The organism is Neisseria sp., assembly GCF_030530745.1.
GTDB lineage: Bacteria > Pseudomonadota > Gammaproteobacteria > Burkholderiales > Neisseriaceae > Neisseria.
Genome location: NZ_JAUMUI010000005.1, coordinates 1 through 97,533, shown reverse-complemented (window position 1 = coordinate 97,533; position 97,533 = coordinate 1). Strand labels below are relative to the sequence as shown.

At 55.0% G+C, this 97,533-nt stretch carries 104 protein-coding genes, 2 tRNA genes and 1 pseudogene; 60 read left to right on the top strand and 47 right to left on the bottom strand.

Annotated elements, in window-relative coordinates; translation table 11 throughout:
* The 7 genes from Q3970_RS03500 to Q3970_RS03470 form a co-directional block, all read right to left on the bottom strand.
* Positions 1-236, bottom strand: a 236-nt coding sequence (locus Q3970_RS03500; protein ID WP_303099215.1) for a FeoB small GTPase domain-containing protein, incomplete at its 3' end; no start/stop codon positions are given.
* 97 nt (positions 237-333) lie between these two features.
* Positions 334-606, bottom strand: coding sequence for a FeoA family protein (locus Q3970_RS03495; RefSeq protein ID WP_303099214.1), 273 nt, complete (start codon positions 604-606; stop codon positions 334-336).
* A gap of 270 nt (positions 607-876) precedes the next feature.
* Entirely contained in the window at positions 877-1,317 is a 441-nt protein-coding gene (locus Q3970_RS03490) for a DNA polymerase III subunit chi (protein WP_303099213.1), read from the bottom strand.
* 320 nt (positions 1,318-1,637) lie between these two features.
* Complete coding sequence (serS, locus tag Q3970_RS03485) at positions 1,638-2,933, bottom strand: serine--tRNA ligase (protein ID WP_303099212.1); 1,296 nt, start codon at positions 2,931-2,933, stop codon at positions 1,638-1,640.
* A gap of 129 nt (positions 2,934-3,062) precedes the next feature.
* Positions 3,063-3,695, bottom strand: coding sequence for a pyridoxamine 5'-phosphate oxidase (gene pdxH, locus Q3970_RS03480; RefSeq protein WP_303099211.1), 633 nt, complete (start codon positions 3,693-3,695; stop codon positions 3,063-3,065).
* Positions 3,696-3,785: 90 nt separating this feature from the next.
* A complete protein-coding gene (gene ppx, locus Q3970_RS03475) occupies positions 3,786-5,291 on the bottom strand; it encodes an exopolyphosphatase (RefSeq protein ID WP_303099222.1) in 1,506 nt (501 codons plus the stop codon).
* 310 nt (positions 5,292-5,601) lie between these two features.
* Positions 5,602-5,949 (bottom strand): helix-turn-helix domain-containing protein, encoded by a 348-nt coding sequence (locus Q3970_RS03470; RefSeq protein WP_303099210.1) that lies wholly within the window; start codon positions 5,947-5,949, stop codon positions 5,602-5,604.
* 119 nt (positions 5,950-6,068) lie between these two features.
* Between Q3970_RS03470 and hemF the strand changes: the two genes are divergently transcribed.
* The 6 genes from hemF to Q3970_RS03440 all read left to right on the top strand — a co-directional run bounded on the left by hemF (position 6,069) and on the right by Q3970_RS03440 (position 9,354).
* Positions 6,069-6,974, top strand: a complete 906-nt coding sequence (gene hemF / locus Q3970_RS03465; RefSeq protein ID WP_303099209.1) for an oxygen-dependent coproporphyrinogen oxidase — start codon at positions 6,069-6,071, stop codon at positions 6,972-6,974.
* 70 nt (positions 6,975-7,044) lie between these two features.
* A complete protein-coding gene (locus Q3970_RS03460) occupies positions 7,045-7,269 on the top strand; it encodes a sulfurtransferase TusA family protein (RefSeq protein WP_085364758.1) in 225 nt (74 codons plus the stop codon).
* Positions 7,270-7,280: 11 nt separating this feature from the next.
* Positions 7,281-7,877, top strand: coding sequence for a hypothetical protein (locus tag Q3970_RS03455; protein ID WP_303099208.1), 597 nt, complete (start codon positions 7,281-7,283; stop codon positions 7,875-7,877).
* 90 nt (positions 7,878-7,967) lie between these two features.
* Positions 7,968-9,005 carry a dihydroorotase gene (gene pyrC / locus Q3970_RS03450; protein WP_303099207.1) on the top strand — a complete coding sequence of 346 codons (1,038 nt, stop codon included), beginning with the start codon at positions 7,968-7,970 and terminating at the stop codon, positions 9,003-9,005.
* A gap of 180 nt (positions 9,006-9,185) precedes the next feature.
* A tRNA-Arg gene (locus Q3970_RS03445) sits at positions 9,186-9,262 on the top strand.
* A gap of 17 nt (positions 9,263-9,279) precedes the next feature.
* A tRNA-Glu gene (locus Q3970_RS03440) sits at positions 9,280-9,354 on the top strand.
* Between the two features lie 274 nt (positions 9,355-9,628).
* Here Q3970_RS03440 and xseA read toward each other — a convergent pair.
* Positions 9,629-10,984 carry an exodeoxyribonuclease VII large subunit gene (gene xseA, locus Q3970_RS03435; protein WP_303099206.1) on the bottom strand — a complete coding sequence of 452 codons (1,356 nt, stop codon included), beginning with the start codon at positions 10,982-10,984 and terminating at the stop codon, positions 9,629-9,631.
* Positions 10,985-11,195: 211 nt separating this feature from the next.
* Here xseA and Q3970_RS03430 point away from each other — a divergent pair, with 211 nt between their 5' ends.
* The gene (locus Q3970_RS03430; protein ID WP_303099205.1) at positions 11,196-12,455 is read left to right on the top strand and encodes a glutamate-5-semialdehyde dehydrogenase; all 1,260 of its coding nucleotides are present in this window, start codon (positions 11,196-11,198) and stop codon (positions 12,453-12,455) included.
* Between the two features lie 314 nt (positions 12,456-12,769).
* A complete protein-coding gene (gene greA, locus Q3970_RS03425; protein WP_085364923.1) occupies positions 12,770-13,246 on the top strand; it encodes a transcription elongation factor GreA in 477 nt (158 codons plus the stop codon).
* A 98-nt stretch (positions 13,247-13,344) separates the two neighbouring features.
* Here the strand turns inward: greA and Q3970_RS03420 are convergent, their stop codons facing one another.
* The 4 genes from Q3970_RS03420 to Q3970_RS03405 all read right to left on the bottom strand — a co-directional run bounded on the left by Q3970_RS03420 (position 13,345) and on the right by Q3970_RS03405 (position 18,646).
* Positions 13,345-14,562, bottom strand: coding sequence for an aspartate kinase (locus Q3970_RS03420; RefSeq protein ID WP_303099204.1), 1,218 nt, complete (start codon positions 14,560-14,562; stop codon positions 13,345-13,347).
* Positions 14,563-14,760: 198 nt separating this feature from the next.
* Positions 14,761-16,764 (bottom strand): DNA helicase Rep, encoded by a 2,004-nt coding sequence (rep, locus tag Q3970_RS03415; protein WP_303099203.1) that lies wholly within the window; start codon positions 16,762-16,764, stop codon positions 14,761-14,763.
* 296 nt (positions 16,765-17,060) lie between these two features.
* A complete protein-coding gene (locus tag Q3970_RS03410; protein WP_303099202.1) occupies positions 17,061-17,999 on the bottom strand; it encodes a YheT family hydrolase in 939 nt (312 codons plus the stop codon).
* Positions 17,999-18,646: a phosphatase PAP2 family protein gene (locus Q3970_RS03405; protein WP_303099201.1), complete on the bottom strand. Its 648-nt coding sequence runs from the start codon at positions 18,644-18,646 to the stop codon at positions 17,999-18,001. Before Q3970_RS03405 ends, Q3970_RS03410 begins: the two co-directional genes overlap by 1 nt.
* Before the next feature lie 667 nt (positions 18,647-19,313).
* On the opposite strand from Q3970_RS03405, the gene Q3970_RS03400 reads away from it, so the two are divergent.
* From Q3970_RS03400 to Q3970_RS03380, 5 genes are all read left to right on the top strand, one after another.
* On the top strand, positions 19,314-20,807 hold the full coding sequence (locus tag Q3970_RS03400; RefSeq protein WP_303099200.1) for a DegQ family serine endoprotease: 1,494 nt from the start codon (positions 19,314-19,316) through the stop codon (positions 20,805-20,807).
* A 180-nt stretch (positions 20,808-20,987) separates the two neighbouring features.
* On the top strand, positions 20,988-22,073 hold the full coding sequence (nagZ, locus tag Q3970_RS03395) for a beta-N-acetylhexosaminidase (protein ID WP_303099199.1): 1,086 nt from the start codon (positions 20,988-20,990) through the stop codon (positions 22,071-22,073).
* Between the two features lie 220 nt (positions 22,074-22,293).
* Positions 22,294-23,085, top strand: coding sequence for a polyamine aminopropyltransferase (locus Q3970_RS03390; RefSeq protein ID WP_303099198.1), 792 nt, complete (start codon positions 22,294-22,296; stop codon positions 23,083-23,085).
* Between the two features lie 66 nt (positions 23,086-23,151).
* Positions 23,152-23,484, top strand: coding sequence for a ferredoxin (locus tag Q3970_RS03385; protein WP_303099197.1), 333 nt, complete (start codon positions 23,152-23,154; stop codon positions 23,482-23,484).
* A gap of 49 nt (positions 23,485-23,533) precedes the next feature.
* On the top strand, positions 23,534-24,211 hold the full coding sequence (locus Q3970_RS03380) for an alpha/beta hydrolase (RefSeq protein ID WP_303099196.1): 678 nt from the start codon (positions 23,534-23,536) through the stop codon (positions 24,209-24,211).
* A 149-nt stretch (positions 24,212-24,360) separates the two neighbouring features.
* Here the strand turns inward: Q3970_RS03380 and Q3970_RS03375 are convergent, their stop codons facing one another.
* Entirely contained in the window at positions 24,361-24,711 is a 351-nt protein-coding gene (locus Q3970_RS03375; protein ID WP_303099195.1) for an energy transducer TonB, read from the bottom strand.
* A gap of 572 nt (positions 24,712-25,283) precedes the next feature.
* Between Q3970_RS03375 and dapF the strand changes: the two genes are divergently transcribed.
* The 5 genes from dapF (at position 25,284) to Q3970_RS03350 (ending at position 29,059) form a co-directional block, all read left to right on the top strand.
* Positions 25,284-26,132, top strand: a complete 849-nt coding sequence (gene dapF, locus Q3970_RS03370) for a diaminopimelate epimerase (RefSeq protein ID WP_303099221.1) — start codon at positions 25,284-25,286, stop codon at positions 26,130-26,132.
* Positions 26,132-26,788 (top strand): DUF484 family protein, encoded by a 657-nt coding sequence (locus Q3970_RS03365; RefSeq protein ID WP_303099194.1) that lies wholly within the window; start codon positions 26,132-26,134, stop codon positions 26,786-26,788. Before dapF ends, Q3970_RS03365 begins: the two co-directional genes overlap by 1 nt.
* Positions 26,789-27,391 carry a hypothetical protein gene (locus tag Q3970_RS03360; RefSeq protein ID WP_303099193.1) on the top strand — a complete coding sequence of 201 codons (603 nt, stop codon included), beginning with the start codon at positions 26,789-26,791 and terminating at the stop codon, positions 27,389-27,391.
* Positions 27,392-27,515: 124 nt separating this feature from the next.
* Positions 27,516-28,448 carry a cysteine synthase A gene (gene cysK / locus Q3970_RS03355; protein WP_303099192.1) on the top strand — a complete coding sequence of 311 codons (933 nt, stop codon included), beginning with the start codon at positions 27,516-27,518 and terminating at the stop codon, positions 28,446-28,448.
* Positions 28,449-28,549: 101 nt separating this feature from the next.
* Positions 28,550-29,059 (top strand): prokaryotic membrane lipolipid attachment site family protein, encoded by a 510-nt coding sequence (locus tag Q3970_RS03350; RefSeq protein ID WP_303099191.1) that lies wholly within the window; start codon positions 28,550-28,552, stop codon positions 29,057-29,059.
* Positions 29,060-29,141: 82 nt separating this feature from the next.
* On the opposite strand, the gene Q3970_RS03345 is transcribed toward Q3970_RS03350, so the two are convergent.
* From Q3970_RS03345 to Q3970_RS03335, 3 genes are all read right to left on the bottom strand, one after another.
* Positions 29,142-29,507 (bottom strand): YkvA family protein, encoded by a 366-nt coding sequence (locus tag Q3970_RS03345; protein WP_303099190.1) that lies wholly within the window; start codon positions 29,505-29,507, stop codon positions 29,142-29,144.
* 386 nt (positions 29,508-29,893) lie between these two features.
* On the bottom strand, positions 29,894-31,570 hold the full coding sequence (locus Q3970_RS03340) for a cation acetate symporter (protein ID WP_303099189.1): 1,677 nt from the start codon (positions 31,568-31,570) through the stop codon (positions 29,894-29,896).
* A gap of 2 nt (positions 31,571-31,572) precedes the next feature.
* Positions 31,573-31,890 carry a DUF485 domain-containing protein gene (locus tag Q3970_RS03335; RefSeq protein WP_303099188.1) on the bottom strand — a complete coding sequence of 106 codons (318 nt, stop codon included), beginning with the start codon at positions 31,888-31,890 and terminating at the stop codon, positions 31,573-31,575.
* A 299-nt stretch (positions 31,891-32,189) separates the two neighbouring features.
* Between Q3970_RS03335 and Q3970_RS03330 the strand changes: the two genes are divergently transcribed.
* The gene (locus tag Q3970_RS03330; RefSeq protein WP_303099187.1) at positions 32,190-33,080 is read left to right on the top strand and encodes a LysR family transcriptional regulator; all 891 of its coding nucleotides are present in this window, start codon (positions 32,190-32,192) and stop codon (positions 33,078-33,080) included.
* Between the two features lie 147 nt (positions 33,081-33,227).
* On the opposite strand, the gene tadA is transcribed toward Q3970_RS03330, so the two are convergent.
* Entirely contained in the window at positions 33,228-33,944 is a 717-nt protein-coding gene (gene tadA, locus Q3970_RS03325) for a tRNA adenosine(34) deaminase TadA (protein ID WP_303099186.1), read from the bottom strand.
* A 203-nt stretch (positions 33,945-34,147) separates the two neighbouring features.
* Between tadA and Q3970_RS03320 the strand changes: the two genes are divergently transcribed.
* Genes Q3970_RS03320 through Q3970_RS03310 form a run of 3 tightly spaced genes read left to right on the top strand, consistent with a single transcriptional unit; the run spans position 34,148 to position 36,457 of the window.
* Positions 34,148-34,987, top strand: a complete 840-nt coding sequence (locus Q3970_RS03320) for an amino acid ABC transporter substrate-binding protein (protein WP_303099185.1) — start codon at positions 34,148-34,150, stop codon at positions 34,985-34,987.
* On the top strand, positions 34,977-35,693 hold the full coding sequence (locus tag Q3970_RS03315; RefSeq protein ID WP_303099184.1) for an amino acid ABC transporter permease: 717 nt from the start codon (positions 34,977-34,979) through the stop codon (positions 35,691-35,693). The genes Q3970_RS03320 and Q3970_RS03315 overlap by 11 nt, the downstream gene beginning before the upstream one ends.
* An 8-nt stretch (positions 35,694-35,701) precedes the next feature.
* Positions 35,702-36,457, top strand: a complete 756-nt coding sequence (locus Q3970_RS03310; protein WP_303099220.1) for an amino acid ABC transporter ATP-binding protein — start codon at positions 35,702-35,704, stop codon at positions 36,455-36,457.
* A 138-nt stretch (positions 36,458-36,595) separates the two neighbouring features.
* Here Q3970_RS03310 and ribBA read toward each other — a convergent pair whose 3' ends face one another.
* Both ribBA and Q3970_RS03300 read right to left on the bottom strand, forming a co-directional pair.
* Positions 36,596-37,687 (bottom strand): bifunctional 3,4-dihydroxy-2-butanone-4-phosphate synthase/GTP cyclohydrolase II, encoded by a 1,092-nt coding sequence (gene ribBA, locus Q3970_RS03305; protein WP_303099183.1) that lies wholly within the window; start codon positions 37,685-37,687, stop codon positions 36,596-36,598.
* 243 nt (positions 37,688-37,930) lie between these two features.
* Positions 37,931-38,890 carry an acetyl-CoA carboxylase carboxyltransferase subunit alpha gene (locus tag Q3970_RS03300; RefSeq protein ID WP_303099182.1) on the bottom strand — a complete coding sequence of 320 codons (960 nt, stop codon included), beginning with the start codon at positions 38,888-38,890 and terminating at the stop codon, positions 37,931-37,933.
* 258 nt (positions 38,891-39,148) lie between these two features.
* Between Q3970_RS03300 and Q3970_RS03295 the strand changes: the two genes are divergently transcribed.
* Together Q3970_RS03295 and Q3970_RS03290 are read left to right on the top strand one after the other, a co-directional pair.
* Positions 39,149-39,550 (top strand): RNA-binding S4 domain-containing protein, encoded by a 402-nt coding sequence (locus tag Q3970_RS03295; RefSeq protein ID WP_303099181.1) that lies wholly within the window; start codon positions 39,149-39,151, stop codon positions 39,548-39,550.
* A 157-nt stretch (positions 39,551-39,707) separates the two neighbouring features.
* Positions 39,708-40,967, top strand: a complete 1,260-nt coding sequence (locus tag Q3970_RS03290; protein ID WP_303099180.1) for an RsmB/NOP family class I SAM-dependent RNA methyltransferase — start codon at positions 39,708-39,710, stop codon at positions 40,965-40,967.
* A 12-nt stretch (positions 40,968-40,979) separates the two neighbouring features.
* Here Q3970_RS03290 and Q3970_RS03285 read toward each other — a convergent pair whose 3' ends face one another.
* Positions 40,980-41,630 (bottom strand): DedA family protein, encoded by a 651-nt coding sequence (locus Q3970_RS03285; protein ID WP_303099179.1) that lies wholly within the window; start codon positions 41,628-41,630, stop codon positions 40,980-40,982.
* 195 nt (positions 41,631-41,825) lie between these two features.
* On the opposite strand from Q3970_RS03285, the gene hda reads away from it, so the two are divergent.
* The 4 genes from hda to Q3970_RS03265 are packed head-to-tail and all read left to right on the top strand — an operon-like array spanning position 41,826 to position 44,110.
* Complete coding sequence (hda, locus tag Q3970_RS03280; RefSeq protein ID WP_303099219.1) at positions 41,826-42,488, top strand: DnaA regulatory inactivator Hda; 663 nt, start codon at positions 41,826-41,828, stop codon at positions 42,486-42,488.
* Entirely contained in the window at positions 42,485-43,156 is a 672-nt protein-coding gene (locus tag Q3970_RS03275) for an HAD family phosphatase (RefSeq protein WP_303099178.1), read from the top strand. The genes hda and Q3970_RS03275 overlap by 4 nt, the downstream gene beginning before the upstream one ends.
* 15 nt (positions 43,157-43,171) lie before the next feature.
* Positions 43,172-43,495 carry a divalent-cation tolerance protein CutA gene (cutA, locus tag Q3970_RS03270; protein WP_303099177.1) on the top strand — a complete coding sequence of 108 codons (324 nt, stop codon included), beginning with the start codon at positions 43,172-43,174 and terminating at the stop codon, positions 43,493-43,495.
* 27 nt (positions 43,496-43,522) lie between these two features.
* The gene (locus Q3970_RS03265) at positions 43,523-44,110 is read left to right on the top strand and encodes a uracil-DNA glycosylase family protein (RefSeq protein ID WP_303099176.1); all 588 of its coding nucleotides are present in this window, start codon (positions 43,523-43,525) and stop codon (positions 44,108-44,110) included.
* 146 nt (positions 44,111-44,256) lie between these two features.
* Here Q3970_RS03265 and Q3970_RS03260 read toward each other — a convergent pair whose 3' ends face one another.
* From Q3970_RS03260 to modA, 3 genes are all read right to left on the bottom strand, one after another.
* Positions 44,257-44,904, bottom strand: a complete 648-nt coding sequence (locus Q3970_RS03260) for a sulfate/molybdate ABC transporter ATP-binding protein (protein WP_303099175.1) — start codon at positions 44,902-44,904, stop codon at positions 44,257-44,259.
* Positions 44,904-45,578: a molybdate ABC transporter permease subunit gene (modB, locus tag Q3970_RS03255; protein WP_303099174.1), complete on the bottom strand. Its 675-nt coding sequence runs from the start codon at positions 45,576-45,578 to the stop codon at positions 44,904-44,906. Before modB ends, Q3970_RS03260 begins: the two co-directional genes overlap by 1 nt.
* A 221-nt stretch (positions 45,579-45,799) precedes the next feature.
* Entirely contained in the window at positions 45,800-46,549 is a 750-nt protein-coding gene (modA, locus tag Q3970_RS03250; RefSeq protein WP_303099218.1) for a molybdate ABC transporter substrate-binding protein, read from the bottom strand.
* 273 nt (positions 46,550-46,822) lie between these two features.
* Between modA and Q3970_RS03245 the strand changes: the two genes are divergently transcribed.
* The 4 genes from Q3970_RS03245 to glp are packed head-to-tail and all read left to right on the top strand — an operon-like array spanning position 46,823 to position 49,315.
* Positions 46,823-47,071, top strand: coding sequence for a MoaD/ThiS family protein (locus Q3970_RS03245; RefSeq protein ID WP_303099173.1), 249 nt, complete (start codon positions 46,823-46,825; stop codon positions 47,069-47,071).
* A gap of 2 nt (positions 47,072-47,073) precedes the next feature.
* A complete protein-coding gene (locus Q3970_RS03240; protein ID WP_303099172.1) occupies positions 47,074-47,541 on the top strand; it encodes a molybdenum cofactor biosynthesis protein MoaE in 468 nt (155 codons plus the stop codon).
* Complete coding sequence (gene mobA / locus Q3970_RS03235; protein WP_303099171.1) at positions 47,538-48,122, top strand: molybdenum cofactor guanylyltransferase MobA; 585 nt, start codon at positions 47,538-47,540, stop codon at positions 48,120-48,122. Before Q3970_RS03240 ends, mobA begins: the two co-directional genes overlap by 4 nt.
* On the top strand, positions 48,116-49,315 hold the full coding sequence (gene glp, locus Q3970_RS03230) for a gephyrin-like molybdotransferase Glp (RefSeq protein ID WP_303099170.1): 1,200 nt from the start codon (positions 48,116-48,118) through the stop codon (positions 49,313-49,315). The genes mobA and glp overlap by 7 nt, the downstream gene beginning before the upstream one ends.
* Before the next feature lie 134 nt (positions 49,316-49,449).
* Here glp and Q3970_RS03225 read toward each other — a convergent pair whose 3' ends face one another.
* A complete protein-coding gene (locus Q3970_RS03225; protein WP_303099169.1) occupies positions 49,450-49,824 on the bottom strand; it encodes an Mth938-like domain-containing protein in 375 nt (124 codons plus the stop codon).
* A 119-nt stretch (positions 49,825-49,943) separates the two neighbouring features.
* Between Q3970_RS03225 and Q3970_RS03220 the strand changes: the two genes are divergently transcribed.
* Both Q3970_RS03220 and Q3970_RS03215 read left to right on the top strand, forming a co-directional pair.
* Positions 49,944-51,260, top strand: a complete 1,317-nt coding sequence (locus tag Q3970_RS03220) for a homoserine dehydrogenase (RefSeq protein ID WP_303099168.1) — start codon at positions 49,944-49,946, stop codon at positions 51,258-51,260.
* Positions 51,244-51,684, top strand: coding sequence for a hypothetical protein (locus Q3970_RS03215; protein WP_303099167.1), 441 nt, complete (start codon positions 51,244-51,246; stop codon positions 51,682-51,684). The genes Q3970_RS03220 and Q3970_RS03215 overlap by 17 nt, the downstream gene beginning before the upstream one ends.
* A 210-nt stretch (positions 51,685-51,894) precedes the next feature.
* Here Q3970_RS03215 and truB read toward each other — a convergent pair whose 3' ends face one another.
* Both truB and rbfA read right to left on the bottom strand, forming a co-directional pair.
* Positions 51,895-52,794: a tRNA pseudouridine(55) synthase TruB gene (truB, locus tag Q3970_RS03210; RefSeq protein ID WP_303099166.1), complete on the bottom strand. Its 900-nt coding sequence runs from the start codon at positions 52,792-52,794 to the stop codon at positions 51,895-51,897.
* A gap of 69 nt (positions 52,795-52,863) precedes the next feature.
* Entirely contained in the window at positions 52,864-53,235 is a 372-nt protein-coding gene (rbfA, locus tag Q3970_RS03205; protein ID WP_303099165.1) for a 30S ribosome-binding factor RbfA, read from the bottom strand.
* Positions 53,236-53,538: 303 nt separating this feature from the next.
* Between rbfA and Q3970_RS03200 the strand changes: the two genes are divergently transcribed.
* On the top strand, positions 53,539-54,585 hold the full coding sequence (locus Q3970_RS03200) for a Gfo/Idh/MocA family oxidoreductase (RefSeq protein ID WP_303099164.1): 1,047 nt from the start codon (positions 53,539-53,541) through the stop codon (positions 54,583-54,585).
* Between the two features lie 74 nt (positions 54,586-54,659).
* Here the strand turns inward: Q3970_RS03200 and lysM are convergent, their stop codons facing one another.
* The gene (lysM, locus tag Q3970_RS03195; RefSeq protein ID WP_303099163.1) at positions 54,660-55,136 is read right to left on the bottom strand and encodes a peptidoglycan-binding protein LysM; all 477 of its coding nucleotides are present in this window, start codon (positions 55,134-55,136) and stop codon (positions 54,660-54,662) included.
* Between the two features lie 291 nt (positions 55,137-55,427).
* On the opposite strand from lysM, the gene Q3970_RS03190 reads away from it, so the two are divergent.
* From Q3970_RS03190 to pth, 4 genes are all read left to right on the top strand, one after another.
* Entirely contained in the window at positions 55,428-56,102 is a 675-nt protein-coding gene (locus Q3970_RS03190; RefSeq protein ID WP_303099162.1) for a sulfite exporter TauE/SafE family protein, read from the top strand.
* A gap of 60 nt (positions 56,103-56,162) precedes the next feature.
* Positions 56,163-56,594: a type II toxin-antitoxin system RatA family toxin gene (locus Q3970_RS03185; RefSeq protein ID WP_303099161.1), complete on the top strand. Its 432-nt coding sequence runs from the start codon at positions 56,163-56,165 to the stop codon at positions 56,592-56,594.
* Positions 56,587-56,868, top strand: a complete 282-nt coding sequence (locus tag Q3970_RS03180; protein ID WP_303099160.1) for an RnfH family protein — start codon at positions 56,587-56,589, stop codon at positions 56,866-56,868. The genes Q3970_RS03185 and Q3970_RS03180 overlap by 8 nt, the downstream gene beginning before the upstream one ends.
* A gap of 63 nt (positions 56,869-56,931) precedes the next feature.
* Entirely contained in the window at positions 56,932-57,507 is a 576-nt protein-coding gene (gene pth / locus Q3970_RS03175; RefSeq protein ID WP_303099159.1) for an aminoacyl-tRNA hydrolase, read from the top strand.
* A gap of 142 nt (positions 57,508-57,649) precedes the next feature.
* On the opposite strand, the gene Q3970_RS03170 is transcribed toward pth, so the two are convergent.
* Both Q3970_RS03170 and plsY read right to left on the bottom strand, forming a co-directional pair.
* Positions 57,650-59,158, bottom strand: a complete 1,509-nt coding sequence (locus Q3970_RS03170; protein WP_303099158.1) for a patatin-like phospholipase family protein — start codon at positions 59,156-59,158, stop codon at positions 57,650-57,652.
* A gap of 67 nt (positions 59,159-59,225) precedes the next feature.
* The gene (gene plsY / locus Q3970_RS03165; protein WP_303099157.1) at positions 59,226-59,858 is read right to left on the bottom strand and encodes a glycerol-3-phosphate 1-O-acyltransferase PlsY; all 633 of its coding nucleotides are present in this window, start codon (positions 59,856-59,858) and stop codon (positions 59,226-59,228) included.
* A gap of 61 nt (positions 59,859-59,919) precedes the next feature.
* On the opposite strand from plsY, the gene folB reads away from it, so the two are divergent.
* From folB to frdD, 7 genes are all read left to right on the top strand, one after another.
* Positions 59,920-60,270 carry a dihydroneopterin aldolase gene (gene folB, locus Q3970_RS03160; protein ID WP_303099156.1) on the top strand — a complete coding sequence of 117 codons (351 nt, stop codon included), beginning with the start codon at positions 59,920-59,922 and terminating at the stop codon, positions 60,268-60,270.
* Between the two features lie 135 nt (positions 60,271-60,405).
* Positions 60,406-61,029: a flavin prenyltransferase UbiX gene (locus Q3970_RS03155; RefSeq protein ID WP_303099155.1), complete on the top strand. Its 624-nt coding sequence runs from the start codon at positions 60,406-60,408 to the stop codon at positions 61,027-61,029.
* A 271-nt stretch (positions 61,030-61,300) separates the two neighbouring features.
* The gene (locus Q3970_RS03150) at positions 61,301-61,825 is read left to right on the top strand and encodes a hypothetical protein (RefSeq protein ID WP_303099217.1); all 525 of its coding nucleotides are present in this window, start codon (positions 61,301-61,303) and stop codon (positions 61,823-61,825) included.
* 377 nt (positions 61,826-62,202) lie between these two features.
* Positions 62,203-63,975, top strand: coding sequence for a fumarate reductase (quinol) flavoprotein subunit (frdA, locus tag Q3970_RS03145; protein ID WP_303099154.1), 1,773 nt, complete (start codon positions 62,203-62,205; stop codon positions 63,973-63,975).
* Complete coding sequence (locus tag Q3970_RS03140) at positions 63,972-64,715, top strand: succinate dehydrogenase/fumarate reductase iron-sulfur subunit (protein ID WP_303099153.1); 744 nt, start codon at positions 63,972-63,974, stop codon at positions 64,713-64,715. Before frdA ends, Q3970_RS03140 begins: the two co-directional genes overlap by 4 nt.
* Before the next feature lies 1 nt (position 64,716).
* Positions 64,717-65,109, top strand: coding sequence for a hypothetical protein (locus tag Q3970_RS03135; protein WP_303099152.1), 393 nt, complete (start codon positions 64,717-64,719; stop codon positions 65,107-65,109).
* 12 nt (positions 65,110-65,121) lie between these two features.
* A complete protein-coding gene (frdD, locus tag Q3970_RS03130; protein ID WP_303099151.1) occupies positions 65,122-65,472 on the top strand; it encodes a fumarate reductase subunit FrdD in 351 nt (116 codons plus the stop codon).
* A gap of 357 nt (positions 65,473-65,829) precedes the next feature.
* On the opposite strand, the gene Q3970_RS10710 is transcribed toward frdD, so the two are convergent.
* Positions 65,830-66,060: a class IIb bacteriocin, lactobin A/cerein 7B family gene (locus Q3970_RS10710; RefSeq protein ID WP_368494367.1), complete on the bottom strand. Its 231-nt coding sequence runs from the start codon at positions 66,058-66,060 to the stop codon at positions 65,830-65,832.
* Positions 66,061-66,748: 688 nt separating this feature from the next.
* Here Q3970_RS10710 and Q3970_RS03125 point away from each other — a divergent pair.
* From Q3970_RS03125 to Q3970_RS03110, 4 genes are all read left to right on the top strand, one after another.
* A complete protein-coding gene (locus tag Q3970_RS03125; protein ID WP_303099150.1) occupies positions 66,749-67,633 on the top strand; it encodes a polysaccharide deacetylase in 885 nt (294 codons plus the stop codon).
* A 101-nt stretch (positions 67,634-67,734) separates the two neighbouring features.
* A complete protein-coding gene (locus Q3970_RS03120) occupies positions 67,735-68,082 on the top strand; it encodes a VOC family protein (protein ID WP_303099149.1) in 348 nt (115 codons plus the stop codon).
* A gap of 75 nt (positions 68,083-68,157) precedes the next feature.
* Positions 68,158-68,445, top strand: a complete 288-nt coding sequence (locus tag Q3970_RS03115; RefSeq protein ID WP_303099148.1) for a hypothetical protein — start codon at positions 68,158-68,160, stop codon at positions 68,443-68,445.
* A 9-nt stretch (positions 68,446-68,454) separates the two neighbouring features.
* The gene (locus tag Q3970_RS03110) at positions 68,455-69,423 is read left to right on the top strand and encodes a GTP-binding protein (protein ID WP_303099147.1); all 969 of its coding nucleotides are present in this window, start codon (positions 68,455-68,457) and stop codon (positions 69,421-69,423) included.
* 298 nt (positions 69,424-69,721) lie between these two features.
* On the opposite strand, the gene lipA is transcribed toward Q3970_RS03110, so the two are convergent.
* The 3 genes from lipA to Q3970_RS03095 form a co-directional block, all read right to left on the bottom strand.
* The gene (gene lipA, locus Q3970_RS03105) at positions 69,722-70,708 is read right to left on the bottom strand and encodes a lipoyl synthase (protein WP_303099146.1); all 987 of its coding nucleotides are present in this window, start codon (positions 70,706-70,708) and stop codon (positions 69,722-69,724) included.
* Between the two features lie 133 nt (positions 70,709-70,841).
* Positions 70,842-71,465 (bottom strand): lipoyl(octanoyl) transferase LipB, encoded by a 624-nt coding sequence (lipB, locus tag Q3970_RS03100; protein ID WP_303099145.1) that lies wholly within the window; start codon positions 71,463-71,465, stop codon positions 70,842-70,844.
* 1 nt (position 71,466) lies between these two features.
* Positions 71,467-71,739 carry a YbeD family protein gene (locus tag Q3970_RS03095; protein ID WP_303099144.1) on the bottom strand — a complete coding sequence of 91 codons (273 nt, stop codon included), beginning with the start codon at positions 71,737-71,739 and terminating at the stop codon, positions 71,467-71,469.
* Between the two features lie 292 nt (positions 71,740-72,031).
* Between Q3970_RS03095 and lon the strand changes: the two genes are divergently transcribed.
* Both lon and Q3970_RS03085 read left to right on the top strand, forming a co-directional pair.
* Entirely contained in the window at positions 72,032-74,479 is a 2,448-nt protein-coding gene (gene lon, locus Q3970_RS03090) for an endopeptidase La (protein ID WP_303099143.1), read from the top strand.
* Between the two features lie 188 nt (positions 74,480-74,667).
* The gene (locus tag Q3970_RS03085) at positions 74,668-74,937 is read left to right on the top strand and encodes an HU family DNA-binding protein (RefSeq protein ID WP_085365672.1); all 270 of its coding nucleotides are present in this window, start codon (positions 74,668-74,670) and stop codon (positions 74,935-74,937) included.
* Positions 74,938-75,115: 178 nt separating this feature from the next.
* On the opposite strand, the gene Q3970_RS03080 is transcribed toward Q3970_RS03085, so the two are convergent.
* From Q3970_RS03080 to Q3970_RS03070, 3 genes are all read right to left on the bottom strand, one after another.
* Positions 75,116-75,607 carry a peptidylprolyl isomerase gene (locus Q3970_RS03080; protein ID WP_303099142.1) on the bottom strand — a complete coding sequence of 164 codons (492 nt, stop codon included), beginning with the start codon at positions 75,605-75,607 and terminating at the stop codon, positions 75,116-75,118.
* A 112-nt stretch (positions 75,608-75,719) separates the two neighbouring features.
* A complete protein-coding gene (gene trxB / locus Q3970_RS03075; RefSeq protein WP_303099141.1) occupies positions 75,720-76,667 on the bottom strand; it encodes a thioredoxin-disulfide reductase in 948 nt (315 codons plus the stop codon).
* A gap of 140 nt (positions 76,668-76,807) precedes the next feature.
* Positions 76,808-77,365, bottom strand: coding sequence for a hypothetical protein (locus tag Q3970_RS03070; protein WP_303099140.1), 558 nt, complete (start codon positions 77,363-77,365; stop codon positions 76,808-76,810).
* Positions 77,366-77,504: 139 nt separating this feature from the next.
* On the opposite strand from Q3970_RS03070, the gene Q3970_RS03065 reads away from it, so the two are divergent.
* Positions 77,505-77,921, top strand: coding sequence for a DUF971 domain-containing protein (locus tag Q3970_RS03065; RefSeq protein ID WP_303099139.1), 417 nt, complete (start codon positions 77,505-77,507; stop codon positions 77,919-77,921).
* Between the two features lie 14 nt (positions 77,922-77,935).
* The gene (gene ubiE / locus Q3970_RS03060; protein ID WP_303099138.1) at positions 77,936-78,673 is read left to right on the top strand and encodes a bifunctional demethylmenaquinone methyltransferase/2-methoxy-6-polyprenyl-1,4-benzoquinol methylase UbiE; all 738 of its coding nucleotides are present in this window, start codon (positions 77,936-77,938) and stop codon (positions 78,671-78,673) included.
* Positions 78,674-78,695: 22 nt separating this feature from the next.
* On the opposite strand, the gene yfaE is transcribed toward ubiE, so the two are convergent.
* The 6 genes from yfaE to nadE form a co-directional block, all read right to left on the bottom strand.
* Complete coding sequence (yfaE, locus tag Q3970_RS03055; RefSeq protein ID WP_303099137.1) at positions 78,696-79,004, bottom strand: class I ribonucleotide reductase maintenance protein YfaE; 309 nt, start codon at positions 79,002-79,004, stop codon at positions 78,696-78,698.
* A gap of 145 nt (positions 79,005-79,149) precedes the next feature.
* Positions 79,150-80,283: a class Ia ribonucleoside-diphosphate reductase subunit beta gene (nrdB, locus tag Q3970_RS03050; protein ID WP_303099136.1), complete on the bottom strand. Its 1,134-nt coding sequence runs from the start codon at positions 80,281-80,283 to the stop codon at positions 79,150-79,152.
* 128 nt (positions 80,284-80,411) lie between these two features.
* Complete coding sequence (gene nrdA, locus Q3970_RS03045) at positions 80,412-82,691, bottom strand: class 1a ribonucleoside-diphosphate reductase subunit alpha (protein WP_303099135.1); 2,280 nt, start codon at positions 82,689-82,691, stop codon at positions 80,412-80,414.
* A 322-nt stretch (positions 82,692-83,013) separates the two neighbouring features.
* Positions 83,014-84,504 carry a cardiolipin synthase gene (gene cls / locus Q3970_RS03040; protein ID WP_303099134.1) on the bottom strand — a complete coding sequence of 497 codons (1,491 nt, stop codon included), beginning with the start codon at positions 84,502-84,504 and terminating at the stop codon, positions 83,014-83,016.
* A gap of 117 nt (positions 84,505-84,621) precedes the next feature.
* Complete coding sequence (gene ilvE / locus Q3970_RS03035) at positions 84,622-85,620, bottom strand: branched-chain-amino-acid transaminase (protein ID WP_303099133.1); 999 nt, start codon at positions 85,618-85,620, stop codon at positions 84,622-84,624.
* A gap of 431 nt (positions 85,621-86,051) precedes the next feature.
* Entirely contained in the window at positions 86,052-86,849 is a 798-nt protein-coding gene (nadE, locus tag Q3970_RS03030; RefSeq protein ID WP_303099132.1) for an NAD(+) synthase, read from the bottom strand.
* A gap of 327 nt (positions 86,850-87,176) precedes the next feature.
* Here nadE and Q3970_RS03025 point away from each other — a divergent pair, with 327 nt between their 5' ends.
* The 4 genes from Q3970_RS03025 to Q3970_RS03010 all read left to right on the top strand — a co-directional run bounded on the left by Q3970_RS03025 (position 87,177) and on the right by Q3970_RS03010 (position 90,175).
* Positions 87,177-87,725 carry a YqgE/AlgH family protein gene (locus tag Q3970_RS03025; protein WP_303099131.1) on the top strand — a complete coding sequence of 183 codons (549 nt, stop codon included), beginning with the start codon at positions 87,177-87,179 and terminating at the stop codon, positions 87,723-87,725.
* Positions 87,718-88,200 (top strand): Holliday junction resolvase RuvX, encoded by a 483-nt coding sequence (ruvX, locus tag Q3970_RS03020; protein ID WP_303099130.1) that lies wholly within the window; start codon positions 87,718-87,720, stop codon positions 88,198-88,200. The genes Q3970_RS03025 and ruvX overlap by 8 nt, the downstream gene beginning before the upstream one ends.
* 279 nt (positions 88,201-88,479) lie before the next feature.
* Positions 88,480-88,893, top strand: a complete 414-nt coding sequence (locus Q3970_RS03015) for a YidB family protein (RefSeq protein ID WP_303099129.1) — start codon at positions 88,480-88,482, stop codon at positions 88,891-88,893.
* 115 nt (positions 88,894-89,008) lie between these two features.
* Positions 89,009-90,175: a sugar transporter gene (locus Q3970_RS03010; RefSeq protein ID WP_303099128.1), complete on the top strand. Its 1,167-nt coding sequence runs from the start codon at positions 89,009-89,011 to the stop codon at positions 90,173-90,175.
* 269 nt (positions 90,176-90,444) lie between these two features.
* Here Q3970_RS03010 and ruvB read toward each other — a convergent pair whose 3' ends face one another.
* Together ruvB and Q3970_RS03000 are read right to left on the bottom strand one after the other, a co-directional pair.
* Positions 90,445-91,476 (bottom strand): Holliday junction branch migration DNA helicase RuvB, encoded by a 1,032-nt coding sequence (ruvB, locus tag Q3970_RS03005; RefSeq protein ID WP_303099127.1) that lies wholly within the window; start codon positions 91,474-91,476, stop codon positions 90,445-90,447.
* 80 nt (positions 91,477-91,556) lie between these two features.
* On the bottom strand, positions 91,557-91,871 hold the full coding sequence (locus Q3970_RS03000; RefSeq protein WP_303099216.1) for a hypothetical protein: 315 nt from the start codon (positions 91,869-91,871) through the stop codon (positions 91,557-91,559).
* Positions 91,872-92,026: 155 nt separating this feature from the next.
* On the opposite strand from Q3970_RS03000, the gene Q3970_RS02995 reads away from it, so the two are divergent.
* Positions 92,027-92,986: a bile acid:sodium symporter family protein gene (locus Q3970_RS02995; protein WP_303099126.1), complete on the top strand. Its 960-nt coding sequence runs from the start codon at positions 92,027-92,029 to the stop codon at positions 92,984-92,986.
* 97 nt (positions 92,987-93,083) lie between these two features.
* Here the strand turns inward: Q3970_RS02995 and arfA are convergent, their stop codons facing one another.
* Entirely contained in the window at positions 93,084-93,323 is a 240-nt protein-coding gene (gene arfA / locus Q3970_RS02990) for an alternative ribosome rescue factor ArfA (RefSeq protein ID WP_303099125.1), read from the bottom strand.
* Positions 93,324-93,432: 109 nt separating this feature from the next.
* Positions 93,433-94,251 carry a pyruvate, water dikinase regulatory protein gene (locus Q3970_RS02985; RefSeq protein ID WP_303099124.1) on the bottom strand — a complete coding sequence of 273 codons (819 nt, stop codon included), beginning with the start codon at positions 94,249-94,251 and terminating at the stop codon, positions 93,433-93,435.
* Between the two features lie 452 nt (positions 94,252-94,703).
* Between Q3970_RS02985 and ppsA the strand changes: the two genes are divergently transcribed.
* Positions 94,704-97,109: a phosphoenolpyruvate synthase gene (gene ppsA, locus Q3970_RS02980; RefSeq protein WP_303099123.1), complete on the top strand. Its 2,406-nt coding sequence runs from the start codon at positions 94,704-94,706 to the stop codon at positions 97,107-97,109.
* Between the two features lie 143 nt (positions 97,110-97,252).
* Here the strand turns inward: ppsA and Q3970_RS02975 are convergent.
* Positions 97,253-97,445, bottom strand: a pseudogene (locus Q3970_RS02975) (lipoprotein signal peptidase).
* Positions 97,446-97,533 lie beyond the last annotated feature (88 nt).

Below are 97,533 nucleotides of genomic sequence, written 5' to 3'. Positions count from 1 at the left end.
TCGCGCGCCACCGCCTCGTCGGGGCTGGTGGTGCGCAGGCTGTAGGTGCCGGGCAGGTCGATGATGTGGACGGAGGCGTCGTCGACAAAAACGCCTTCGCGTTTGTCGACCGTTACTCCGGGATAGTTGGCCACTTTGGCGTTGGAGCCGGTGAGCCCGTTGAATAAAACGGTTTTACCGCAGTTGGGTGCGCCCAAAAGCGCGAAATAGCTTAAAGAGGCGGCATCAGCGCTCATATTGTTCTCCTCTTGCATGTTGTTTTCCAAAATTGCTTTTCAGCTTTTCAGACGGCCTTATCCCGGTTTTTGAAACCAGAAGCCGTTTGAAAGCGGTTCAGAAATGTTCCGTTACCACGCGGCACATGATTTTGGCCGCTTCGGGCGCGCGCAGGGCGAATTGCGACTGGTTGCCCAAACGCACGGCAAACGGCCCTTTGCCGAGCGCACCCACGGCAACCACCATCAACGGCATACCGTTGGAAAAGCCCAAATCGGCCAAACGGCGGCCGACCAAATCATCCAAATCGCCGAATGCGGTTTGGGGGCGGATGGAATCAATGTGCGCGTAAGTGCCTTTGCTCAAGGAAGAGAGCGGAACAGCAGTCATAGAAAACCTACTTTCTTGATGGAAACAGTCGGAAAGCGGCAAGACGGACAGAGGGTGATTTAATATTGGTATTGGTTTTTATTTATTTTTGAAAACATGTTAATACTTTTTAGGCAAATGCTCAACTGCATTTACCGTCCAAAGATAAATAGTTTTCAGCTTGTTGACCTGAATCAGAAAGAATGGCGGGCAGGATTTTTGGAGTGCGGGAAGGTTTGTTCCAGATATTTCAGACGGCCGGAAATGCCGGGCCTTAACCGCCGGCAGCCCTTAAGCCTTGCCCTGCATATTATGATGTTCGATTTCAAAGCCTTGTTTGCGGTAGGCTTTGAAACGTTCGCGGGCGTCGGCCAGCTCTTCCAAACCGGTGCCGACGATTTCCAGCACGCGCGCGGGCGGGGTAGGGGCGTCGCACCAAAAGTCGGGTGAGGCGTTTAACACCACCGTGTCGGGGGATACGTCGGGCAACTCGTCGCCGCAGGCCACCGCCAGCGGCACGTTTTGCGGAAACGCTTGGCCGCGCGCCCACAACTCGTGGGGCAGGAAACTTTCCGGCTCAAACTGCCACAATTGAGCGTCCAGCCGATCGGCCGTTTCGGGCGAATCCGCCCACAGCAGCACCTTGCCGCCGCTTTTCACAGCGCGTTCGGCCAGGCGGCAGACAAAGGCGGCGGGATCGCCGACATGGGTGTAGAAAGTGGCTTTGGGCATGGCGGTATCCGGGTTTCAGACGGCCTTAAAATACGGCAGGCCGTCTGAAACGGTTGTTAAGATTATTGAAATGAAATCGGACAACAGGCCGGCTGCAACGGAAAGCTGCTTTCAGACGGCCTGAAACCTTTACAAAATTCGCCGGTATTTTAAAACTTTTGCGTCATGCTCGGACTTGACCCGAGCATCTCATTGTTTCGAAAGAAATACCGGATACTCGGGTCAAGCCCGAGTATGACGGCGTTTGGGTATTTCAGACGGCCTCAAAGAATTTTGCAAAAGTTTCGGCCTGTGTCTATGTTTCGTACCTTTGCTGCCGTTTATCTCGCTTCCAACTTGGCAATGCCGCCCATATAGGGTTGCAGCGCGGCGGGAATGTTGATGCTGCCGTCGGCGTTTTGGTGGTTTTCGAGCACGGCCACCAGCGTGCGGCCGACGGCGAGGCCGGATCCGTTGAGGGTGTGCAGCAGGCGGTTTTTGCCGTTTTCGTCTTTAAAACGCGCTTTCATGCGGCGGGCTTGGAAGTCTTCGCAGTTGGAGCAGCTTGAAATTTCGCGGTAGGTGTTTTGTGCGGGCACCCACACTTCCAAATCATAGGTTTTGGCGGCGCCGAAGCCCATGTCGCCGGTGCACAGCACAATTACGCGGTAGGGCAGTTCGAGCAGTTGCAGGATTTTTTCGGCGTGACCCACCATTTCTTCGAGCGCGTCGTAGGATTTTTCGGGATGCACAATCTGCACCATTTCCACTTTGTCGAATTGGTGTTGGCGGATCAGGCCGCGCACGTCTTTGCCGTAGGCGCCGGCTTCGGAGCGGAAACAGGGGGAATGGGCGGTAAGCTTCAACGGCAGTTTTTCATACGGCACGATGGTGTCGGCCACGGTGTTGGTGAGGGTTACTTCGGCGGTGGGAATCAGATATTGCGTGAGCTTGGTTTCATCGCCGCCTCGGGTAACATGGAACAGGTCTTCGCCGAATTTGGGCAGCTGGCCGGTGCCGAACAAGGTGCCGTCGTTCACAATATAGGGTGTGTAGTGTTCGGTGTAGCCGTGTTGAAGGGTGTGGGTGTCGAGCATAAACTGCGCCAGCGCGCGGTGCAGGCGGGCGATTCGGCCTTTCATTACGGTGAAACGGGCACCGGAAAGCCGTGCGCCGGTTTCAAAATCCAAACCCAACGGCGCGCCCAAATCAACGTGGTCTTTGATTTCAAAATCAAAGGTGCGCGGCGTGCCGTGGCGGCGTACTTCTACGTTTTCGGTTTCGTCGGCGCCCACCGGCACGCTTTCGTGCGGCAGGTTGGGAAGGGTAGAGAGCCATGCGTCCAGCTCGGCCTGCACGGCTTCGTAGTCGGCGGCGGCCTGTTCCAAATCCGCTTTAATCTGCGCCACCTGCGCCATCGCCTGCTCCGCTTCTTCGTGCCTGCCCCGGCCTTTCAAGGCGCCGATTTTTTTCGACTCGCTGTTGCGTGCGGCTTGCAGCTCTTCGGTGCGAACTTGCAGTTCTTTGCGTTTGTTTTCCAGCGCTTCGAAGCGCACGGTGTCGAGTTCGTAGCCGCGTGCGGCCAAGCGTGCGGCCACGGCGGCGGTGTTGTTGCGGAGTTGTTGGATGTCTAACATGGTTTTTCCCTGTGGGTTTGAATGTGTCGGATGGGCGTTATTGTAAACCAATCCGGTTGGGAAAGGCCGTCTGAAAAGCGGCGGACGGTTTCAGACGGCCTGATGTGTTTGCTGCAAACGGTGCGGCGGTTATGGCGACAGCCTTTCTTTGCGCCAAACGCCGTTTTCCAGCCGGTATCGGATGCGGTCGTGCAGGCGGCTGGGGCGGCCCTGCCAGAATTCTACACAGTCGGGAATGATTATGTAACCGCCCCAGTGCGGCGGGCGCGGCACGTGCAGCGGGTGTTTCAGGCCGACGGCGGCGGCGCGCGCAACCAGCACCGGTTTGCCGGAAATCACTTCGCTCTGCTCGCTTGCCCAGGCGCCGATGCGGCTGGTGTAGGGGCGGCTTTCGAAATATTCGTCCGACGCGGCGCCGTCGAGTTTTTCCACCCTGCCTTCCACGCGCACCTGCCGCTCCAGCTCGGGCCAGAAAAAGGTGAGGGCGGCAAACGGCACGGCGGCCAATGCGCGGCCTTTGCGGCTTTTATAGTTGGTGAAAAACACAAACCCCTGCCGGTTGACTTCTTTGAGCAGCACCTGCCGGCCTTCGGGGCGGCCGTCTGAATTGACGGTGGCAACGTTCATGGCGGTGGGTTCGTTCACTCCGGCGCGCATCGCTTCGTTGAGCCAGCGCTCGAATTGGACAATCGGGCTGTCGTCGCATTCGGCCTCCGAGAGTTCCTGCTTGCTGTAATCTTCGCGGATATTGTGCAAATCCATTGCGGTTTCCTAAACTGTTGGCGTAAAGGCGGCGGGTTGGAGGCCGTCTGAAAGGGTTCGGGGCGTTTCAGACGGCCGAAACGGCAGGCATCACTGCGCCTGCACGGTAAAGGGCATATCCACTTTCTGCCATTGTTCGCTTTCGTATTCGAGCGCGCCGCCAACCAGCGGGTGTTCGTCGAGCCAGTTTCGGCTGATGCGCAGCACGAAGCCGCGGCCGTCGTCGCTGCTGCGCAGCTGGGTAAACGGCGGCAGCTCCAGCGGCAGGCGGGCGCGGCAGAACAGGGCGGCCAGGCGCAGCGAAAGAATGGCCGGCCACATGGTGCGGTTGCCGCTGACAAGCTCGGTCATCTTGCGCACGTCGCCGCGGTGGCCGAGCACCAGCAGCGACAAAATATTCTGCTCTTTGCGCGAAAAACCGGGCATATCGGCGTTTTCGAGAATATAGGCCGAATGTTTGTGGTAGCCGGTGTGGGCGATGTCGACGCCGATTTCATGCAGCAGCCCGGCCCAGTTGAGGTATTGCTGCCAATAGGCCAATTCCTGCACGGGCATGTTTTGGGCGAGGCCTATGCTTTCCATAAACTTCTGTGCGGCGGCGGCCACGCGGGCGGCCTGGTTTTTGCTCACGTGGTAGCGTTCTTGGAATTCGGCGGTGGTTTGGTCGCGCATGTCTTCGTTGAGCCGGCGGCCGATTAAATCATAGAACACACCGTCGCGCAGGGCGGCTTCGGTTACCATCATTTTTTCGATTTCCAGCTCTTCAAACGCAGCCATCATCACGGCCAGGCCGCCCGCGAACACTTCGATGCGGTCGGGCTTCATGCCTTCCAGGCGTGCTTTCTTCACGCTGCCTGCGGCAACGATTTTGTCGGCCAGCTTTTTCATGCCCGCGTAGGTGATGTCGTGTTCCTGCGGGTTTTCGGCGGCGATCACGTCGCGGATGGATTTGGCCGAGCCTGAAGTACCCACGGCGAAGTCCCAGCCGTTGCGCTTCATCAGTTTGCTGATGCGCTGGATTTCGTTGCGCGCGGCGGTAATGGCCGCCTGAAAATCTTTTTGGGTGATTTTGTTTTGAAAGAAGCGGATGCTGTAGGTTACGCAGCCTAACGGCAGGCTTTCGGTGGAAGTGGGCTTGAGGTCGGAACCGATAACAAACTCGGTGGAACCGCCGCCGATATCGATCACCAGCATTCTGTCGCCGTTGGGCGGCAGGGTGTGTACCACGCCGGTGTAAATCAGGCGCGCTTCTTCGCGGCCTGCGATGATTTCGATGGGAAAGCCCAGCGCGGCTTCGGCTTTGGGTATGAATTGGGCGATGTTCTTCGCCACGCGGAAAGTGTTGGTGGCCACCGCCCGAACCTGCCCGGGCTTGAAACCCTGCAGGCGTTCGCCGAATTTGGCCAGGCATTCCAGCGCCCTTTCCTGCGAGGCTTCGTCGAGGTTTTTCCGGCTGTCCAAACCTGCTGCAAAGCGCACCATTTGTTTAAACGAATCAATAACTTTTAGCTGTCCGTTGTGGATTTCGCAGATTTGCAGCCGGAAACTGTTGGAGCCTAAATCGACGGAAGCAAGAAAGTTGGGAGCAGTCATAATACGGAATTAAGAAACATACGGGGAGCGCAAATGTTACCCCTCGGCAGGCTGGTTGTCATCTGCTTTCACAATAAGGTTCTGTTTCACATCAATTAAAAACGGCGGGATGAACAAAGCGTTTCAGACGGCCTTGCATTCGCATTTCAAATGCAGCACTCAAATGCTGTTTGAGAGTCGTTCAAAAACAAATCAGCCGGCGTTTCATAACCAAGCGTTTTTCCCGGTCGGCGGTTGAGGGCTTCCCCAACCGCCTTAACCTCTTCGGCCCCCGCTTTTCTGAAATCCGTCCCCTTGGGGAAATATTGGCGTATCAGTCCGTTGGTGTCCTCCACCAAACCCTTTTCTCAGAATGGCAGGGGCGGCAGAAGTAGGTTTGCGTATCCAATGCTTTGGCAAAGACTGCCTGCCAGTAAAATGCTTTGCGCTCTCGATACCGGTTTGGTCCGGGTACTTTTCCTTTCGTCCATGCGCCGCTGCCGTATGTTCTGCGGTAGGGCTTGGAGACGATGCGCAGGTGGGTGCAGAGGCTGCCGCCGTTTTTGCGGCCGATGGCGGATGGGTGGTAGCCGATGGTTTGTGCGATTTGGAGCAAGGGCAGGTTGCGGTAGTATTTGGAAATGTAGTACCGTTGCTCTGAGGTCAGTTGTGTGTAAGCCATATTCAATCTTTCCTATCAGGAAAGGCAGTATGCTGCCGCATACCGGCCTTTTCTGTTGATGGAAAGTTGCATTTGTCAGGCGAATGTAAGGCCGTCTGAAAATAATTTAAGGAACCATTATGCATACGGAATCGGTATTGCCCTTGTTACAAAACCTGCAACACCAAATCTGCGCGGCGCTCGAAGAAGAAGACGGCGGTGCGCGTTTTATTGCGGATCACTGGCAGAGCAAGCTCGGCACGGGCGAGAGCAGGGTGATGAAAAACGGCGCGGTATTCGAGCAGGCGGGGGTGAATCTTTCGCATGTGAAAGGCGCCGCCATGCCTGCTTCGGCCACCGCACACCGCCCCGAGCTGGCGGGCGCGCCGTTTGAAGCGGCGGGCGTGTCGCTGGTGATTCACCCGAAAAACCCCTATGTGCCCACCAGCCATGCCAACGTGCGCTTTTTTATTGCCTATCCAGAAGGCAGGGAGCCGGTGTGGTGGTTCGGCGGCGGTTTCGATTTAACGCCGTTTTATCCGTTTGAAGAGGATATTCTGCATTGGCACCGAACCGCAGCCGCCGTGTGCGCCCCGTTCGGCGGCGAAGTTTATCCGCAATACAAACAATGGTGCGACGAATATTTTTATCTGAAACACCGGGGCGAAACGCGCGGCGTGGGCGGCTTGTTTTTCGACGATTTGAGCTGCTGGCCGTTCGACACCTGCCTGAACTTTATCCGCGCCGTCGGCGAAGGCTACATCGAAGCTTATCTGCCGATTGTGGCGCGCCGCAAACATACGGCATACGGCGGGCGCGAGCGCAATTTCCAGCTTTACCGCCGGGGCCGTTATGTGGAGTTTAATCTGGTATGGGACAGAGGCACGCTGTTCGGCCTGCAAAGCGGCGGGCGCACGGAGAGCATTTTGATGTCGATGCCGCCGCTGGTGCGTTTCGAATATGCCTATGCGCCTGAAGCAGGATCGCCAGAAGCACGGTTGGACGACTTTTTAAAGCCGCGCAACTGGCTGGCCGAGCTGGCTTAAATCCGATATTTTTTAAGCAAACGCCCTGCGCGGCGTATAATAATGCCCGACCGAAAACGAGCCTCCCATTATGAATGCACAAACCTTAGACGTAACCGGATTGAAATGCCCGCTGCCGATTCTGCGCGCCAAAAAAGCACTGGCGCAGATGCAGGCCGAAGACATTCTTACCGTGCTGGCCACCGACGGCGGCGCGCCCGACGATTTTGCCGCCTTTTGCCGCCAAACCGGCCATGTGCTGCTGGAATCTTCCGAATCCGGCGGCGTGTTCAAGCTGGTTGTCAAACACAAATAAGGCCGTCTGAAATGAACACCGTTGTTTCCCGCCCGTTACTGTCCGTGTTTGCGGTTTTGCTGGCCGCCTGCGGGCAGGGCGGCGTTGCGCCGGAGCAGGCGGCTGCTTATTCCGCCGAAGCCGTGCGGCTGTTTGCGCAAGGCTGCGTCGCACACGGCGGCAACGCGCAGCGCACGGCGGCATGGGCGCAGCAGCACAATTTGCAGCCCTTAAGCGCCGAAGCCGTGAAAAAACTGTCTGCGGGCATGATGGAGCCGGACGCGCAAGCCGTGTGGCAAACAGAGCGCAACGGCGCCGTGTTTTACCTCAGCACCGCGCCCGCTTCGTGCAGCGTTAAAACCGCTGTTGCCGACGAAGCCGCCGCCCGCCGCGATTTTGTGGCGGTGGCCGAACAGGGCGGAGAAGGGGCGGCGGCGCGGTTTCGTTCGGAAAACAGCGTTTCTTCGCCGTTTCTGTTCCGTCAATTGGTTTATGCCCGTTTGGATTCCGGCAACAACGAAGAAATCCTGCTGACCGCCAACACGTCGCCTTCTGATCATGTGCCCGCGCAACTGGCACTCCATCTCAGCCGCCGGCCGCTGGGGTTAAACCCGGTTGTGAGTCCGTAACGGCATCAGGCCGTCTGAAAAAGGTTTCAGACGGCCTTTAGGGCAATCAAAGTATCTAAATATTATTGAATACAGAAACAAAGGAATATCATGCAAACCTTAACCATTATCCAGCCCGACGATATGCACCTGCACCTGCGCGACGGCGAAGCCCTCAAAGCCGTGCTGCCGTTTACCGCCCGCCAGATGGGGCGTGCCGTGATTATGCCCAACCTGAAACCGCCGGTAGTCAGCGTGGCCGACGCGCTGGCCTATAAACAGCGCATTTTGGCCGCCCTGCCCGAAGGCAGCACTTTCGAGCCGCTGATGACGCTCTACCTCACCGACAAATCCACGCCCGAGCTTGTGCGCGAAGCCAAAGCCGCCGGTATTGTCGCGTTCAAGCTCTATCCCGCGGGCGCAACCACCAATTCCGATTCGGGCGTAACCGACCTGTTCAAACTGATTCCCGTTTTGGAAGAAATGGCCGCGCAGAACATGCTGTTTCTGGTGCACGGCGAAGTTACCGACCCCGAAATCGACATTTTTGACCGCGAAGCCGTGTTTATCGAGCGCGTGATGAAGCCCGTGTTGGAAAAAGTGCCCGGCCTGAAAGTGGTGTTCGAACACATCACCACCGCCGACGCCGCCCGTTTGGTTATGGAGGCGGGCGACAACGTAGCCGCCAGCGTTACCCCGCAGCACCTGCTGCTCAACCGCAACGATTTGCTGGTGGGCGGCGTGCGCCCGCACCACTACTGCCTGCCCGTGCTCAAGCGCGAAAGCCACCGCAAGGCATTGGTAGAAGCCGTAACCGGCGAAAAATCTCACAAATTCTTTTTGGGCACAGATTCCGCGCCGCACGCCCAATCCGCCAAAGAAAACGCCTGCGGTTGCGCGGGCATGTTCAGTGCCGCCACCGCCATCGAACTTTATGCCGAAATTTTTGAAAACGCCGGCGCGTTAAACAAACTCGAAGCCTTCACCTCGAAAAACGGCGCCCGCTTCTACGGCCTGCCCGAAAACCCGCGCACCATCACCTTGGTGAAACGCACTCAGCTGGTCGCGCCCAAAGTGCCGTTCGGTAACGGCGATTTCCTCATACCGATGCGGGGCGGGGAAAGCGTAAGCTGGACGGCGGAATATTAAAAAGTTTTCAGACGGCCGCAAAGCACGGTTGGGGCCGTCTGAAAAACTTTTATTGAAGCAGATTGAATTCGATAAAATCAAAAAAAAAAACAGATTTTTTAAAAAACCGCTGGACAAACAAACTGTGTTGCCATATTATTCGCGTTCTTCATTCACGGCAAATACGAAGCGGTGAAGCACGCACCCGTAGCTCAGTTGGATAGAGTATCTGGCTACGAACCAGAGGGTCGGGCGTTCGAATCGCTCCGGGTGCGCCACACAAATTATTTTATCCGCGCCCATCGTCTAGCGGTTAGGACATCGCCCTTTCACGGCGGTAACCGGGGTTCGATTCCCCGTGGGCGTGCCATATTTTCCAAGCCCTTCGGAATATCCGAAGGGCTTGGTTTTTGCATTTCCGTTGTGCGGCGTAATGACGGTAATGGGGTGTTTTATGCCGTCTGAAACATCCCGAGACCTTTGCAAAACCCAAAAAAGTTTATTTGCTGTCATTCCCGTGCAGGCGGAAATAACGAAATCAAATATTTCAGACGGCCTGAAGGCAGTTTTGCAAGGTTTCATCCCATTACCGTCATATCCGGGTTTGATCCGAGTATCTCTATTTTTCTAAACAATGAACGGATTTACGAATAATCAAACAAATCCGGCTGTGCCGTTTCGCCGGTAACGCGCACGTCGGTTTCACCGTCGGCAAACGTGATGTGCAGCTTCTGCCCCTGTTTCAACACCGCTGCGCTGCGGATCACTTGCCCGCGGCTGTTTTTCACCACCGAAAAGCCGCGTTCGAGAATATGCTGCGGCGACACCGCTTCGAGCAGGGCGGCCTGCTTTTCCAACAGTTGCCGGCGGTTGGCGAAGAGGTTGTGCCAATGCTGCTTTAAGGCTGTCTGAAAACTTTGCACATCGCGTGCGGCGTCGGAAACGTCGGGGCGCAGGTGGGCCAGTTGCTGCTGCTGGCGGGCAAACCGTTGCGCGTGGAAACGGTGGCTGTTTTGCATGGCAAAGCGCATCGATTGCGCCAGCGTGTGCAGTTGGGTGCGCTGCTCGTTTAGTTTCTGCTGCGGGTGGCGGATTTGGCGGGCGAACCAGTCGGTTTTCTGGCTGGCATCGTAATAACGCTGCTGCAAAGCGGTTTTCAGACGGCCTTGCGCCTGTGCCAGTTTGTGCAGTGATTCCAAGCGGTTGGGGCTGACCAGCTCGGCCGCGCCGGTGGGTGTGGGTGCGCGCACGTCGGCAACGAAGTCGGCCAGCGTGAAATCGGTTTCATGGCCGACACCGCTGACTACCGGAATTGGGCAGGCTTCGATGGCGCGCACCACGGCCTCTTCGTTAAACGACCACAAATCTTCAATGCTGCCGCCGCCCCGGCACACGATTAACACATCCGTTTCATTGCGCGCCGAGGCCGTCTGAACGGCTTGGGCAATCTGCACTTCGCTGCCTGAACCCTGTACGGCGGTGGGATAAATAATAACGGGGATTTCCGGCGCGCGCCGTTTCAGGGTGGACACCACATCACGCAGGGCAGCCGCCGCCAAGCTGGTTACGATGCCGATAACGCGCGGGTGGGCGGGCAGCGGCTTTTTGCGTTCTGCCGCAAATACCCCTTCGGCCTGCAATTTTGCTTTCAGTTTTTCATAGGCTTCATACAGTTGCCCCAAGCCTTTCAGCCGAACTTCGTTAACGGTAATCTGAAATTCGCCGCGTGCCTCGTAAATGCCGATACGGCCGGTCAGCTCGATGTGGTCGCCTTCTTTCAGCGGGGCGGGCAGTTTTGCCGCCGTGCCTTTAAACATGGCACAGCGCACCTGTGCGCGGCTGTCTTTCAGCGAAAAATAATAATGCCCGCTGGCTGCTCGGGTGAGATTGGATACTTCGCCCGCCACCCACAGGCCGAACAGGTTTTCTTCCAGCAGGCTTTTGGCTAGGGCGTTTAATTCGGATACGGAAACGGCGGCAGGGGCGAACAGTTCGGACATGGCGGGGCGTTTTGAAAAAGTTAGGGCGGCATTATATAGCGAATCGGTTTTTTTCTATACCGCAAGGCAGATGCGGCGGTGCGGCAAAAAATAATACCGCTTGAAATCGCGTTCAGACGGCTTTATAGTGAAACCCCGCCAAACCGTTGTTTCCACGGTTTGGTGGGAACCGCGCCGTATTATTTAACTTTACCGTTAACGCCGAGCCATTATGCAGAATATTCACGATTACGTCCGTCAAACCGCCGCCGCCGCCAAACAGGCTTTTTATGATATGGGTGCCGCCACCACGGCGCAGAAAAACGCCGCGCTGCTGCGCATGGCCGAATTGATCCGGCTGCACAGCGCGGAAATTATCGCCGCCAACGCGCAAGATATGGAGCAGGCCGCCGCCAAAGGCTTGGAACCGGCGCTGCTCGACCGTTTGAAGCTGACCGAAAACGCCGTTGAAAATATGTGCGAAGGCTTGCGCCAAGTGGCCGCCTTGCCCGACCCCGTGGGAGAGATGGACGAATTCCGCCTGCGCCCCAACGGCCTGCAAATCGGCAAAATGCGCGTGCCTTTGGGCGTAATCGGCATGATTTACGAATCGCGCCCCAACGTTACCATCGACGCCGCCGCCTTATGCCTGAAATCGGGCAACGCCTGCGTGTTGCGCGGCGGCAGCGAGGCTTTCCACAGCAATATGGCCATTGCCAAACTGATCACCCAAGCCCTGCGTGAAAACGGCCTGCCCGCCGATGCCGTGCGCCTGATTGAAAACACCAGCCGCGAAAGCGTGGGCGCGATGCTGCAAAGCCCCGACTTAATCGACGTGATTATCCCGCGCGGCGGCAAATCGCTGGTGGCGCGCATCAGTGCAGAGGCACGCGTGCCCGTGATTAAGCATCTCGACGGTATCTGCCACGTGTATATCGACCGCGCCGCCGATACACAAAAAGCGCTGGATATCGCCTTCAACGCCAAAACCTCGCGCTACGGCACCTGCAACACTATGGAAACGCTGCTGGTGCACGAAAGCCGCGCCGCCGAAATCCTGCCGCCGCTGGCCGAAAAATACGCCGGAAAAGGCGTGGAGTTGCGCGGCTGCGCCCGCACGAGAGCCATTCTGCCCGGTATTCAGACGGCCTCAAACGAAGACTGGGACACCGAATACCTCGCCCCCATACTGGCGGTTAAAGTGGTGGACAGCCTGGCCGAAGCCATCGCCCACATCAACACCCACGGCAGCCATCACACCGACAGCATCGTTACCGAATCCTACACCGACGCGCAAACCTTCCTGCGCACGGTTGACAGCGCTAGCGTGATGGTGAACGCCAGCACCCGCTTTGCCGACGGTTTCGAATACGGCTTGGGCGCGGAAATCGGCATTTCCACCGATAAAATCCATGTGCGCGGCCCCGTCGGCCTGAACGGACTGACCTCGCAAAAATGGGTGGTGCTGGGCAACGGCCAGATTCGCGGATAAAGCGTAACGGGCTGCCGCACAGGTTTCAGACGGCCTGTGCGGGCTTTAAAACGCTTGCGCCGTATTTTGGAAATGCCTTTTTGTGCGGGCGTTTCAAACCGTGCAACACATTTTCCCGGCAAATGAGGAAAAACTTTGCCCGCGCGGTTGTTTTTAGATAAAATCACGCCTTCACAAATGATTTTCGAGCAAGCCGCCGTTTTTGGCGGCTTGTATTTTTATTTGAGGAAACAGCGGTTATGTTGAAAGATTATGCCGTTGTTTTCCGGCCAGTATTTCTACGGCTGAACAGCCGTTTTACGGAGAATAGATCCATGCAGAAAATTCCGTTAACCGTGCGCGGTGCAGAATTATTAAAAGCAGAATTGCAGCATCTGAAAAGCGTTGCCCGCCCCGAAGTGATTGAAGCGATTGCCGAGGCACGCTCGCACGGCGATTTGTCGGAAAACGCCGAATACGAAGCGGCCAAAGAACGCCAAGGCTTTATCGAAGGCCGTATTTCGGAAGTGGAGCACAAACTTTCCATCGCCCACATCATCAACCCCGCCGAAATCCACGCCGAAGGCAAAGTGGTGTTCGGCGCGACGGTAACGCTGGAAGATTTGGACACCGAAGAGCGCGTGCGCTACCAAATCGTCGGCGAAGACGAGGCCGACATCAAAGAAAACAAAATCTATGTAGGCTCGCCCATCGCCCGCGCCTTGATCGGCAAGGAAGAGGGCGACGTAGCCGAAGTGCAGGCCCCGGGCGGCGTGCGCGAGTATGATATCGTGCAGGTGGAGTATATCTGAGCCGGCGGAAACTTTCAGGTTATACTTGATATGCAAATGTAAGGCCGTCTGAAAATATTGTTTCAGACGGCCTTTCGGTTTTCAAAGCCTTTGGATAATCAGGCCAGCTCAAACGCTTTGTGCAGCACGCGGGTGGCCAGTTCCATATATTTCTCGTCAATCAACACGGAAACCTTGATTTCGGAAGTGGAAATCATCTGGATATTGATACCTTCTTCGGCCAGCGTGCGGAACATTTTTGAAGCCACACCCACATGCGAGCGCATGCCCAAACCCACGATGGAAACTTTGCACACGGTGTCGTCGCCGTCGATTTCGGCGGCACCGAGGCTGTCTTTGAGGCCGTTGAGGGATTCCAAAACGGGTTTGTAGTCGCCGCGGGGCACGGTGAAGGAAAAATCGGTGGTGCCTTCATCGCCCACGTTTTGGATAATCATATCCACTTCGATGTTGGCAGCGGCAACCGCGCCCAGAATCTGGTAGGCAATGCCGGGTTTGTCGGGTACGCCGCGCACGTTGATGCGGGCCTGGTTTTTGTCGAATGCTATACCGGATACGGCAGCTCTTTCCATGTTGTTGTCCTCTTCAAAGGTAATTAATGTTCCGTTGCCGCCTTCCTGAAGGCTGCTCAATACGCGCAGGCGCACTTTGTATTTGCCGGCGAATTCTACCGAACGGATTTGTAAAACTTTCGAGCCCAGGCTCGCCAGCTCGAGCATTTCTTCGAACGTAACGGTGTCGAGGCGGCGGGCTTCGGGTACTACGCGCGGGTCGGTGGTGTAAACACCGTCGACATCGGTATAGATTTGGCATTCGTCGGCTTTGAGGGCGGCGGCCAGCGCAACGGCCGAGGTGTCGGAGCCGCCGCGGCCGAGGGTGGTGATGTCGCCTTTGCCGTTAATGCCTTGGAAACCGGCCACGATTACCACACGGCCTTCTTTCAAATCGGCGCGCATGGCGGCATCGTCGATATCTTCAATGCGGGCTTTGGTGTGTGATGCGTCGGTTTTAACCGCAACCTGCCAGCCGGTGTAGCTCTTGGCAGGCACGCCGATGTCTTTCAGAGCCATGGCAAGAAGGCCGATGGTAACTTGTTCGCCGGTTGCCAGCACCACGTCGAGTTCGCGCGGGTCGGGCAGGTCTTGCATTTCGTGTGCCAATGCCACCAAACGGTTGGTTTCGCCGCTCATGGCGGACACCACCACAACAACGTCGTGCCCTTCGGCGCGGGTTTTGGCAACACGTTTGGCTACGTTTTTGATGCGCTCGGCGGAACCTACCGAGGTGCCGCCGTATTTTTGTACGATTAACGCCATTTTTTCGTGCTTTCTTGATTGGTATTTAGGAGTGCAACGGCAGAATCGTTGCAGGTTGGAAAATGTGTAACATTATTACCTATTTTTACGCCCGAAAACAAGGTTGCGGGGCGGATTAACCGGTGCTTTGTGGTGCAGCTGCCGTTTGTTTTGACAAGGGTCAAAGCAGGGCAGGATGTTTGCAAAGGTCTCGGCCTGTTATTCTTTTTTGGCTTTAGCCGCCAGCATGGCCTGCAATCCGGCCAGATTGCTTCTGCCTTCTTCTTTGCTCACGATGGGGTCGCCGCCTTTGCGGCCCAAGATTTTCAAGTCTTCCTGCGGCATTTCGCCGATAAAGCGGCTGGGTTCGGGAAACTGCCAGGTGCCCTGGCGTTTGCGTTTGATGCAGTGGGTGAGCGTGAGCTGGCGTTTGGCGCGGGTGATGCCCACGTACATCAGCCGCCGCTCTTCTTCGACGTTGCTCTCTTCTATGCTGTCGGCGTGCGGAAGCATGCCTTCTTCGCAGCCCGCCAAAAACACATACGGATATTCCAGCCCTTTGGAGGCGTGCAGGGTGGAGAGTTTCACCGCGTCCGCTTCTTCTTCGTTTTTGCCTTCCAACAGTGTCATCAGCGCGATGGTTTGGGCGATTTCGATGATGTTTTTGCCGTCTTGCTCGCCTTTTTTCGCCAGCCAGCCGGTTAAATCGCACACGTTGCGCCATTTGATTTCGCCCGCCTTGCCTTCTTCGCTGTTCGACAGGTGCGCTTCGTAGCCGATGTCGCCGAGCAGGTTGTTGATGATTTCGCCGGCATCGTCGTGTTCGGCGCGGGCGCGGTAGTTTTCCATCAGCGTCATAAACTGGTGCAGGTGTTCGCGGTTGGCGGCGGCGAGTGCGGACTGTGCTTCTTTATTTAAGGCGGCCTCATAAAGGCTGCATCCGTGTTGTTGGGCATGGGCGTTGAGTTTGCCCAACGTGGCCTCGCCGATGCCGCGTTTGGGCGTGGTGGCGGCGCGCAGAAAGGCGGGATCGTCGCTGGGGTTGGCCAAGAGACGGATATAGGCGAGCACGTCTTTGATTTCGGCTTTATCGAAAAAACTCTGCCCGCCGGAAAGTTGGTAAGGCACGCGCGCGCTGCGCAGGGCCTCTTCAAACACGCGCGCCTGATGGTTGCCGCGGTAGAGTACGGCGAAATCGGCATAGCGGGTTTTGTCGCCGCCCACGAGTTTCTGCTTCACAATTTGACCCACCACCCATTCGGCTTCGTGCTGTTCGTGCTGGCAGGCAACCACTTTGATATGTTCGCCCATGCCGAACTGAGACCACAGGGTTTTTTTAAACAGTTTGGGGTTGTTTTCAATCACTTTGTTGGCCACTTTGAGAATCCGCGCGGTGGAGCGGTAATTCTGCTCGAGCTTGATTACTTTCATCTGCGGATAGTCGGCCTGCATTTGGCGCAGGTTTTCCATGTTTGCGCCGCGCCAGGCGTAGATGGATTGGTCATCGTCGCCCACGGCGGTAAACATGCCTTCGGCGCCGGTTAAGAGTTTCATTAAGGTGTATTGGCAGGCGTTGGTGTCTTGGCATTCGTCCACCAGCAGATAGCGCAGGCGCAGCTGCCATTTGTGGCGCACTTCGCTGTTTTGCTGCAACAGCAGGGCAGGCAGGCGGATTAAGTCGTCGAAATCCACCGCCTGATAATGCTCCAGCGTGGCCTGATAGCCGGCATAAACGGCGGCGGTTTGCCTGTCCCATTCGTTTGAGGCCGTCTGAACAATGTCTTCGGGCGTTTTTAAATCGTTTTTCCACAACGAAATCTGGTGCTGGGTTTTGTATAAGGCTTCTTTGCCGGTGCCGCCCAATAATTCGTTGATGATTTTGGCGCTGTCGGTGCCGTCGAGTATCGAAAAATTCTTTTTATAGCCGATGTGCGGCGCTTCTTCGCGCAGAATGCGCATGCCGAGCGAGTGGAAGGTGCAGATGGTTAACCCGCGCATGTGCTTTTTCGGCAGCATTTTGCCCACGCGCTCCTGCATTTCGCGGGCGGCTTTGTTGGTGAAGGTGATGGCCGCCACATGATGCGGCGCATAGCCTACATCGGTAATCAGATGCTTGATTTTTTGGGTAATCACGCCGGTTTTGCCGCTGCCCGCACCCGCCAGCACAAGCAGCGGCCCGCCGAGATACTTTACTGCCTGAAGTTGCTGGGGGTTGAGTTTCATGGAAGATGGGCCGTCTGAAAAGAAGAGGCGGGATTATAGCATTGCGCGGAAACCTTGAAGGCCGTCTGAAAGTTTTCAGACGGCCTAGGGCGTGTAGTTAGAATGCTTGCGAAGCGGTTTTTTGAGGAAAAATCCGCAGATGCAAGGCAAAAAGCGCAGCAAGATTGGACATCTTGCGAGCATTTTAGCTTCGCAAGTCCGCTACGCTACCTAACGCCGCAGACGGGGGATTTGGGCCAAAAATACCGCCGTTGTGTTGAATGTCGACAACCCCTAGTGTTTGTTTGGCATAACGGTTAGGCGTTTTGTTCGAAATAGCTTAAAACCGTTTGCGGCATCCAATCGAGGCTGCCTCTGCCGCGGCCGCTCACAAAGGCGCAATGCCCGCCGCAGGCGGGTTGCAGCAGGGTAACCTGCGGGGAAACTTGGGCGGCGCTTGGCAGGGCGGCGCCCGGCAGGAAGGGGTCGTTGACGGCGTTCAGCAGCAGGGTGGGCACGGTGATGTGCGGCAGCAGCGGTTTGCCGGAGGCGCGGCGGTAATAGTCGTGCCGGTCGGTAAAGCCGTGCAGCGGGGCGGTGAAGGCGTCGTCGAAATCGCCCAAGGTTTTGCAGCGTTTCAGCAGGTCGGTGTGAAAGCCGGCGGCGCGTGCTTTTGGCAGCAGCGAGTCGAGAAAATAGCGGGTGTAGAGCAGGCGGGTCAGGCCGTGGTCGAAGCGTGAGCCGGCGGCGGTTAAATCGATGGGGGCGGAAACCACGGCGGCGGCCTGCGGTATGGCTAAGCGGCCTTGTTCGCCCAGGTATTTGGCCAGCGCGTTGCCGCCGAGAGAAACGCCTGCGGCGTAGATGCGTGGATAGCGTTCGGCCAATGTTGCGAGCATAAAGCCGATTTCGGGGCTGTCGCCCGAGTGGTAAAACACGGGGGCGGTGTTGGGCACGCCGCCGCAACTGCGGAAATGAGCCACCACGCCGTGCCAGCCTTTGGCCTGAACCGCCTGCATCAGCGCCACGGCGTAATGGCTGCGGCTGCTGCCTTCCAAACCGTGAAACAGCACCACCAGCGGGGCATCGGGGTTGGGGCTGTCGATAAAGTCGTAGGCGGTTAGGGTTTGGCCGGTGCTGTCGGGCAAGAGTTCGCGGCGGTAGGCGGGCGGCGGCTGTTGCAGGGTTTTGGCATAAAGGGTTTCGATATTGCCGTTACGCAGCCAGCGGGGCGTGTGCAGCGGGGGCAGGTTCATTATGGTTTTCCGGGGAGTTTGCGGAATAAAACGAGATAGAGGCCGATAACGGTGCTGGTGCCGGTTATCCAGCCGACCAGTACGTCAGTGGGATAGTGTACGCCCAAAACCATGCGCGACAAACCCATCAGCAGGGCAAAAGTTACGGCGGCGGCGGTAATCGGCGCGCGACTCGGCGACTGCCAGTAAATCAGCACCACCATGGTGGCGAAGGCGGCGGCAAAGGTGCTGTGGCCGCTGGGGAAGGAAGCGCCGGTTTCTTCAATGATACGCGGCCAAAACTCGGGGCGGGGGCGGTTGAAGAGCTGTTTGGCGGCAGACATCAGGGCAGTGGGCAGGGCGGCTGCGAGCAGGGCGAACACGGCATGACCGCGCTGTCTGCGGCAAAACAGCCAAACCGCAAACAAAATAACCAGCGGCGCGGCAACGGCGGTTTTGCCGATATGGTGCAGCACAACCGCCACAGGCGTAAATGTGCTGCCGATATTGCGGTGCAGCCACAGCATAAAGGGCTGTTCGAAATGGAAGAAGCCGGTATCCCAAATGTTTTCGGCGATGAATCCGGCAACCGCCAGCGGAATCAGTATGCCGAAGAAGAGCAGCAGCAATAGGGCGGGAGAAGGGCGGTAGGCGCGTAAGGGCAGCATGGTGGGCAGAGGCCGTCTGAAAAAAGACCGTATTGTATAGATTGTCTGCGGTTTCGGGCAAACCGCTGTTGCGGGTGGGGCAGGCAGGTTGGTAACGGGCTGTATTTTAAAATAAACGTAAATTCAAGTTAATTTATTTTACCTGTTTAAGCTGACCCGAATCTGTTTTTTCGTCTGATGATGATAGTTATTGTAATTTTCAGAGTGGAAAGTTAAGTAAAAGTAAAGAAATGTTATGAATTTGTTGGTATGATAGTCATACAGTTTTTACAACAACGATAAGCCGCCGCTTGCAGCAGGCACGGCGGTTCACAATGATACGGAGGTCATTATGTCTGTTTTCTTTCTGCAAATCATCATTCTGATAGGCTGCGCATCGCTGGTTACCCTGGCTGCGTTGTGGCTGGCCGAACGGGATTCTTTTTAAGTTAAGCCGTTAATATCTTTGAGGCCGTCTGAACAATCTGTTTCAGACGGCCTTTCTGTCGGAAATATTCAAATGCGAAATAAAACGCAGCCGCCGTTAGCTTTCAGACGGCCTTCCGATAAGGCTGCCCCGGGCAGGTAAATAAAGGGAGACAGAGCCGCAGCCGCCGTGCAGACGCGGCCGTTTTCGTTTACAATCCGCCTATCCGAATCCAACGGAACAGTTTTAAGAGGAAATGCCGTGAACACAACGCCAAAATATATCGCCTTGCTGACGGCTTCGGCCTTGGCTTTGAGCGGCTGCGACAAAATCGACAGCTTTTTCGGTAAAGACGGAAAGCCGCAAGACGATTTGGTGCAGAAAGTAGAAACCAAAACCGCCGACGGTAAAGTAGAAATGCTACTGCCTGATTTCGCCAAACTGGTGGAGCAGGAAGGGCAGACTGTGGTCAACATCCAGGCTACCAAGGCTGAGAATACCGGGCGGCGCAATAATAACGGCATGGATTTGAACCAGTTTCCCGACAATGATCCGTTTTACGAGTTTTTCAAACGCCTCGTACCCAATATGCCCGAAATGCCGGAGCAGGACGACGAGGGCGAGCTGAATTTCGGATCGGGTTTCATTATCAGCCCCGACGGCTACATCCTCACCAATACGCACGTGGTCGGCGGCATGGGCAATATTAAAGTATTGCTGAACGACAAACGCGAATATACCGCCAAACTGATCGGCTCGGACCAGCAGTCCGACGTTGCCTTGCTGAAAATCGACGCCTCCGGCCTGCCGGTGGTTAAAGTGGGTAACGCCAAAGATTTGAAACCGGGCGAATGGGTGGCGGCCATCGGTGCGCCGTTCGGCTTCGACAACAGCGTTACCGCAGGTATTGTGTCGGCCAAAGGCCGCAGCCTGCCCAATGAAAACTACACGCCGTTTATCCAAACCGATGTAGCCATCAACCCCGGCAATTCGGGTGGCCCGCTGTTTAACCTGCGCGGGCAGGTAGTGGGCATCAACTCGCAGATTTACAGCCGCAGCGGCGGTTTTATGGGCATTTCGTTCGCCATTCCGATTGACGTGGCCATGAACGTGGCCGAGCAGCTGAAAACCACCGGTAAAGTGCAGCGCGGCCAGCTGGGTGTGATTATTCAGGAAGTTTCTTATGATTTGGCCAAATCGTTCGGTCTCGACAAAGCTTCCGGCGCCCTGATTGCACGCGTGCTGCCCGGCAGCCCGGCGCAACGTGCGGGCTTGCAGGTGGGCGACATCGTGCGCAGTGTGAACGGCGAAGAAGTGCGCCAATCGAGCGATTTGCCCGTGATGGTGGGTGCGATGGCGCCGGGTAAAGAGGTTACCCTCGGCGTGTGGCGCAAAGGCAAAGAAAGTGCGGTGAAAGTGCAGCTCGGTGCCAACGGCCAGGATACCGAAATGAGCGAGGAGCAGGCGTCCGATCCGTCATACGCGCCCGAAGGTCAAACCTTTATCATTGAAAACACGGGCTTAACCCTGCAAACGCGTTCAGCCGGCAACAGCAAACGTTTGGTGGTGGTAAAGGCCGAAGGTGCCGCCCAGCGCGCGGGCCTGAAGCGCGGCGACGAAATTCTGGCGGTGAGCCAAATCAATGTGGAAGACGAATCTACATTCCGCAGCGCGCTGGAAAACACCGGAAAAACCGCACCTCTGCTGGTACAGCGCAACGGCAGCACGCTGTTTTTGGCGTTAAACCTGCAATAAGCCTGCACATTTGTTTTCAGACGGCCTCAATGCAGCAGGCCGTCTGAAACGTTTCCGGCCGTCAGGCATATTTCTGCGGCCTTTAACCGCATCTGTCTGAGGTGGCTTTGCCAAAATTTTGAGGCCGTCTGAAAACTGCGGCAGCCCGAACCGATTTACCTTATCTTTTATGAGATTAGTATGACCCAACCCGTTATTCCGCGCGGCCCGGTGATGGCCGACGTACACACTTTCCGCCTTAGCGAAGAAGAAAAGCAACGCCTGCTCGACCCGGCTGTGGGCGGCGTGATTCTGTTCCGCCGGAATTTTGAAAACATCGAACAGCTCAAAGCCTTGGTCGGCGAAATCAAGGCCCTGCGTTCGCCCGAGCTGATTATCGCCGTTGATCACGAAGGCGGGCGCGTGCAGCGTTTTATCAACGGCTTTACCCGCCTGCCCGCGATGGATGCGCTCGGTGCGGTTTGGGACAGCGAAGGCCCCGAAGCGGCCAAAGCGCGCGCGGAGCAGGTAGGTTGGGTATTGGCCGCCGAATTGAGCGCATGCGGCATCGACTTATCATTTACACCCGTGCTCGATTTGAACTGGGGGCAGTGCGCCGTTATCGGCAACCGCAGCTTCCACTGTGATGCCGGAGTGGTGGCCGAGCTGGCGCTGGCGCTGCAAAAAGGCTTGAACTGCGGCGGCATGAAATCGTGCGGCAAACATTTTCCCGGCCACGGCTTCGTAGAAGGCGACAGCCACCATGTGCTGCCGCAAGACGACCGCACGCTGGCAGAATTGGAAGCCGCCGATATATTGCCGTTTAAAAAAATGAGCGCCGCCGGCATGGCTGCCGTGATGCCCGCGCACGTGGTGTACCCGCAGGTTGACAGCTTGCCCGCAGGTTTTTCTGCCAAATGGCTGAAAGAAATCCTGCGTCGGGAAATCGGCTTTAACGGCGTGATTTTTTCAGACGACCTTACCATGGAAGGCGCGGTGGGCGCAGGCGGTATCAAAGACCGTGCCCGTTTATCGTTTGAGGCGGGCTGCGATATCGTGCTGGTGTGCAACCGGCCGGATTTGGTTGACGAATTGCGCGAGGGTTTCGTTATCCCCGCCAACCCCGACTTGGCCGCGCGCTGGCAATATATGGCGAATACCTTGAGCACCGGAGAGGCCGCCGCCATGATGCAGACGCCCGAATTTAAAGCCGCCCAACTGGCTACTGCGCAACTGGCCACGCCGAAAGATACCGAAGGCGGCGTGAAGGTGGGCGAGGCGTTTTAATTTAAAGGCAGTTACCCGTCGGCCGGCATATGCTTCAGGCCGTCTGAATTTTTTCAGACGGCCTCAAACAAGAAAGTAGTATAAAATTCCGTCTCGTTCCGAATAATCATAACCTTAAGGATCAATTGCCCACATTTACCGTCGGGATCGTCTGAAAACACCGTTCCAACGTACCAGAACTGTATTAAAATAACGGCCTTTTCCTACATTCCACCGCTTTATGGCACATCATCCCTACCGCCGCCTGCGCGCGCAGCAATCTGAACTGCCGGAGGTGGGCATTTCCGAATCCGGCAACATCCGCTCGCTGCATTTGGGCAGCGCCACCGTGCAAAGCTCGATGAACCTCGACCACCCCGCCGAGCTGGTGCTTTCATACAGCCGCGCGATGATGGGCTGGCTGCTGTTTGTCGAACAGGCACCTGCACATATTACCCAAATCGGCCTGGGCGGCGGCTCGTTTGCACGCTGGATAGACGCCTATCTGCCCGATACTCGCCAAACCGCCGTCGACATCAACCCGCAGGTTATCAACGTGGCGCGCAACCTGTTCGAGCTGCCGTTTGAAGACGAACATTTCGAAATCATCGAAGCCGACGGTGCCGAATACATCAAAACCCTGCGCGGCGGCACCGATGTGGTGCTGGTGGACGGCTTCGACGGCCTGCAAATCGTTGATGCGCTGGTGGAAGAGCCGTTTTTTGAAAACTGCCGCCGAGCATTGTCGGCAAACGGCATCTTCGTAACCAACTGGTGGAGCGGCGATAGGCGCTACCGCCGCTTCGTCGAACGCCTGCTGGGCGTGTTTGAAGGCCGCGTGTTGGAGCTGCCCGCAGAAAGCCACGGCAATGTTGCCGTGATGGCATTCCAAAGCAGCCCGAAAGAGCAAAACCTCGACAAACTGAAAAAGCGCGCAAGCAAACTCAGCACGCAATACGGTTTGGATTTCAAACGGATGTTGTCCGAACTGAAAGCCAACAATCAAAACAACGGCAAGCATTTTTATCTGTAAGGCCGTCTGAACAACCATCGAGGCCGTCTGAAACATAACGGGCGGCTTTAAGTAGAAAGAAGTGCCATGAGCTATTTCCAACGCCACCTGTTTATCTGCACCAACGCCCGCCGCAATCCGTGCAAACAAAGCTGCAACGATAACGGCGAAGCCGATGCCGCCGTCGATTTTCTCAAAGGCAACGCCAAAAAAATGGATCTGATAGGCCCCGGCAAACTGCGTATCAGCAGCACAAGCTGCCTGGGGCGCTGCGAATCCGGCCCGGTGATGGTGATTTACCCCGAAGCCCGCTGGTACACTTATGTGGACGAAGAAGATTTGCAGGAAATTCTCGAACAAGATTTGGCAGGCGGCAAAGCCGTTAACCGCCTGCTGGTCGATCAACCGGAAAACGGCTGATTATGCCCGGATTTTTCAGACGGCCAATACATTCACGATAGACATCATCATGTTGAAACCCATTAACCAACTGCATATCCCAGGCCCTGCAGGCATACTCGAAACCATCTATCTGCCCGCGCAAGGGCGGGAGCGCGGCGTAGCCGTAATCAACCATCCCAACCCGCTGCAAGGCGGCACCAATACCAACAAAGTGATACAGACCGTAGCAAAAACTTTGAGCATACTCGGGTTTCACTGCTATCTGCCCAACCTGCGCGGCGTAGGCAACAGCGAAGGCAGCCACGACTACGGCAGGGGTGAAGCCGACGACTGCATCGCCGTTATCGACTATGCCCGTGCAAAACACCCCGAAGCCGCGCTGTCGGCCATCAGCGGCTTTTCGTTCGGCGGTTATGTTTCACTGTTTGCGGCGCAACAGCGCGAGCCGGATTTGCTGTTGTTGGTTGCCCCTGCCGTCAACCATTATGAAAACCGCGAACCCACGGCTCCTGATGCGTCCAAAACCTTGCTGGTTCACGGCGAAGCCGATGAAATCGTGGGTTTGGAAAAGGCTTTTAAATGGGCTGCACCGCAAGATATTCCCGTTTTGGTTTTGCCCGAGTCCTCACACTTTTTCCACGGCAAACTGATTGTTTTGCGCGAAACCCTGCTGCGCTTTGTGCCTGCGGTTCTGAATGGCAGGCCGGCTGCGGTACCGCCGGCTGGCGGTCAAGGGCCTGTTTGAAAATCTGTATCCTGTATATTGAAACCGTTACGGGCGGGTATGGCTGTATAAATTAATTTGGCCAAGGTTTCCATTGGGTTGCGGCAACAACGGAAAAGGCGTGCCTGTTTTGAAGGCACGCCTTTTAATTGGGATACGGAACCCATACTTTATTTGGTCAAACCTGCGTGTTGCACCGGTGTATTTTTACTGAAGTTGATTTCTTTAATCACGCTAAGGTCAATCGAATCACCGTTCATGGTTGCCGGGCGCAAGTATTGAGCTTCCATCCAGTCAACCGCTGCGGCGTCAATACTGGCAGAACCGCTGCTGCGCACAATTCGGGCGTTGCTCACATTGCCTTCGGCATTGATGGTGATGCGCATGGCCAAATTGCCGCTGATCGGCGCGGTGGCATCGGAAGCCTTGTGATGGAAAGTAACGCCTTGGGCGAAAGAAGCTTGGGCGCCGGCCAGCATGGCAAAGGCAGTTACGGTAGAAAGAGCACGTTGGATTTTCATGATTTTGTCCTTGTTGTAATACGTTTCGTAATGTGTTTGGCCATCTTGCGGCATAAAATGGTGCCTGGCCGGTTTTATCAATGGAAAAACATTAAAAATATAAAGATTATGGTATTTTCTGCTTTTCTTGTTATGTATTCTGCATGTTTGGAAAAAATAATGCAATAAAAAAATGCAAGATAAATGGAAAATTTTTCAGATAATCGGTTTATTTGGAATGGTGGTGATAGTTTTTATTGAAGTGGTTTTCATCGGGATAGTGAGATTTGAAACGATGAATTTTATTTAAATCTTTTAAAAACAGTATGATATAAAAATTATAATCGTGGTGTGCCACTTTTCTTTATCTTGAAATTTACACTACACCGTTTATCCGGATAAAAGCCCGATTGTCTCTTGTATGCAACTGTCAAATTTAATTTTCGGCAGGAAGCAATGGTTGGAAACTGAAAAGGTACAGGTATAAACCGTATTCTGTTTTGTGGTTGAAGGTAACGGCAAAAGCAGGTGGTTTGGTGTAGAATCGCTGCCTATGCTTTCAGACGGCCTGAAACAGGCAGGGAAGGATAATGATGAAAACGCTGAAATTTACCAAAATGCACGGTTTGGGCAATGATTTTATGGTTATCGACGGCATCAACCAGCCGTTTGAGCCGGAAAACGCACCGCTGACCAAATGGGCCGACCGCCACACGGGCGTGGGTTTCGACCAGCTGCTGCTGGTGGAAAAAGCGCATTCTGATACAGTGGATTTCCGTTACCGTATTTTTAATGCCGACGGCAGCGAAGTGGAACAGTGCGGCAACGGCGCGCGTTGTTTTGTACGCTTCGTGATTGATAAAGGTTTGACCGATAAACGGGAAATTGTGGTAGAAACTGTGCGCGGCATCATTTTGCCCCGTTTGGAAGAAAACGGCCTGGTGAGTGTGAATATGGGCAGGCCCCGCTTCATGCCGTCTGAAATTCCTTTTATACCGGCAGCGGGAGAGGCTGCCGATGCGTTAACGCATATTATTTTAGCGGGGTTGGAGTCGGTTACCGTCAGCTGTGTCAGCATGGGCAACCCCCATGCTGTGATTATGGTTGACAGTGTGGATACCGCACCGGTTGCGGAATGGGGAGGGGCGGTTGAATCGCACGGGCAGTTTCCTGAACGGGTGAATGTTGGTTTTATGGAAGTGGTTGACGGCAGCCATATCCGCCTGCGCGTATATGAACGCGGGGTGGGTGAAACGCAGGCCTGCGGCACCGGCGCATGTGCGGCGGTGGTGGCGGGCGTGAGGCTCGGCCTGCTGGAAGCGGGCAGGCAGGTGCGTGTGAGCCTGCCGGGCGGCGATTTATATATTTCTTGGCAAAACGGCACCGATGTGGTGATGAGCGGTCCGGTGGAAACCGTATTTGAAGGCGAGTTGCAATACTGATGAATAAAGAAAATGTTTTGGCGTTTTTAAGGGAGCATCCGGATTTTTTGGCGGAACATGCCGACGAACTGGGTGTACGCCTGCGTGATGAAAAAGTCCGCTCTTTTGCTCAAGCGCAAGTGGCGGCTTCGCAACTGAAAATCGAAAAAATGGCTGCCCAGCTGAAAACCATGCTGGCCGATTCAGAGGCAAACCGCACAACCATGCTGCGCCAGTTGGCATTGGATGTGCAGTTGCTGGGAGCAAATACGGCCGGCCAATTGATTCATGCCTTATACCGTTCGTTGCAGGAAGATTTCGGCCTGCAACAGTTTGTGTTGAAAGTTGCCGTAAAACCGAAAAACAAAGCGCGTATTCCCGATGAGGCGGCCGTGTTTGATAACGCCAAAGTAAGCGCGGAAATCGTCAGGCTTAAAAAACCGTTGTTAGGCAATAAGATAAGCAAAGAAATGCAGGCATTGCTGCCTGATGATTGCAATACGGTTGCGGAAAGTTTTTTGCAGCTGCCTATTCTGATAGGCGGCGGAACAGGTGCGGTGCTGCTGGCTGCGGATGCCGATGTTAACCGCTTTGCCGAAGGCTTGGCTACGGAATCTGTCGAATATATGGCGGCGGCTGTGGGTGCGGCGCTGTCGCGGATTATGGGTTACCGTTAAATGGCCGGTTGGGATGTGTGGGTTTCGGCCGTTTATATCGCCGTGTTTTTCACCGCTGTTTTTAAAGCGGGAGAATTCCAATGGTTGTGGGGCAGCGTGTTGTTGTGGATAGGGTTCGGTGTTGCAGGCGCCCGCCTTCTGCCGGGCTTGTGGGGCATCACCCACTTGGCCCCGCTTTATATCCCCCATTTCTATATCACGCTGGCGAGTCTGTTTTTCTTTGTGAACCATTGGAAAAGGGCGCCCGGAAAAAAGATGTGGCAAGCCGAAAACGCTAACGGTTTTATCAGTTTGTTTGCAGTGAGCGGTATGCTGATGAGCATCGTATCCGCCGCATTGGTTTTGATGGTGTACAGCCGCTTTCCGGGAGGCATTACGCCTTACATGCTGCCTGCGCTGTTGCAGCTCTATGCACTCAAACCGGCCTATTGGTTCGGCATGCAGGCGGTGATTATGGCGGTTTTCTACCTGCACCGCAAAGTTATAGCGGGCGAAACGGCAAACCGTTTCAGCAGCCGCCAGCTGCAACTGGGTTTTTTGCTGGCGTTATTGTTTCAGACGGCCTGTGTGGTTGCCGCATTATCGGATATCCGTTACGGTTAATGCCGCACGGCACAGCTTAAAACCAAAAGTTATAAATTAAGAAAGATACGGTATTGGTTTTTCAGACGGCCTGAATTTAATATGCCGGTTGTCAATATCCCCCCAATCTATCAGGAGTAAAATAATGAACATTGCACACAGCATTACTGATTTAATCGGCAATACCCCGTTGGTTGAGCTGAACCGCCTCACCGAAGGATTGCCCGGCCGCGTTGTTGCCAAGTTGGAATTTTTCAACCCCGGCAGCAGCGTAAAAGACCGTATTGCCGCCTCAATGATCGATGCAGCCGAAAAATCCGGCAAAATCAATAAAGACACGGTTATCGTCGAAGCCACCAGCGGCAATACCGGTATCGGTTTGGCAATGGTTTGTGCCGCGCGCGGCTACAAACTGGCGATCACTATGCCTGAGAGCATGAGTAAAGAGCGCCGTATGCTGTTGCGCGCATTCGGTGCGGAACTGATCCTTACCCCTGCCGCCGAAGGCATGGGCGGAGCGATAGCCAAAGCGCAGGCTTTGGTTGACGAAAACCCCGGTGCTTACTTTATGCCGCGCCAGTTTGATAACGAAGCCAACCCGCAGGTCCACCGCGATACCACAGCCGAAGAAATCTGGCGCGATACTGACGGCAAAGTGGATATTTTTGTAGCCGGCGTAGGCACGGGCGGAACGGTTACCGGTGTGGGCGAAGTGTTGAAAGCGCGCAAACCCGAAGTGGAAATCGTTGCGGTGGAGCCGGAGGCTTCGCCCGTGTTGAGCGGTGGAGAGAAAGGTCCGCACCCGATTCAGGGTATCGGTGCAGGTTTCGTGCCCAGCATTCTAAATACCAGTATCTACGACAGCATTATTAAAGCGTCTAACGAAGCTGCATTTGCAACAGCCCGGGCCATGGCCGAGAAAGAAGGCATTTTGGTGGGAATTTCTTCAGGAGCGGCCGTTGCGGCTGCATTGGAACTGGCTGCAAAACCTGAGAATAAAGACAAACTGATCGTGGTGCTGATTCCTTCTTACGGCGAGCGTTATTTGTCTACCCCGCTGTTTGCCGACTTGGCATAAAATGCATTAAGGCCGTTCAGACGGCCTTTTTTGCGGTTTGAAAGGACGGGAATAGCAACCGTTTGTCTTCATTATTGGATTATCCGTCAAATCTGATTATAATGTGCGGCATGAAAAAACATATCCCCATTTTATTCGTATTGGCTGCATTGGCAGGTTGTGAAACCCTTTACCTTCCTTCTTTAAAGGAGGTGCCGGTCAAGCCTACCAATGTCAAGAAAGAACCTGTTAAAAAACAAACGGCAAAATCCCCGTACCGTTTGGCGGAAAGCCATTGGACGGATGTGTCGAAAATCCGAGACGAGGCAACACGTTTGAGTTATCAGGTCAGCCAAGGCCAGATTACCAAAGTTCAGGCGGCACAGTATCTCAACCGCTTCCGCATCCAGCAGATCGGCAGAAACCCTGTGGATGACAGCATGTATGAGGTTTACCTGCGTTCGGCCGTAGACAGCCAGCGCGGAGCCATCAGCAGCCAGCAGTCCAAACTGTATGTGCAGAATGCGCTGAGGGGCTGGCAGCAGCGCTGGCCGAACATGAGCAACAAACCTTCCAACCCCGCATTTACCAATTTTCTGATGGAAGTAATGAATATGCGTCCGTTGGAGTAATGAGGTCAAAATACCTTAAAAGCCGTCTGAAAAAATCTTTCAGACGGCTTTTGTTTGGCTATCGGAACCATATATCAGTATATCAGCGCGACAACAGTTTTTCGGTTGCTAAGCGTGCTTTTTCGCGGATTTCATCGGTAAGATGGCTTTTTACCTGTGCATACACTAAAGTGATTACCGCAATATCGTCACTGAACCCCAAAGGGCCGAGCAGGTCGGGAATGCTGTCTATCGGGCTGAAAAAATAAACCAATGCGCCGAGAATAACCATTTTCGTCCGCTTGGGGGTGGCAGGGTCTTTAAACAGAAAATAAAGGGCATACAGCTGCCTGACTGCCGGAGCCCCCAGCCTGCCTGCAAAGCGTGCGAGTTTTCGCAGAAAACCCGGTTCGTCAAATTTTTTACGGCGGAACTTGGGAATAAATTCTTCGGGGGAGGGACGGGTCATATTTCAAATCCTCTATGTGATAAGAGCGTTACCAAGGCTGTCCGGTTGTCCGGCCCAACGGTAAATGGAGGGGGATGTGCCGATTGCAAGAGCCGGATCCGGTGAAGTATATGTAAAATATTGAAATACGGTTATGGCGGACTGACTTGGCTTCCGCCGGAGCGTTTGTGCTCTGACTCGAAGAAAACGGTTTCATAAGCCGTTGAAGCGGTTACGTAATATCTTGTGCTGTCTGCGGCTTCACCGCCTTGCCCTCTTTTAAATTTAAGCCACTATAAAACGGCTTTTTTGCAAAAGTTTCAGGCCGTCTGAAAGTGATTTGAAACAGTGCTTGGAATCGTGGCTGTTCAAATCTTTCAGACGGCCTGTTGTTGCAGCGGTTTGGCTTAATGGTCGCTGGCTTCCGCCGCGCCGATACCGGTCATGGAGCGCACGTATTGTGCTTCAAAACCTGCTTTATCAATCTCGGCCTGTTTCGATTTGTCGGTAACCGAGAAGAACCAGGCAGAAATAAAGGCCAGCGGAATCGAAAACAGGGCGGGGTTGCTGTAGGGGAAGATGGCTTCTTTATGGTGCAACACTTTCACCCATACGGTGGGGCCGAGGATAATCAGCACGAAAGCCGCCAGCAGGCCGAGGAAACCGCCGATAACCGCGCCGCGGGTGGTCAGGCCCTTCCAGAACATCGACAGGGCGAGGATCGGGAAGTTGGCCGAGGCAGCCAGTGCGAACGCCAAGCCCACCATGAAGGCGACGTTTTGGTTTTCAAAGGCGATGCCCAACACGATGGCCATCACGCCCAAGCCCAAGGTTGCCAAACGCGATACGCGCATTTCCTGTTCTTGCGAGGCTTGGCCTTTTCGGAAAACCGAGGCGTAAAGGTCGTGGCTCACGGCGGATGCGCCGGAAAGGGTCAGGCCGGCCACCACCGCTAAAATGGTGGCGAACGCTACGGCTGAAATAAAGCCCAAGAAGAGGTTGCCGCCGAGTGCGCCGGACAAGTGAACCGCTGCCATATTGGTGCCGCCGATCATTTCGGCAACGGATTTGCCGTCTTGGATCATGGTGGTGAAGAACTGCGGATTGTCTTTAGTAACGAAGATAATCGCGCCGAAGCCGATGATGAAGGTCAAGAGGTAGAAATAACCGATAAAACCTGTGGCCACAAACACCGATTTGCGTGCCTCTTTGGCATCGGGTACGGTGAAGAAGCGCATAAGGATGTGCGGCAGGCCGGCGGTGCCGAACATCAATGCCAAGCCCAGCGAGAGCGCATCAACCGGGTTGGAAACCAAGCCCCCGGGCGACATAATGGTGGTGCCTTTTTCGTGGATTTCGGTGGCTTTTAAAAACATGCCTTCGAGGCTGAAACCGGAGGCTTTCAAAATCATAAAGGCCATAAACGAAGCGCCCGAAAGCAGCATCACGGCTTTGATGATCTGCACCCAGGTGGTGGCCAGCATACCGCCGAACAACACATAGGCAACCATCAGCGCACCCACGATAACCACGGCGGAAGTGTAGCTCATACCGAACAGCAGTTGGATCAGTTTGCCTGCGCCCACAACTTGGGCAATCAGGTAGAGAATCACCACCAACAGGGAGCCGCTGGCTGCAAACACGCGCACGGGGCCTTGTTTGAGGCGGTAGGCCACCACGTCGGAAAAGGTGAATTTGCCGAGATTGCGCAAACGTTCGGCAACCAGAAACAACACGATGGGCCAGCCCACCAAGAAGCCGGTGGAATAGATCAGGCCGTCGTAGCCGGTGGTGTAAACCATGGCCGAAATGCCCAAAAACGAAGCGGCAGACATATAATCGCCCGCAATCGCCAAGCCGTTTTGAAAGCCGGAAATGCCGCCGCCGGCGGTGTAGAAGTCTTTGGTGGACTTATTCTGCTTGGCCGCCCATTTGGTGATGAACAGCGTTGCGCCCACGAAAATCAGGAACATCACGATCGCCGAAATATTCAGCGGCTGTTTTTCCACTTCGCCGGTTAAGGCGTCTGCCCAAACGCTGCCCGAAGCAAGCAGGGCTAAGGTGCCGGTTAAAAGTTTATTCATGTTTATTCTTCTCCCTGAACTTCGCGGACAACTTCTTTGGTCATGCCTTCAAACTTACCGTTGGCGATGCTTACATAAATGCCGGTAGTAACAAATGAAAATACAATTACGAAAATACCGGCGTAAATGCCCCAAGTAGTGATGCTGCCTTCGGATACTGGTTTGCCGAACATTTCGGGCGCGGTGCCGATCAGCCAGATGTAGGCTACATACATCACAAAAACAACGGCCGAAAAACCCCAGCCTATCAATGCCTTCTGTTGTGCCATCTGCTTGAATTTGGCGTGTGAGAGCACCTGCTGTGCGGTTTGTTTATCCATTACTTTCTCCTTCTGGAATGCTTGGCGGTAAACGTGGGGGATTAGAAATGAAAAAACGTTGCCGTGGCTAATATTATTTTCTGATAGTATCAATCCGTCCGGCTGATAATGTGGCCGGCAGAACTGATTTGATAAAGCAGCGGCCGCGTCAGAAAAAACTTTCAGACGGCCTGCAAATATGCTAAAACACCATAATCGATGCATAATGAGGTGCCGTCTTCTACAGTTGTTGTTTATGGAGTAATGCTGTCAGAAGCCGGTGCCGGCAACGGCTCTACCGACTTGTACAGAAGAAAAACATGGACTACACACAGCTTAAAACCTTTACCGAAGTCGCCCACATCGGCAACCTCACTCAGGCGGCGGAACGTTTGCATCTGTCGCAGCCTGCGGTTTCAGCGCAAATCAAGGCACTTGAGGCACGGTTGGACGTTACCCTGTTCAAGCGCACCACCAACGGCATGACGCTCACTCCGGCAGGCGAAGTGTTCCTGCCCGAGGCCGAAGCCTTGCTGCAACACCACCACAAACTCGACTGTTTTGCCAAAACCCTTTCGGAACATTATGTTACCCATGCCGATTTGGGTCTCATCCACCCCGTCGCCCCCGATAAAATCACCGGCCTGACGCAAAGCATCCTGAAGCAGGATCCGGATATCATGCTGCATATCCAATACGGCATGAGCGGCGAAATCGAGCAGCGCGTGTTAGACAAACAACTGCACGGCGGCTTTTTTCTCGGCCCCGTAACCCGCCGCAGCCTGCGCAGCCTGTTTCTCGGCGACATCCAATATTCGCTGGTCTGCCATGCGGGCGAAACCGGCCATATCAGGGCAAACCTGCCCGAAAGCTTGGAAGAATATGCATGGATTGAAATGTCGGTGGTGTCGAGCAGCCGCAAGCATATGCAGCAGTTTTGGCGCAAACATAAAATTTCGCCCAAACAGCAGATTATCTGCGACTACCCGCAAACCATCATCGATTTGGTTTGCGAAGGCACGGGGCTGGCGATGATACCCGCACAAAAAGCCGAAGCCGCGCGCGCGGCGGGCAAGCCCATCGACATACTCGACGAATACCGCCAAACCCTGCCGCTGCACTTTATTTATCTCGACGAATTTGAAGAAGATCCTGTGTTGAACCTGCTCAAGGGCTGTGTGGAAGAGGTTTGGGCGGATACGGTTGTTTGATACCGGAGCGGATATTTTTCAGACGGCCAAAAACCGCTGCACAATCCGGGTTGGCCGTCTGAAATGCTTCAAGAAACAGTAACAAAAAAACAGCAATACCCGGCTTGATGCCGGGTATTTTATGTGGACGAAAGCGCAGGCCGGCCTTTACCGCCGGGCATTGAAAAACCGTTGCAGCAGTGCGCCGCACTCTCCGGCCAGCACGCCGCCGGCAACCGCCGTGTGGCGGTTTAGGCGGGTATCGCCGAACAAGTCCACCACGCTGCCGGCCGCGCCCGTTTTCGGCTCTTTCGCGCCGTAGACCACGCGGGCAACGCGGGCTTGGATTAATGCGCCCGCACACATGCAGCAAGGTTCGAGCGTAACATAAACATCGCAACCGTCGAGGCGGTAGTTTTGCAGCGCTTTTCCGGCGGCTTCCAACACACCGATTTCGGCGTGGCGGCTGATGTTGCAGCTGCCCACGCAGGTATTGTGCGCCGCCGCAATGATTTCCCCGTTTTTCACCGCCACCGCGCCCACCGGGATTTCACCCGCTGCGGCCGATTGTTCCGCCTGCGCCAAGGCCGCGCGCATAAAACCTTCCATTTCTGCCGCAGGCGGAAACACCGCCACCGGCGGATGCAGGCGCACCGCATCGAGCAAGGCCGATTTTTCAGACGGCCCCAAGTCGTGCACGTTGATAGCACGCTCGGCTGCGGCAAGCTGCCACAACGTGCTGCGGGTAACGGTTAACCCGGCCGCTTTCAGCAGCAGAAAAGCACCGGCCGCGCCGTGCGCCCGTATATCCGCCTGCGTGCGGATGCCGAGCGATTGCAGCGCCTGCAAAACTTTAGGGGCAAAGGGGGGATGGGTGAGCTGCATAATGGTTAAACCGTGGCCGTCTGAAAAACAACGGCGATTGTACAACAGATAGCGGCTGGGATTACGTGCCGCTGTTTCAGACGGCCTGCCGCATATATAGCGTTTAAGCCCGAAAAACCTAGCGGCATAGAGGCAGGCATTCTTTGTATTGGCACGGCGGTTGCCGTACAATGCGCGTTTTTACCAGCTTTTCAGGAAACATTATGTTGAAAAAAATTGTTCTCGGCAGCGTGGCTGCATTTGTTTTGACGGCCTGCGGCAACGAAGGCGCAAGTTCTTCCGCTTCGGCTTCCGCCGCGTCTACCCCGCAAACCCAAGCGGCCGCCGGTTCGCTGTTGGAGCGCATCAATAACAAAGGCACGGTAACCGTGGGCACCGAAGGCACTTATGCGCCGTTTACCTATCACGACGAGGGCGGCAAATTAACCGGTTACGATGTGGAAGTTACCCGCGCCGTGGCCGAAAAACTGGGCATTCGAATCGAGTTTAAAGAAACCCAGTGGGACGCCATGCTGGCCGGTTTGAAAGCAGGCCGTTTCGATATGGTAGCCAACCAAGTGAGCTTGACCACGCCCGAGCGCCGCGCCACTTTCGACAAATCCGCCGATTACAGCTATTCCGGCCCGATGGCGGTCGACCGCAAAGACGACAACCGCATCAAAACTCTGGCCGATGTTAAAGGCTTGTCTGCCGCGCAAACCCTGAGCAGCAACTACGGCGAAATGGCGCAGAAAGCCGGAGCCAAAATCGTTCCGGTTGACGGCATGGCGCAAGCGCTGACGCTGGTGCGGCAGAAACGCGCCGATTTCACCTTCAACGATTCGCTGGCCCTGCTCGACTATATGAAGAAAAACCCCAATTCCGGCCTGAAAACCGCTTGGACGGCCTCTGCCGAAGAAAAACTGGGTTCAGGCTTTATCGTGAATAAAAACAACGACGAAGCATTGGCAAAAATCAGCGGCGCGGTGGAAGAGCTGCGCCAAGACGGCACGCTGAAAAAACTGGGCGAACAATTCTTTGGTGAAGATGTAAGTGTTAAGTGATTTTTTAAGCGCCCTGCCTTTTATGACCGAAGAGCGTGCGGCTTTGGTCATAAGCGCATTTTGGCCGATGGTGAAAGCTGGGTTTCTGTATTCGATTCCGCTGGCCGTCGTTTCTTTTGTCTGCGGCATATTGATCGCCCTCGGCGTGGCGTTGGTGCGGGTAGTGCCCGTGGCCGGCCTGTTTCACCGCCTGCTTTTGGGCGTGGTGCAGTTTTACGTTTCCGCCGTTCGCGGCACGCCCATGCTGGTGCAGCTGATGGTGGTGTTTTACGGCCTGCCCGCCATCGGCATCACCCTCGACCCGCTACCTACCGCCGTTATCGGCTTTTCGCTCAACATCGGCGCCTATGCTTCCGAAACCATACGCGCAGCGATTCTGTCGGTGCCCAAAGGCCAATGGGAAGCCGGTTTTTCCATCGGCATGACCTATATGCAGACCTTCCGCCGCATCATCATGCCGCAGGCGTTCCGTGTGTCCGTTCCGCCCTTGAGCAACACCTTTATCAGCCTGTTTAAAGACACTTCGCTGGCTTCGGTGGTTACCATCACCGAGCTGTTCCGCGTGGCGCAGCAGATTGCCAACGCCAGCTATGATTTCCTGCCCGTTTATATCGAAGCCGGCCTGGTTTACTGGGTGTTCTGCTTCTTTCTCTTTATCGGTCAGGCCAAACTTGAAAAACGGCTCGACCGTTACGTTGCCAAGTGAGCAAGCCCATGATCGAAATCCGCAATATCCACAAATCGTTCGGCAGCAACGCCATTTTGCGCGGCATCGGCTTGGATGTGGCCAAAGGCAGCGTAGTGGTGATACTCGGCCCTTCCGGTTCGGGCAAAACCACTTTCCTGCGCTGCCTCAATGCCTTGGAAATGCCGCAACAGGGCACGGTGGCTTTCGGCGGCAAGGAGCCCCTGAAGGTTGATTTCGCCCGCCATCCGTCGAAAAAAGACATTCTCGCCCTGCGCCGCAAATCAGGCATGGTTTTCCAGCAATACAATCTGTTTCCGCACAAAACCGCGTTGGAAAACGTGATGGAGGGTCCCGTGGCCGTTCAGGGCAAACCCGCCGCACAAGCCAGGCAGGCCGCTATGGCGCTGCTGGAAAAAGTAGGGTTGGCCGATAAAGCCGATCTTTATCCCTACCAGCTTTCAGGCGGCCAGCAGCAGCGCGTCGGCATCGCCCGTGCGTTGGCCATTCATCCTGAACTGATGCTGTTCGACGAACCCACGTCCGCCCTCGACCCCGAATTGGTGCAGGATGTGCTGAATACCATGAAAGAGCTGGCCAAAGAAGGCTGGACCATGGTGGTGGTAACCCACGAAATCAAATTCGCCATGGAAGTGGCCGATACCGTGGTGGTGATGGATAACGGCGTGATTGTGGAACAAGGCTCGCCCGAAACTTTGTTCCGCCACCCGCAGCACGAACGCACCAAACGGTTTTTGCAGCAGATTAGGGTGGAGGCTGAATAAGCCCGTTTGCTTGATTGTAAGGCCGGTTTTTTGCGGAAACATGCAGGCCGTCTGAAAGTTTTTTTCAGACGGCCTGCATGTTTCCTTATTTTCACTCAAACGCTATAACGACGGGGCGTTCGGCTTCCTCCCTGTTTTTTATGCGTTTGCGGCTTCTTCAAAACCCGTTACTTCCAGCCCGAAGCCGGTTAACCCGTTCATGGAAGAGGGTTTGCCCATTACGCGCATTTTTTGCACGTTGAGGCCGGCAAGGATCTGCGCGCCGATACCGTAGGTTTTTTTATCCCATTTTTTCACTTGGAAGCTGTTTTTCGGCAAAGTGCGATCGAGCAGGGCGCTGCCGTCTTCGGTACGGTGCAGCAGGATAATCACACCGCTTTCGGCCTGTCGGATATGCTCCAAGGCTTTGGGCAGGGGCCATGAGTGGTTGGGGTCGATTTGCAGAAAATCCATGGCGCTGAACGGTTCGTGCACGCGCACGAGGGTTTCTTTTTCGGGGCGGATTTCGCCTTTCACCAGTGCCAGGTGGGTTTCGCCGGACAGTTTGTCGACATAAACGTGTTGTTGGAATTCTCCCCACGGGGTTTGCACGGCGGTGTCGCCCATTTCTTCAAGCAGGCTTTCGGTGCGGCTGCGGTATTCGATTAAGTCGGCGATGGTGCCGATTTTGAGGTTGTGCTCTTCGGCGAACTTCATCAGCTCGGGCATACGCGCCATGGTGCCGTCGTCGTTGAGGATTTCGCAAATCACGCCGGCGGGAATCAGGCCGCTCATCTGTGCCAGATCGACGGCGGCTTCGGTGTGTCCGGCACGCACGAGCACGCCGCCTTTTTGCGAGCGCAGGGGGAAGATGTGGCCGGGCTGGACGATGTCTTCGGGTTTGACGGCAGGCGACACGGCCGTCTGAATGGTGAGCGCGCGGTCGGCGGCGGAAATACCGGTGGAAATGCCGCGGGCGGCTTCGATGGATACGGTGAAGTTGGTGCCGTATTGGGCGCCGTTTTTCTGCGTCATCTGCGGCAGTTTGAGGCGGTCGACCAGCTCGTCGTTCATCGGCAGGCAAACGAGGCCGCGGGCGTGCTTAATCATGAAGTTGACGGCCTGCGGGGTAACGAATTGGGCGGCCATCACCAAATCGCCTTCGTTTTCGCGGTCTTCGGCGTCGGTAATGATCACCATTTTGCCGGCTTTGATATCGGCGAGGATTTCGGAAATAGGGGAGATATTCATGTGATGACCTTTTTTAGTTGCGTGATAACGGTTGCAGTTGGCGGATTGTTTTTAAAACCGGTACGGCACCGTCTTGCTATTGTAGCACTCTTGCGTTTGGCAGGATGCCCCGCGGCAGGGTTTCAGACGGCCTGTTTTATGTGAGGCAAATACTGTGAAAGCAAACAATTCAACAAAGCAGGCCGGCTGTCTGAAAGATTAAAGAGCAGGTATGAAACCTGCTCTTGCTTTTTATCGGACAGTTTATTTTTCGGTAAACCGGCCGTAGGCCATGATACGGTCGAAACGGCGGGTGAGCAGGTCGGCCGTGGGCATATCTTGTGCGGTACGCAACTGTTCGGTGAGCACATCTTTCACACGCTTGGTGATTTCGGCATGATCCCGGTGTGCGCCGCCCAACGGTTCTTCGATAACGCGGTCAATCAGTCCCAAATCGGCCAGGCGCTTGGCGGTAATGCCCAAAGCCTGCGCGGCATCCGGGGCTTTCTCGGCGGTTTTCCACAGAATAGACGCGCAGCCTTCCGGCGAAATCACCGAATAGGTGGAATATTGCAGCATGTTCACGAAATCGCCCACGGCAATCGCCAACGCGCCGCCGGAGCCGCCTTCGCCGATGATGGTGCACAACACGGGCACGCGCAGTTTGGTTAATTCGTACAGGTTGCGGCCGATGGCTTCTGATTGGTTGCGCTCTTCGGCACCGATGCCGGGGTAGGCGCCGGGGGTGTCGACAAACGTCATCACGGGCAGGTGGAATTTTTCGGCCAGCTGCATCAGGCGCAGGGCTTTGCGGTAGCCTTCCGGGCGGGGCATGCCGAAATTGCGGCGGATTTTTTCTTTGGTGTCGCGGCCTTTCTGGTGGCCGATCACCACCACGCTTTGGCCGTTGAAACGTGCCAAGCCGCCGATAACGGCATGGTCGTCGGCAAAATGGCGGTCGCCGTGCAGTTCTTCAAAATCGGTGAAAACGGCGTCGATATAGTCTTGGGTATAGGGCCGCTGCGGGTGGCGCGATACCTGCGACACCTGCGCGGGGGTGAGTTTGCTGAAAATCGATTTGGTAAGGTCGGCGCTTTTCTTTTGCAGGCGGGCGATTTCTTCGGAAATATCCACGGCGGATCCGCCCTGCACAAAACGCAATTCGTCGATTTTTTTGGTCAATTCGGCGATAGGTTGTTCAAAATCCAGAAAAACGGGTTTCATAATCATGCTCTTGATTCGGTAGAGTTCAAACGTAATGATACGCCAAGGAAAGGGCTTTGGCAGCATCTGTCGCGAAATTTCCGAAGCTTTCGCACTCCGGCTTATGCCGCGATATTCCGGCCGCCGTGCTTTCAGACGGCATCTGCTTTAGAAATTCCTGTTTATCGGCGGGAGCCTGATTTTAGTGTAAAAGCTCCCGATATGGGATTGCGTATCTTATGCTAAACTCGGCCGCACATCAATCAATACGGCACCATTATGGACAATGCTCGCGACAAGGCCGTCATGCGCCTCGATAAGTGGCTGTGGGCGGCGCGCTTTTTCAAAACCCGCGCGCTGGCGCAGAAACACATCGAGCTGGGGCGGGTGCAGGTTAATGGGGCGAAGGTGAAAAACAGCAAAAACATCAGCGCAGGCGACGTGTTGGATTTAACGCTCAATTCGCTGCCTTATAAAATCAAGGTGCTGGCGCTCAACCACCAGCGCAGGCCCGCACCTGAAGCGCGTATGCTGTATGAGGAAGATCAGGAAACCGCCCGCCGCCGCGAAGAGCAGAAGCTGCTCGACCGGGCAAGCCGCGTCAGTGCGGCTTATCCCGACGGCCGCCCGACCAAGCGCGACCGCCGCCAGATCGATAAAATCAAACGCGGCGGATGGTGATACGGCGGCATCGGCGTACCGCCTGGTTTTTCAGACGGCTTTTAATTATGCCTCCGATGCCGTCTGAAATCATCTGCCGTTCCAGTTTTCTGCCGCCGGAGGCAGCGGATATTCGCGTATAATCCGCCGCTGATTCATTCCCACGTTAAAAACCGTCATGACTCCAGCCCAACTCGATCACACCGCCGCCGTACTGGCCGGTATGCTCACGTTCAAACAGCCGGCCGATGCCGTGCTTTCCGCCTATTTCCGCGACCACAAAAAACTCGGCCGCCAAGACCGCCGCGAAATCGCCGAAACCGCGTTTGCCGCCTTGCGCCATTATCAGAAAATCTCGGCCGCCCTAAACCGCCCGCACGCACAGCCGCGCAAGGCTGCGCTGGCGGCACTGGTGCTCGGCAGGGGCATGAATATCAGCCAATTGGCGGATTTTCTCAATGAAGAAGAAAGAGGGTTTTTAAGCCGTCTGAAAAGCCGTAAAAACGAGTTTTCAGACGGCCTCAACACTGCCGCCGAACTGCCCGGATGGCTGATTAATCAAATGCGCCCGCATTACGGCGACGAAGCCCTGCTTGCGTTCGGGCGCAGCGTCAGCCGCCCTGCGCCGCTCGATTTGCGTGTGAACACACTCAAAGGCAGGCGCGACAAAGTGCTGGCCGCGCTTCAGCAAGAAGGGCTGAATGCCGGGGCCGCGCCTTATTCGCCGTGGGGCATCCGCCTGCACGGCAAAACCGCGCTCAACAGGCACCCGCTGTTTCTCGACGGCACACTGGAGGTGCAGGACGAAGGCAGCCAGCTGCTGGCTTTGCTGGTCGGCGCCAAGCGCGGCGAAATCGTGGTGGATTTCTGCGCCGGCGCGGGCGGCAAAACGCTGGCCGTCGGCGCGGTGATGGCCAATAAAGGCCGCATTTATGCGTTTGATATTGCTGAAAAACGCTTGGCCAACCTCAAGCCGCGCATGGTGCGCGCGGGTTTGACCAATATCCACCCCGAGCGCATCGGCAGTGAAAACGACCCGCGCATAGGCCGTCTGAACGGCAAGGCCGACCGCGTGTTGGTGGATGCGCCGTGTTCCGGCTTGGGCACGCTGCGCCGCAATCCCGATTTGAAATACCGCCAGTCGCCCGAAACCGTGGCCAAGCTGGTGGAGCAGCAGAGCCACATCCTTGATGCCGCCGCCGCGCTGGTAAAAGAGCAGGGCCGCTTGGTGTATGCCACTTGCAGCATTCTGCCCGAAGAAAACGAGCGGCAGGTGGAGCGTTTTCTGGCCGGACATCCCGAATTCGAGCCTGTAGACTGCGCCGGTCTGCTGGCTGCGGCAAAAGTGGATTTGGATACGGGCGTTTACCTGCGGTTAGATACCGCCGCGCACAAAACAGACGGTTTTTTCGCCGCAGTGATGCAGCGCAAAGGGTAGGGGCGGGACGGGTTATGCTCCGCGTTTGCCCGCGCGCCTGGCGCGGATAACTTCGATAACGCCGGGCAGCACCGAAATCACGATAATCGCGCCCAGCACCAGGCCGAGGTTGTTTTTCACCACCGGAATGTTGGCGAAGAAGTAGCCCGCATAAGAAAACAGCACTACCCACACCACCGCGCCGATAATGTTGTAGCGGATAAAGCGGCCGTAGTGCATATTCGCCATGCCGGCCACAAACGGTGCAAACGTGCGCACGATGGGCACGAAGCGGGCGATGATGATGGTTTTGCCACCGTATTTTTCGTAAAACTTATGGGTTTTGTCGAGATAGCTGCGTTTGAAGATTTTGGAATCGGGGTCGGCAAAGAGCTTGGCACCGAAATACTTGCCGATGGTGAAGTTGGCCGCGTCGCCGATAACCGCTGCCGCAATCAGCAGCAGCACCATCGTATGAATGTTCATTTCACCGACGGCGGCGATGCCGCCTGCCGCGAACAGCAGCGAATCGCCCGGCAGAAACGGCGTAACCACCAGCCCGGTTTCGCAGAAGATAATCAGAAATAAAATACCGTAAATCCACGCACCGTATTGGGCGGCCAGTTGGGCGAGGTGCTGGTCGATATGCAGGATAAAGTCGATAACCGCTGAAATGAATTCCATTTGAAGTGTGCTTTCGGGGTGTTTTTTTAAAGGCAGGCCGTCTGAAAATTACCCGGCTGTGTTTCAGACGGCATAAGCGGGCATAAAGTTCATTATTCTAAGTGAAAATGCCAAGCTGTGCCAAACGCCGCTGCTTGCTGCCGTTTGTTGAAACAACGTACAATGCGGTGTTTTGAAAGCCGCGTAAAACACACCGTGAACCAGCTGATTTTTGACTTTGCTGCCCGCGATTACCCGTCGTTCGACAAATTTCTGGGCACGTCTAACGCCGAGCTGCTGTATATGCTGCAACAGGCGCACGGGCAGTTTGTTTATGTGTGGGGGCAACAGGGTTCGGGCAAGAGCCATCTGTTGCAGGCATGGGTGGCGCAGGCTTTGCAGGCGGGCAAAACCGCCTTGTATGTTGATGCCGAAAACACCCCGCTGAACGAAGCGGTGCTTGAAGCCGAATATCTGGCGGTGGATCAGACAGACAGGCTCGACAGCAGCGGGCAGGCCGTGCTGTTTGAAATTTTCAACCGCTTCCGCAACAGCGGGCGCGGTTTTTTGCTGCTCAGCGCCGATGTGCCGCCGCACGGGCTGACTGTGCGCGAAGATTTGCGCACCCGCATGGGCTATTGCTTGGTTTACGATGTCAAGCCGTTGAGCGATCAAGAAAAAATCGATGCATTAATGAGTATGGCCGCTGCCCGCCAGATGGTGGTCGAACCCGAAATCTTCCGCTATCTGCTCAACCATTGGCGGCGCGACACCGACAGCCTGATGCAGATGCTCGACACCTTAGACCGCTACGCCGTTACGGTGGGCAAACGCATCACCCTGCCGCTGCTGCGGCAGCTTCTCAAGGAACAAGCATGAAAAACCTCGCCATTTTCGATTTGGACAACACCTTAATCAACACCGATTCCGACCACTCGTGGCCGCAATACCTGATTCGGAAAGGCGTGGTCGATGCCGAATACACCCGCGCCCAAAACGACAAATTCTACCGCGACTACCAAAACGGCTGCTTGAACATCGATGAGTTTCTGAAGTTCCATCTGGAGCCGCTCAGCCGTTTCAGCAAGGAAGAGCTGGCTGAAATGCACCGCGAATTTGTGGCGGAGTTTATCGCCCCGCATATTTCGCCCATGCAGAAAATGCTGGTGGAAAGCCACCGCAATGCGGGCGACGAACTGCTGGTGATTTCCTCTACCAACGAATTCATCATCACCCCCATCTGCCACCTGTTCGGTATCGAAAATATTATCGGCACACAACTGGAAACCGGTTCAGACGGCCGTTACACCGGCAATTATGTCGGCACGCCCAGCCTGAAAGAAGGCAAAATCACCCGCCTGAACGAATGGCTGGCCGCACGCGGCGAAACGCTCGCAAGCTACAGCAAAACCTATTTTTACAGCGATTCCAAAAACGACCTGCCGCTGCTGCGGCTGGTGAGCGACCCGGTGGCCGTCAACCCCGACGGAGTGTTGCAGCAGGAGGCCGAGGCTCAAGGCTGGCCTGTGTTGAACTTCAAATTTTAAAAGGCCGTCTGAAAAATGCCCCGCTTCAAGCCCGTTGTCATCACCGCCACCGCGCCGAACCGCGAAGAAGCCGAACGCATCGGCCTCCTGTTGCTCGAAAACGGCCTTGCCGCCTGCGTGCAATATGAAAACATATTCAGCCGATATGTGTGGAACGGTGAGTTGTGCGGGGAAGAAGAAATCCGCATCGTGATTAAAACCGCCCGCTGCCATTACAGGGCGGTGGAAAAAACCATTGTGCGCAACCACAGCTACGATTGCCCGCAAGTGCTGATGCAGCCCGTGCAGGGCGGTTTTCTGCCGTATTTGAAATGGATGAAGGCGCAGCTGGGGCTGTAGGCGCCTGTTTCTGTTTATCCCGCCGATATGAACGCTACCGTCGAAATCCATCCCTTGCCCCCGTTTCTGCCGGCCAACGCCCGGCTGCTGATGCTCGGCTCGTTTCCGCCGCCGCGTGCGCGCTGGAAAATGGATTTTTATTATCCGAATTTTCAAAACGATATGTGGCGGGTGTTCGGGTTGGTGTTTTTCGGCGATAAAGATTATTTCGTCGAAGCGGGCGGCAAGGCGTTTAAAGAAAGCTTGCTGCGGGAGTTTTTGGCCGGTAAGGGCGTTGCCATCAGCGACACGGCGCATAAGGTGCGGCGTTTGCAGGGGAATGCGGCGGATAAGTTTCTGGAAATTGTCGAGCCGGTGGATCTGGCGGGCCTGCTGGCGCGCATTCCGTTGTGCCGAACCGTGATGACCACGGGCGAATTGGCTACGGATACCTTGCTTGCTTTGATGCCGTCTGAAACCGCCAAGCCGAAAATCGGAGAATACGCCGAAACGGTGTTCGGCGGGCGGAGTTTGCGTTTGTACCGTCTGCCGTCGTCGTCGCGGGCATATCCGCTGGCATTGGAGAAAAAGGCGGAAGCCTACGGGCGTTTTTTCAGGGAAATCGGCTTGTTGTGAAGCGGGCGGTTGAAAGCCTGCGCCATACCCGTGAAATGCCCAATCATCGTCATACTCGGGCCAAGCCCGATCATGAAGCAGGTTTTTTTTAGGTGTTGAAATAACTTGCAAAGCTATCAGGCCGTCTGAAAACGCCGGCATTTGCTTCAGCCGCCATGCAGCCGCCCGTTTTCTATCCGCCGGATTTCGTCGCCCAGCGCTTCGGCATCGGCGGCATCGTGGGTAATCAGTATCATCGGAATACCGCTTTGTTGCTGCAGTTGCAGCAGTTCCCGGCGGGTATGGCGGCGCAAATCGGCGTCGAGTGCGGAAAAGGGCTCGTCGAGCAGCAGCAGTTTCGGCTGCACAATCAGGGTGCGCGCCAATGCGGTGCGCTGTTTCTGGCCGCCTGAAATTTCGTGCGGATAACGGTCGGCAACGTGGCCAAGCTGCAATAAATCGAGCCAGCGGCGCACGTTTTCAGACGGCCTTTTGGGCGGGTTACGCCAGCCTGCCTGCATGCCGAAAGCGATATTCTGGCTCACGGTTAAGTGCGGAAACAGGGCGTAGTCTTGAAACATCAGCCCGGCGCGGCGCCTGCGCGCGGGCAGGTTGCAGCCGTTGCCGAACCAGGTTTCGCCACCGATGCGGATATGCCCGCCGTCGGGCTTCAGCAGCCCGGCAATCAGTTGCAGCGTGAGGCTTTTGCCCGATCCCGAAGCCCCCAGCAGCACCAGTTTTTGCGCGTCGGATTGCAGGCGGATATCGAGCGGAAACGACGGCAGTTGTTTGCGGATATTGATGTCGAACAGCATCAGCCCCTCCCGTCGCGCGCGCGCGCCAGCCGGCCGACTGCCAGCAGAATCACGATGCACACCGCCGAAACCAGAACCACCAGGCCGTTGGCCAGCGCATCGTCGCCCGCCTGCACGGCTTCATAAATGGCGATGGAAAGCGTTTGCGTCTGCCCCGGAATGCTGCCGGCAATCATCAGCGTGGCGCCGAATTCGCCCAAGGCGCGGGCAAACGCCAGCAGCACGCCGGCGAGTATGCCGCGCCAGGCCAGCGGCAGGCTCACGCGGAAAAATACCGCCCACGCGCCCAACCCCAACACGCCCGCTGCCTGCTCGAGCTGCGGGTTCACGCTTTCAAAGGCCGCCCGCGCGGGTTTGAATACCAGCGGAAACGTTACCGCCGCCGCCGCAAGCACCGCCCCCTGCCAAGTGAAAATCAGATTGATGCCGAACGTTTCGCGCAGCCAGCCGCCGAAAGCGCTGTTGCGCCCCAAAAGCACCAATAAATAATAGCCGAGCACGGTGGGCGGCATCACCATCGGCAGCGTGAGCAGGGTGTCGAGCAGATTGCGGCCGGCAAAACGCCAACGTGCCAGCGCAAAGCCCGTGGCGGTGCCGAGCAATACGTTTAACATGGTTGCCAGAGCGGCCACTTTCAGCGAAAGCAGCAGCGTAACGGTTAGGGATTCGGTCATTTTTAAGGCGTGTGGTTATCGTGTGGCCGTCTGAAAAAACGCAGATGTGCAAGGCGGGCATTGCTGCCCGCCGTTTTATAGCAAAACCACTTGTTTAATAACAGTTCCGTCATACTCGGGCTTGACCCGAGTATCCCAAATTTTTGAAATTCAAGATACTCGGGTCAAGCCCGAGTATGACGTGTGTACTTTTTATTAAGTTTATTCACTATAGTATTTGCCTAAGGCTTTTTAAACCCGTATTTGTTCAGTACCGCACGCCCTTTGGGCGAGAGTACGTAAGCTGCAAAACGTTTGGCTTCCGCCGCCGCCTTGCTCTGCTTGGTTACGGCAATCGGGTAGGAAACAGGCTTTTCGGTGGGCACGGTTTTCAGCACCTTCACTTTGTCTTTCATCAGCGCCGCATCAGTGTTATACACGAAACCCGCATCCACTTCGCCGCGTGCCACATAGTCGAGCGACTGGCGAACATGCTGGGTGGTAATGATTTTCGGCTGCAGGGCCTGCCACAAACCGGCTTTTTCCAACACGGCCTTGCTGTAACGGCCCACCGGCACGCTGGCGGGGTTGCCCAAGGCGATGCGGTCGAAGCGTTCGCTTTCTAAATCGCCCAGTTTGTTGATACGCAGTTTGCTGTTAAGCGGTGCGGCAATCACCAATGAATTAAGCGCGAAATCACGGCGGGTTTTGGTGTCGATAACGCCTTCTGCGGCGGCCTTATCCATGGTTTCCTGATCGGCAAACGCCAAAATATCCACCGGCGCGCCCTGCAGCACCTGTTGCAGCAGCGTGCCCGAAGCGGCAGTGTTCAGCCGGATTTTGTCTTGCGGATACTGCTTCTCATATTGGGCGGCGATTTCTTTGAAAGCATTGCTCAAGCTGGCGGCGGCGGAAACGGTGATTTCGGCGGCAGAAGAGTAGGGGGCGGTAACGGCCAGTAACGCGGCCAAAACGGCCGGGCGGATTTTCATCATGTTTAAACCTTTATCAATGGTTGTTGCAGTCGGAATAAAAACGGGAGGGTTATAGCACCGTTTGCAGGCCGGTATAAGCATTCCTGATAACTACTACCAAAGAACTATTCAAAATGACGGCTGATCCGGATTATGACGGCAGCGGCGGCTTTAACCTGCAGAAACGGTAATCTCTGCTAATCATATCGGGTAATCATTGCGGCCTCGGGTTTTCGTGTAGAATCCGAACCGTTACCACTCTGTTTGCCGTTTCAGACGGCCTTTTTTAACATGATTACGATTTTGTATTTCGGCGTATTGAAACAGCAGCTGAATACCGCGCAAGAATCTGTCGAATGGCAGGGCGGAACGGGTGAAGATTTGCTGGCGCTGTTGAGGGGGCGCGGCAGCGAATGGGAAAGCGCGTTGGCTCCCGGGCGGATTTTCCGCTTGGTTATTAACAAAAAAATCAGCGGCTGGGGCGATACCGTGCCCGACGGAGCCGAAATCGGCCTGCTGCCGCCGGTAACGGGAGGCTGACGGTGCAGCCCGTTATCCGTGTCCAGCATGAAGACTTCAGCCTGCAACAAGAATACCGCACCCTGCTGGACGGCGGCGGCAATATCGGTGCGGTGGCCGCCTTTGTGGGGCTGGTGCGGGACCGCGACACTGCCACGCCTTTGTCGCACCTGTTTTTGGAGCATTACCCCGAAGTAACCGAAAACGAAATTGCGCGTATCGTTGAAACAGCCTCACAACGCTGGCCGCTGGCCGCCTGCACCGTGATCCACCGCGTGGGCAGGCTGGCGGCAGACGAACAGATTGTGCTGGTTCTGGCCGCGTCGGCACACCGTAAAGCGGCGTTTGCCGCCGCTGAATTCATCATGGACTATTTAAAAACCGAAGCGCCGTTTTGGAAAAAAGAAACTTTTTCAGACGGCCTCGAACGCTGGGTGGAAGCCAAGCAGAGCGACACACTCGCTAAAGAAAAATGGGAGGGGCAGACATGAAAATCAGCGCACTCATTATGGCGGGCGGAGAAGGCCGCCGCATGGGCGGGCAAGACAAAGGCTTGGTTGAGTGGCAGGGAAAAGCCTTTATCGATCATGTTGTCGGCAACCTGAAAGAACAGGTGGGCCATATAGCCGTGAGCGTTAACCGCAATATCGAAGCCTATGCCGAGCGTGCGCCCCATGTGTTTGCCGATGCCCGCCAATGGCAGGGGCTGGGGCCGCTGGCCGCCCTCAGCACCGCCGCCAGCGACGTGCGCCTGACCACGGTAGATTGGCTGTTGATCGTGCCCTGTGACACCCCGAATCTGCCCGATGATTTGGTGATTACCTTTCTGATGGATGCGCAAGATTATCCCGCCACCGCCGCCTTCTATGCCGAAACCGACGCGCAGCCGCATTACAGCATTATGTTCGTGCGCCCGCAGCTGCTGCAAAGCACCGTCGATTACCTCTACACCGGTATGCGCACCCTGCGCGGCTGGCTCGAACAGCAGCACGCCCGCCCCGTGCATTTTCCCGACGAGGCCGCCTTTTCCAACTATAACTCACCGCAAGATATGGAGCCGACATCATGTTAGATTTCGACACCGCCCGCCGCAGCCTGCTCGACAGCCATACCTGCACGCTTGGCAGCGCCAACCTTACATTGGGCGAAGCCGCCAACCGCGTGCTTGCCGCCCCGCTTGCCGCCCGCCACCCCTCGCCGCTGTTCGACAACAGCGCCATGGACGGTTACGCCGTGTGCGATCCCGAAGGCCGTCTGAAAACCTTTACCGTTACCGGCCGCACGCAGGCGGGCGATGCTGCGGCCGCCCCGTTGCAGGCAGGAGAAGCCGTGCGCATTTTCACCGGCGCGCCGCTGCCCGCAAACGCCACTGCCGTAGTGCCGCAGGAAGAAACTGAAACCGACGGCGGCACGCTCACCGTAACCGCCGCCGTCAAACCCGGACAGCACATACGGCGGCAGGCTGAAGAAATCAGCGTCGGCCAAGAGCTGTTGGTTAAAGGCAGCAAGCTCAACGCCGCCGCCCTCGGCCTTGCCGCCTCGCAAGGCTACGACCGCGTGCCCGTGTTCGACAAACTCAGCGTAATCGTATTTTCCAGCGGCAACGAAATTACCGAACCGGGCATGCCGCTGGAAGACGGTAAAATTTACGATGCCAACCGCTATATGCTGATTTCATGGCTGCAGACGCGCGGCGCGCAAGTGATGGACGGCGGCATCCTGCCCGACGACTTGAACCGCACCGAAACCGCCTTGTCCTACGCAGCCAAAAAATTCGACGTGATTGTTACCAGCGGCGGCGCATCGGTGGGCGAGGCCGATTATCTGAAACAGGCCATAGAAAACACCGGTTCGCTTACCACCCACACACTCGCCGTCAAACCCGGCAAGCCTTTTGCCTGGGGGCATATCGGCAACGCCAAAGTATTCGTTCTGCCCGGCAACCCCGTGGCCGCCTTCGTTACCGCCTACCTGCTGCTGCTGCCCGTGCTCAATAAACTGATGGGCAAACAGGAACGCAACTGGACTTTGCCGAAGATCACCGCCAAAGCCGCGTTTTCCACCCGCAAAGCCATCAGGCGCCGCGAATTTCTGCGCGTGGGCATCCGAATCGACGATAACGGCGAAACACAGGCCGTGTTGCTGCCAAACCAAGGATCAGCCATGCTCGGCACCTGCCTGACTGCCGAAGCCTTATGCGAAGTTCCTGCCGGGCAGACGGTAGCCGAGGGCGATACGGTAACGCTTTACCTGCTTCCTGCCTGAATCGTCGGGTAAAACAAACGCCGGGGAAACTGCCGTTTGTTTTACCCGAAAGTGTTTTCAGACGGCCCGGATCTTTATCCGAGGCCGTCTGAAACGTTTGAATATCGTTATCGGCTTCACAGGTCCGCCGCTCCTTAAGGCCACAGCCAAGCCCATACCTTGCGTTTTTCGCTTTGCAGAATCATAAACGTGCGGCAGGCGGAGGCGGTGGACATACATTCCAAGCCCACGCCCTCGGCGGCCAACCGGGCGGCGGTTTTCGGGTGCAGAAACACCTGTTTTTCACCCGTACCCACCAACACCACTTCAGGCAGGCCGCCGTATTCGGAGGCCGTCTGAAAAAAGTCTTCCGCCGAAAGGCCGGCGGGTTCGGCTTTGGCGGGGTTGCCGATGTGCCCGCCGGCGAGCACGACGGCCTGCGTATAAACCTGTCCGTCGATTTCGATTCTGCCCGGCGCATAAGCCGTAACCGCAGCCTGCCCTTCGGGGCGTGTTTCTTCGATCAGCATAGAACTGTTCCAATCCGTTAAAAAGATGCAGAAAAAGCCGTTTTCAGGTAGGATTACGGTCTTTTCGCCAAGCATTGGCGCTTTGAAAATACTAACATACAACGGCTCAAGGAGACAGAATGAAGCCAGTGAACATCGGGATTTTAGGGTTGGGCACCGTGGGCAGCGGCACCGCCCGCGTGCTGCAGGATAATGCCGCAGAAATCAGCCGCCGCCTCGGGCGCGAAGTCAATATTTCGGCCGTGTGCGATTCGAGCGAAGAAAAAGCCCGCGCCGTCTGCCCCGCAGCCGTTTTTGTGAAAGACCCGTTCGAGCTGGTGCAGCGCGCCGACGTCGATGTGGTGGTGGAGCTGTTCGGCGGCACCGGCGCGGCCAAAGACGCGGTGCTCGAAGCCATCGGAAACGGCAAGCACATCGTTACCGCCAATAAAAAACTTTTGGCCGAATACGGCAACGAAATTTTTTCGCTGGCCGAGCAGAAGAACGTGATGGTGCAGTTTGAAGCGGCCGTTGCGGGCGGTATTCCGATTATCAAAGCCCTGCGCGAAGGCTTGGCGGCCAACCATATCCAATCAATCGCGGGCATCATCAACGGCACCAGCAATTTCATCCTCACCGAAATGCGCGAAAAAGGCAGCGCGTTTGCCGAAGTGCTGAAAAAAGCGCAGGAATTGGGCTACGCTGAAGCCGACCCGACTTTCGATATCGAAGGCCACGATGCCGGCCACAAAATCACCATTATGAGCGCGCTGGCTTTCGGCACGCCCGTTAACTTCAACGCCTGTTATCTCGAAGGCATCAGCAAGCTCGACAGCCGCGACATCAAATACGCCGAAGAACTGGGCTACCGCGTGAAACTTTTGGGCATCACCCGCAAAACCGCCAAAGGCGTGGAATTGCGCGTGCATCCCACCCTGATTCCCGAGTGCCGCCTGTTGGCCAATGTAAACGGCGTGATGAATGCCGTGCGCGTTGATGCCGATATGGTGGGCGAAACCCTGTATTACGGTGCGGGCGCAGGCGCGCTGCCGACCGCCAGCGCGGTGGTGGCCGACATTATCGACATCTGCCGCCTGATTACCGCCGACCCCGGCAACCGCGTGCCGCATCTGGCTTTCCAGCCCAGCCAGGTCAAAGCGCAGCCCATGCTGCCGATGGACGAAATCACCAGCAGCTATTACCTGCGCGTGCAGGCCAAAGACCAGCCGGGCGTGCTCGGCCGGATTGCCAACCTGTTGGCCGAAGAAAACGTTTCTATCGAGGCGCTGATTCAAAAAGGCGTGCTCGACGGCAGCTTGGCCGAAATCGTGATCCTGACCCACAGCACGGTTGAGAAGCATATCAAAACCGCCATTGCCGCTATTGAAGCGCTCGATGTAGTGTATGCGCCGGTGGTGATGATCCGCATGGAGAGCCTGCATGGCCGCAACGGATAAACCCGCAGCGCCCGAACCCGCGCCGGACGAGCAGCGCCGCAAAGCCCGCGCCAAAATCCGCACCATACGCATTTGGGCGTTTGTGGTGCTGGGGCTGTTTGCCGGCTTCGGCCTGCTTTCCAACTGCGCCCTGTCGAAGCCCAAAGCCAAGCAGGCGATTGTGGATTCGTGCGTGAAAAACGTGCCTTTTTCCGAAAAATGGCAGGCCGATTTGAAAGCCGCCGGCTTGGAAGGAAAGTCGGAACAGTTTATCGAAAGCTACTGCATCTGCATGTGGGATGAGCCGTTGGAAAAACTGAGCGAAAAGCAAATCCAATCGTTCAGCAAAATCAGCCCGCAGGAACAGCTCGAACTGCTCGGCGGTGCGGAAGCCTTTGAAGCACGCGACAGACAGTGTGTGGCGGGGCTGGAGAAGTTGAAATAATGTGCCGGCACCAAAGCGGTTATAAAGGCAAATTAGAAACTTTTTAAAACCCGTTCAGGCCGTCTGAAAAATATTTTTGCCGCCATTTCTGTATAAGCAGGAATGGCGGCAAATAAATTATGGCGGGGAGTACTTGTTTTTATTATGTTGTTTAGGGGCTGTTGGCGCACACTCTTTCAAGAACACTTCCGCTGAGAAACGGTTTTCTGCCTACTGCGCCGTATTCATCAGCCGCACTGCTTTCAGACGGCCTTCGTGCGGTTCTGCCAACCCGATAAAGGCGCCGTTTTCGCGATAGACGCGCAAGGGCAGGCCGGCGGTTTGGCTGTCGAACAGCGGGCGTTGGCCTTTTTGCAGCATATAGGCGGCTGGTTCGCTGATAACGGTTGCAGGCAGGTGCCGGACCAGCGCGTCGCACGGCAAAAGCAGTGCGTCGCGTTCGGCTTCGCTTAAGGCTTCGAGCGCTTCGAGGGTGTGGCTTTGGGCGATGGTGAAGCCTGCGGTTTCGGTGCGGCAGAGGGCGGTGAGGTGGGCGAAGGTGCCGGTGTGTTTGGCGATATCTTCGCTGAGGGTGCGGATATAGGTGCCTTTGCTGCAACGCACGTCAATCACGGCCTCGGGCGGGGCGAACGAGCGGATGTTGATCGAATAGATTTCGATGTCGCGCGCTTTGCGTTCGATGGTGATGCCTTTGCGGGCGTATTCGTAGAGCGGTTTGCCTTCGTGTTTCAGCGCCGAAAACATCGGCGGCACTTGGCGGATTTTGCCCGTTAGCGCGCGGCAGGCCGTCTGAAAAGCGGCCGGGCTGATATTTGCGGGCGCGGTGGCAACGGTTTCGCCTTCGGCATCGCCCGTGGCGGTGGCTTCGCCGAGTTTCAGCGTGGCGGTGTAGGCTTTGTCGGCATCGAGCAGGTATTGGGCGAATTTGGCGGCTTCGCCGAAACACACGGGCAACAGGCCGGTGGCGAGCGGATCGAGCACGCCGGTGTGCCCCGCTTTTTCGGCGCGGTAGAGGCGGCGGGCTTTTTGCAGGGCGGTGTTGCTCGACAGCCCTTGCGGTTTGTCGAGCAGCAGCACGCCGTTTACGGGGCGTTTGGGCGGTTTGTGCATACGGGGTTTCGGTGTGTTGCGGAGAAAGGGCGGTGTTTCAGACGGCCTTGGGGCGGTTGCGGTTTCCGTTCAGTCTTCCACCGGTTTTTCCGCCGCAACCTGTTCAATCAGATGTGAGATGCTCATGCCGCGTTCCAGCGATTCGTCGTATTTGAAATGCAGTTCGGGTATGCGGAACAGCTTGATGCGTTTGCCCAATTCGCTGCGCAGATAGCCTTTGGCGTGTTCGAGCGCATCTTCGGTGATTTCGCGGGTGGCATCGTCGAGCACGGTGTAGTAAACGGTGGCGTGGCTGTAATCGCGGGTAACCTCTACTTCATTTATGGTGATGAAACCGGCGCGCGGGTCTTTCAAACCTTTGCGCACCAGCTCGGCCAGCTCGCGCATAATCTGTTCTTTCACGCGGTCTTGGCGGGCGTAGCCCCGTTGGGGTTTTCTCATGGACTTATCCTTTAAATCAATGATGCCGTCTGAAAAAAGTTTCAGACGGCCTGATATTCAACCGGCGCCATTATAGCTTATAGTGGATTAAATTTAAATTGAGACAAGGCGGCGAGCCGCAGACAGTACAGGTAGTACGGAACCGATTCTGTTGCCGCTTCAGCGGCTTACAAAATCGTTCTCTTTGAGCTAAGGCGAGCCAACGCCGTATCAGTTTAAATGTAATCCACTATGTTTCTCTTTCAGACGGCCTGAAAAAGCGGTAGGCTTAGACATACTCAACAATAAAACAGGGGCTTCGCCATGAATCAACCTATCAGAATCGGCCTGGCCGGTTTCGGCCTTTCCGCCAAAGTGTTCCACCTGCCGTTTTGGCGGGCGGACGGGCGTTTTAAAGTGGTGCGCGTGTTGCAGCGTTCGGGCAACTCGGCGCAGGAAGTGCTGCCCGAAGCCGAAATCGTGCGCAATTTCAGCGGCCTGTTGGCAGACGATACGGATTTAATCGTGATTACCACGCCCAACCAAACCCATTTCGAGTTTGCCAAACAAGCCATGCTGGCGGGCAAGCACGTGGTGGTGGAAAAGCCGCTGTGCGCCACCGCAGCCGAAGCGCGCGAACTGGCAAAGCTGGCCGACAAGCAGGGCGTGGTGCTGGCGGTGTATCAGAACCGCCGCTGGGACGCCGCGCCGCTAACCGCCAAGCAGCTGCTTTCAGACGGCCTGTTGGGCGATATTGTAGACTGCGAAATCCGTTTCGAGCGTTACGCCGAAGGCTTAAACCAAAAAGGCTGGAAAGAAACCGGCGAGGCGGGCGTGGGTTTGGTGTACGACTTAGGCTCGCATCTGGCCGATATGGCGGTGGATTTGTTCGGCCTGCCGCAGGAAATCTATGCCGACGTGCGCTACCAGCACGAAGGCGCGGTGAGCGACGATAATTTTCAAATGCTGTTTTATTACCCCGACGGTAAAAAAGTTTCGCTGACGGCGGGCAAATATATGCGCGAACCGTTGCCGTTTATGGCTTTGCACGGCAAACGCGGCTCTTATGTGAAACAGAACGCCGACAATCAGGAAACCCTGCTCGCCGCAGGCGCCGCGCCCGAAGGCAGCTGGAACCGCGAACCCGAATCGGAATGGGGCATTCTGCACACGAAAACCGCCGAAGGAAACGTGGTCCGCCAACGTTTTGAAGGCTTGCGCGGCGACTACGGCGCGTTTTACCGCAACCTTTACGATGTGCTGGTTAACGGTGCCGGATTGGCGGTGAAACCGCAGCAGGTGGCGCAGGTTTTGGAACTTCTGGAAAAGGCTTATCAGAGTGCCGAAAGCAAGGCACGGGTGAAGGTTTGATTTTGTTTGTATAAATATTAGCAGGCCGTCTGAAACTTTCAGACGGCCTGCTTGCCGGACAGGGTAAAACCGGATTATTCGGGAATGCGCAGTTTTTGGCCCGGGTAGATTTTATCGGGATGGCTCAACATGGGTTTGTTGGCCTCGAAGATTTTCATATATTTGTTGGCATCGCCGTAGTATTTTTTAGAAATGGCCGACAACGTGTCGCCTTTCACCACGTCGTGATATTGCGCTTCGGCGGCGGCGGGATATTGCAGGTTGTTTTGCACGCCCGAAACGCCGGTTACGTTGCCTGCCGCCAAAACGGCTTTTTCGGCGGCTTCTTGCGAAGGCGCGCTGCCGTTCAGGGTTACTTGGCCGCTGGCACCGTCGAATGCTACGCTCAAACCGCTCAGCCCCAGATTTTGTTGTTCGATATAGCTTTGGATGGCCGCCGCCGCTTTGGCGTTGAGGTCTTCCGCATTGGCTGCAGCGGCAGCCGCTACTTCCTGTTCGTCTTTGCCGAACAGTTTTTCGCCGGCATTTTTAATGAAGCTGAATAAGCCCATGTTTTGCTCCTAAAAATATGGTTGGAAAATCCGTATATAGTCAATCAGATTAATTTTTAATACAAGGCAGCAAGCCGCAGACAGTACAAGTAGTACGGCAAGGCGCTGCAACGCTGTAGTAAAAGTTAAGTTGATTGACTATAAACGGGCGGCATTATGATACTGCATTATTGCCGCGCTTAAGATAAAGATGTTGCCCGACCGTTGCAGATATTACCCGCTTTTACAAATTCAGACGGCCTCTTGGCAATATTGTTACAATAGTGCGTGTTTTATACCTAACCAACGGCCATGAACGGCGACATCACCCTGCTAACCTTATTTCTGCTCGGCTTTTTCGGTGGCAGCCATTGCGTGGGCATGTGCGGCGGATTAAGCAGCGCGTTTGCCCTGCAACTGCCGCCGCATATCAACCGTTTCTGGCTGATTGTGCTCTTGAATGCCGGGCGCGTTTCCAGCTATGTGCTGATCGGCGTACTGGTGGGTCTGCTCGGCCAAATCGGGATTTCGCTCGACCAAACCAGCCGGCTGCAAAACGGCCTGTTTGTGGCGGCCAATGTTTTGCTGCTGCTGCTGGGGCTTTATCTGGCGGGTTTGTCTTCGTGGGCGGTGAGGGTCGAATCGCTGGGCAAGTCGGTGTGGAGGCGGCTCAACCCGCTGCTGAACAGGCTTCTGCCGATACGCAGCGTGCCGGCCTGTTTCGGTGTGGGAATGCTGTGGGGCTGGCTGCCGTGCGGTTTGGTGTACAGCGCGTCGCTCTATGCTTTGGGCAGCGGCAGTGCGGGGCAGGGCGGTTTGTATATGTTGGCTTTTGCGCTGGGAACGCTGCCCAACCTGCTGGCGATGGGGTGGTTTGCAGCGCAGTTAAAAAACGTGTTGCAGCAAAAACCGCTGCGTTTGGCGGCGGGTTTGCTGGTGGCTGCCTGGGCGGTCTGGCAGTTGGCGGTGTTTTTTCAGGCCGTCTGAAAGCGTGTGCCGTTTTAAGATTCCATTTATAATGCGGGCTTTTCCCGCGTTTAAAAAACCATGAAAACCGTAGAAAAAAATATGCTGGTGCTGCACAGCGCCGAACAGATGTTCGAGCTGGTCGACAGGGCGGAAGATTATCCGCAGTTTCTGCCGTGGTACAGCAAAACCGAAATCATCGAGCGCAGCGGCAACGGGCTGAAAGCGCGGCTGTTTATGGACTATATGGGCGTGCAGCAATCGTTTGCCACCCACAACCACAACGTTCCCGGCCGCGAAATCCGCATTAATCTGCTCGAAGGGCCGTTTAAAGCCCTGCACGGCACATGGAAATTCATTCCGCTGGGCGACGACTGCTGCAAAATCGAATTCAAGCTGCAATATGATTTTTCGAGCGCATTGCTTTCCACCCTGATTTCACCCGTGTTCAGCCATCTTTCGGGCACGTTGGTGGACGCATTCGTGAAAGAGGCCGACCGCCGTTATGGTTGAAATCGAAGTTGTTTACGGCACGGCAGAAAAGCAACTGCTCCAAACCCTGCGCGTGCCGGAAGGAACAACCGCCCGCGAAGCCGTGCTGCAAAGCCGCATCGCACAGGAATTTCCCGAAGCAGATGTGTGCAACGCGCCGTTGGGCATTTTCGGCAAAGCGGTGAAAGAGCACACCGTGCTGCGCGATAAAGACCGCGTAGAAGTTTACCGCCCCCTGCTTATCGACCCCAAAGAAGCCCGCCGCAAACGGGCTGAAGCAGAAAAAGAAAACTGATTTTTTATATAGGAAACAAAGGCCGCCTGAAATGTTTCTTTCAGACGGCCTTAACAATACAATATGCCGCAAATCAAATTAATCGTGGGGCTGGGCAACCCCGGCGCCGAATATGCCCAAACCCGCCATAACGCGGGCTTTTGGTTTATCGACGAATTGGCTTGGGCTTGGAAGGCCGTGCTGAAAGAAGAAAAAAAATTCTTCGGCGAAACCGCCAGAGCGGCGCGCCCCGAAGGCGACGTGTGGCTCTTGAAACCCAACACTTTTATGAACCGCTCCGGCCAGGCCGTGGCCGCATTAGCCTCTTTTTACAAAATCAAGCCCGAAGAAATCCTGGTGGTGCACGACGAGCTTGATATCCCCTGCGGGCGCATCCGCTTCAAACTCGGCGGCGGCAACGGCGGCCACAACGGTTTGAAAGACATCCAAGCCAGGCTCGGCACCCCGAATTTCTACCGCCTGCGTTTGGGTATCGGCCACCCCGGCGACCGCAATTTGGTGGTTGGCTATGTGCTCAACAAACCCGGCGCGGAAGAGAGGCAGGCAATCGAAGATGCCGTTGCCAAATCCCTGCAGGGGCTGCCGCTGGTCTTGTCGGGCGGGTGGGAAGAAGCAGTGCGGTTTCTGCACAGCAAGTGATTGTTTTGTTTAACGGATGAAACAGGCCGTCTGAAAACTGCCGACGCAGCAGAAACTGCGCGCTGCCGGTTTTCAGACGGCCTTAAGCCGTTTTTGCTGAGGGCCCTGATCAGTCAGGCGGGTTTTTAATAATGTGCTTTCATTATTGCGCCCACGGGGCATCATAACCGGTTTTGGCGCTTTTGCCGGGCAGTTGCGGCCCTTCGCCCACAAACCATACGGGCCGGGCTGTTTCCGTTTCGGCAGGTTGCGCCGGTTGTGCCGAAAAATCCTTCAACAGACGCTTGTATTCGCCCGATTGCTGCAGCAGGGCGCGTGCGGCGGATTTCAAATCGTTGATGTCGTTATGGGGCAGGTAAAACGTGGTGGGGATGTTCAACACGTTTTTACGCAGCTGCGATTCGGGCAGGTCGCGCAGATTAAGGCTCACGAAATACATGCTGCGCTTTTCGCCGTCGGGCTGTTTGGCGGCGTTTTCGTTCCATTGGTCGGCAAAAGCGCGGAAGCGCCGCAGAGATTCTTGCGAATATTTGTCGATGGGAATATCGACAATGGCGGCCACCACGTCGGCAAAGCCGGGAATGGCGGGCGATTGGTCGATACGGCTGGTAATCTGGTTTTGTGCGTTCACGTTGATAATCACGATGCGGCGGATATTTTCTGCGGTTACTTGTTTTTGCAGGGCTTCGCCGGAGCGCGCATCAACAATATCCAACACGCCGCGCAGGCCGAGGTTGTCGGTGAGGCCGCCGTCGAGCAGGTGGATATACGGGCGTTTGGCGCTGTCGTTATATTGGCTGTGGTAAGTGTGGGTAAGCTCTTGGCGGGTTTGCTGCTGCAGCCTGCCTACGCTGCCGTTGGTTGGCGTATGCCGCAAGCGCTCGGGCAACACATAACCGCAGTTGCCGCCGTTGTTGTTGAGCGTAATCGGGCTGAATACGAGCGGTACGGCGCTGGAGGCGGCCACAGCACGGGCAATGCGCAAATCTGACAGGTTCAGACACATGGCGTCGAAGTGTTCCTGAATAAAATCCAAGCGGCTGCCCGCCGCCATGTCGGTGGCGGAAATAACGGCAAACGGGCCTTTTCGGCGTTTGTCGAGGTCGTCGAAAGTGGCATTGCGGAACAGGGTGTTTTCAAACTGCTCCTGCAGCAGGTCGCCGCGGCCGTATTCGGGTGAGGTAAGACGGGGCAGGTTGGCAAACGAAAATACCTGCTTGGTAAACTGCCGCTGGAAGTTCTGCTTTAAAAAGCGGCGCTCGAACGCGGGAACGGTTTCTTTGCCGTGCAGCGAAAAATAGGCCGCCAGCACCGAACCGCCCGAAACGCCGTAAACCAAATCGACGCTTTCGAGCAGGCTTTGTTCTTTACTGCCGAAATTGATTTTCTGGCGGTTCAACTCTTCCAGCACGCCGTAGCCCAAAGCCGCCGCACGCGTGCCGCCGCCGGAAAACATCAGTATTACAAAAGTATCGTCGGCTCCGGCGCGGTTGAAGTTTTTTTCGAGGCGGTAGCCTTTTCCGGTATCGACGGTTTGAATGGTTTGCAACGGCTGGTATTGCACCAGCGCGCACGACGACATCAAAAAAGCGGCCGATGCGGCCAGATATTTTTTCAGGCCGTTTGAAAAGCACATGTGTTTGCCCGTCATTTCGTTCCGTATCCTTTGCCTTTGAGTCAAACGTAAAAAAGCAGCCCGGGCTGCTTTGTGATTGGTTTTATTCGGTTTCTTTATCCGGTTGTTGTACGGTGGTTTTTTCGCCGATTTTCCCCTCTTTCCCGCTCAACAGGTTGCTGATATTGCTTTTATGCCGGTAAAGCACCAAGAGGGCGATAACAACCGTCGACAAAGCCCACGAAGGGTAGGGCATAAAGAACCAGGCCGCCAGTGGGCTGATGACGGCGGCGGTCAGCGCAGCCAGTGAAGACACTTTAAAGCCGAAAGCCATCACCAGCCAAACGGCGGCGCAAACCAAAGCGGCCGGCCATGATAGTGCGAGCAGCACGCCCAAAGCGGTGGCCACGCCTTTGCCGCCTTTGAAGTTGAAGAATACCGGCCACATATGGCCTGCCAGAGCGGCCACGGCAACCAAGGCGATGGTTGCGGAATCCAAACCGAGCGGCTCTTGCAGCCATTTTGCCAGCAGCACGGCCACCAAGCCTTTGAGCGCATCGCCCAACAGGGTTAAGGCCGCCGCTTTTTTCTGGCCGCTGCGTAAAACATTGGTGGCACCGGGGTTGCCCGAGCCGTAGGTGCGCGGGTCGGCCATGCCGTAAAATTTTGACACAATCACCGCAAAAGAAAGCGAGCCGATTACATAACCGGCTGTTACAACCAAGAAATTAAACATTACAGCAACTTTTGTTTTAGAATGGAAAACTGATTTTAACGTGAAAACGGCGCAACTGAAAATGGATAAAATTTTTTTACACGGCATGAAAGCCGAAACCTTGATCGGCGTGTACGATTGGGAGCGCGAGCAGCCGCAAACCCTGCTGTTGGATCTGGTTGTCGGCGTGCCTGAAAAATCGGGTGCGGACGACGATATCAACAACACCGTACATTATGCCGACGTGTGCGAAGCCGTGCGCGCCAGCCTGAAAAACCAGCGTTTTTTGCTGCTCGAAGCATTGGCGGAACACGTTGCCGATTTGGTGTTGTCCGACTTCGGCGCACTATGGGTGCGGGTGAGGATTGTGAAGCCCGGTATTCTGCCCGATGTGCGCGAAGTGGGTGTAGAAATCGAACGCAGCGTCGATTGAAAACAAATCAAACCGTTTTTCAGACGGCCTTTGCTAAATTTTCACGGTGCGCCATATCCGGGCCGTTTGTAAGTTTATCGGCCGTCTGAAAACAACACCGTATTATATTCACCGTTTTTACAGATTCCCCTGCCTATGAATACCCAGCCGCATCCGATACAAACCGTTACCCTGGCCTTTACCGGCGCATCGGGCATGCCCTACGGTATCCGCCTGCTCGAATGCCTGCTGCAAAGCGGTAAAACCGTGTGGCTGCTGTATTCCCAAGCTGCGCAAGTGGTGGCGCAGCAGGAGGCAAACCTTGCCCTGCCTTCGTCGCCCGCCGCCTGTCAGGCGTTGTTATGCGAAAAATACGGCGTTTCTGCGCAGCAGTTGCGGGTGTTCGGCAAAGACGAATGGTTCGCGCCGCCGGCTTCGGGCACCAACCCCGCCGATGCCATGATTATCTGCCCGGCCAGTATGGGCGTTGTGGCGGCGGTAGCGCACGGTACTTCCGACCATTTGATCGAACGCGCCGCAGATGTGTGCCTGAAAGAGCGCCGTCCGCTGGTGGTGGTACCGCGTGAAGCGCCGCTGTCGGCGCTGCATCTCGAAAACCTGCTCGCTCTTGCCCGTTTGGGTGCGGTTATCTTGCCGCCTTCGCCCGGGTTTTACCACCATCCGAAGTCGGTCGGCGATTTGGTGGACTTTGTGGTGGCGCGCATCCTCGACCAATTGCGCATACCGCACATGTTGATACCGAAATGGGGAGAGAAATAAAATGGAATTACTGCTGCAATTGCACAATGGATATTGACAACTTCCGATGCTTTGCTTTAGATTAGTGCCATGAATATTTCAAACATTCGCCCCTTTGCTTATTTTTATTGGTACCACACAAACGTGCGGTACTTTTTTGCGCTTGTCTGAAATGCCGGATAAACTTTAAGCAAACGCGAAACAGAGCCGCCCGAATTTTCAGGCGGCTTTTTGTCGGTTTTAAAAATCCGCCGCCTGTAAACAGATGAAAAACACCGAACAGGAGCAGAATATGAAAACCGCCGCCTTACACACCGCCCAAACACAACCTACCGCCTTGCACCGCTGCCATCTGATTGTTGACGGCAGCACCCGCCGCAGCGATTTATGCGCCACCGGGCTGCCGCAAACCGGCGGTATCCAAGTGAGCGAGGCATTGTTGCCGCAAATCCGCACCGTTGCCACACTGATTGCCGCCATGCGTCATGATTTCGACAGCCGCAGCCCGGACGTGTTTACCGAAGAAGCCGATTGGTTTGCTGCCCGCATCATTGTTTTGGGCGTGCGCCGCTTTCATCTCGACGTTACCCTCACGCCTATGCTCAAACTGGCCAACCGCCGCGCCGCCGCTTTTGCCGCCCGCCACAAACTGCCGTTTGTTCCCGCCGGAATCCGCATGAGTTTGCACGCAGGCCGCCCCGCCAACCTGCTGATTGCCGAAACCGGATTGAGCCTGAGCGATTGCGGCAACATCGTTGCCAACAGTTTGGCATTAAAAAAATGTCTGCCTGCTTTTGAGGTTTGGCAATTGAAATGATGTGTTGACGGGTATCATAGCCGCTATTAACCGGCATCGGCATTCTTCAGTCATAAGGGTATAAAACGCGCTTTGCATAACGCGTGATAAGTTTTCAGACGGCCTTGAGTTGTTAAACCAAATGTAATTTCTTTTAAACCGCACCAAACAGAACCGTGCAATACAGCCATACCGCTTGAAGTGGCAGCTTGCTTGTTTCTTATTTTGTTTCATTAGATTTCTTTATTTCGGCAGGGCCGCCCTTTCAGACGGCCTTTTTTACGGTTAAAACCGACGAGATTCGGCTAAATTTGCCTTTTGTCAAAAGGCAGTTACAGGATTTGTTTACAATGTTGTTTAATAACACAACCGACTACCGACAAGAAAAGGCAGACAATATGGACATCATCCAAACCGATGTGGCGATTGTGGGCGCGGGTGGTGCGGGCTTGCGGGCGGCGATTGAAGTCGCGCGCGCCGCACCCGACAAAACCGTACACCTGATTTCCAAAGTTTATCCGATGCGCAGCCACACCGTGGCGGCGGAAGGCGGTTCGGCCGGTGTGGTGCGCGACGACGATTCGCTCGAAAACCACTTCAACGACACCGTTTCGGGCGGCGACTGGCTGTGCGAGCAGGATGTGGTGCAGTATTTTGTCGAGCACGCCACCGAAGAAATGATTCAGATGGAACATTGGGGCTGCCCGTGGTCGCGCCTGCCGGACGGCCGCGCCAACGTGCGCCGTTTCGGCGGCATGAAGATTCCGCGCACCTGGTTTGCCGCAGACAAAACCGGCTTCCATATGCTGCACACTTTGTTCCAAACTTCAATGCAGTATCCCAACATCAAACGCTTGGACGAACATTTCGCGCTTGATTTGTTAATCGACAACGGCGAATTGGCCGGCGTGTTGTGTTACGGCCTGCAAGAAGGCGCGGTGCGCGCGGTGCAGGCGAAAAGCGTGATTATCGCCACCGGCGGTGCAGGGCGCGTGTTTGCTTTCAACACCAACGGCGGCATCGTAACCGGCGACGGCATGGCGATGGCCTACCGCCACGGCGTGCCGCTGCGCGATATGGAGTTTGTTCAATACCACCCCACCGGCCTGCCCGGTTCGGGCATTCTGATGACCGAAGGCTGCCGCGGCGAAGGCGGTATCTTGGTGAACAAAGACGGCTACCGTTATTTGCAGGATTACGGCTTAGGCCCGGAAACGCCCATCGGCGAGCCGAAAAACAAATATATGGAACTGGGGCCGCGCGACCGCCTGTCGCAGGCGTTCTACCACGAATGGAAAGCCGGCCGCACCATCAGCACGCCGCGCGGCGATGCGGTGCATTTGGATTTGCGCCATCTGGGCGAAGACTTCATCAATGAGCGGCTGCCGTTTATCCGCTCGCTGGCGCAGAAATTCGTGGGCGTCGATCCCGTGCACGAGCCGATTCCGGTACGCCCGACCGCGCACTACACCATGGGCGGCATCGAAACCAACCAGCGTTGCGAAACCCGCATCAAAGGGCTGTTTGCCGTGGGCGAATGTTCGTCGGTGGGCCTGCACGGCGCCAACCGTTTGGGTTCGAATTCGCTGGCCGAGCTGTGCGTATTCGGCAAAGTGGCGGGTGAAGATGCGCTGAAACACGCGCAAACTGCCGGCAGCGGCTTGAGCCGCGAAGCGTTCGCCGCGTTGGCAGAGCAGGCTTACCAACCGTTTGCCGAATTGAAAAACCGTACCGGCGGCACTGAGAAACCGGCCGACATCCGCCGCGAACTGGGCGCGATGATGGAAGCCGAAGTGGGCATTTACCGCAGCGCCGAAAACGGTGCGCGCGCCAAAGCCGCCATCCGCGATTTGAAAGCGCGCTATCAGAATGTGCGCGTAACCGACCATTCCGACACCTACAACACCGACTGGCTCACCACCATCGAACTGGGTTATCTGTTGGATGTGGCCGAGGCAATGATTTATTCGGCCGACGCCCGCACCGAGTCGCGCGGCGCACACCAGCGTTTGGATTTCCCCGATCGCGACGACGAAAACTTCCTCAAACACACCCTGAGTTTTTACCGCGGCGGCCAAGAACCCCCGCAGATTGAATACAGCAGCGTGTTAATCACCAAATCGCAGCCCGCCAAACGGGTTTACGGTGCAGAAGGGGAGAAAAAATCATGAGCAATACCATCAAACTGGAAGTGATGCGCTACCGCCCGGGTGTCGACGAAAAACCGTGGCCGCAGGTGTTCGATATCGAGTGGACGCAGGATATGTCGATTCTGGACGCACTCGCGCTGGTGAAAGACGATTTCGAACCGGAGCTGGCTTACCGCTGGTCGTGCCGTATGGAAGTGTGCGGCTCGTGCGGCATGGTGGTCAACGGCGAACCCAAACTCGCCTGTTCCACTTTCGTGCGCGAATATGCTGCGGTAGGTAAAATTACCGTGGGCGCGCTCGATCAGTTTCCCATCGAAAAAGATTTGATTGTGGATGCCGATCCGTTTATCGAAAAACTCGAGTCGGTCAAACCCTATATCATCAACAAAAACCCGCGTGCGCTGGCCGATAAGGAATACCGCCAAACACCTGCCGAGCTGGCCAAATTCAAGCAATACACCATGTGCATCAATTGCATGCTGTGTTATCAGGCCTGCCCGCAGGTGGGTTTGAACGCCGATTTTCTCGGCCCGGCCGCCACCGCGCTGGCGCACCGCTACAACCTCGACAACCGCGATACCGGCAAAGCCGCACGCTTTAAAGTGATGAACGGCGAAAACGGCATTTGGCCGTGCACGTTTGTGGGTTACTGCTCGGAAGTATGCCCGAAACACGTTGATCCCGCCGGCGCCATCCAGCAGGCCAAAGCCGCAGCCGTGCCGTTTTGGGCGTTGTCCAACCTGAAAAAAGAGGAGGCGTAATATGAGCCGCAAACCTTATACCGCCAAGCAGCCGGCCGATTGGTATATGCAAAACCGCTTTTTCAAACTCTATATGCTGCGCGAGCTGACCAGCGTGCCGGTGGCATTTGCCGCCCTCAATCTGTTTTGCGGCTTAGCCTCGTTGGCCGGCAGCTTTGATGCGTGGGCCGGCTGGGTGGAAATGCAGACAAACCCGCTGGTGGTGCTGTTTAACCTGTTGGCCGTTGCCGCTGCCTGTTTCAACAGCAAAACCTGGTTTGAAGCCGTGCCCAAGGCGATGCCGATACAGAAAGGCGAAAAATTCGTGCCTGCTGCGGTATTGGTGAAAGCCAGCTGGGGGGCGTTTGCCGCAGTGTTCGTAGTGTTGGTGTTACTGGTTGCCGTATTGGCCTGACAGAGGAGCAGAATGATGAGCAACAAACACATGAAGCCTTTGTATTGGGGCATTTTCTCCGCCGGCGGCACCGTTGCCGCCATCATCCTCGCACCTGTGCTGGTGGTGTTGTGCCTGCTGCTGCCGTTCGGCATATTGGGCAGCCCGGCCGATTTTTACGACAGCGTGCACGGTTTTGTGAGCAACAAATTGGTGTATCTGGTGCTGTGCGCCGTGGTGTTTACCATCTTGTGGCACGGCGTACACCGTTTCTACTATATTCTGCACGATATGCACGTTCATGTAGGCAACCGCACCCGCTTGGGCTTTTACGCTTTTGCCGTGGTGGTGTTTGTTTTTACTTTGCTCAAAGGCTGGTTTTAAAGCCTTTTAGGTAAAAGTGATGCAACAGGCCGTCTGAAACTTTCAGACGGCCTTATGTATGGATTTCGCTACCCCGAACAACGCGTGCGTGCCCAAGGGTGTGTGGCGCAGCCATGCACGCGGTGGTGTGGATTATGCAGGTTACGCTTGCTGCGCCTGAAGCCGGCAAACGTTGAATCGGCGGTAGGGTGTGTGGCGCAGCCACGCATGCGGTGGTGTGGATTATGCAGGCTACGCTTGCTGCAAAACGCCGTCTGAAAATATTTCAGACGGCGTTGGGGTAGGGGTATATTTGCAGTTATGCCGTTTGGGCGTTAGTCGCATCTGCCCTACCGGTTGCGTATTGGTACATCGCTTTTAGTGAAAAGTAGAGCCTACGTATACGGCACTTCCCCCGTTTCCTCTACGGAAATTCCTGATACTTGTCCTATAATTGCGTTTGGCCCCTCTGATAGCTTGCTTAATTCCTTTGCGATGTGTCTGAGCTGCGGAGAGGAGGGTTACCGCACCTACAGCTAGGTTAAACAAAGTCATCGGCTCAACACCGCCGCTAACCTGTTTCAATTCGGTGGCATTCAATTCTTTCATAATCATACTCCTTAAAAAAACAAAAAAGAAAACAGACACCCCTCGTTTCAAGGTGTATCTGCCTGCTTAGAGCATGTTGTCTAGTTATTGTTTCCAAAGTTTTATTACTATTTTTTTTTTTGAAAATAATGGTTTGAGTTTATTTACCCTATAGCCATATGCATATGTTTTGCAATATTTTCCTATATGGTTTATGGCATAAACAGGCCTGTCTGTCGAGGTGTTGATATTGTTAAGAAAATCAAGCTTTATCCACTCCGAAGAGGTATGCATATTTTATATAAAAGCAGTTTTTTCATATATGCATGAATTGTTCGGCTTGGCAACGAAGGCAGCAAACTGCAGGGTATATGCCGGTGGAAGGCACGCTCTGCTTGGGTTTCTGCCGTTGCGAGCATGGCTGTACCGTATATTTTATCTAAATTGCATAAATTTCGGGTAAACAAAATTTGATTTTCTTTATTATGGAAACAAAGCGTGCCGACAGGATAGGGCTGTAAATTAAGGAAATAAAGCAGGTTTTTCAGGTGTGCGCTGTTATACTGTGTTTGGAACCCGCTTACCGTTTTTGCCGCGTGCGCTGCCGCGAATAAAACGGTAAGCAGGTTTCAACGGGCATTCGTTTTGTGCAACGCGCCCGACCGTACCCGCCCGTGTGCGCAGGTGCAAACCACAGGAGTAGCAAGCAATGGTAAAGAAAATTCTCGTAGCCTACGGTGTTGATGTGGACGCAGTGGCCGGCTGGCTCGGCTCATACGGCGGCGAAGACAGCCCCGACGACATTTCGCGCGGCCTGTTTGCGGGCGAAGTCGGTTCCCTGCGCCTGTTGGATCTGTTCGACAAATACAAACTCAAAACCACTTGGTTCATTCCCGGCCATTCGGTCGAAACCTTCCCCGAACAGATGAAAGAAGTGGCGCGGCGCGGCCATGAAATCGGCATGCACGGCTACAGCCACGAAAACCCGATCGCCATGACCCGCGAACAGGAAACCGCCGTACTCGACCGCTCGCTGGAGCTGATTACCGAACTGGCGGGCAAACGCCCGACCGGCTACGTCGCCCCATGGTGGGAATTCAGCCCCGTCACCAACGAACTCCTGCTGGAGCGCGGCATCAAATACGACCACTCGCTCATGCACAACGACTTCCACCCGTATTACGTGCGCGTAGGCGACAGCTGGACCAAAATCGACTACAGCAAACACCCCGACCACTGGATGAAACCGCTGGTACGCGGCGAAGAAACCCCGCTGGTGGAAATCCCCGCCAACTGGTACCTCGACGACCTGCCGCCGATGATGTTCATCAAAAAATCACCCAACAGCCACGGCTTCGTTAACCCGCGCGACATCGAACAAATGTGGCGCGACCAGTTCGACTGGGTATACCGCGAAAACGACTACGCCGTCTTCACCATGACCGTCCACCCCGACGTCTCCGGCCGCCCGCAAGTGCTGCTCATGCACGAACGCCTGATCGAATACATCAGCGGCCACGAAGGCGTAGAGTGGTGCACCTTCGACCAAATCGCCGACGACTTCATCGCCCGTAATCCGCGCGAATGGAAATAAAACCTGCAAAGGCCGTCTGAAAGTAAAAATCTTTCAGACGGCCTTATTTTAAGTTTTTAAGTAGAAAACTAATCAAGTGAGCGAATTAAAGGAGTCCTGTTTTGCCTAAGCCTAATCAAATCAGCTATATCGAATTTCCTGCTGCTGACAGGGAGGCTCTAACTGCCGCACAAAATTTTTACCGCCAAGTGTTCGGCTGGCAGTATCAAAACTGGGGCGGCGACTATATCGATACGCAAGACAGCGGAGTAGGAAGCGGTATGTGTTCCGACCATGCCCCCCTTTTGCCGTTGGTGGTGATTTACAGCGATAATCTTGATGCCGCCTATAGGCAGGTGCAGCAGGCCGGCGGTGTGATTACGCAAGAAACTTTTGAGTTTCCCGGCGGTAAACGTTTTCACTTCCGCGACCCGGCAGGCAATGAGCTGGCGGTTTGGTCGGAACAATAATCCATCTCGTCTGAAACACAAAATTTTGTTTGGTGTTTTTCATACGGTCTTTATTGAAATCAGGAGGCTTAGTTTATGTGCGGATTATGCGGTATATTCGGCGAAGAGGCCCACTGGGCCACACGTCTCGAAAGCAACGGAGAACAAAGCAGCGACAGCATTCAACGCCGCCGCCTGCGCGCGCACCGTATCACCATCATCAACCGTCTGCTTGCGCCGCACCATATCAAGGTCAGCGACTGGCAGGGGGCACAGTATCAATTGAGCGGTGCTACCGGCAAAACCGCACTGGCCGAAAACTTAAGCGAAATCTGGCTGGCGGTGGAACGCATCGGCGGCAAACCTTTCGACCCGTTGGATTAGGAGGCCGCCATGCCGATTCCCGTGACCGTGCTGACCGGCTTTCTCGGTGCCGGCAAAACCACCGTACTGCAAAAAATGCTGGCGCAGGAAAACTACGGCGACACCGCCGTGCTGATTAATGAATTCGGCGAGGTCGGTATCGACCAGCAACTGGTTGCGCCGGTTGCGCCCAATGTGGTGCTGCTCGATTCGGGCTGCCTGTGCTGCCAGATACGCGGCGAGCTGAAAGAAGCGCTGGTCGGCCTGCTGGATGCGCGTGCGCAAAAAACCGTGCCGCCGTTTCAGAAAATCGTAATTGAAACCACCGGCTTGGCCGAGCCGACGCCCATTATCGCCACCATGCAGGCCGACCCGCTGCTCAGCCACCAAGTGGCGGTGGCGCGCACCATCACCGTGGCCGACGCCGTAAACGGCCATGAAATGGCGCAAAGCGGCAACACGGTGTGGGCGCGGCAGGTAGCCGCCGCAGACGTTATCCTGATCAGCAAGGCCGATATCGCCCCCGAGGCTGCCGTGCAACGGCTGGAGAACCACTTTGCCGCCATGCTGCCGGGTGCAGCCGTATTGCGCCACGGCCTGCACGACCCATTGCCCGACTTCGGCAAACTGCCCGGCGGTATCCGCACCCCCCGAGAGGCGGCCTACCGTGCCAAAAATATTTCTGCCCACGGCGGCGTGCATTCACTGGCACTGCGCATTGCCGAACCTGTCGACTGGACGGCTTTCGGAGTATGGCTGTCGGCCCTGCTGCATGCGCACGGCAAAGCCGTGTTGCGGATAAAAGGCATTCTGAACATCGGCGAAGACTACCCCGTGCTGGTTAACGGCGTTCAGCACATGGTCTACCCGCCGCAACACCTTGCCCAATGGCCCGATAGCAACCGCGACTCGCAACTGGTGTTGATTATGGCGGGGCTGGATGCGGAAAAGGTGGAAGTATCATTCAGGCGGCAGGTTCTAGGAATACGGCAGGCCTGAGGGAGTAAGATCTTTTGAGGTTAATCGGTGATAATTGATTGTTATAGCGGATTAATTTAACTTCCGCTACGGCGTTGCCGCGCCTTGGCCCGAAGAGAACGGTTTTGCAAGCCGCTGAAGCGGCAACAGAACCGATTCCGTACTGCTTGCACTGCCTGCGGCTTGCTGCCGTGTGTCGAAGTAATTGAATCCGCTATAGTATGAAGCAGAAGTTTCGAAATACCGGCACGGTTTGCAAAAGTATCAGGCCGTCTGAAAATGATTTTCAGGCGGCCTGATGTTTTAAAAACAGCTTGGTTTAAAGATTAACGTTTAAAACGTCTTCCTGCAAAGCCTGCGAAGCCTGTTCGTCGGCGTGGTAAGAACTTCTGACCATGGCGCCGATGGCGGCGTTGGTGAAGCCCATTTCGTAAGCTTCCTGCTCGAAAGCTTTGAACTGTTGCGGCGTAACATAGCGCAGCACGGGCAGGTGGCCGTCTGAAGGTTGCAGGTATTGGCCGACGGTAATCATTTCGATGTTGTGCGCGCGCATATCGCGCATGATTTCGCGCACTTCTTCGTCGGTTTCGCCCAAACCCACCATAATGCCGGACTTGGTCGGAATGTGGGGCATCATTTCTTTATAGCGGCGCAAGAGTTCGAGCGAGTGTTGGTAATCGGAACCGGGGCGCGCCTGTTTGTAGAGGCGGGGGTGGGTTTCGAGGTTGTGGTTCATCACATCGGGCGGGGTTTTGGCCAGAATGTCCAGCGCAATATCCAGACGGCCGCGGAAGTCGGGCACGAGAATTTCGATTTTGGTTTGCGGGCTTTTTTCGCGGATGGCGCTGATGCAGTCGGCGAAATGCTGGGCGCCGCCGTCGCGCAGGTCGTCGCGGTCAACCGAAGTGATGACCACATAGCGCAGTTTCATGGCGGCCACGCTTTCGGCCAGGTTTTTCGGTTCGTCGGGGTCGAGCGGGTTGGGACGGCCGTGGCCCACGTCGCAGAAGGGGCAGCGGCGGGTGCAGATGTCGCCCATAATCATAAAGGTGGCGGTGCCTTTGCTGAAGCATTCGCCGATATTGGGGCAGCTGGCTTCTTCGCACACGGTGTGCATTTTCTGGTCGCGCAAGATATTTTTGATTTCAAAAAACTTCTTGCCTGTGGGCAGTTTGGCGCGTATCCATTCGGGTTTTTTGAGCTTTTCTTCCAGCGGCACCACTTTGATGGGGATGCGTGCGGTTTTGGCGGCGCCTTTGTGTTTGACGCCTTGGGCGTTGTTTGATTTGACGGTTTCGTTGTTCATGATTGATATTCGGGTTAATGAGTGTGCCAAGAGATATTGTAAGGCATTCGGCAGGAAAGGTGTGCCGGAAAGCGGGATATGGAATAAATAAATGATTGGGTTGCGGTTTTGCGAAACTCAAACGCCCGGTTTTTCAGACGGCCTCTGCCTGAGGCGGTTCCAGCTTTTGCTGCAGATGGGCGGTGAGCTTTCCGGCTACTTCAGCAAGCGGCGGGCAGGGCGTGAGGAAATCAGCCATCTGTACCATTTCCATACCTGCGTAGCCGCAGGGGTTGATTTGCAAAAAGGGTGATAAATCCATATCGACATTCAATGCCAGGCCGTGATACACCGAACCGTTTTTAATCCGCAGTCCCAATGAGGCGATTTTGCGCCCGTTTACATATACCCCGGGGCGCTGCGGGTCGGCGGCGGCGGCGATGCCGTATTCGGCCAGCGTGGCGATAATGCTGTTTTCAAGGGCGTTCACGATATTGCGCACGCCGGTTTTGCGGCGCTTGAAGTCGATCAGTGTGTAAACCACCAGCTGGCCGGGGCCGTGGTAGGTGATTTGGCCGCCGCGGTCGATCTGCACCACGGGTATGCTGCTGTGCAGCAGCAGGTGTTCGGGTTTGCCCGCCAAGCCTTGTGTGAACACAGGCGGGTGCTCGACCACCCACAGTTCGTCTTCAGTATTGTCGGTACGCCCGGCGTTAAAGGCTTTCATGGCCTCGAATACGGGTTGGTAGTCGGCCAGCCCCAAGTGTACGGTTTTCATGCTACAGCACCATTTTCACCAGTTTGTTGCCGGTGAGTTCGCGGTAGATATTGTTGAGCTGTTCTTGGTTCTGCACATCGGCCGCTTCCACGGTGGCGCCCAGATAATTGCCTTTTCTGCTCGGGCGCACGCTGATATGGTGCGCCTGGGTTTCAGGCGCGTGCTTCTGCACACAGGCGAGCACGGACGAAGTGAATTCGGGGTGCTGAACCCCCATCACTTTAATGGTGAAGTTGCAGGGAAATTCGATTAAAGAAGGTTGTTGTCCGGACATGGTGCTTCCTTAAAAAAGGCCAATCAGGCCGTCTGAAAAATTTTCGCTTTTCAGACGGCCCGGTGCAAACTGCCAATAAAATCAGAATAATTCCGACAACAGTTTGCTCTAATACATTTCAGGCTGTATTTTAACGCAAACACCATCTGCAATCCATTATACTGCCGTCTGAAAAGATGCTTTAGAAATATAAGCATTTGCTGTTTTTTCAAGGCTTGAAATAGCGGGCCGCCAACCCCATGTGGGCGGCAATCCGAAAAATAGCAGCAACAACTTGAATAGAGATAAAGATATGGCAACAGACAAACATTTTGAGGAATACGCCGCACTGGCAACCCTGCCGTTGCGCGATGTAGTAGTTTACCCGCACATGGTGCTGCCCCTGTTTGTGGGGCGTGAAAAATCCATTGCAGCACTTGATGCGGCAATGACCAACGACGAGCCGGTGTTTCTGTTGGCTCAACGCGATCCCAACGAAGAAGAACCGGGTGCCGGAGATTTGCACGAAATGGGTACGGTTGCCCAAGTGCTGCAAGTGTTGAAACTGCCCGACGGCACTGTGAAAGTGTTGGTGGAAGGTATACGCCGCGGCCGTGCCCTGCGGGTGGAAGATAACGGTGAATTATTTGTTTCACATGTGGAATTTGCCGACGACACTGATGCCGACAGCCCGGATATGGAAGCCCTGCGCCGTACTTTATTGTCGCAATTCGATCAGTTTGCCAAACTGAACAAAAAAATCCCTGCCGAAGTAATCGGCACCATTCACGGCATTTCCGACAACAGCCGCCTGGTAGATACCGTGGCCGCCCACCTGCAACTCAAACTCGAACAACGCCAAGACGTTTTGGGCATGGTCAGTATCGTCGAACGTATGGAATACCTGCTCGGCCAGCTTGAAGCCGAACTCGACATCATGCAGGTAGAAAAGCGCATCCGCGGCCGCGTAAAACGCCAAATGGAAAAATCGCAGCGCGAGTATTATCTCAACGAGCAGGTAAAAGCGATTCAAAAAGAGCTGGGCGAAGAAGACGAGCGCAGTGAGCTGGATGCCTTGGAAAAGCAGATTAAAGAGGCGGGCATGAGTAAAGAAGCCGAAGAAAAATGCCTGTCTGAGCTGAAAAAGCTGAAAATGATGCCGCCCATGTCGGCCGAATCCACCGTGGTGCGCAATTACATCGATACCCTGCTGGAATTGCCGTGGAAGAAAAAATCACGTGTGAGCAAAGATTTGGCCAAAGCCGACTTGATTTTGAATGCCGACCATTACGGCTTGGAAAAAGTCAAAGAGCGCATCTTGGAATATTTGGCCGTGCAAAAACGCATGGACAAAATCAAAGGCCCTATCCTTTGCCTGGTCGGCCCGCCGGGTGTGGGTAAAACTTCACTGGGCGAGTCTATCGCCAAAGCCACCGGCCGCCAATATGTGCGCATGGCCTTGGGCGGCGTGCGCGACGAAAGCGAAATCCGCGGCCACCGCCGCACCTATATCGGCTCGATGCCGGGCAAAATCCTGCAAAACATGGCTAAGGCCGGCGTGAAAAACCCGCTGTTCCTGCTCGACGAAATCGACAAGCTTGGCAGTGATTTCCGCGGCGACCCCGCCAGTGCCCTGCTTGAAGTGCTCGATCCCGAACAAAACAACAAGTTTGCCGACCACTACGCCGAAGTGGATTATGATTTGAGCGACGTGATGTTTATCGCCACATCCAACAGCCTCAATATCCCGCCAGCACTGCTCGACCGTATGGAAATCATCCGTTTGTCGGGCTATACCGAAGACGAGAAAATCAATATCGCCATACAGTATCTGGTGCCTAAGCAGATGGAGCGCAACGGTGTGAAAGAAGGGGAATTGGAAATTGCCGAAAGTGCCGTGCGCGACATCATCCGTTACTATACCCGCGAGGCAGGCGTACGTTCGCTCGATCGCGAAATCGCCAAGATCTGCCGTAAAGTCGTGATGCAGACCACCTTGGCCGCCGACAAAAAAAACCACTCTGCCGAAGGCCGTCTGAAAACCGAAACCGTGAAGGTAAACGGAGAAAACCTTCACGATTATCTGGGCGTGCGCCGTTTCGACTACGGCGTAGCCGAAGATGAAAACCGTATCGGCCAGGTTACCGGGCTGGCTTGGACTGAAGTCGGCGGAGAACTGCTCACCATCGAAGCCGTAGCTTTGCCCGGCAAAGGCAACATCATCCGTACAGGGCAGTTGGGCGATGTAATGAAAGAATCGGTATCCGCTGCCTGGAGCGTGGTACGCTCGCGCGCCGAAACCGTAGGGCTTGCACCGGATTTCTACGAGAAAAAAGATATCCACGTGCATGTTCCCGAAGGCGCTACGCCTAAAGACGGACCCAGTGCAGGCATTGCCATGACGCTGGCGATGGTATCGGCATTTACGCAGATTCCCGTGCGCGCCGACGTAGCGATGACCGGAGAGATTACCCTGCGCGGCGAAGTGCTGCCCATCGGCGGTTTGAAAGAAAAACTGCTGGCGGCGCTGCGCGGCGGCATCAAGCATGTGCTGATTCCGAAAGACAACGTAAAAGATTTGGAAGAAATTCCCGACAACGTGAAAGAGGGTCTGTCCATCCACCCTGTAAAATGGATAGACGAAGTTTTGGCTTTGGGCTTGGAACGCCAGCCAGAACCGTGGAAAAACGAAGAAACCGCCCCTGAGGCCGCATTGCCGAACCCTGAAAGCAAGTCAAGCGCAAAAGCAACCAAACATTGAATTTGTAGGAATGTGTTGTAAAAGATGCGGTTGTTGTAAAGAAAGCCTGCAAAAGCGCAATCTTCCGCATCTTTTCGCTTGACACGGCGATTTTAGGCTTGTTATAAAGTCGCCAGACGTACGAAACCGTACCCAAACGCCCGATTATCGGGGTTTTCATTATTTCAAACGATAGAAAGGGACTTATTGTGAACAAGTCTGAACTGATTGAAGCCATCGCCCAAGAGGCAGATATTTCCAAAGCCGCCGCCGCCAAAGCTTTGGACGGCATGACCAATGCCGTAACTCGCGCGCTGAAAAAAGGCGATACCGTAACTTTAGTAGGTTTCGGTACTTTCTACGTTGGCGAGCGTGCCGAGCGCCAAGGCCGCAACCCGAAAACCGGCGAGCCGTTGACCATCGCCGCTGCCAAAACCCCTAAATTCCGCGCAGGCAAAGCCCTGAAAGACGCGCTGTAAGATTCGGCAGATATAAAACAAAAGCAGGCATATGCCTGCTTTTTTGTATTGCTGTCATTAACATCTCCAGTTCGCCACGCTAATGACGGCGTTTGCTGAGCATTGGAACAATTTGGCAAAACTACAGGCCGTCTGAAGAGTTTCAGACGGCCTGTAGTTTTGCTTAAAGCCTTTCGGTTTATACGATTTCCGCTTTAGTAATCACAACGTTGTCTACCGGTACATCATCGTGATAGCCGTGGCGTCTGGTGGCCACGCCTTCAATGGCATCCACTACGTCTTGGCCTTCAACCACTTTGCCGAATACGGCATAGCCCCAACCGTGCAGGCTAGGTTCGGTGTGGTTGAGGAAGGTGTTGTCTTTGGTGTTGATGAAAAACTGCGAAGAAGCGGAGTGGGGCGCTTGGGTGCGCGCCATGGCAATGGTGTATTTGTCGTTTTTCAGGCCGTTTTGGGCTTCGTTTTGAATCGGATCGCGGCCGGGTTTTTCGTTCATGTTTTCGTCCATGCCGCCGCCTTGAATCATAAAACCTTTGATGACACGGTGGAAAATCAGGCCGTCGTAAAAACCGTCTTTCACATATTGCTCGAAATTGGCGGCAGTAACGGGGGCTTTTTCGTGATCCAGTTCGATGCCGATGGTGCCGAAATTTGTGTGAAGTTTGATCATTAAGTAATCCTTTCAAAGTAGGGGGTAAATTAATATCAAAATGGATTTGGCGATGTATAAGGCTATTTTATTTTAAATCAATAACGCTTTTTTCAGACGGCCTGCAGATTGTCTAATTCTGACGGTCGAGCCAGCGCTCGGCATCTAAGGCGGCCTGGCAGCCGGAAGCGGCGCTGGTGATGGCTTGGCGGTAGGTGTGGTCTTTTACGTCGCCGGCGGCCCATACGCCTTCGATATTGGTGAGGCCGACGTTGTCGCCGCTGCCGCCTTTGGTTTTCAGATAGCCGGTTTCGTCCATGTCGAGCTGGCCTTTGAAAATATCGGTGTTGGGCTTGTGGCCGATGGCGATAAACACGCCTTGCACGGCGATTTCTTCGCTGCTGCCGTCGCTATATTTCAAACGTGCGCCGTTCACGCCCATATCGTCGCCGTTAATGTCTTCAAGTACGGCGTTCAGTTTCAAGATAATCTTGCCTTCCGCTACGCGTTGCATCAGTTTGTCGACCATGATTTTTTCGGCACGGAAAGTATCGCGGCGGTGGATTAGGGTAACGGTGTTGGCGATATTGGCCAAATAAAGCGCTTCTTCTACTGCGGTGTTGCCGCCGCCGACCACGGCGACGTTTTGTTTCTTATAAAAAAAGCCGTCGCAGGTGGCGCAAGCCGATACGCCTTTGCCGGCGAATTTTTCTTCGCAGGGAAGGCCGAGGTATTTGGCTGAAGCACCGGTGGCGATAATCAGTGCGTCGCAGGTGTATTCACCCATATCGCCTTTCAGGGTAAACGGGCGTTTTTGCAGATCGGCTGTGTGGATTTGGTCGAAAATCAATTCGGTGCCGAAACGCTCGGCGTGTGCTTGGAAACGCGCCATCAGTTCGGGGCCTTGCACGCCGTCGGCATCGGCGGGCCAGTTGTCGACTTCGGTGGTGGTCATCAGCTGCCCGCCTTGGGCGACACCGGTGATAATCACGGGTTGCAGGTTGGCGCGTGCGGCGTAAACAGCGGCGGTGTAGCCTGCGGGGCCGGAGCCTAAAATGATCAGCTTATGGTGTTTGCTCATGGGTTTTCCTTATTTGAAAACGGTTGTTTAAACGGCTCAAGTTGTGCTGCGAAACCGGTGAAGGCCGTCTGAAACAGTTTGAAATGCAGCCGGATAAATATTGGCAAGGCCGTCTGAAGCTTTTCAGACGGCCTCTTTACTCAACGCCTGCGGAAGCCGCCTCGGCGCATAGGTTGGCGGGTGTTGGACGGCGCTTTGGTGGTTTGGCGGTAGTTAGGCTGCACTGCTTTGCTTTGCGCGGGCACAGACCTGGTGTTCAACTGCCGGCTGGTGCGCTGCTGCGCTTGTGCCGACTGGTAATAATTGGCTTGCGCGCGCCGCACCGCAGGTGTGTCGGCACGGGCTTTTTGGAACTTGTTGGCCAATGCGTTGCCGATAAACGCGCCCGCAGCCGCGCCTACCAAACTTTGCAGCAGCCAGCTTCCGGTTGATTGGTCGTAAATATACTGCTGGCCGTCGGTGCCCGTTACCGGCTCGCCGTTGTTGCCGTTGGCCTGATATTCGGCGGGAATGGTGTCTTTCACTGCGTCGGCGGTTAATTCGTAAACCGTGTTGTCTTGCTGTGCGTTTTGCCGGGCGAGCTGCTGTTGCAGCGCCTCGATTTGTTTCTGCTGCTGCTCCAATTGGGCTTGCGTATTGTCTTTGCAGGCGGTTAGCGTTAGGGCGGAAATTGCATATAAGGCAATGATTTTTTTCATTATTCTTCCATTTAAAAAGAAAACAGGATAATACAGGGCTTGCAGGATTTTAATATAGGGCAGGGCGGTGCTTATTCAAGGCCGTCTGAAAGGTTTTATTTTACTGTTAAAATAACGTTTTCCACACCGAATCCGGCATATGAAATACGAAGCCCCCGAAGAAATCCGCCTGCAAAACAGCCGCACCGCGCTCACCCTGGTTTATCGGGGCAACGCCAAAAGCCTGCCTGCCGAATTTCTGCGCGTTTATTCGCCCAGCGCCGAAGTGCGCGGCCACGGTTCTGACCGGGAAACGCTGCAGACAGGCAAAGCCGGCGTAACTATTGCCGGTTTGGAGCCGGTAGGGCAATACGCCCTGAAAATCACATTTTCAGACGGCCACGACAGCGGGCTTTACGACTGGGATTATTTATATAAATTAGCGCACGAATACGATACAATGTGGGCCGACTATCTGCGCCTTATCGAAGCGGCCGGCGCATCGCGCATACCTGCCGCCGCCGATAAAAAAGCACCGCAACACGGCTGCAGCAGTGGCAGTTGCGGCAAACACTAAAACAGGAATCCATAATGAGCGACAACAAAACCCACTTCGGCTACCAAACCGTAAACGAAAGCGAAAAAGCCGGAAAAGTAGCCGAAGTGTTCCACTCGGTAGCCAAAAACTACGACATTATGAACGATGTCATGTCCGGCGGCCTGCACCGCGTGTGGAAACGCTTTACCGTTAACACCGCCCGCCTCAACAAAGGCGGCAAAGTGCTCGACATCGCCGGCGGCACGGGTGATTTATCGCGCGGCTGGGCGAAGAGGGTGGGGAAAGAGGGCGAAGTATGGCTTACCGACATCAACTCCTCCATGCTCTCGGTAGGTCGCGACCGCCTGCTCAACGAAGGCCTGATTCTGCCTGTATCACTGGCCGACGCAGAAAAACTGCCGTTTCCCGACAACTATTTCAATCTGGTATCCGTAGCTTTCGGTTTGCGCAATATGACCCATAAAGACGCAGCCTTGAAAGAAATGCACCGCGTGTTAAAGCCCGGCGGCACATTGCTGGTTTTAGAGTTTTCAAAAGTATTCAAGCCCTTGGAACCGGCCTACGACTTATATTCGTTCAAACTGTTGCCGCTGATGGGAAAAATGATTGCCAAAGACGCCGACAGCTACCAATATCTGGCCGAATCTATCAGAATGCACCCCGATCAGGAAACCCTCAAACAAATGATGCTCGACGCAGGTTTCGACACCGTGGATTACCACAACATGACCGCAGGCGTTGTGGCCTTACACAAAGGCGTGAAATATTGAAACAACGGCTTTTGATGTCTTCTCAGGCGGAAGGCGGTTCTTCAAATAAATCCATATCAAACAAATCCGGTTCCTGCACGCGCATACCGCAGTCCACCTCCACCGCTTCGGTTACGCGGCAGCAGCACGGCAGGATTTCGCCCGGCGCGACAAACGCCAGCGGAAAGTTATCGTATTCCACCCTGCCCGACACAATTTTCATGCGGCAAGAGCCGCAATAACCGCTGCGGCATTGGTATTCTACCTCGTGGCCGGTACGTTCCAGCCCCTCCAGCAGGGTTTCGTCCTGCCGCAGCTCGAAACTCTTATCGCGTGTGGTAATTAAAACCATAAAAAAATCCGCTTGTGTGTGATCTGTTTACCGTATTGTTTTCAGACGGCCTTTAATGAATGAACCGGAAAAAAGGTTTCAGGCCGCCTGAACATCCACGGCACAATCCGCAGGTTTTCAGACGGCCTGTTTGTTGTGGTGGAGGTTAAAGCTCGAAATCGCCCAAATCGTCGGCATTCACTTCGGCATCAATCTGCCCGATCAGGTACGACGAAATTTCCACTTCCTGCGGCGCCACCTGCACGTTGTCGGACGACAGCCACGCGTTAATCCACGGAATCGGGTTTTGGGTGGCATTTTCAAACGCCGGTTTCAAACCCACCGCCTGCATACGAAGATTAGTAATATAATCAACGTATTGGCTGAGAATTTCTTTGTTCAGGCCGATCATTGAGCCGTCTTTAAACAGGTATTGGGCCCATTCTTTCTCTTGTAAGGCGGCTTTTTTAAACAGCTCGAAACATTCCTGCTCCAGCTCGGCGGCGATTTCCGCCATCTCCGCATCGTCCGCGCCGCTGCGCATCAGGTTCAGCATATGCTGTGTGCCGGTAAGGTGCAGGGCTTCGTCGCGCGCAATCAGTTTGATGATTTTGGCGTTGCCCTCCATCAGCTCGCGCTCGGCAAAAGCGAACGAGCAGGCAAACGACACATAAAAGCGGATGGCCTCCAGCACGTTGACGCACATCAGGCACAGATACAATTTTTTCTTCAATTCGCGCAGGCTCACGCGCACGGTTTTGCCGTCAAAACGGTGCTCTCCTTCGCCGAACAGGTTGTAATACTGCGTGTATTCGATCAAATCATCGTAGTAACAGGCGATATCTTCGGCACGGGCGATGATGTATTCGTTATCGACGATATCGTCGAACACCACCGACGGGTCGTTAACGATATTGCGGATAATGTGGGTATAGCTGCGCGAGTGGATGGTTTCAGAAAAGCTCCAGGTTTCAATCCACGTTTCCAGTTCGGGAATCGACACCAACGGCAACAGCGCCACATTGGGGCTGCGACCCTGAATCGAATCGAGCAGGGTTTGATATTTCAAGTTGCTGATAAAAATATGCTTTTCATGCTCGGGCAGGTTTTGGTAATCGATACGGTCGCGCGACACGTCGATTTCTTCCGGCCGCCAGAAAAACGACAGTTGCTTTTCAATCAGCTTTTCAAAAATTTCATATTTCTGCTGGTCATAACGCGCCACATTCACCGGCTTGCCGAAAAACATCGGCTCGGTTAAGGCGTTGTTTTTTTCTTTGCTGAATGTGCTGTATGACATGACTAGATGTTCGCAGGACATGGATGATTCTTCTCTGTTGATCTGATTTAATTTTTAAGACAATGCAATACCGGCTTCAGACGGCCTCATAGAAGATGAGATAGATAGGCCGTCTGAAAACGTTTCGTTTAAATCTTACACGCTCCCCCCGCACAGCCGTCGTCTTGGATATCGGTCTGCGTATCGTCGGCACCGTCGCGGGTGTTGTGGTAATACAGGGTTTTCAGGCCGAATTTGTAGGCGGTGAGCAGGTCTTTCAAAAGCTGCTTCATCGGCACGCGGCCGCCTTCGAAGCGTTGCGGGTCGTAGCTGGTATTGGCGGAAATGGCCTGATCGACGAATTTCTGCATCACGCCCACGAGTTTCAGGTAGCCGTCGTTGGAAGGCATCTGCCACAACAGTTCGTATTGGTTTTTCAGGCGCTCGAATTCGGGCACCACCTGTTTCAAAATGCCGTCTTTCGAGGCTTTTACCGAAACCAGTCCGCGCGGCGGCTCGATGCCGTTGGTGGCGTTGGCGATTTGCGAGCTGGTTTCAGACGGCATCAGTGCGGTTAGGGTGGAATTGCGCAGGCCGTGCTTGACGATGTCGGCACGCAAGCCTTCCCAATCGAGGTGCAGCGGCTCTTGGCAGATGGTATCCAAATCTTTTTTATAGGTGTCGACGGGCAGTTTGCCTTGTGCGTAGGTGGTTTCGTTAAACGCCGGGCAGGCGCCGAATTCTTGGGCGAGTTGCACCGAGGCTTTAAGCAGGTAATACTGAATCGCTTCAAAAGTGCGGTGGGTTAAGGCGATGGCGGAATCGTCGCTGTATTTCACGCCGTTTTTGGCCAGATAATAGGCATAGTTAATCACGCCGATGCCGAGGGTGCGGCGGTTCATGGTGGCGTGATAAGCGGCTTTAACGGGATAGTCTTGGTAATCGAGCAAGGCATCCAGCGCGCGCACGGCCAAATCGGCCAAGCCTTCGAGTTCGTCCAAGCTTTCCAGTGCGCCGAGGTTGAAGGCCGACAGGGTGCACAGGGCGATTTCGCCGTTTTCGTCGTTGATGTCGTTTAACGGCTTGGTCGGCAGCGCGATTTCCAAACACAGGTTGGACTGGCGCACCGGCGCCACTTTCGGATTGAACGGGCTGTGAGTGTTGCAGTGGTCGACGTTTTGGATGTAGATGCGGCCGGTGCCGGCGCGTTCCTGCATTAACAGCGAAAACAGCTCGGTGGCGGGCACCACACGCTTGCGGACGGCAGGGTCTTGCTCGTATTGGGTGTAAAGGCGCTCGAATTCATCTTGGTCGGCGAAAAAGGCGTCATACAGGCCGGGCACTTCGTGCGGTGAAAACAGGGCGATGTCGCCGCCTTTAATCAGGCGGGTATAGAGCAGGCGGTTAATCTGCACGCCGTAATCAAGATGGCGTACGCGGTTGTCTTCCACACCGCGGTTGTTTTTCAGCACCAGCAGGCTTTCCACTTCGATGTGCCACAAGGGGTAAAACAAGGTGGCCGCACCGCCGCGCACGCCGCCTTGCGAGCAGGATTTAACGGCGGCTTGGAACATTTTGAAGAACGGGATGCAGCCGGTGTGCTGCGCTTCGCCGCCGCGGATTTCGCTGCCCAAACCGCGGATGCGGCCGGCGTTGATGCCGATGCCCGCGCGTTGGGAAACGTATTTCACAATGGCGCTGGTGGTGGCGTTGATGGAATCGAGGCTGTCGTCGCACTCGATCAACACGCAGCTCGAAAATTGGCGCGTGGGCGTGCGCACGCCGCTCATAATCGGCGTGGGTAGGGAAATTTTGAAGGTGGAAACGGCATCGTAAAAGCGTTTCACATAATCGAGGCGGGTGGCTTTCGGGTATTTGGCAAACAGGCACATCGCCACCAATACATACAGAAACTGCGGGGTTTCGTAGATTTGGCGGGTAACGCGGTTTTGCACCAGATATTTGCCTTCGAGCTGTTTGACCGCGCCGTAGGAAAAGGCCATATCGCGGTTGTGGTCGATATAGGCATTCAGTTCGTCGAACTCTTCGCGGCTGTAATCGGCCAGCAGGTGGCGGTCGTATTTGCCCGCTTCGGTGAGCTTGGCAACATGGTCGTAAAGGTGGGGCGGCTCGAACTGGCCGTAGGCGATTTTGCGCAGGTGGAAAACCGCCAGGCGGGCGGCCAGGTATTGGTAATCGGGTGTTTCCTGAGAAATCAGGTCGGCCGCTGCCTTGATGATGGTTTCGTGGATGTCGTCGGTGCGGATGCCGTTGTAAAACTGGATATGCGATTTCAGCTCCACCTGCGATACGGAAACATTGTTCAACCCTTCCGCCGCCCAGTTGATCACGCGGTGGATTTTATACAGGTCTATTTCTTCCAAACGCCCGTCGCGCTTGGTTACTTTCAGGTCGGTTGGTGCATTCATCGGCTTATCCTAAAATCGGGAAAAACACAAGATACGGTAGTATTTTGTTTGAGTTGACACAATATACAGTATTTCAAAAAACATTGCCAGTCTTGACAAGCTGCCTGTAATGCAGTTCTGTATTTCCTTCTGACCGCACATGTTGCAAACCAATCCGTTTGTCGGTTTATGTTTGAAGTTTCTAAAAAACGGTTGCTTCTGTTTTGTAAATAGGTGTTAATTTATACGCTATACAGTATCGCGTTGCATTTGCAAACCAATTCTGAGGCCGTCTGAAAAACTGCACAGGCATTTTTCAGACGGCCTCCCATATTGTTTTACATCATAACAACGGACTCATCAGACGCACGGTGTTTTCTACCAGCCCCCACCATCTGGCGCGCTGCTGCCAGCCCTTTATGCTTACATAACGGCTGTTGTTCAGATATTGCTGCTGCAAATCAATCACTTGGCCGGTGATGGTTTTATCGTAAACCGCCAGGCTGATTTCAAGGTTCAGAAAGAAGCTGCGCATATCCATATTCACCGTGCCGAATAGTGTATAGCCTTCGTCGATGGTCATGGTTTTGGCGTGTAGCAGCCCGCCTTCAAACAGGGCGATTTTCACCCCCGCTTTCAGCAACATGGGGTAATAGGCGCGTGATGCGTAGCGCACCATCAGCGAATCTACTTTGGCCGGCAATATCAGGGTAACGTCTACTCCGCGCTTGGCGGCGGTGGTGAGCGCCATCAGCAGCGGATCATCAGGTACGAAATACGGAGTGGTAATGATGATTTTGCGGGTGGCGGAATAAATTGCGCTGATAATGGTTTCATAAATTACCCGCTCACCCTGATCGGGCGCCGACGGTATCACTTGGGCGGCAATGCTGCCTGCACGCATTTTGTCGGGCAGCATGGCGGGAATAATCTCGCTATAACCGCTCAGATATTGCTGCACGCCGGCCAGATTGTCATCGTTTTCTACCGCCAAATCGGCATAAAATACGGCTGTCATTTCCAACACCATCGGGCCGGTGCAGCGCATCATCACGTCCACCCATTCGCCCACGCCCGAGCTTTGTTTGAAAAAGCGCGGATCAACCAAGTTATAGCTGCCGGTGTAGCCGATTTTTTTATCGACAATCAAAATCTTGCGGTGGTTACGCAAATCGCTGCGGGTAAACAGCGTGCGCATCGGCCCCACCGGCAGTGCGGCGTGCACTTCGATGCCGGCCGCACGCAGTTTTTCTACCCAGCCGCTGTTGAAAAATCCGTGGCTGCCCACCGCATCGGCCAACACCGCGCAATCCACCCCGCGTTCCGCCGCTTCGATTACCGTGTTGAGCAGCGTTTCGATTCTGCCCTGCGGGTCGATGATATAAAACGCCAACAGGCACGACTGTTCGGCCGCGCGGATATCGGCCGACATGGCATCAACGATTTCGTCGGTGGTGGAAAGCAGCGTCATGGCGTTGTTGCGGGTGGCGCCCAAACCGGTGGCATCTGCTGCCACTTTGGCAATGCCCCGGTAACGCGGGCGGATTTCGTTGGTAACGTCCAAGTCGATATCGGCCAGATATCGCTCGGCAAACTCGCCGTAGAAGCGGTTCATTTCGGCAACCCGCTTAGCCCGCGCCAAACCTAAGCGCGGCTCACCCAGCATCAGATAGGCAATCACACCGAACAGCGGAAACATAAACAGGATAATCAGCCATGCAAACGCCGTGCCGGTGTTGCGCTGCTTATAAAGCACCCGCACCACGCAGGCCAGTGCGGCGGCGGTGTGCAGGTAGAGCAGAATCTGCCCCCAGGGAATTTGAATATTATTCATTGATTAATCATTATGGGTTGCGGTGATGGTTTCAGACGGCCTGATGCCTGTTACACAGACCAAAAGGCCGTCTGAAAGTTTAGTATTTTTCAGACGGCCGCTTTATGCCAACAAATCTTATGCCACTTTAACCAACCAACCGTAACGGTCTTCGGCCAGGCCGTATTGGATGTCGGTAACGGCTTTGCGGATGGCGGTGCCGCGCTCTTGGCCGGCAACAGAGATTTCTTTACCGCCGATTACGAAAGAAGTAACCGGAGAAACCACCGCCGCCGTGCCGGTTAAAATAGCCTCCGCACCGTTTTCCACGGCTTCGCGTAACTCTTCTACGGTGAAGTTGCGCTCGCTGATTTGGTAGCCCATATCACGCGCCACTTTCAACACCGAATCACGGGTTACGCCGTGCAAAAATTCGCTGGTTAACGGTTTGGTGATGATTTCATCATCCTTAATCAAAGCAAAATTCGCCGCCGCTGTTTCCTGCACGTCGCCGTTCGGGCAAAACAGCACTTGGTGCGCACCGTACTCTTCGCGTGCTTTGGTTACCCACGGCAACGCCGAAGCATAGTTGCCGCCGCATTTCACACGGCCCATATGCGGGGCGCAGCGCATGTGTTCCGTTTCCACCAAAAGTTTCATCGGCGAACCGGCTTTGAAATAATCGCCCACCGGCGAGGCTAAAATATACAGAACGGCATTGTCTGAACCGGCGGCAGCCTTACCGATAACCGGATCAGTGCCTATCAAGGTCGGGCGCAAATACAACGAAGCGGGCGCATCGGGGATTTCGTCTGCGGCACGCGCCACCAACTCGATTAAAGCATCACGGAAAGCCTCGGTTTCCGGAACGGGCAGGCTCAACAATTCGGCACTCTGCTGCATACGGGCGATATTCGCATCGGGGCGGAACAATACAATACCGCCGTCTTGCCGGCGGAATGCCTTCAAACCCTCGAAACATTCGCTGCCGTAATGCAGGCAGTGCGCGCCCGGAGTCAGTTGCAAATTATCGGAAGGCTGCCAACGCACGCCCTGCCATGCGCCGTTTTCAAAAGCCAATACCGGCATATCTTTATGGAAAACACTGCCGAATACGGCGGGAACTTCTCTTGCCATGATATAAATACTTTCGGGTGGGTTGATAGTTATTGAGACCTTTGCCCCCTATCTGCGGCGCATTTCTGCGTTGTGTACTGCTCGCTCGCTTGCCTGTCTACTTGATATGTCTGCGCCCGCTGCGCTGCTACGCCTTGAACTGCATCCACATCCGGGAGCAAGGTCTCTTTTATGTGAAAAATGTAAAAAATACTCTTTGCCAGAGTGGTTGGCAAGTCCTGCAGACATGATATTGCCGGATATGCAGCAGAAAGAGACTGAACCGCTCCCATACTTGGGAAAACTAAGAATCTTTTCCAAACAGCCTTTTAACCGACGAAGCGGTTTTTTTGAGGCAAAAACCGCATATGCAAAGCAAAAAGCGCGGCAAGGTCGAACACCCCGGGTGTTTTGCCCAAAAACACCGCCGTTGCGTTAATTGTCAACAGACCCTAGGGTGCCAGTAGGGAGGAGGGGATTTCGCACACGGGAATCGGGTTGACTTTGTGCTGCATGGCTTGGTGCAGACGGATGTAGGTTTCGAGCACTTCACGTTGGCGGCCGGTGAAATCTTCGGGGGTGTTCCAGCCGTAAACTTCCATTGCCCATTCCAGCTCGGGATAGGTGGCACCTATCTGCTGTTCGTCGGTGCGGTCGGTGTCCCACAGGCCGTCGGTGGGCGGGGCGACTTGAATGGATTCCAGCACATTGAGTTCAGCAGCCAGCCGGTAAACCTGGGTTTTCAGCAAACCGGCTATCGGGCTGATGTCCACGCCGCCGTCGCCGTATTTGGTGAAAAAACCCACACCGAAATCTTCTACTTTGTTGCCGGTGCCGGTAACGAGCAGGCCGTTGATCTGACCGTAATAATAAAGCGTTACCATGCGCAGGCGCGAGCGGGCGTTGGCCAGGGCAAGCTGTTTGGCCGGGTAGTCGGTTTCGTTAACATCAACCGTGGCTGCAAAAGTGTCGAAAGTGGGAGTGAGATCTATGCTCATGCCCTGCACGTTGTCGGGAAAGCGTTTTTTCAAATCTTCAATATGTGCCTGCGCACGGGCGGTTTGATCGGCTTTTTGGCGGATGGGCATTTCAAGCAGCAGCGTAGGAAGGCCGGTGCGGGCGGCCAAAACAGATACCACGGCCGAGTCCACGCCGCCCGATACGCCGACGACAAAACCTTTGGCACCGGCAGAAGCGGCATAATCTTTGAGCCAGCCGACGATATGGCCGATTACGGCTTGGGTTTGCATAGTGTATCCTTTCGAGACAGGTTGGAAACGATAAATGTAATATGTCGTTATTTTAATCTTTGTTAAAGTAAAGATTGTGATAAATCCGCAGTATGCAGCCAGTATGATTATAAAGCTGCAGTTTGCCGATATGTTGAGACAGGCAGATATTGTATAAGTTTCAGACGGTACGGTTAATGTTTATTTTTGTTAATGCAAAATGGAATTTGCGGCTGTCTGAAAAAACACACGGTGCAGTTGGTTTTTTTACGGCTCCTCCTTGTAAAAAGCGTATTTGCCCCCCATGTTCGGCTACATTGGAGTGATTAATAAAATGAGTTTTAAATCATGAATTTAGCAGACCATTTCTTGGTGGCCATGCCTTCAATGGATGATCCGTTTTTCGAAGGCAGCGTGATTTATTTGTGCCGGCACGGAGAAGAGGGCGCGATGGGTATCGTAATCAACAAACCTTCGCCCGTTACCATGGATTTGATTTTTGCAGCAGCCGACAGCGCCATTCCGGAGCGCTTTCAAAACGAATGGGTGATGATGGGCGGCCCCGTTCAGATAGACCGCGGTTATGTGGTGCATACGCCGGTGGGCAGCTGGCAGAACAGCTTGGCGGTGAATGACAGGGTTGCGCTGACCACTTCGCGCGACATCATCGAAAACCTCGCCCGGCCGGGCGCGGTTGAAAAAGCCGTGGTCAGCATCGGTTATTCGAGCTGGGAAGCCGGGCAGCTCGAGCGCGAGCTTTCGGAAAATGCATGGCTGACCGTGCCTGCCGACACGCATATTCTGTTTGATTTGCCGTATGGCGACCGTTATGAAGCGGCACTTGCCAAAATCGGCGTCAGCCCCGGCATGATGATGAGCGGAGCCGGCCATGCTTGATGCACCGAGCGGCACCACGCTGGCATTTGATTTCGGCGAGGCGCGTATCGGCGTGGCCGAAGGCGATGCCGAAGTGGGCACGGCGCATCCGATTGCTACGGTAACGGGTGAGGGTAACGATGCCAAATTTGACGCCATCGCCAAGCTGGTGTGTGAATGGCAGCCCCAGCAGCTGGTGGTCGGCCTGCCCGTTCATGCCGACGGCAGCGAGCACGAGCTGACCCGTCTGAGCCGCAAGTTCGGCCGCCGCCTGCACGGGCGTTTCAAGCTGCCTGTGTATTGGGTGGACGAGCGGATGTCGTCGCTATATGCCGAAAGCCTGCTGGCCGAAGCGCAAGTGTTCGGCAGAAAACAGAAAGCCGTGCTCGATCAAGTGGCCGCGCAGGCGATTTTGCAGGGTTTTTTCGAGGGCGGCGCGGTGGAGTTTTTCAACGGCAGGGAATTAACCGCATCAAAACCGGCTAGGGCCGTCTGAACCGTTTCAGACGGCCTTGTTTGTTTTGCCTGAAACCGTAACAACGGCGGTATTTTTGGACGAAATACCTTCCCTGAGGCGTTAGGTAGCGTAGCGGACTTGCGAAGCTAAAATGCTTGCTGTGCTTTTGCCTCAAAAAAACCGCTTCGCCGGCCAATTGTCAACAGACCTCGGGAAGAGTTGCCGGTGCAGATTACCTACACCTGCACGCACTTGCGGAGGAAAACATCTGCCCGCTAAAATACGCAATTTGATTCTGTATAACGAAAGAGCACACTTATGGCTTTAATGGATTCTTTACTCAAAGCGGCCGTATCGGCCGTAGGCGCCGGTAACGGCCAGCAAAACACCGCCGTTCAGATGGCGCTGGACTTGGTGCAGCAAAGCGGCGGCATGGGCAACCTGATTAACCAACTGCAACAGGGCGGTTTGGGCGGTGCGTTGGAAAGCTGGATTTCCACCGGCGGCAACCAAAGCGTGTCGGGCAGCGATTTGCAGTCTGCACTGGGCAGCGGCATGATCGAGCAAGTGGCGGCCAAGTTCGGCATGGACGGACGGCAGGCCGGCGATTTGCTGGCGCAATACCTGCCCAATCTGGTGGACAGCGCCACGCCCAACGGTTCGGCTCAAGACGCCGACAGCTTCGGGTTGGACGATATTGCGTCGCTGGTGCTGAAAAACCTGGTGAAATAAACAGCCTGACATAGGGATAACAGAGGCCGTCTGTTTTCAGACGGCCTGATTGTTTTTGCCGTTTCTTACCGATAAAAATACATTAAAAAACACTCATCAGAAAGAACTACGTTTCATGCCTCAAAACGATACTTCGCGCTGGCTCAGCGTGTTTGCGCTGGCGTTCGGCGCGTTTATTTTCAACACCACCGAGTTTATTCCGATCGCCTTGTTAAGCGATATCGGCCGCAGCTTCGCCGTGTCGCCCACCGAAGCGGGCATTATGATTACGGTGTATGCCTGGGTGGTGGCTTTGTTGTCGCTGCCGCTGATGCTGCTCACCCGCAATATGGAACGGCGCACGCTGCTGCTGGCGTTGTTCGGACTGTTTGCCGCCGGTCATGTGCTGTCGTATTTTGCTTGGAATTTTCCGGTGTTGCTGGCCGGCCGCATCGGCATTGCGCTCACCCATGCGGTTTTTTGGTCGATAACGGCGGCTTTGGCGGTGCGGATTGCGCCGCAGGGCAAAGGCAATCAGGCTTTGAGTTTTCTCAGCATGGGCACGGTGTTGGCGATGGTGCTGGGGATTCCGCTCGGGCGCGTTATCGGCAACGCCTACGGCTGGCGGTTGAGCTTTTTGCTGATCGGCACGGTGGCGGTGCTGACCGCTGCCGTGCTGGCGAAAAACCTGCCCAAACTGCCGAGCGTGAACAGCGGCTCGCCCGCCAGTTTGCCGCTGCTGCTCAAGCGCGGCGGTTTGTTGCAGCTTTATGCGTTTACCGTGCTGATGATTACCGCGCATTTCACCGCATACAGCTATATCGAGCCGTTTGTGTTGCAGGTGGGCGGATTTGCGCCCGATCAGGTAACGGTGTTACTGGTGTTATACGGCGTGGCGGGTTTTATCGGCTCGTTTTTGTTCGGCAAATGGTTTGCCAAACACAGTAAGGTGTTTTTCTTAAGCTGCTGTGCGGTGATGGCGGCGGCGATGCTGCTGCTGTATCCGCTTTCCGGTTCGCCGGTTGCGGTGTATGTGTTGTGTTTTTTATGGGGAACGGGTATTTCCGCACTCGGTTTGGCGATGGTGTCGCGGGTTTTGCATTTCGCTTCCGATGCCACCGATGTGGCCACTTCGATTTATTCGGCGCTGTTTAATGTGGGCATCGGCGGCGGCGCGCTGTTCGGCCGTTATGCGGAAGGCTGGTTCGGCATGAAATATATCGGCTTCACCGGCGCGGCGCTGGCGGCGGCGGCTTTGCTGCTGGCGCACTTTCTGGCTAACCGCCGTGATTTTGCGGAATAAAACGCTCAAACAAACAGGCCGTCTGAAATTTTTCAAACTGGCCCCCGAAAGTTGGACACCCTCCAACTTAGAAAGGTGCAGTTTTCTTATGTTCAAAAATAAGTGGCTTAAATTTAAAACAGTACAGCGTTGCTGCACCTTAGCTCAAAGAGAACGGCTTTGTAAGCTGCTGAAGCGGCAACAGAACCGTGTACTGTCTTACGCCTTAGGATGTATACGTACTTGATTTTTTGCAGGAATCCGTGTCCGATGCAGGCCGTTTGTCTGGTTTACGTTTCTGTTTTCAGGCCGAAGTGCAGGTAGCTGCGTTCGGTGGCCACGCGCCCGCGCGGGGTGCGTTGCAGAAAGCCCTGCTGGATCAGATAGGGTTCGATAACGTCTTCGATGGTGTCGGTGGATTCGCCGATGGCGGCGGCGATGTTTTCCAGCCCCACGGGGCCGCCGCCGAATTTGCCGATAACGGCCTCGAGAAATTTTCTGTCCATCACGTCTAGGCCTTCCGAATCCACGTCGAGCATACCCAAAGCCGCGTCGGCGGTAGCCGCGTCGATCAGGCCGCCGTTTTTCACTTCGGCATAATCGCGCACGCGCCGCAGCAGGCGGTTGGCGATGCGCGGCGTGCCCCTGCTGCGGCGGGCAACTTCCAGTGCGCCTTCTTCGCCCATATTCAGTTGCAGAAGCTGGGCGGAGCGGGTAACGATGGTGGCCAGGTCGGGCGTTTCGTAAAATTCCAGCCGCGACACGATGCCGAAGCGGTCGCGCAGCGGGTTGGTGAGCATACCGGCGCGGGTGGTGGCGCCCACCAGCGTAAACGGCGGCAGGTCGATTTTAACCGATCGGGCGGCGGGGCCTTCGCCTATCATGATGTCGAGCTGGTAGTCTTCCAGAGCGGGGTAGAGGATTTCTTCCACCACGGGGCTTAAGCGGTGGATTTCGTCGATAAACAACACGTCGTGCGGTTCGAGGTTGGTGAGCAGCGCAGCCAAGTCGCCGGCACGTTCGAGCACGGGGCCGCTGGTTTGGCGCAGATTCACGCCCAGTTCTTTGGCGATGATGTGCGCCAGCGTGGTTTTGCCCAGCCCCGGCGGGCCGAACAATAAGGTGTGGTCGAGCGCTTCGCCGCGCTTTTTGGCCGCTGCGATGAAAATCGCCAGCTGCTCTTTGGCTTTGGGTTGGCCGATGTAGTCGGCCAGCGTTTTCGGGCGCAGGGCGCGTTCGAGCAGCTCTTCTTGTGCGGAGATGCTTTGTGCGGTGATGATGCGCTGCGGTTGGGCGGCGGAAAGGTTGTCGGTTTGCAGCATAATTGTTTGTGTGTTGTGTGGAGGCCGTCTGAAAGCGATTCGCTATAGTTTTCAGACGGCCTTTGGGTTTGTTTGGCAGCTTACGCGGCGGCGCGCTGCCGCCAAATCAGATAATCCCGCAGCGGCGGCATGGGCGGGTTGATGCAGTGGGGGCAGACGCCGGTGATGTCTTCGTCGTCGCTTTCGATATGCAGCGCGTTAGGGTCGAAACGTGCCTGCTGCATTACCGCCTGCACCAAAGCCTGCGCCTGCACCACGTCAAACTCGAAACCGTTGAGGATTTCACGCAGCAGTTCGTGTTCTGCGGCGCTGAAGTGGCGGCTGTTGTCGCTGATCAGGCGGATATAGTCGCCGTTGCTGATTTTGCTGTGCAGTAAATCGGTGTGGTTGTTCATGGTGTCGGGTGTTTTCAAAAGGCCGTCTGAAATATAACGGCAGGTTGGGATTATAGCCGAAATTTAAATGCTTACGGCGTCGGCGTGCGCCCATGCATCTTTTATCTGCCTGAAAATTCGCGTATTCTGAACTTTTTTATCCTATCGGAAAGATTATGGACGCTTTAAACCGTTTCAGCCGCTTTGTCGGCCAAACTTTCGCTTTGTGGGCAGGCCTGTTTGCAGGCATTGCTTTTGCCGCGCCGGAAGCCTTCAAATGGGTGTTGCCGCATATTCCACTGCTGTTGGGCATGGTGATGTTCGGTATGGGGCTGACGCTCTCGCCCGCTGATTTTAAAATTCTCGGACGTCATCCGAAGGCCGTGTTGGTGGGCGTGGTGGCGCAGTTTGTGATTATGCCGCTCACCGCCTATGCGCTGGCGGTAGGTTTCAACCTGCCGCCCGAAATCGCCGTTGGCGTGATTTTGGTGGGTGCCTGCCCGGGTGGCACGGCTTCCAACGTGATTACTTATCTGGCGCGCGGCAATGTGGCGCTTTCGGTGGCGGTAACGTCTGTGAGCACGTTGCTGGCGCCCGTGCTCACACCGGCGGTTTTCTACCTGCTGGCCAACCGGTGGCTGGATATTTCTGCAGGAGCGATGTTCGGTTCGGTTGCCAAAATGGTGCTGCTGCCGGTTGTGTTGGGCGTGGCCGCTCATTTGCTGTTCAGAAAGCAGACCGAAGCGGCTGCGGGTGTGCTGCCGCTGGTGTCGGTAGCGGCAATCGTGCTGATTATTGGCGCGGTGGTGGGGGCGGGTAAACCGGGAATCCTTGAGAACGGACTGTTGATTTTTGGGGTGGTGGTTCTGCATAACGGCATCGGCTATCTGCTCGGCTTCTTGGCTGCCAAACTGTGCAAACTGCCCCCGGATGCGCAAAAAACGCTGGCTATCGAAGTGGGTATGCAGAATTCCGGTTTGGGTGCGGCGCTGGCATCAGCCTATTTCACGCCGTTGGCCGCTGTGCCCGGTGCGATATTCAGTGTGTGGCACAATATTTCCGGCTCGTTATTGGCTTCTTATTGGGCTGCCAAAGCAGAAAGGGAGCGGAAAAGCCGAGAAGAAAGCCGGGGATGATGTTTCGATAATAACCAAAATTCGAACCCTGTTATCTCTATGGAGGCAGGAATAACGGGGAGGTGTATTGTTTGCAGGCTGCCGGGCAGACATCGTGTTAGAAATTATTGAAAAAGATAAAAGAGGTTCCTGCGGCAATTTTTGCCGACGTAAAAAAATCAGGTTTTCCGGGGAAGGGAAAACCTGAGGGGTTGTTGTTGCGGCCTTTGCGGCTGTAGGAGCCTCTGCCTTTTTTGTTTTTGAACGCCTTGTGGCGGAAGAGGTTAGATTTTACCAGGGCTTTCAGTACATTATTCTGAATATTGCCTTTGTTGATTTCGGTTTTGCGTTTGCTCATTTTTGTTTCGCTATATGTTTTCAGACGGCTCACATTTTAGCATATAGGCCGTCTGAAAACATATAAAGTTATGTTTGAAAAGCGCATGTTGTAAAACGTCGGATCATGTTTAAAAACGCCGTTTCAATTGGCAGGACTGCATAATGTTTACGGCCAGCTCTTCCACTGATTTATCGGTGGTGTTGGTAAACGGAATGCCGTGGGCGCGGAACATGGCTTGCGCGTCGGAAACTTCGCGGCGGCAGGTGTTCAGCTGCGAATAGGTAGAGTCGGGACGGCGCTCGTGGCGGATAGCTTGCAGGCGTTCGGGCAGAATGGTGAGGCCGTAGAGCTTGTGTTTGTAGGGTTTGACCATGCGCGGCAGGTCGCTGCTTTCCAAATCGTCGGGCGTGAGCGGATAGTTGGCGGCACGGATACCGTATTGCAGCGCAAGATACAGGCAGGTGGGGGTTTTGCCCGAACGCGAAACGCCCATCAGAATTACATCGGCGTCTTTCAAATCTTTGCCGCTGATACCGTCGTCGTGGTTGAGCGAAAAATTCACCGCCTCCATGCGCGCATCGTAGCGCTGCGTATCGCCGATACCGTGGGTGCGGCCCACCGAATGGCGTGCGGTCAGGCCCAACTCGCGCTCGATGATGCCGAGAAACGCATCAAAAAAGCTCAAATGCAGCCCGTCGCAATTTTTGATGATGCTGCGGATTTCATCGTTGATGATGCTGGTGAACACCAGCGGGCGCAAACCGCTGTCGGCTGTGGCGGCATTGATAATCTGCACCATTGCGCGGGCTTTTTCGGGCGTGTCGACAAACGGATAGGTAGCACGTTTGAAATTCACGCCCTCAAACTGGTCGAGCAAAGCCTCGCCCATACTTTCCGATGTAATACCGGTGCGGTCTGAAATGAAAAAAGCAGAACGGCGGGCCATAAATTTCCTCTCAAAACTTTGAATATGTGCGGGCTACGGTGCAAAAAATACTTGCCATCATACTACACAATGCCTTGCTGACAAACTGTTGCGCCTTCTGAAAAACAGTTGCAACAGCTTCACTACATACAGCTACAGTAAATTTTCCGCGTTTTAAAATGCACATTTATTTTAATAAAATAATAATTTATTGAAATTTTATTCTAATTATCGAGAAGTTGAACGGTAGTCAGGCTTTGTTAACTTATTTCAAATTCTATGTTTAACAAGGGTTAACAAAAAAGCGAAAGCAGATTATCATATTGCTTCACACCACTACACGGTGCAATGTCGGCAATTTTTTCAGACGGCCACTGTGTTTTTCTGCATAAAAACACATGACACTGCCCGTCCGAGTGGTTAGAATACCCTGCGAATTCATTTCTTTCTAACTTGTTTAATGGACTGAAAACATGGCTGCAAATTACGTGATTTGGTTTGAAAACCTGCGCATGACCGATGTAGAAAGCGTAGGCGGTAAAAATGCCTCTTTGGGCGAAATGATTAGCCAGCTTACCGAAAAAGGCGTGCGCGTGCCGGGCGGTTTCGCCACCACCGCCGAAGCCTACCGTGCTTTTCTGGCGCACAACGGCCTGAACGAACGTATTTCCGCGGCTTTGGCTGCTTTAGATGTGGAAGACGTTGCCGAACTTGCCCGCGTGGGCAAAGAAATCCGCCAGTGGATTTTAGACACGCCGTTCCCCGAAGAACTCGACGCAGCGGTTGAAGAAGCTTGGAACAAAATGACGGCAGATGCGGGCACCGACCAAATTTCGGTAGCGGTGCGCTCTTCCGCCACGGCAGAAGACCTGCCCGATGCTTCGTTTGCCGGCCAACAGGAAACTTTCCTGAATATCAACGGGTTGGAAAACGTTAAAGAAGCTATTCACCATGTATTTGCCTCTTTATATAACGACCGCGCCATTTCTTACCGCGTGCACAAAGGTTTCGCCCACGATATCGTGGCTTTGTCGGCGGGCGTGCAGCGCATGGTGCGCTCCGACAGCGGCGCGGCCGGCGTGATGTTTTCCATCGACACGGAATCCGGTTTTGAGGATGTAGTATTCGTTACTTCTTCATACGGACTGGGTGAAACAGTGGTGCAGGGAGCGGTCAACCCTGACGAATTTTATGTGCACAAACCCACGCTGAAAGCAGGCAAACCCGCCATTCTGCGCAAAACCATGGGCTCCAAACTGATTAAAATGACCTTCACCGAAGAGGCGCAGGCCGGAAAATCGGTGCAAGTGGTGGATGTGCCCGAAGCCGACCGCAAAGCCTTCTCGATTTCCGACGAAGAAATCACCGAATTGGCCAAATACGCACTGATTATCGAAGAACACTACGGCCGCCCGATGGACATCGAATGGGGTCGAGACGGCGTGGACGGCAGGCTCTATATTCTGCAAGCCCGCCCCGAAACCGTTAAATCGCAGGAAGACAGCGCCCGCAGCCTGCGCCGTTACAGCATCAGCGGCGACAAGAAAATTCTTTGCGAAGGCCGCGCCATCGGCCAGAAAGTGGGCCAAGGCAAAGTGCGCCTGGTGAAAGACATTTCGCAAATGGACAGCGTGCAGGCGGGCGACGTGCTCGTTACCGACATGACCGACCCTGATTGGGAGCCGGTGATGAAACGCGCTTCGGCCATCGTAACCAACCGCGGCGGCCGTACCTGCCACGCCGCCATTATCGCCCGCGAGCTGGGCATTCCCGCCGTTGTGGGCAGCGGCGACGCCACTTCGGTTCTTTCAGACGGCCAAGAAGTTACCGTATCCTGCGCCGAAGGCGATACCGGTTTTATTTACGAAGGCCTGCTGAATGTGGAAGTAACCGATATTGCTTTGGACAATATGCCCAAATCGCCGGTGAAAATTATGATGAACGTGGGCAACCCCGAGTTGGCGTTCAGCTTCTCCGGCCTGCCTAACGAAGGCATCGGCTTGGCGCGTATGGAATTCATCATCAACCGCCAAATCGGCATCCACCCCAAAGCGCTGCTCGAGTTCGACAGCCAAGATGCCGATCTGAAAGCCGAAATCAACGACCGCATTGCCGGTTATGCCTCGCCGGTGGCTTTCTATGTGGACAAAATCGCCGAGGGCGTGGCCACCTTGGCCGCATCGGTTTATCCGCGCAAAGTGATTGTGCGTATGTCCGACTTCAAATCCAACGAATACGCCAATCTGTTGGGCGGCAGCATCTACGAGCCGCACGAAGAAAACCCCATGCTCGGTTTCCGCGGTGCGGCGCGCTATGTTTCCGATGATTTCAAAGAGTGTTTTGCGTTGGAATGTCAGGCGCTCAAACGCGTGCGCGACGAAATGGGGCTGACCAATGTGGAAATCATGATTCCGTTCGTGCGTACGTTAAGCGAAGCCGAAGCGGTGATTAAAGCCTTGAAAGAAAACGGTTTGGAGCGCGGCAAAAACGGCCTGCGCCTGATTATGATGTGCGAACTGCCGAGCAACGCCCTCTTGGCCGAGCAGTTCCTGCAATATTTCGACGGCTTTTCCATCGGCTCCAACGACATGACCCAGCTTACTTTGGGCGTGGACCGCGACAGCGGCGGCCCGATTGCTGGCACGTTCGATGAGCGCAACCCCGCCGTGAAAGTGATGCTGCATCTGGCAATTTCCGCCTGCCGCAAGCACAACAAATACGTCGGCATCTGCGGCCAAGGCCCCTCCGATCATCCAGATTTTGCCAAATGGCTGGTAGAAGAAGGCATCGAAACCGTATCACTCAATCCCGATACCGTAATCGAAACTTGGCTTTATTTAGCCAAAGAGTTGAACAATAAGGCTCTTACATTCGCCTGACAAGTGCAACTTTCCATCAGCAGGAAAGGCCGGTATGTGGCAGCATACCGGCCTTTCTTGACAGAAAGATTGCAATATAGCCTGCACACAATTGATCTTGGTTCAACGATACTGCATTTCCAGACATTATCTCAACCTGCCACTCAGCCAAACCACAAAAAACGAGACCTTTGCAAAATCACCGAATGTAGGTGCAGTTCAAGGCGTAACAGCGCAGTGAGTGCAGATATCAAATACAAGGCTAAGCGAGCGGGCAGCGCACAATGCAGAAATGCGCCGCAGATGGGGGCAAAGGTCTCTCAAACTATCAGCAGTTACCCCGCCACCGTCTGCCACGAAATCAGGTGGGCTTTGTCAATGGAGGGAGTATATAGCCAATCAACTTAAAAACAAATACAATAAAAGTCATGGCATATTCAAAAGA

Excerpts from the sequence above, each read along its gene's own strand:
- Q3970_RS03495 (WP_303099214.1), bottom strand. The coding sequence starts at position 606 with ATGACTGCTGTTCCGCTCTCTTCCTTGAGCAAAGGCACTTACGCGCAC.
- Q3970_RS03490 (WP_303099213.1), bottom strand. The coding sequence starts at position 1,317 with ATGCCCAAAGCCACTTTCTACACCCATGTCGGCGATCCCGCCGCCTTT.
- serS (WP_303099212.1), bottom strand. The coding sequence starts at position 2,933 with ATGTTAGACATCCAACAACTCCGCAACAACACCGCCGCCGTGGCCGCA.
- pdxH (WP_303099211.1), bottom strand. The coding sequence starts at position 3,695 with ATGGATTTGCACAATATCCGCGAAGATTACAGCAAGCAGGAACTCTCG.
- Q3970_RS03470 (WP_303099210.1), bottom strand. The coding sequence starts at position 5,949 with ATGGCTTACACACAACTGACCTCAGAGCAACGGTACTACATTTCCAAA.
- hemF (WP_303099209.1), top strand. The coding sequence starts at position 6,069 with ATGCATACGGAATCGGTATTGCCCTTGTTACAAAACCTGCAACACCAA.
- Q3970_RS03460 (WP_085364758.1), top strand. The coding sequence starts at position 7,045 with ATGAATGCACAAACCTTAGACGTAACCGGATTGAAATGCCCGCTGCCG.
- Q3970_RS03455 (WP_303099208.1), top strand. The coding sequence starts at position 7,281 with ATGAACACCGTTGTTTCCCGCCCGTTACTGTCCGTGTTTGCGGTTTTG.
- pyrC (WP_303099207.1), top strand. The coding sequence starts at position 7,968 with ATGCAAACCTTAACCATTATCCAGCCCGACGATATGCACCTGCACCTG.
- xseA (WP_303099206.1), bottom strand. The coding sequence starts at position 10,984 with ATGTCCGAACTGTTCGCCCCTGCCGCCGTTTCCGTATCCGAATTAAAC.
- Q3970_RS03430 (WP_303099205.1), top strand. The coding sequence starts at position 11,196 with ATGCAGAATATTCACGATTACGTCCGTCAAACCGCCGCCGCCGCCAAA.
- greA (WP_085364923.1), top strand. The coding sequence starts at position 12,770 with ATGCAGAAAATTCCGTTAACCGTGCGCGGTGCAGAATTATTAAAAGCA.
- Q3970_RS03420 (WP_303099204.1), bottom strand. The coding sequence starts at position 14,562 with ATGGCGTTAATCGTACAAAAATACGGCGGCACCTCGGTAGGTTCCGCC.
- rep (WP_303099203.1), bottom strand. The coding sequence starts at position 16,764 with ATGAAACTCAACCCCCAGCAACTTCAGGCAGTAAAGTATCTCGGCGGG.
- Q3970_RS03410 (WP_303099202.1), bottom strand. The coding sequence starts at position 17,999 with ATGAACCTGCCCCCGCTGCACACGCCCCGCTGGCTGCGTAACGGCAAT.
- Q3970_RS03405 (WP_303099201.1), bottom strand. The coding sequence starts at position 18,646 with ATGCTGCCCTTACGCGCCTACCGCCCTTCTCCCGCCCTATTGCTGCTG.
- nagZ (WP_303099199.1), top strand. The coding sequence starts at position 20,988 with ATGACCCAACCCGTTATTCCGCGCGGCCCGGTGATGGCCGACGTACAC.
- Q3970_RS03390 (WP_303099198.1), top strand. The coding sequence starts at position 22,294 with ATGGCACATCATCCCTACCGCCGCCTGCGCGCGCAGCAATCTGAACTG.
- Q3970_RS03385 (WP_303099197.1), top strand. The coding sequence starts at position 23,152 with ATGAGCTATTTCCAACGCCACCTGTTTATCTGCACCAACGCCCGCCGC.
- Q3970_RS03380 (WP_303099196.1), top strand. The coding sequence starts at position 23,534 with ATGTTGAAACCCATTAACCAACTGCATATCCCAGGCCCTGCAGGCATA.
- Q3970_RS03375 (WP_303099195.1), bottom strand. The coding sequence starts at position 24,711 with ATGAAAATCCAACGTGCTCTTTCTACCGTAACTGCCTTTGCCATGCTG.
- dapF (WP_303099221.1), top strand. The coding sequence starts at position 25,284 with ATGAAAACGCTGAAATTTACCAAAATGCACGGTTTGGGCAATGATTTT.
- Q3970_RS03365 (WP_303099194.1), top strand. The coding sequence starts at position 26,132 with ATGAATAAAGAAAATGTTTTGGCGTTTTTAAGGGAGCATCCGGATTTT.
- Q3970_RS03360 (WP_303099193.1), top strand. The coding sequence starts at position 26,789 with ATGGCCGGTTGGGATGTGTGGGTTTCGGCCGTTTATATCGCCGTGTTT.
- cysK (WP_303099192.1), top strand. The coding sequence starts at position 27,516 with ATGAACATTGCACACAGCATTACTGATTTAATCGGCAATACCCCGTTG.
- Q3970_RS03350 (WP_303099191.1), top strand. The coding sequence starts at position 28,550 with ATGTGCGGCATGAAAAAACATATCCCCATTTTATTCGTATTGGCTGCA.
- Q3970_RS03345 (WP_303099190.1), bottom strand. The coding sequence starts at position 29,507 with ATGACCCGTCCCTCCCCCGAAGAATTTATTCCCAAGTTCCGCCGTAAA.
- Q3970_RS03340 (WP_303099189.1), bottom strand. The coding sequence starts at position 31,570 with ATGAATAAACTTTTAACCGGCACCTTAGCCCTGCTTGCTTCGGGCAGC.
- Q3970_RS03335 (WP_303099188.1), bottom strand. The coding sequence starts at position 31,890 with ATGGATAAACAAACCGCACAGCAGGTGCTCTCACACGCCAAATTCAAG.
- Q3970_RS03330 (WP_303099187.1), top strand. The coding sequence starts at position 32,190 with ATGGACTACACACAGCTTAAAACCTTTACCGAAGTCGCCCACATCGGC.
- tadA (WP_303099186.1), bottom strand. The coding sequence starts at position 33,944 with ATGCAGCTCACCCATCCCCCCTTTGCCCCTAAAGTTTTGCAGGCGCTG.
- Q3970_RS03320 (WP_303099185.1), top strand. The coding sequence starts at position 34,148 with ATGTTGAAAAAAATTGTTCTCGGCAGCGTGGCTGCATTTGTTTTGACG.
- Q3970_RS03310 (WP_303099220.1), top strand. The coding sequence starts at position 35,702 with ATGATCGAAATCCGCAATATCCACAAATCGTTCGGCAGCAACGCCATT.
- ribBA (WP_303099183.1), bottom strand. The coding sequence starts at position 37,687 with ATGAATATCTCCCCTATTTCCGAAATCCTCGCCGATATCAAAGCCGGC.
- Q3970_RS03300 (WP_303099182.1), bottom strand. The coding sequence starts at position 38,890 with ATGAAACCCGTTTTTCTGGATTTTGAACAACCTATCGCCGAATTGACC.
- Q3970_RS03295 (WP_303099181.1), top strand. The coding sequence starts at position 39,149 with ATGGACAATGCTCGCGACAAGGCCGTCATGCGCCTCGATAAGTGGCTG.
- Q3970_RS03290 (WP_303099180.1), top strand. The coding sequence starts at position 39,708 with ATGACTCCAGCCCAACTCGATCACACCGCCGCCGTACTGGCCGGTATG.
- Q3970_RS03285 (WP_303099179.1), bottom strand. The coding sequence starts at position 41,630 with ATGGAATTCATTTCAGCGGTTATCGACTTTATCCTGCATATCGACCAG.
- Q3970_RS03275 (WP_303099178.1), top strand. The coding sequence starts at position 42,485 with ATGAAAAACCTCGCCATTTTCGATTTGGACAACACCTTAATCAACACC.
- cutA (WP_303099177.1), top strand. The coding sequence starts at position 43,172 with ATGCCCCGCTTCAAGCCCGTTGTCATCACCGCCACCGCGCCGAACCGC.
- Q3970_RS03265 (WP_303099176.1), top strand. The coding sequence starts at position 43,523 with ATGAACGCTACCGTCGAAATCCATCCCTTGCCCCCGTTTCTGCCGGCC.
- Q3970_RS03260 (WP_303099175.1), bottom strand. The coding sequence starts at position 44,904 with ATGCTGTTCGACATCAATATCCGCAAACAACTGCCGTCGTTTCCGCTC.
- modB (WP_303099174.1), bottom strand. The coding sequence starts at position 45,578 with ATGACCGAATCCCTAACCGTTACGCTGCTGCTTTCGCTGAAAGTGGCC.
- modA (WP_303099218.1), bottom strand. The coding sequence starts at position 46,549 with ATGAAAATCCGCCCGGCCGTTTTGGCCGCGTTACTGGCCGTTACCGCC.
- Q3970_RS03245 (WP_303099173.1), top strand. The coding sequence starts at position 46,823 with ATGATTACGATTTTGTATTTCGGCGTATTGAAACAGCAGCTGAATACC.
- mobA (WP_303099171.1), top strand. The coding sequence starts at position 47,538 with ATGAAAATCAGCGCACTCATTATGGCGGGCGGAGAAGGCCGCCGCATG.
- glp (WP_303099170.1), top strand. The coding sequence starts at position 48,116 with ATGTTAGATTTCGACACCGCCCGCCGCAGCCTGCTCGACAGCCATACC.
- Q3970_RS03225 (WP_303099169.1), bottom strand. The coding sequence starts at position 49,824 with ATGCTGATCGAAGAAACACGCCCCGAAGGGCAGGCTGCGGTTACGGCT.
- Q3970_RS03220 (WP_303099168.1), top strand. The coding sequence starts at position 49,944 with ATGAAGCCAGTGAACATCGGGATTTTAGGGTTGGGCACCGTGGGCAGC.
- Q3970_RS03215 (WP_303099167.1), top strand. The coding sequence starts at position 51,244 with ATGGCCGCAACGGATAAACCCGCAGCGCCCGAACCCGCGCCGGACGAG.
- truB (WP_303099166.1), bottom strand. The coding sequence starts at position 52,794 with ATGCACAAACCGCCCAAACGCCCCGTAAACGGCGTGCTGCTGCTCGAC.
- rbfA (WP_303099165.1), bottom strand. The coding sequence starts at position 53,235 with ATGAGAAAACCCCAACGGGGCTACGCCCGCCAAGACCGCGTGAAAGAA.
- Q3970_RS03200 (WP_303099164.1), top strand. The coding sequence starts at position 53,539 with ATGAATCAACCTATCAGAATCGGCCTGGCCGGTTTCGGCCTTTCCGCC.
- lysM (WP_303099163.1), bottom strand. The coding sequence starts at position 55,136 with ATGGGCTTATTCAGCTTCATTAAAAATGCCGGCGAAAAACTGTTCGGC.
- Q3970_RS03190 (WP_303099162.1), top strand. The coding sequence starts at position 55,428 with ATGAACGGCGACATCACCCTGCTAACCTTATTTCTGCTCGGCTTTTTC.
- Q3970_RS03185 (WP_303099161.1), top strand. The coding sequence starts at position 56,163 with ATGAAAACCGTAGAAAAAAATATGCTGGTGCTGCACAGCGCCGAACAG.
- Q3970_RS03180 (WP_303099160.1), top strand. The coding sequence starts at position 56,587 with ATGGTTGAAATCGAAGTTGTTTACGGCACGGCAGAAAAGCAACTGCTC.
- pth (WP_303099159.1), top strand. The coding sequence starts at position 56,932 with ATGCCGCAAATCAAATTAATCGTGGGGCTGGGCAACCCCGGCGCCGAA.
- Q3970_RS03170 (WP_303099158.1), bottom strand. The coding sequence starts at position 59,158 with ATGACGGGCAAACACATGTGCTTTTCAAACGGCCTGAAAAAATATCTG.
- plsY (WP_303099157.1), bottom strand. The coding sequence starts at position 59,858 with ATGTTTAATTTCTTGGTTGTAACAGCCGGTTATGTAATCGGCTCGCTT.
- folB (WP_303099156.1), top strand. The coding sequence starts at position 59,920 with ATGGATAAAATTTTTTTACACGGCATGAAAGCCGAAACCTTGATCGGC.
- Q3970_RS03155 (WP_303099155.1), top strand. The coding sequence starts at position 60,406 with ATGAATACCCAGCCGCATCCGATACAAACCGTTACCCTGGCCTTTACC.
- Q3970_RS03150 (WP_303099217.1), top strand. The coding sequence starts at position 61,301 with ATGAAAACCGCCGCCTTACACACCGCCCAAACACAACCTACCGCCTTG.
- frdA (WP_303099154.1), top strand. The coding sequence starts at position 62,203 with ATGGACATCATCCAAACCGATGTGGCGATTGTGGGCGCGGGTGGTGCG.
- Q3970_RS03140 (WP_303099153.1), top strand. The coding sequence starts at position 63,972 with ATGAGCAATACCATCAAACTGGAAGTGATGCGCTACCGCCCGGGTGTC.
- Q3970_RS03135 (WP_303099152.1), top strand. The coding sequence starts at position 64,717 with ATGAGCCGCAAACCTTATACCGCCAAGCAGCCGGCCGATTGGTATATG.
- frdD (WP_303099151.1), top strand. The coding sequence starts at position 65,122 with ATGATGAGCAACAAACACATGAAGCCTTTGTATTGGGGCATTTTCTCC.
- Q3970_RS10710 (WP_368494367.1), bottom strand. The coding sequence starts at position 66,060 with ATGAAAGAATTGAATGCCACCGAATTGAAACAGGTTAGCGGCGGTGTT.
- Q3970_RS03125 (WP_303099150.1), top strand. The coding sequence starts at position 66,749 with ATGGTAAAGAAAATTCTCGTAGCCTACGGTGTTGATGTGGACGCAGTG.
- Q3970_RS03115 (WP_303099148.1), top strand. The coding sequence starts at position 68,158 with ATGTGCGGATTATGCGGTATATTCGGCGAAGAGGCCCACTGGGCCACA.
- Q3970_RS03110 (WP_303099147.1), top strand. The coding sequence starts at position 68,455 with ATGCCGATTCCCGTGACCGTGCTGACCGGCTTTCTCGGTGCCGGCAAA.
- lipA (WP_303099146.1), bottom strand. The coding sequence starts at position 70,708 with ATGAACAACGAAACCGTCAAATCAAACAACGCCCAAGGCGTCAAACAC.
- lipB (WP_303099145.1), bottom strand. The coding sequence starts at position 71,465 with ATGAAAACCGTACACTTGGGGCTGGCCGACTACCAACCCGTATTCGAG.
- Q3970_RS03095 (WP_303099144.1), bottom strand. The coding sequence starts at position 71,739 with ATGTCCGGACAACAACCTTCTTTAATCGAATTTCCCTGCAACTTCACC.
- lon (WP_303099143.1), top strand. The coding sequence starts at position 72,032 with ATGGCAACAGACAAACATTTTGAGGAATACGCCGCACTGGCAACCCTG.
- Q3970_RS03080 (WP_303099142.1), bottom strand. The coding sequence starts at position 75,607 with ATGATCAAACTTCACACAAATTTCGGCACCATCGGCATCGAACTGGAT.
- trxB (WP_303099141.1), bottom strand. The coding sequence starts at position 76,667 with ATGAGCAAACACCATAAGCTGATCATTTTAGGCTCCGGCCCCGCAGGC.
- Q3970_RS03070 (WP_303099140.1), bottom strand. The coding sequence starts at position 77,365 with ATGAAAAAAATCATTGCCTTATATGCAATTTCCGCCCTAACGCTAACC.
- Q3970_RS03065 (WP_303099139.1), top strand. The coding sequence starts at position 77,505 with ATGAAATACGAAGCCCCCGAAGAAATCCGCCTGCAAAACAGCCGCACC.
- ubiE (WP_303099138.1), top strand. The coding sequence starts at position 77,936 with ATGAGCGACAACAAAACCCACTTCGGCTACCAAACCGTAAACGAAAGC.
- yfaE (WP_303099137.1), bottom strand. The coding sequence starts at position 79,004 with ATGGTTTTAATTACCACACGCGATAAGAGTTTCGAGCTGCGGCAGGAC.
- nrdB (WP_303099136.1), bottom strand. The coding sequence starts at position 80,283 with ATGTCATACAGCACATTCAGCAAAGAAAAAAACAACGCCTTAACCGAG.
- nrdA (WP_303099135.1), bottom strand. The coding sequence starts at position 82,691 with ATGAATGCACCAACCGACCTGAAAGTAACCAAGCGCGACGGGCGTTTG.
- cls (WP_303099134.1), bottom strand. The coding sequence starts at position 84,504 with ATGAATAATATTCAAATTCCCTGGGGGCAGATTCTGCTCTACCTGCAC.
- ilvE (WP_303099133.1), bottom strand. The coding sequence starts at position 85,620 with ATGGCAAGAGAAGTTCCCGCCGTATTCGGCAGTGTTTTCCATAAAGAT.
- nadE (WP_303099132.1), bottom strand. The coding sequence starts at position 86,849 with ATGCAAACCCAAGCCGTAATCGGCCATATCGTCGGCTGGCTCAAAGAT.
- Q3970_RS03025 (WP_303099131.1), top strand. The coding sequence starts at position 87,177 with ATGAATTTAGCAGACCATTTCTTGGTGGCCATGCCTTCAATGGATGAT.
- ruvX (WP_303099130.1), top strand. The coding sequence starts at position 87,718 with ATGCTTGATGCACCGAGCGGCACCACGCTGGCATTTGATTTCGGCGAG.
- Q3970_RS03015 (WP_303099129.1), top strand. The coding sequence starts at position 88,480 with ATGGCTTTAATGGATTCTTTACTCAAAGCGGCCGTATCGGCCGTAGGC.
- Q3970_RS03010 (WP_303099128.1), top strand. The coding sequence starts at position 89,009 with ATGCCTCAAAACGATACTTCGCGCTGGCTCAGCGTGTTTGCGCTGGCG.
- ruvB (WP_303099127.1), bottom strand. The coding sequence starts at position 91,476 with ATGCTGCAAACCGACAACCTTTCCGCCGCCCAACCGCAGCGCATCATC.
- Q3970_RS03000 (WP_303099216.1), bottom strand. The coding sequence starts at position 91,871 with ATGAACAACCACACCGATTTACTGCACAGCAAAATCAGCAACGGCGAC.
- Q3970_RS02995 (WP_303099126.1), top strand. The coding sequence starts at position 92,027 with ATGGACGCTTTAAACCGTTTCAGCCGCTTTGTCGGCCAAACTTTCGCT.
- arfA (WP_303099125.1), bottom strand. The coding sequence starts at position 93,323 with ATGAGCAAACGCAAAACCGAAATCAACAAAGGCAATATTCAGAATAAT.
- Q3970_RS02985 (WP_303099124.1), bottom strand. The coding sequence starts at position 94,251 with ATGGCCCGCCGTTCTGCTTTTTTCATTTCAGACCGCACCGGTATTACA.
- ppsA (WP_303099123.1), top strand. The coding sequence starts at position 94,704 with ATGGCTGCAAATTACGTGATTTGGTTTGAAAACCTGCGCATGACCGAT.